Annotated in this window: 102 protein-coding genes and 1 pseudogene (2 of these 103 running past the window's edge); 73 read left to right on the top strand and 30 right to left on the bottom strand. The window is 68.9% G+C overall.

The window, feature by feature from the left end:
- Window positions 1-5,171 carry the 3' portion of an SdrD B-like domain-containing protein gene (locus BDK89_RS17235; protein ID WP_133870128.1) on the top strand. The gene continues 3,466 nt to the left of window position 1, outside the view, so only the last 5,171 of its 8,637 coding nucleotides appear in the window; the start codon falls outside the window, past its left edge; the stop codon is at window positions 5,169-5,171.
- Window positions 5,172-5,241: 70 nt separating this feature from the next.
- Here the strand turns inward: BDK89_RS17235 and BDK89_RS17230 are convergent, their stop codons facing one another.
- The 3 genes from BDK89_RS17230 to cofH all read right to left on the bottom strand — a co-directional run bounded on the left by BDK89_RS17230 (window position 5,242) and on the right by cofH (window position 11,019).
- Entirely contained in the window at window positions 5,242-6,231 is a 990-nt protein-coding gene (locus BDK89_RS17230; protein ID WP_133870127.1) for a DNA integrity scanning protein DisA nucleotide-binding domain protein, read from the bottom strand.
- A 140-nt stretch (window positions 6,232-6,371) separates the two neighbouring features.
- Entirely contained in the window at window positions 6,372-8,462 is a 2,091-nt protein-coding gene (locus tag BDK89_RS17225; RefSeq protein WP_133870126.1) for a sodium-translocating pyrophosphatase, read from the bottom strand.
- A 145-nt stretch (window positions 8,463-8,607) separates the two neighbouring features.
- On the bottom strand, window positions 8,608-11,019 hold the full coding sequence (cofH, locus tag BDK89_RS17220; protein WP_208294111.1) for a 5-amino-6-(D-ribitylamino)uracil--L-tyrosine 4-hydroxyphenyl transferase CofH: 2,412 nt from the start codon (window positions 11,017-11,019) through the stop codon (window positions 8,608-8,610).
- Window positions 11,020-11,086: 67 nt separating this feature from the next.
- Here cofH and BDK89_RS17215 point away from each other — a divergent pair, with 67 nt between their 5' ends.
- From BDK89_RS17215 to BDK89_RS17195, 5 genes are all read left to right on the top strand, one after another.
- Complete coding sequence (locus BDK89_RS17215) at window positions 11,087-11,581, top strand: winged helix-turn-helix transcriptional regulator (RefSeq protein WP_133870125.1); 495 nt, start codon at window positions 11,087-11,089, stop codon at window positions 11,579-11,581.
- 130 nt (window positions 11,582-11,711) lie between these two features.
- Window positions 11,712-12,539 (top strand): succinate dehydrogenase cytochrome b subunit, encoded by an 828-nt coding sequence (locus BDK89_RS17210; RefSeq protein WP_133870124.1) that lies wholly within the window; start codon window positions 11,712-11,714, stop codon window positions 12,537-12,539.
- Between the two features lie 2 nt (window positions 12,540-12,541).
- Window positions 12,542-14,458 carry a fumarate reductase/succinate dehydrogenase flavoprotein subunit gene (locus BDK89_RS17205; RefSeq protein ID WP_166657785.1) on the top strand — a complete coding sequence of 639 codons (1,917 nt, stop codon included), beginning with the start codon at window positions 12,542-12,544 and terminating at the stop codon, window positions 14,456-14,458.
- Window positions 14,455-15,231 carry a succinate dehydrogenase/fumarate reductase iron-sulfur subunit gene (locus tag BDK89_RS17200; RefSeq protein WP_133870122.1) on the top strand — a complete coding sequence of 259 codons (777 nt, stop codon included), beginning with the start codon at window positions 14,455-14,457 and terminating at the stop codon, window positions 15,229-15,231. Before BDK89_RS17205 ends, BDK89_RS17200 begins: the two co-directional genes overlap by 4 nt.
- Window positions 15,232-15,351: 120 nt before the next feature.
- Window positions 15,352-16,029 (top strand): TIGR00266 family protein, encoded by a 678-nt coding sequence (locus BDK89_RS17195; protein ID WP_133870121.1) that lies wholly within the window; start codon window positions 15,352-15,354, stop codon window positions 16,027-16,029.
- 36 nt (window positions 16,030-16,065) lie between these two features.
- Here BDK89_RS17195 and BDK89_RS17190 read toward each other — a convergent pair whose 3' ends face one another.
- On the bottom strand, window positions 16,066-17,649 hold the full coding sequence (locus BDK89_RS17190) for an ABC-F family ATP-binding cassette domain-containing protein (protein WP_133870120.1): 1,584 nt from the start codon (window positions 17,647-17,649) through the stop codon (window positions 16,066-16,068).
- Between the two features lie 198 nt (window positions 17,650-17,847).
- Window positions 17,848-19,968: a glycoside hydrolase family 2 protein gene (locus BDK89_RS17185; RefSeq protein WP_133870119.1), complete on the bottom strand. Its 2,121-nt coding sequence runs from the start codon at window positions 19,966-19,968 to the stop codon at window positions 17,848-17,850.
- 102 nt (window positions 19,969-20,070) lie between these two features.
- Between BDK89_RS17185 and BDK89_RS21870 the strand changes: the two genes are divergently transcribed.
- The 3 genes from BDK89_RS21870 to BDK89_RS17170 are packed head-to-tail and all read left to right on the top strand — an operon-like array spanning window position 20,071 to window position 22,590.
- Window positions 20,071-20,811 (top strand): AzlC family ABC transporter permease, encoded by a 741-nt coding sequence (locus tag BDK89_RS21870; RefSeq protein ID WP_166657654.1) that lies wholly within the window; start codon window positions 20,071-20,073, stop codon window positions 20,809-20,811.
- The gene (locus BDK89_RS17175) at window positions 20,808-21,128 is read left to right on the top strand and encodes an AzlD domain-containing protein (RefSeq protein WP_133870118.1); all 321 of its coding nucleotides are present in this window, start codon (window positions 20,808-20,810) and stop codon (window positions 21,126-21,128) included. Before BDK89_RS21870 ends, BDK89_RS17175 begins: the two co-directional genes overlap by 4 nt.
- Window positions 21,129-21,183: 55 nt before the next feature.
- Entirely contained in the window at window positions 21,184-22,590 is a 1,407-nt protein-coding gene (locus BDK89_RS17170; protein ID WP_133870117.1) for a sigma 54-interacting transcriptional regulator, read from the top strand.
- On the opposite strand, the gene BDK89_RS17165 is transcribed toward BDK89_RS17170, so the two are convergent.
- Window positions 22,575-23,066: an ATP-binding protein gene (locus BDK89_RS17165; protein WP_133870116.1), complete on the bottom strand. Its 492-nt coding sequence runs from the start codon at window positions 23,064-23,066 to the stop codon at window positions 22,575-22,577. The genes BDK89_RS17170 and BDK89_RS17165 overlap by 16 nt on opposite strands.
- A 233-nt stretch (window positions 23,067-23,299) precedes the next feature.
- Between BDK89_RS17165 and BDK89_RS17160 the strand changes: the two genes are divergently transcribed.
- Window positions 23,300-24,655, top strand: a complete 1,356-nt coding sequence (locus BDK89_RS17160) for a M23 family metallopeptidase (RefSeq protein WP_133870115.1) — start codon at window positions 23,300-23,302, stop codon at window positions 24,653-24,655.
- 51 nt (window positions 24,656-24,706) lie between these two features.
- Here BDK89_RS17160 and BDK89_RS17155 read toward each other — a convergent pair whose 3' ends face one another.
- A complete protein-coding gene (locus tag BDK89_RS17155; protein WP_133870114.1) occupies window positions 24,707-26,614 on the bottom strand; it encodes an SGNH/GDSL hydrolase family protein in 1,908 nt (635 codons plus the stop codon).
- A 99-nt stretch (window positions 26,615-26,713) separates the two neighbouring features.
- Here BDK89_RS17155 and BDK89_RS17150 point away from each other — a divergent pair, with 99 nt between their 5' ends.
- Complete coding sequence (locus tag BDK89_RS17150) at window positions 26,714-28,720, top strand: VWA domain-containing protein (RefSeq protein ID WP_133870113.1); 2,007 nt, start codon at window positions 26,714-26,716, stop codon at window positions 28,718-28,720.
- 28 nt (window positions 28,721-28,748) lie between these two features.
- Window positions 28,749-29,309, top strand: coding sequence for a dTDP-4-dehydrorhamnose 3,5-epimerase family protein (locus tag BDK89_RS17145; protein WP_133870112.1), 561 nt, complete (start codon window positions 28,749-28,751; stop codon window positions 29,307-29,309).
- Here BDK89_RS17145 and BDK89_RS17140 read toward each other — a convergent pair.
- Both BDK89_RS17140 and BDK89_RS17135 read right to left on the bottom strand, forming a co-directional pair.
- On the bottom strand, window positions 29,290-30,150 hold the full coding sequence (locus tag BDK89_RS17140; protein WP_133870111.1) for a glycosyltransferase family 2 protein: 861 nt from the start codon (window positions 30,148-30,150) through the stop codon (window positions 29,290-29,292). The two genes, BDK89_RS17145 and BDK89_RS17140, sit on opposite strands and share 20 nt — an antisense overlap.
- Window positions 30,147-31,076, bottom strand: coding sequence for a Gfo/Idh/MocA family protein (locus tag BDK89_RS17135; RefSeq protein ID WP_166657653.1), 930 nt, complete (start codon window positions 31,074-31,076; stop codon window positions 30,147-30,149). Before BDK89_RS17135 ends, BDK89_RS17140 begins: the two co-directional genes overlap by 4 nt.
- Window positions 31,077-31,215: 139 nt before the next feature.
- On the opposite strand from BDK89_RS17135, the gene BDK89_RS17130 reads away from it, so the two are divergent.
- The 4 genes from BDK89_RS17130 (at window position 31,216) to tatA (ending at window position 33,387) form a co-directional block, all read left to right on the top strand.
- Window positions 31,216-31,620, top strand: coding sequence for a hypothetical protein (locus tag BDK89_RS17130; RefSeq protein WP_166657652.1), 405 nt, complete (start codon window positions 31,216-31,218; stop codon window positions 31,618-31,620).
- Window positions 31,617-32,663, top strand: coding sequence for a D-2-hydroxyacid dehydrogenase (locus BDK89_RS17125; RefSeq protein ID WP_133870108.1), 1,047 nt, complete (start codon window positions 31,617-31,619; stop codon window positions 32,661-32,663). The genes BDK89_RS17130 and BDK89_RS17125 overlap by 4 nt, the downstream gene beginning before the upstream one ends.
- A 236-nt stretch (window positions 32,664-32,899) precedes the next feature.
- Entirely contained in the window at window positions 32,900-33,187 is a 288-nt protein-coding gene (locus tag BDK89_RS17120) for a WhiB family transcriptional regulator (protein WP_166657651.1), read from the top strand.
- 17 nt (window positions 33,188-33,204) lie between these two features.
- Window positions 33,205-33,387, top strand: coding sequence for a twin-arginine translocase TatA/TatE family subunit (gene tatA, locus BDK89_RS17115; RefSeq protein ID WP_133870107.1), 183 nt, complete (start codon window positions 33,205-33,207; stop codon window positions 33,385-33,387).
- Window positions 33,388-33,508: 121 nt separating this feature from the next.
- Here tatA and BDK89_RS17110 read toward each other — a convergent pair whose 3' ends face one another.
- A complete protein-coding gene (locus BDK89_RS17110) occupies window positions 33,509-33,781 on the bottom strand; it encodes a WhiB family transcriptional regulator (protein WP_243839207.1) in 273 nt (90 codons plus the stop codon).
- A gap of 334 nt (window positions 33,782-34,115) precedes the next feature.
- Here BDK89_RS17110 and BDK89_RS17105 point away from each other — a divergent pair, with 334 nt between their 5' ends.
- The 9 genes from BDK89_RS17105 (at window position 34,116) to BDK89_RS17065 (ending at window position 43,777) form a co-directional block, all read left to right on the top strand.
- Window positions 34,116-34,397 carry a hypothetical protein gene (locus BDK89_RS17105; protein WP_133870106.1) on the top strand — a complete coding sequence of 94 codons (282 nt, stop codon included), beginning with the start codon at window positions 34,116-34,118 and terminating at the stop codon, window positions 34,395-34,397.
- A gap of 6 nt (window positions 34,398-34,403) precedes the next feature.
- Window positions 34,404-36,518 (top strand): polyphosphate kinase 1, encoded by a 2,115-nt coding sequence (gene ppk1, locus BDK89_RS17100; protein ID WP_133870105.1) that lies wholly within the window; start codon window positions 34,404-34,406, stop codon window positions 36,516-36,518.
- A 281-nt stretch (window positions 36,519-36,799) separates the two neighbouring features.
- Window positions 36,800-38,050 carry a phosphate ABC transporter substrate-binding protein PstS gene (gene pstS / locus BDK89_RS17095; protein ID WP_133870104.1) on the top strand — a complete coding sequence of 417 codons (1,251 nt, stop codon included), beginning with the start codon at window positions 36,800-36,802 and terminating at the stop codon, window positions 38,048-38,050.
- Window positions 38,051-38,181: 131 nt separating this feature from the next.
- Window positions 38,182-39,150, top strand: coding sequence for a phosphate ABC transporter permease subunit PstC (gene pstC / locus BDK89_RS17090; RefSeq protein WP_166657650.1), 969 nt, complete (start codon window positions 38,182-38,184; stop codon window positions 39,148-39,150).
- Complete coding sequence (gene pstA, locus BDK89_RS17085) at window positions 39,147-40,256, top strand: phosphate ABC transporter permease PstA (RefSeq protein WP_133870103.1); 1,110 nt, start codon at window positions 39,147-39,149, stop codon at window positions 40,254-40,256. The genes pstC and pstA overlap by 4 nt, the downstream gene beginning before the upstream one ends.
- Window positions 40,257-40,366: 110 nt before the next feature.
- Window positions 40,367-41,134: a phosphate ABC transporter ATP-binding protein PstB gene (pstB, locus tag BDK89_RS17080; protein ID WP_279586819.1), complete on the top strand. Its 768-nt coding sequence runs from the start codon at window positions 40,367-40,369 to the stop codon at window positions 41,132-41,134.
- Window positions 41,134-41,856, top strand: coding sequence for a phosphate signaling complex protein PhoU (gene phoU, locus BDK89_RS17075; RefSeq protein ID WP_133870101.1), 723 nt, complete (start codon window positions 41,134-41,136; stop codon window positions 41,854-41,856). The genes pstB and phoU overlap by 1 nt, the downstream gene beginning before the upstream one ends.
- A gap of 2 nt (window positions 41,857-41,858) precedes the next feature.
- Window positions 41,859-43,067: a sensor histidine kinase gene (locus BDK89_RS17070; RefSeq protein ID WP_133870100.1), complete on the top strand. Its 1,209-nt coding sequence runs from the start codon at window positions 41,859-41,861 to the stop codon at window positions 43,065-43,067.
- Window positions 43,064-43,777, top strand: a complete 714-nt coding sequence (locus BDK89_RS17065) for a response regulator transcription factor (RefSeq protein ID WP_133870099.1) — start codon at window positions 43,064-43,066, stop codon at window positions 43,775-43,777. Before BDK89_RS17070 ends, BDK89_RS17065 begins: the two co-directional genes overlap by 4 nt.
- Window positions 43,778-43,791: 14 nt before the next feature.
- Here the strand turns inward: BDK89_RS17065 and BDK89_RS17060 are convergent, their stop codons facing one another.
- From BDK89_RS17060 to BDK89_RS17030, 7 genes are read right to left on the bottom strand one after another with little or no spacing between them, the layout of a single operon-like run.
- Window positions 43,792-44,511, bottom strand: coding sequence for a hypothetical protein (locus BDK89_RS17060; RefSeq protein ID WP_133870098.1), 720 nt, complete (start codon window positions 44,509-44,511; stop codon window positions 43,792-43,794).
- Window positions 44,508-45,605, bottom strand: coding sequence for a glycosyltransferase (locus BDK89_RS17055; RefSeq protein ID WP_243839259.1), 1,098 nt, complete (start codon window positions 45,603-45,605; stop codon window positions 44,508-44,510). The genes BDK89_RS17060 and BDK89_RS17055 overlap by 4 nt, the downstream gene beginning before the upstream one ends.
- A gap of 2 nt (window positions 45,606-45,607) precedes the next feature.
- The gene (locus tag BDK89_RS17050; protein ID WP_133870096.1) at window positions 45,608-46,345 is read right to left on the bottom strand and encodes a polysaccharide deacetylase family protein; all 738 of its coding nucleotides are present in this window, start codon (window positions 46,343-46,345) and stop codon (window positions 45,608-45,610) included.
- Window positions 46,342-47,463, bottom strand: a complete 1,122-nt coding sequence (locus BDK89_RS17045; RefSeq protein ID WP_208294110.1) for a glycosyltransferase family 4 protein — start codon at window positions 47,461-47,463, stop codon at window positions 46,342-46,344. The genes BDK89_RS17050 and BDK89_RS17045 overlap by 4 nt, the downstream gene beginning before the upstream one ends.
- Before the next feature lie 50 nt (window positions 47,464-47,513).
- Window positions 47,514-48,773 carry an MFS transporter gene (locus BDK89_RS17040; protein WP_166657649.1) on the bottom strand — a complete coding sequence of 420 codons (1,260 nt, stop codon included), beginning with the start codon at window positions 48,771-48,773 and terminating at the stop codon, window positions 47,514-47,516.
- Window positions 48,770-50,299: an oligosaccharide flippase family protein gene (locus tag BDK89_RS17035; RefSeq protein ID WP_166657648.1), complete on the bottom strand. Its 1,530-nt coding sequence runs from the start codon at window positions 50,297-50,299 to the stop codon at window positions 48,770-48,772. Before BDK89_RS17035 ends, BDK89_RS17040 begins: the two co-directional genes overlap by 4 nt.
- Window positions 50,296-51,291 carry a glycosyltransferase gene (locus BDK89_RS17030; protein WP_133870093.1) on the bottom strand — a complete coding sequence of 332 codons (996 nt, stop codon included), beginning with the start codon at window positions 51,289-51,291 and terminating at the stop codon, window positions 50,296-50,298. Before BDK89_RS17030 ends, BDK89_RS17035 begins: the two co-directional genes overlap by 4 nt.
- A 199-nt stretch (window positions 51,292-51,490) precedes the next feature.
- Between BDK89_RS17030 and BDK89_RS17025 the strand changes: the two genes are divergently transcribed.
- The 24 genes and pseudogenes from BDK89_RS17025 (at window position 51,491) to tsaD (ending at window position 73,724) form a co-directional block, all read left to right on the top strand.
- Window positions 51,491-52,687 carry an MFS transporter gene (locus tag BDK89_RS17025; protein ID WP_133870092.1) on the top strand — a complete coding sequence of 399 codons (1,197 nt, stop codon included), beginning with the start codon at window positions 51,491-51,493 and terminating at the stop codon, window positions 52,685-52,687.
- A gap of 151 nt (window positions 52,688-52,838) precedes the next feature.
- Complete coding sequence (infA, locus tag BDK89_RS17020) at window positions 52,839-53,093, top strand: translation initiation factor IF-1 (protein WP_133870091.1); 255 nt, start codon at window positions 52,839-52,841, stop codon at window positions 53,091-53,093.
- 10 nt (window positions 53,094-53,103) lie between these two features.
- Entirely contained in the window at window positions 53,104-53,217 is a 114-nt protein-coding gene (rpmJ, locus tag BDK89_RS17015; RefSeq protein ID WP_133870090.1) for a 50S ribosomal protein L36, read from the top strand.
- Between the two features lie 22 nt (window positions 53,218-53,239).
- Window positions 53,240-53,620 (top strand): 30S ribosomal protein S13, encoded by a 381-nt coding sequence (rpsM, locus tag BDK89_RS17010; protein ID WP_133870089.1) that lies wholly within the window; start codon window positions 53,240-53,242, stop codon window positions 53,618-53,620.
- Window positions 53,620-54,018 carry a 30S ribosomal protein S11 gene (rpsK, locus tag BDK89_RS17005; protein ID WP_133870088.1) on the top strand — a complete coding sequence of 133 codons (399 nt, stop codon included), beginning with the start codon at window positions 53,620-53,622 and terminating at the stop codon, window positions 54,016-54,018. Before rpsM ends, rpsK begins: the two co-directional genes overlap by 1 nt.
- 20 nt (window positions 54,019-54,038) lie before the next feature.
- The gene (rpsD, locus tag BDK89_RS17000; RefSeq protein ID WP_133870087.1) at window positions 54,039-54,656 is read left to right on the top strand and encodes a 30S ribosomal protein S4; all 618 of its coding nucleotides are present in this window, start codon (window positions 54,039-54,041) and stop codon (window positions 54,654-54,656) included.
- A 93-nt stretch (window positions 54,657-54,749) separates the two neighbouring features.
- The gene (locus BDK89_RS16995) at window positions 54,750-55,673 is read left to right on the top strand and encodes a DNA-directed RNA polymerase subunit alpha (RefSeq protein WP_243839205.1); all 924 of its coding nucleotides are present in this window, start codon (window positions 54,750-54,752) and stop codon (window positions 55,671-55,673) included.
- Window positions 55,674-55,707: 34 nt separating this feature from the next.
- Window positions 55,708-56,073: pseudogene (rplQ, locus tag BDK89_RS16990) on the top strand (50S ribosomal protein L17); the annotation flags it as partial.
- A gap of 190 nt (window positions 56,074-56,263) precedes the next feature.
- Window positions 56,264-57,097 carry a tRNA pseudouridine(38-40) synthase TruA gene (gene truA / locus BDK89_RS16985; protein WP_133870084.1) on the top strand — a complete coding sequence of 278 codons (834 nt, stop codon included), beginning with the start codon at window positions 56,264-56,266 and terminating at the stop codon, window positions 57,095-57,097.
- Between the two features lie 65 nt (window positions 57,098-57,162).
- Window positions 57,163-58,647, top strand: a complete 1,485-nt coding sequence (locus BDK89_RS16980; protein WP_133870083.1) for a hypothetical protein — start codon at window positions 57,163-57,165, stop codon at window positions 58,645-58,647.
- 94 nt (window positions 58,648-58,741) lie between these two features.
- Window positions 58,742-59,179 carry a 50S ribosomal protein L13 gene (rplM, locus tag BDK89_RS16975; RefSeq protein ID WP_133870082.1) on the top strand — a complete coding sequence of 146 codons (438 nt, stop codon included), beginning with the start codon at window positions 58,742-58,744 and terminating at the stop codon, window positions 59,177-59,179.
- Window positions 59,176-59,589, top strand: coding sequence for a 30S ribosomal protein S9 (rpsI, locus tag BDK89_RS16970; RefSeq protein WP_424955305.1), 414 nt, complete (start codon window positions 59,176-59,178; stop codon window positions 59,587-59,589). Before rplM ends, rpsI begins: the two co-directional genes overlap by 4 nt.
- A gap of 31 nt (window positions 59,590-59,620) precedes the next feature.
- Window positions 59,621-60,916, top strand: coding sequence for a phosphoglucosamine mutase (gene glmM, locus BDK89_RS16965; protein ID WP_133870080.1), 1,296 nt, complete (start codon window positions 59,621-59,623; stop codon window positions 60,914-60,916).
- A gap of 9 nt (window positions 60,917-60,925) precedes the next feature.
- Window positions 60,926-61,822 (top strand): glycosyltransferase family 2 protein, encoded by an 897-nt coding sequence (locus BDK89_RS16960; RefSeq protein ID WP_133870079.1) that lies wholly within the window; start codon window positions 60,926-60,928, stop codon window positions 61,820-61,822.
- Between the two features lie 59 nt (window positions 61,823-61,881).
- Window positions 61,882-63,327, top strand: a complete 1,446-nt coding sequence (locus tag BDK89_RS16955) for an AMP-binding protein (protein WP_133870078.1) — start codon at window positions 61,882-61,884, stop codon at window positions 63,325-63,327.
- A 93-nt stretch (window positions 63,328-63,420) separates the two neighbouring features.
- Window positions 63,421-66,780 (top strand): SIS domain-containing protein, encoded by a 3,360-nt coding sequence (locus tag BDK89_RS16950; RefSeq protein WP_133870077.1) that lies wholly within the window; start codon window positions 63,421-63,423, stop codon window positions 66,778-66,780.
- 7 nt (window positions 66,781-66,787) lie between these two features.
- On the top strand, window positions 66,788-67,153 hold the full coding sequence (locus BDK89_RS16945) for a holo-ACP synthase (RefSeq protein WP_133870076.1): 366 nt from the start codon (window positions 66,788-66,790) through the stop codon (window positions 67,151-67,153).
- A gap of 4 nt (window positions 67,154-67,157) precedes the next feature.
- Window positions 67,158-68,525, top strand: a complete 1,368-nt coding sequence (locus BDK89_RS16940) for an NAD(P)H-hydrate dehydratase (protein ID WP_133870075.1) — start codon at window positions 67,158-67,160, stop codon at window positions 68,523-68,525.
- Entirely contained in the window at window positions 68,522-69,637 is a 1,116-nt protein-coding gene (locus BDK89_RS16935; RefSeq protein ID WP_133870074.1) for a peptidoglycan-binding protein, read from the top strand. Before BDK89_RS16940 ends, BDK89_RS16935 begins: the two co-directional genes overlap by 4 nt.
- Window positions 69,627-70,808, top strand: a complete 1,182-nt coding sequence (alr, locus tag BDK89_RS16930; protein ID WP_208294109.1) for an alanine racemase — start codon at window positions 69,627-69,629, stop codon at window positions 70,806-70,808. Before BDK89_RS16935 ends, alr begins: the two co-directional genes overlap by 11 nt.
- Window positions 70,809-70,853: 45 nt before the next feature.
- Window positions 70,854-71,390, top strand: a complete 537-nt coding sequence (tsaE, locus tag BDK89_RS16925; protein WP_133870073.1) for a tRNA (adenosine(37)-N6)-threonylcarbamoyltransferase complex ATPase subunit type 1 TsaE — start codon at window positions 70,854-70,856, stop codon at window positions 71,388-71,390.
- Window positions 71,384-72,079: a tRNA (adenosine(37)-N6)-threonylcarbamoyltransferase complex dimerization subunit type 1 TsaB gene (gene tsaB, locus BDK89_RS16920; protein ID WP_133870072.1), complete on the top strand. Its 696-nt coding sequence runs from the start codon at window positions 71,384-71,386 to the stop codon at window positions 72,077-72,079. Before tsaE ends, tsaB begins: the two co-directional genes overlap by 7 nt.
- Complete coding sequence (rimI, locus tag BDK89_RS16915; RefSeq protein WP_208294108.1) at window positions 72,076-72,645, top strand: ribosomal protein S18-alanine N-acetyltransferase; 570 nt, start codon at window positions 72,076-72,078, stop codon at window positions 72,643-72,645. The genes tsaB and rimI overlap by 4 nt, the downstream gene beginning before the upstream one ends.
- Entirely contained in the window at window positions 72,642-73,724 is a 1,083-nt protein-coding gene (gene tsaD, locus BDK89_RS16910; RefSeq protein WP_133870071.1) for a tRNA (adenosine(37)-N6)-threonylcarbamoyltransferase complex transferase subunit TsaD, read from the top strand. The genes rimI and tsaD overlap by 4 nt, the downstream gene beginning before the upstream one ends.
- Before the next feature lie 131 nt (window positions 73,725-73,855).
- On the opposite strand, the gene BDK89_RS16905 is transcribed toward tsaD, so the two are convergent.
- The 3 genes from BDK89_RS16905 to BDK89_RS16895 form a co-directional block, all read right to left on the bottom strand.
- A complete protein-coding gene (locus BDK89_RS16905; protein ID WP_133870070.1) occupies window positions 73,856-74,581 on the bottom strand; it encodes a sterol desaturase family protein in 726 nt (241 codons plus the stop codon).
- The gene (locus tag BDK89_RS16900) at window positions 74,578-75,204 is read right to left on the bottom strand and encodes a TetR/AcrR family transcriptional regulator (RefSeq protein WP_133870069.1); all 627 of its coding nucleotides are present in this window, start codon (window positions 75,202-75,204) and stop codon (window positions 74,578-74,580) included. Before BDK89_RS16900 ends, BDK89_RS16905 begins: the two co-directional genes overlap by 4 nt.
- Window positions 75,205-75,325: 121 nt before the next feature.
- Entirely contained in the window at window positions 75,326-75,793 is a 468-nt protein-coding gene (locus BDK89_RS16895) for a GNAT family N-acetyltransferase (RefSeq protein WP_133870068.1), read from the bottom strand.
- Window positions 75,794-75,819: 26 nt separating this feature from the next.
- Between BDK89_RS16895 and dusB the strand changes: the two genes are divergently transcribed.
- From dusB to BDK89_RS16875, 4 genes are all read left to right on the top strand, one after another.
- Entirely contained in the window at window positions 75,820-76,962 is a 1,143-nt protein-coding gene (gene dusB / locus BDK89_RS16890; protein WP_133870067.1) for a tRNA dihydrouridine synthase DusB, read from the top strand.
- Window positions 76,963-77,161: 199 nt separating this feature from the next.
- The gene (locus tag BDK89_RS16885; RefSeq protein WP_133870066.1) at window positions 77,162-79,465 is read left to right on the top strand and encodes a xanthine dehydrogenase family protein molybdopterin-binding subunit; all 2,304 of its coding nucleotides are present in this window, start codon (window positions 77,162-77,164) and stop codon (window positions 79,463-79,465) included.
- On the top strand, window positions 79,462-80,061 hold the full coding sequence (locus tag BDK89_RS16880) for a Maf family protein (RefSeq protein WP_133870065.1): 600 nt from the start codon (window positions 79,462-79,464) through the stop codon (window positions 80,059-80,061). The genes BDK89_RS16885 and BDK89_RS16880 overlap by 4 nt, the downstream gene beginning before the upstream one ends.
- Window positions 80,062-80,073: 12 nt before the next feature.
- The gene (locus BDK89_RS16875; RefSeq protein WP_133870064.1) at window positions 80,074-81,105 is read left to right on the top strand and encodes an alpha/beta hydrolase; all 1,032 of its coding nucleotides are present in this window, start codon (window positions 80,074-80,076) and stop codon (window positions 81,103-81,105) included.
- A 117-nt stretch (window positions 81,106-81,222) separates the two neighbouring features.
- Here BDK89_RS16875 and BDK89_RS16870 read toward each other — a convergent pair whose 3' ends face one another.
- Together BDK89_RS16870 and BDK89_RS16865 are read right to left on the bottom strand one after the other, a co-directional pair.
- Window positions 81,223-82,263 carry a VOC family protein gene (locus BDK89_RS16870; RefSeq protein WP_208294107.1) on the bottom strand — a complete coding sequence of 347 codons (1,041 nt, stop codon included), beginning with the start codon at window positions 82,261-82,263 and terminating at the stop codon, window positions 81,223-81,225.
- The gene (locus BDK89_RS16865; RefSeq protein WP_133870063.1) at window positions 82,260-82,808 is read right to left on the bottom strand and encodes an RNA polymerase sigma factor; all 549 of its coding nucleotides are present in this window, start codon (window positions 82,806-82,808) and stop codon (window positions 82,260-82,262) included. The genes BDK89_RS16870 and BDK89_RS16865 overlap by 4 nt, the downstream gene beginning before the upstream one ends.
- Before the next feature lie 215 nt (window positions 82,809-83,023).
- Between BDK89_RS16865 and groES the strand changes: the two genes are divergently transcribed.
- The 3 genes from groES to BDK89_RS16850 all read left to right on the top strand — a co-directional run bounded on the left by groES (window position 83,024) and on the right by BDK89_RS16850 (window position 85,585).
- Window positions 83,024-83,314, top strand: coding sequence for a co-chaperone GroES (groES, locus tag BDK89_RS16860; protein ID WP_133870062.1), 291 nt, complete (start codon window positions 83,024-83,026; stop codon window positions 83,312-83,314).
- Window positions 83,315-83,371: 57 nt separating this feature from the next.
- Complete coding sequence (gene groL, locus BDK89_RS16855; protein ID WP_133870061.1) at window positions 83,372-85,009, top strand: chaperonin GroEL; 1,638 nt, start codon at window positions 83,372-83,374, stop codon at window positions 85,007-85,009.
- A gap of 108 nt (window positions 85,010-85,117) precedes the next feature.
- Window positions 85,118-85,585, top strand: coding sequence for a hypothetical protein (locus BDK89_RS16850; protein WP_133870060.1), 468 nt, complete (start codon window positions 85,118-85,120; stop codon window positions 85,583-85,585).
- A gap of 240 nt (window positions 85,586-85,825) precedes the next feature.
- On the opposite strand, the gene BDK89_RS16845 is transcribed toward BDK89_RS16850, so the two are convergent.
- The 4 genes from BDK89_RS16845 to BDK89_RS16830 form a co-directional block, all read right to left on the bottom strand.
- Window positions 85,826-87,121, bottom strand: coding sequence for an HNH endonuclease signature motif containing protein (locus tag BDK89_RS16845; RefSeq protein WP_166657647.1), 1,296 nt, complete (start codon window positions 87,119-87,121; stop codon window positions 85,826-85,828).
- A 114-nt stretch (window positions 87,122-87,235) separates the two neighbouring features.
- Window positions 87,236-87,976, bottom strand: a complete 741-nt coding sequence (locus tag BDK89_RS16840; protein ID WP_341785684.1) for an NAD-dependent epimerase/dehydratase family protein — start codon at window positions 87,974-87,976, stop codon at window positions 87,236-87,238.
- A gap of 60 nt (window positions 87,977-88,036) precedes the next feature.
- Complete coding sequence (locus tag BDK89_RS16835) at window positions 88,037-89,410, bottom strand: MFS transporter (protein WP_208294105.1); 1,374 nt, start codon at window positions 89,408-89,410, stop codon at window positions 88,037-88,039.
- Window positions 89,410-90,006 carry an ArsR/SmtB family transcription factor gene (locus BDK89_RS16830; RefSeq protein WP_133870057.1) on the bottom strand — a complete coding sequence of 199 codons (597 nt, stop codon included), beginning with the start codon at window positions 90,004-90,006 and terminating at the stop codon, window positions 89,410-89,412. Before BDK89_RS16830 ends, BDK89_RS16835 begins: the two co-directional genes overlap by 1 nt.
- An 81-nt stretch (window positions 90,007-90,087) precedes the next feature.
- Between BDK89_RS16830 and BDK89_RS21865 the strand changes: the two genes are divergently transcribed.
- The 7 genes from BDK89_RS21865 to BDK89_RS16800 all read left to right on the top strand — a co-directional run bounded on the left by BDK89_RS21865 (window position 90,088) and on the right by BDK89_RS16800 (window position 97,599).
- Window positions 90,088-90,255: a hypothetical protein gene (locus BDK89_RS21865; protein ID WP_166657646.1), complete on the top strand. Its 168-nt coding sequence runs from the start codon at window positions 90,088-90,090 to the stop codon at window positions 90,253-90,255.
- 1 nt (window position 90,256) lies between these two features.
- The gene (locus BDK89_RS16825) at window positions 90,257-90,922 is read left to right on the top strand and encodes an NUDIX hydrolase (RefSeq protein ID WP_133870056.1); all 666 of its coding nucleotides are present in this window, start codon (window positions 90,257-90,259) and stop codon (window positions 90,920-90,922) included.
- Window positions 90,923-90,984: 62 nt separating this feature from the next.
- Window positions 90,985-92,133 (top strand): IS30 family transposase, encoded by a 1,149-nt coding sequence (locus tag BDK89_RS16820; protein ID WP_279586797.1) that lies wholly within the window; start codon window positions 90,985-90,987, stop codon window positions 92,131-92,133.
- Between the two features lie 166 nt (window positions 92,134-92,299).
- On the top strand, window positions 92,300-92,512 hold the full coding sequence (gene rpmE / locus BDK89_RS16815) for a 50S ribosomal protein L31 (RefSeq protein WP_133870054.1): 213 nt from the start codon (window positions 92,300-92,302) through the stop codon (window positions 92,510-92,512).
- Window positions 92,513-92,699: 187 nt separating this feature from the next.
- Window positions 92,700-94,064 carry a DUF1800 domain-containing protein gene (locus BDK89_RS16810; protein ID WP_133870053.1) on the top strand — a complete coding sequence of 455 codons (1,365 nt, stop codon included), beginning with the start codon at window positions 92,700-92,702 and terminating at the stop codon, window positions 94,062-94,064.
- A 3-nt stretch (window positions 94,065-94,067) separates the two neighbouring features.
- A complete protein-coding gene (locus BDK89_RS16805; protein ID WP_133870052.1) occupies window positions 94,068-96,578 on the top strand; it encodes a DUF1501 domain-containing protein in 2,511 nt (836 codons plus the stop codon).
- Between the two features lie 46 nt (window positions 96,579-96,624).
- Entirely contained in the window at window positions 96,625-97,599 is a 975-nt protein-coding gene (locus tag BDK89_RS16800) for a hypothetical protein (protein WP_133870051.1), read from the top strand.
- 108 nt (window positions 97,600-97,707) lie between these two features.
- Here BDK89_RS16800 and BDK89_RS16795 read toward each other — a convergent pair whose 3' ends face one another.
- Window positions 97,708-98,178, bottom strand: a complete 471-nt coding sequence (locus tag BDK89_RS16795; protein ID WP_133870050.1) for an Hsp20/alpha crystallin family protein — start codon at window positions 98,176-98,178, stop codon at window positions 97,708-97,710.
- A gap of 175 nt (window positions 98,179-98,353) precedes the next feature.
- Between BDK89_RS16795 and prfA the strand changes: the two genes are divergently transcribed.
- On the top strand, window positions 98,354-99,439 hold the full coding sequence (prfA, locus tag BDK89_RS16790) for a peptide chain release factor 1 (RefSeq protein WP_133870049.1): 1,086 nt from the start codon (window positions 98,354-98,356) through the stop codon (window positions 99,437-99,439).
- Window positions 99,436-100,284, top strand: a complete 849-nt coding sequence (gene prmC, locus BDK89_RS16785) for a peptide chain release factor N(5)-glutamine methyltransferase (protein ID WP_133870048.1) — start codon at window positions 99,436-99,438, stop codon at window positions 100,282-100,284. Before prfA ends, prmC begins: the two co-directional genes overlap by 4 nt.
- A gap of 95 nt (window positions 100,285-100,379) precedes the next feature.
- On the opposite strand, the gene BDK89_RS16780 is transcribed toward prmC, so the two are convergent.
- Complete coding sequence (locus tag BDK89_RS16780) at window positions 100,380-101,153, bottom strand: HpcH/HpaI aldolase family protein (RefSeq protein WP_166657645.1); 774 nt, start codon at window positions 101,151-101,153, stop codon at window positions 100,380-100,382.
- Between the two features lie 97 nt (window positions 101,154-101,250).
- On the opposite strand from BDK89_RS16780, the gene BDK89_RS16775 reads away from it, so the two are divergent.
- The 3 genes from BDK89_RS16775 to ppgK all read left to right on the top strand — a co-directional run bounded on the left by BDK89_RS16775 (window position 101,251) and on the right by ppgK (window position 103,610).
- Complete coding sequence (locus BDK89_RS16775; protein ID WP_243839203.1) at window positions 101,251-101,535, top strand: chorismate mutase; 285 nt, start codon at window positions 101,251-101,253, stop codon at window positions 101,533-101,535.
- A 54-nt stretch (window positions 101,536-101,589) separates the two neighbouring features.
- On the top strand, window positions 101,590-102,813 hold the full coding sequence (locus BDK89_RS16770) for an NAD(P)/FAD-dependent oxidoreductase (RefSeq protein ID WP_133870045.1): 1,224 nt from the start codon (window positions 101,590-101,592) through the stop codon (window positions 102,811-102,813).
- A gap of 62 nt (window positions 102,814-102,875) precedes the next feature.
- The gene (gene ppgK / locus BDK89_RS16765) at window positions 102,876-103,610 is read left to right on the top strand and encodes a polyphosphate--glucose phosphotransferase (protein ID WP_133870044.1); all 735 of its coding nucleotides are present in this window, start codon (window positions 102,876-102,878) and stop codon (window positions 103,608-103,610) included.
- A gap of 21 nt (window positions 103,611-103,631) precedes the next feature.
- Here the strand turns inward: ppgK and BDK89_RS16760 are convergent, their stop codons facing one another.
- Window positions 103,632-104,723 (bottom strand): calcium/sodium antiporter, encoded by a 1,092-nt coding sequence (locus BDK89_RS16760; protein ID WP_133870043.1) that lies wholly within the window; start codon window positions 104,721-104,723, stop codon window positions 103,632-103,634.
- Window positions 104,724-104,813: 90 nt separating this feature from the next.
- Between BDK89_RS16760 and BDK89_RS16755 the strand changes: the two genes are divergently transcribed.
- Genes BDK89_RS16755 through BDK89_RS16745 form a run of 3 tightly spaced genes read left to right on the top strand, consistent with a single transcriptional unit; the run spans window position 104,814 to window position 107,484 of the window.
- Window positions 104,814-105,743: a diacylglycerol/lipid kinase family protein gene (locus tag BDK89_RS16755; protein WP_133870042.1), complete on the top strand. Its 930-nt coding sequence runs from the start codon at window positions 104,814-104,816 to the stop codon at window positions 105,741-105,743.
- Window positions 105,740-106,678 (top strand): DUF1206 domain-containing protein, encoded by a 939-nt coding sequence (locus BDK89_RS16750; RefSeq protein ID WP_133870041.1) that lies wholly within the window; start codon window positions 105,740-105,742, stop codon window positions 106,676-106,678. Before BDK89_RS16755 ends, BDK89_RS16750 begins: the two co-directional genes overlap by 4 nt.
- Window positions 106,675-107,484, top strand: a complete 810-nt coding sequence (locus tag BDK89_RS16745; RefSeq protein ID WP_133870040.1) for a phosphatase PAP2 family protein — start codon at window positions 106,675-106,677, stop codon at window positions 107,482-107,484. The genes BDK89_RS16750 and BDK89_RS16745 overlap by 4 nt, the downstream gene beginning before the upstream one ends.
- On the opposite strand, the gene BDK89_RS16740 is transcribed toward BDK89_RS16745, so the two are convergent.
- Window positions 107,399-109,081, bottom strand: coding sequence for a DEAD/DEAH box helicase (locus tag BDK89_RS16740; RefSeq protein WP_166657644.1), 1,683 nt, complete (start codon window positions 109,079-109,081; stop codon window positions 107,399-107,401). The two genes, BDK89_RS16745 and BDK89_RS16740, sit on opposite strands and share 86 nt — an antisense overlap.
- A 236-nt stretch (window positions 109,082-109,317) precedes the next feature.
- Between BDK89_RS16740 and BDK89_RS16735 the strand changes: the two genes are divergently transcribed.
- Together BDK89_RS16735 and BDK89_RS16730 are read left to right on the top strand one after the other, a co-directional pair.
- Window positions 109,318-110,925 (top strand): ABC-F family ATP-binding cassette domain-containing protein, encoded by a 1,608-nt coding sequence (locus tag BDK89_RS16735; RefSeq protein ID WP_133870038.1) that lies wholly within the window; start codon window positions 109,318-109,320, stop codon window positions 110,923-110,925.
- Window positions 110,926-111,100: 175 nt separating this feature from the next.
- Window positions 111,101-115,343, top strand: the 5' portion of a protein-coding gene (locus BDK89_RS16730) for a DEAD/DEAH box helicase (protein WP_133870037.1). Its footprint extends 215 nt past the window's final position; only the first 4,243 of its 4,458 coding nucleotides appear in the window; it begins with the start codon at window positions 111,101-111,103; its stop codon lies beyond the right edge, outside the window.

Below are 115,343 nucleotides of genomic sequence, written 5' to 3'. Positions count from 1 at the left end.
GCGGCCAGGGCACCGGCTACCAGGACCCGGCCGAGAACACGGTTCGCGTCCCGGTCCTCGAACTGACCAAGACGGGCACACCCGACACGGCGACCGTCGGTGAAACCGTCACCTACACCCTCGAGGCGACCGTGCCCGGCGGTGTCATCGCCTACGACGCGACGATCGTCGACGATCTGCCCGCCGGCATCACCTTCGAGTCGCTCGTCTCCGTGACGTGCGTCGAGGACGGCGGTGCCTGCGTACCCGACATCGCCTCGGTCGACGTCGTCCCCGCCGCGGGCCCGTACGCCAGCGGCGACGACATCGCCTTCTTCCTCGGCGATCTCCTCACCCCGTCCGCCGACGACCGGGTCGTCACGATCGTCTACGAGACCTTCGTGTCCGACGTCGCCGCCGCCGACGACGGTGCGACCCTCACGAACGGCGCCGTGCTCGGCTGGAACACGGCCGACGACATCGCGGGTACCCCGACCGACGTCCCCGCCCCGGGTGACTTCGCGAGCGTCACGCCCGAGGTCGACGACGACGTCGACACGGTCGAGCCGACCCTGACGATCGACAAGGACGTCGCCGGCCAGAACGCCGACGACGACAACCGGCGTGCCGTCCCCGGTGACGTGCTCACCTACACGATCACCGTCACGAACACCGGCACGTCGGCCGCCTACGACGCGACCGTCACCGATGTCGTCACCGACGACACGTGGGCCTTCGTCGACACCACCGTCGCCGCCGGCGTCACCAACACCGACAGCGACCCGGTCGGCGGACTCGAATGGACCATCGACGGTCCGATCGCGCCGAACGCCTCGGTCGTGATCACCTACACGCTCACCGTGCCCGACACCTACGACTCGTCGAACGAGATCGTCGCCGGGCCCGAGCAGGTCAACACCGCCGACGTCCCGAGCTACTGGGCCGTCGACGAGACGACCCGCACGGCCAACCCCGATCGTGACTTCCGCGAATACGACGACGTCGTCGAGGACGTCGTCGAGATCGAACTCGACCTCGCCTCGATCGGTGACTTCGTCTGGTTCGACGTCAACGACGACGGCATCCAGGACCCGGGCGAGCCGGTGCTCGCCGACGTGACCGTCACCGTCACGTACCACGGCCCCGACGGCGTGCTCGGCGGCACCGACGACGAGGTCTTCGTCGTCGAAACCGACGAAAACGGTCTGTACCTGGTCGAGAACCTCCCCGGCGGTCAGTACACCGTCGACGTCGACGAAGCCGACCCCGACTTCCTCGCCGGTCTCGCGCCGAGCTACGACCTCGACGGCGGCACCGCCGGCCCGAACGGCGTCTGGACCGGCAGCCTGGGCGAAGACCAGGACCGTCGCGACGTCGACTTCGGCTACACCGGGACGGGCACGATCGGCGACACGATCTGGCTCGACCAAGATCTCGACGGCGTCCAGGACGCCGGTGAGGCCGGTCTGTCCGGTGTCGACGTCACCGTCACCTGGCACGGCCCCGACGGCGTGCTCGGCGGCGCCGACGACATCGTCTACGACACGACGACCGACGCGAACGGCAACTACCTCGTCGAGGATCTGCCGGCCGGTGCGTACACGGTCACCGTCGACACCGACGACATCCCGGCGGACTACGTCAACGTCAGTGACCCCGACACCGCGAATCCCGGCGACAGCACGAGCACGTTGCTGCTCGGCCCGGGCGCGTCCGACCTCGACCAGGACTTCGGCTACGCCGGCAACGGCTCGATCGGCGACACGATCTGGCTCGACACGAACGGTGACGGCGTCCAGAACGTCGGTGAGACCGGCCTGTCCGGCGTCGTCGTCGAGATCGTCCACGGTGGCCCCGACGGCATCATCGGCAACGCCGACGACTCGCTGTTCACCGCGACCACCGACGAGAACGGCAACTACCTCGTCGAGAACCTCCCGTACGGACCGTACGAGGTCACCGTCACCGGTGCCATCACGGCGCTCGACAACACCGGCGACCCCGACGGCGGCGGCGACGACACGTCGCTGACCGAGCTCACCCCGGCCGAACCGAACGATCTCGATCAGGACTTCGGCTACCAGGGCACCTCGGTGCTCGGCGACCGTGTCTGGCTCGACCTGAACCGCGACGGCGTCCAAGACGCCGGTGAGCCCGGACTGGCCGGCATCACGGTCACCGCCACCGGCCCGAACGACGCCGTCATCGTCACGACGACCGACGACGCCGGCAATTACCTGTTCCCCAACATCTTCGACGGCGAGTGGACCGTCACGATCGACGCCGGCACCCTGCCCGATGGGCTGGAGCCGACGGGCGACGACGACGGCCTCGGCACGCCGAACGAGTCGACGACCGATCTGGCCACGAGTGATCTCGACCAGGACTTCGGTTACGCCGGTCCGGGCCGGATCGGCGACACCGTCTGGCTCGATCTCGACGGTGACGGGACCATCAACGGTGACGAGGCCGGCCTCGGCGGCGTCACCGTGACCCTCGAATGGGCCCAGCCCTCCGGTCCGCCGATCGTCCTCACGACGACGACGGCTGCCGACGGCACCTACTCGTTCGACAACCTGCCGCTCGGCGACTACACCGTCACCGTCGACACCGACACCCTGCCCGCCGGTGTCGCGGCGACCTTCGACTTCGACGGTGGCGACGACTCGACGAGCGACGTCACCCTGACCGTCGACGAGCCGGTCCGCCTCGACCAGGACTTCGGCTACCAGGGCGCCGGCACGATCGGCGACACGGTTTGGTTCGATCGCAACGGCGACGGCGTGTTCGACGCCGATGAGAGCCCGCTCCCGGGCGTGACCGTCGAGCTGGTCTGGGACGGTCCGGACGGACCGGAGACCTTCACGACGGTCACCGACGACAACGGTGAGTACCTCTTCGAGAAGCTCGCCCCGGGCGACTACACCGTCACCGTCGACACCGACACCCTGCCCGACGGCATGGTGCCCACCTTCGACGCCGACGGTGGTCTCGATTCGACGAGTGCGTTGACGCTCGCCGACGGTGAGGTGAACCTCGATCAGGACTTCGGCTACCAGGGCACCGGCTCGATCGGCGACACCGTCTGGATCGACCTGGACGGTGACGGCGTCCAAGGACCGAACGAACCGGGAATCCCCGGCCAGACCGTCGAGCTGACGTGGGAGAGCCGTGACGGCTCCGTCACGTACACCACGACGACCGACGAGAACGGCAACTACCTGTTCGACAACCTGCCTCCTGCCGACTACACGATCACCGTCGTCGGCGGGATCGTCGACGACGCCGTCAACACCGGCGACCCCGGTGACGACGGCGACTCGACCAACTCGATCACCCTCGCCGACGGCGAGGACAACCTCGACCAGGACTTCGGCTACCAGGGCATCAACGCCATCGGCGACACCGTCTGGTACGACGTCGACGCCGACGGCATCGACGACGGCGCCACGGCCGAACCACGCCTCGAGGGTGTCGACGTCAGCGTCGTGTGGTTCGGTGTCGACGGCATCGAGGGCACTGACGACGACGTCACCCTCCCGACGACCACCACGAACGTCGACGGCCTCTATCTCGTGACCGGGCTGCCCGACGGCAGTTACTCGGTCACGGTCACCGACGGCGTCCCTGCCGGTCTCGACACCATCACCTACGACGGTGACGGTGCGACGGCCGACCTCGACGGCACCTCGATCGTCACCGACCTCGGCGTCGGTGTCGACACGCCCGTCGTCGACGTCGCCCAGGACTTCGGGTACACCGGCTCGGGCTCGATCGGCGACACGATCTGGCTCGACCAGAACGCCGACGGCGTGATCGACCCCGGCGAGTCCGGCATTCCGGGCGCCGAGGTCACCCTGACCTGGGCCGGTCCCGACGGCGTCCTCGAGACCGCCGACGACCTCGTGTACCCGACCGTCACCACCGACGAGGACGGCAACTACCTCGTCGAAATGTTGCCGGCCGGCCCGTTCCGGGTCGATGTCGCCAACATCCCCGCGGGTCTGTCGTCGACCTTCGACCCCGACGGCGGCGCCGACGACTCGTCCGAGCTCACGCTCGATCCGGGTGAGTCGAACCTCGACCAGGACTTCGGCTACGTGGGTGACGCCAGCATCGGCGACACCGTGTTCGTCGACCTCGACGCCGACGGCGTCCAGGACCTCGACGAGCCCGGCGTCCCGGGTGTGACCGTCACGGTCACCTCGCCCGGGGCCGATGGCGTGCTCGGCACCGCCGACGACATCGTCGTCGTCACGGTGACCGACGAGGCCGGCCAGTACCTCGTCGACGGGCTCCCGGCCGGCACCACCACCGTGTCGTACGACCCGGCCGACCTCGATGACGGGTACGAACCCGACAGCGACCTCGACGGCGGCGACCCGACCGTCACCACCGTCGAGCTCGAGCTCGGCGACGAGATCCGCGACGTCGACTTCGGCATCGTCGGCGACGCCTCACTCGACGGGACGATCTGGGTCGACACCGACGGTGACGGCGTCCAGGACCCGAACGAGCCGGGCATCCCCGACGTCGACGTGATCATCACCTGGGACGGCCCGAACGGCCCCGTCACCGTCGTGGTCACCACCGACGAGGACGGCAACTGGACCCTTCCCACCGTGCCGCCGGGTGACTACACCGTCGAGGTCGACATCTCGACGGTGCCGCCGGGATTCGTGGCCACGACCCCCACCGACGACGCGCTGTCACTCCCGGTCGGCGGCGACGGCAGCTCGGTAGCGGGATTCGTCCCGGCCGCCTCGATCGGCGACACGATCTGGAACGATCTCGACGCCGACGGCGTGCAGGATCCGGGTGAGCCGGGTCTGCCCGGCATCACCGTCACCCTGTACGACGACAGCGGCGAGATCGTGGCGACGACGACCACCGACGCCGACGGCAACTACCTGTTCGACGATCTGGTGCCCGGCACCTACACCGTCGTCGTCGACCCGAACGCGCTGACGACCTGGACGATCACGTTCGACCCCGACGGTGGCAACGACGGCCGCATCACGATCGACCTCGACGCCGGTGACGAGCGACTCGACATCGACGTCGGACTCGTGCAGCGAACGTTGCCGCAGTCGGGCGGCGGTTCGGGCCTCATCCTCCCGGCGACGCTGATCATGCTCGCCGGCGCAGCACTGCTCGGCCTGCGATCGTTCGGCCGACGCCGGACCGCCTGATCGTCTCGGAGCCGACTGAACGGCCCGGGTGGAACCACACGGTTCCGCCCGGGTCGTTCCGCGTCCGGGCTCAGCCGATGCTCTCGTCGCCGCGTTCGATCGTCGCGTAGGCCTGACCGCAGTGCATGATCGTCACGGTGCCCGACTCGGACACGACCACGACGATCGCGTCGGGGTCGTCGTGGCTGTAGCGCAACGCGGACGTGTGGCGCATGCCGCGCATCGGGCCGATCGTGCGGTCCGCGTCGGTCGATGGGGCCAGCCGGATCCCCAACCCGACGAGCTGCGTGTCACGGTCGAACAGGGCCGCCCCATCGGTCTGTGACAACGCCTGCGCGAGTGCCGCCGCTTCGCCGACCCGATCGAGGTGGAGCGCCGGCGCGTTGTGGACCAGCGGCTCGTGGCGGTGCTTCGGCACGGAGAGATCGGTTGGCCGCCAGATGAGCGTGGCACCGATGCGGCGCGATGCCAGCTCGTGGATCGCGAACCGCAGCAGCGGCCGGAGACCCTCCACCGGCAGATCGGGGGCCAGCTCGCCGAGTCGCCGGACCCAGGCAGCGAGCGGCGGATCGCGGTGCCAGGCAACGCCGTCCCAGCGCACGACGCCGGTCGGGCTGAACACCCGCACCTGACCGTTCGGGTGGCGCTGCACGACGATGCCGCCGATCGAGGTTTGGAGACCGACGAGGTCGTACTCGTCGGCCAGGTTGCGGTCGAAGCAGGCGATGTGGGTGATCTGGTCGTCTTCGCGCACCGCGAAGGTGGTGACGCCGTCGGCGAAGCGTCGGGCGAACTGCACGTCGAGTTCGTGCAGCGCGATCATCTCGACCCCCGACTCGGCGAGACCGCCCGGACCGAGGACCGAACCCGGGGGCGGCAGCAGGACGCCGTAGGTGGGGGTGCGGCCCTCGAACCGCTGCGGACGCAGGGCGTAGGCCAACTCGACCAGCGTCGCGATCGGGTCGTGCGCCCCCTCGAGCACGTCGACGCCCTCGTCGACCAGTTCGTCGGCGAGGCGCCGGAGCCGTCCCGGCAGCACCGGGAGGTCGTCGTCGCTCATCACGCCGTCGACTGTACGGGACGTCACGCAGTCGACGGCGTCGGCGCAGCCGACCGATGCCGAAAACGACGACGGGGCCGGGCCCCGTCCCGAAGGACCGGACCCGACCCCGTCAGGATCGAGCGGTGATCAGGTGTCGATCACACGAAGGCGGACGCGAAGACGAGCGAGACGATGGTCATCACCTTGAGGAGGATGTTCATCGCCGGACCCGAGGTGTCCTTGAACGGGTCGCCCACGGTGTCGCCGACGACGGCGGCCTTGTGCGGGTCGGAGCCCTTGCCGCCGTGGTGGCCGGCCTCGATGTACTTCTTGGCGTTGTCCCAGGCGCCGCCCGAGTTCGCCATGAAGATGGCGAGCGCGAAGCCCGTGACGAGCGCACCGGCGAGCAGGCCGCCGAGGGCGTCGGTGTTGATGAATCCGACGACCAGCGGCACGACGACCGCCAGCGAACCCGGGATCACCATTTCCTTGAGCGACGCCTCGGTCGAGATCGCCACGCAACGAGCGGAGTCGGGGATGGCGCCTTCCTTGCCTTCGCGCAGGCCCGGGATCTCGCGGAACTGACGACGCACTTCCTCGATCATCTGGTTCGCCGCACGACCGACGGCGTCGATCGTGAGGGCGGCGAAGAGGAAGGGCAGACCGGCACCGATGAAGAGACCGATGAAGGTCTCCACCTGTCCGATGTTGAGGTTCAGGTCGGCGCCCTCGGCAGCGAGCGCGAACTCGAAGCTCTTGAACAGGGCGAGCGCCGTGAGCGCAGCCGAACCGACGGCGAAGCCCTTGGCGACGGCGGCGGTGGTGTTGCCGAGGCTGTCGAGCGCGTCGGTGACGTCGCGGACGCTCGGATCGAGCTCGGCCATCTCGGCGATGCCGCCGGCGTTGTCGGCGATCGGGCCGTAGGCGTCGACCGACACGACCACACCGGTCGTGGCGAGCATGCCGATGGCGGCAACAGCGATGCCGTAGATGCCGCCGAAGTCGTCGAGCTCGTCGACGAAAGCGAGCTGGCCGCCCCAGTAGGCGATGCCGACACCGGCGAGGATCAGGCCGACCGAGGCGGCGACCGACACCATGCCGGTGCTTACACCCGACAGCACGGTCGTGGCCGGGCCGGTCTCGGACTGGGCGGCGATCTTCTTGACCGGGCCGTAGTGGTCGCTCGTGTAGTACTCGGCCGTCTTGCCGAGTGCCCAACCGACGATGAGGCCGCCGATGACCGAGATCGCGAGACCGATCGGCTGGTCGAACTCGTCACCGCTGAACAGCCAGTAGGCGACACCGATCGTGGCGACGACGGTGATGCCCATGGCGACGTTGGTGCCCATGTGGAGCGCACGGCTGAGTGCGTGGCTGTCGGTCGAGTCGCCACCCTTCACGAGGAACGAGCCGATGATCGAGGCGATCATGCCGACGAAGGCGATCGCCATCGGGAAGACCAGCAGCGGCAGGACGCCGTCGGCGCTCGCATCGTCGGCGGTGAGGCCGAGGAAGAACGCGACGAGCGAGATCGGGGCGATGATCGAGCCGACGTACGACTCGAACAGGTCGGCACCCATGCCGGCGACGTCGCCGACGTTGTCGCCGACGTTGTCGGCGATCGTGGCCGGGTTGCGCGGGTCGTCCTCGGGGATGCCCGCCTCGACCTTGCCGACGAGGTCGGCGCCGACGTCGGCGGCCTTGGTGTAGATGCCGCCACCGACACGCGAGAACAGGGCGATCGTGGAGCCGCCGAGGCCGTAGGCGGTGAGGATCTCGAATGCATCGTCGACGGCGAGCCACTCGACGAACAGCAGGTACGTGAACATCAGGCCGAGGAGACCGAGGCCGGCGACCGAGAAGCCCATGACGGCGCCGCCGCGGAACGCGACGGGCAGGGCTTCGGAGGGGCCGGACTTGGCCGCTTCGGTCGTGCGGGCGTTCGCCATGGTGGCGACCGTCATGCCGGCGTACCCGGCGGCGGCCGAGAGCACGGCGCCGAGCAGGTAGCTGACCGCGGCGAGCGGTGCGATGACGATGGCGAGGAGTACGGCGAGCACGACGGCGAAGCCGGCGACCCACTGGTATTCCTTCTGCAAGAAGGCCCGAGCGCCCTTCTGGATCTCGGTCATCAAGAAGACCATGCGGTCGTTACCCGCTGGCGCCTTCTCGACGAGCTTGTAGTAGTACACCGCGAGCCCGAGGCCCAGAAGGGCCGAGAGCGCGGCAAGATACGGGACGGAAGTCACTGAGTTCGAGCCTCCTGAGGCGATCGGACTGGTTCACCCTGGAACAGGGTCGACCAATGATGGTCGATATGGAACGTTCACGCCAACCCCAACGGCGCGCGCCCCGATCTGTGTCGCCGATGGGCCCTCTGTTCCAGCGATGGATTCAGCCGGCTGCTGGCGCGCGAACCGCGGCGTGATCCACCCCGTCGACGCGTCCGTAGCCGGTCGTGCGCTGGGCGATCGTGCGGCCGAGCGGCTCGACGAGGCCGCGGAACCGCTGCTCGGTCATCGCCTGGCCGTGCGCGGCGCCGGCGGCGCGCGAGATGTTCTCGTCCATGAGGGTGCCGCCGAGGTCGTTGCACCCGGCCCGGAGCATCTGGCGTGCACCGGCCTCGCCGATCTTCACCCACGACAGCTGGATGTTGTCGATCAGGCCACGGTAGGCGATGCGGGCGACGGCGTGCAGGAGCAATGTCTCGCGGAAGGTCGGTCCGCGGCGCGCTCGTCGCTGGAGGTAGATCGGTGACGCCATGTGGACGAACGGAAGGCCGACGAACTCGGTGAACCCGCCGGTGACCGACTGGAGTTCGCGGGTGCGAACGATGTGACGCGCCCACGAGATCGGCTGCTCGACCGCACCGAACATCATCGTCACGTTCGAGTGCAGCCCGATGTCGTGCGCGGCGGCATGGCAGTCGAGCCATTCGTCGGTGGTGATCTTGTCGGGGCACAGGATCTCCCGGACGGGGTCGTCGAGGATCTCCGCGGCGGTGCCGGGCAACGACGACAGTCCCGCCTCCTTCAGTCGGCCGAGGTACGTGTGCAGGTCCTGTCCCAGCCGCCGTGCGCCTTCGGTGACCTCGAGGGCCGTGAACCCGTGGACGTGGATCGTCGGCGCCGCCTCGCGGACTGCCCGGGTGACATCGATGTAATAGTCGCCGTCGAAGTCGGGGTGGATGCCTCCCTGCAGCGTCACTTCGGTCGCGCCGAGGCGTTCGGCCTCGGCGGCGCGCTCGGCGATGTCGTCGAGCGTCAGGAGGTACGGCGTCCCGCGCAGGTTGAGCGAGAGCGGACCCTTGGAGAAACCGCAGAAGCGGCACTTGAACGTGCAGACGTTCGTGTAGTTGATGTTGCGGTTGTGGACCCACGTGACCGTGTCGCCGACGGCCTCCTGGCGGAGGTGATCGGCGTACTCGGCGATCGCTCCCACCTCTGGGCCGCGGGCGCCGAACAGGTCGACGAGGTCGTCGACGCCGAGTTGCTCGCCCGACTCGGCGCGTGCGAGTGCAGCGCCGACCCGTGACGACGGTGAGGCGGCCGACGGCCCCGGAACGAGCGTGGTCGGGTCGTTGGTGGCGCCGGCGTACCAGGCGGTCGACCGCTTGCCGACGAGGACGACCTCGGCCCCGTCGTTCACGACGTCGGCTGCCGAGACACGCTCGGGCCAGAACGAGCCGGCGTCGTCGCGGGCGAGTCCTTCGGCGTCGCTGCGGTCGAGCACGGCGAACCGCAGATCGTCGTGCACCCAGCGATCCGGGTCGAGTGCGAACTCGGGGTGGATCGTCAGGCGGGGTGCGACGGTGTGTCCGTGTGCCTCGGTGACCTCGCGCAATCGATCGAGTGCGGGCCACGGGCGTTCGGGGTTGACATGGTCGGCGGTCACGGGTGACACCCCGCCCCAGTCGTCGATGCCGGCGTCGACGAGCACGCCGAAGTCGTCCGACAGGTTGGGTGGCGCCTGGAGGTGGATGTCGGGCGGCAGGATCTCGCGGGCGGTGGCGATCGACCAGAGGAACTCCTCGGGCGGGCACGGAGGTTCGTGACGCATGGCGGTGCCCGGCTTCGGCAGGAAATTCTGCACGATGACCTCCTGCACGTGCCCGTGGCGGCGGTGCGACGCGGCGATCGCCTCGAGTGCGGTGACCCGGTCGTCGCGCGTCTCGCCGATGCCGACGAGGATCCCGGTCGTGAACGCGATGTCGAGTTCGCCGGCCGCCTCGAGTGTGGCGAGTCGCCGCTCGGGCGTCTTGTCGGGCGCACCGCGATGACACGGCAGGTCGCTCCGCAGGGTCTCGATCATCATCCCCTGGCTCGGTGAGACCTCGCGCAGGAGGCGGAGTTCGTCGGCCGGGAGGGCGCCGGCGTTGGCGTGGGGGAGCAAGCCGGTCTCGTCCAGCACTGCCGCAGCCATGTCGTGGAGGTAGTGCACCGTCGAGTCGTAGCCGTGCTCTCGCAGCCAGTCGGCGGCGACGTCGTAGCGCTGTTCGGGCGCCTCGCCCAGCGTGAACAGGGCCTCGTGGCAACCCTGGCGCGCGCCGTCGCGAGCGATGCGGAGGACCTCGTCGCGCGACAGGAACGGCGCGTCGAGGTGGGCCGGGGGCTGGGCGAACGTGCAGTACCCGCACCGGTCGCGACACAACATCGTCAGGGGGATGAACACCTTCGGCGAGTAGGTGATGCGCGTGCCGTGACGTCGGTCGCGGATCGACGCGGCGCGCTCCATCGCAGCGACGACGTCGTCGGGGAGTGCCCGGCTCTCGGTGCGGGGAGCGAGCGTCACCGTCGTGGGGGTCATGGCGGCGCAGTGTAGGTCGAGTGAGTTCGGAAAGCGAACTGAGGGTCACCGGTAGGCTCGACCCGACATGGCCCGATCCACCGACACCCAGAACGGACCGCTCGACTCGCAGGCCGCGATCGAGCGCACCCTGTCCGTCATCGGCGACAAGTGGTCGATCCTCGTGGTGCGCGCCGTGCTGCGCGGCGTCCGCCGGTTCGACGAGCTGATCGACGACCTCGGCATTGCCCGTCCGGTGCTCGCCGAACGGCTGAAGCGACTCGTCGCCCACGACGTGCTCGCCAAGGTGCCGTACCAGGAGCACCCGGCGCGGTACGAGTACCGGCTCACCGAGGCCGGACTGGCGTTGTCGCCGGTGCTCGTCGCACTGGTGCGTTGGAGTGAGACCCATCTCCCGAACGTCGAGCCGACCACGGCACTCGTCCACGCCCCGTGCGGCACCGAACTCGAGCAGGCGTTCTGGTGCCGCACGTGCGCGACCACGTTCGGCCCGTCGGCGATCCGCGGTGTGCAGGCCGACGCAGCGGTCGGCGCCGATCATCCCGGCGATCATTCCGGCTGATCATTCCGGTGATCATTCGTCGGACTGATCCACCGACCCGGACCCATCGCTCGGAGCGATGGCGGCGCGAAACCGCCGATTCGACCGGACGATTTCGGTCGCGTGGGTCGCCGCCCTGTAGTTTCGAACTATGTCACAAACGCTGCGTCGCGGTCCCGTGTCGGGCACCGCAGTCGGGCGAGGCGCCAAGCGCAAGCCGTTCCTCCTCGACTTCTACTCCACGGCCGTCGGCAAGAAGTACGTGATGGCGATCACCGGCATCATCGGCATCGGCTTCGTCGTCTCGCACATGATCGGCAACCTGAAGGTCTACATCGGCACCGTGACCGAGAACGGCCAAGAGGTGTACGACATCGACATCTACGGCGAGTTCCTGCGCGACATCCTCGTGCCGATCCTGCCTCGCACGGTCTTCCTGTGGATCCTGCGTGGCGTCCTCATCGGTGCCGTGCTGCTCCACATCCACGCCGCCTACGGCCTGACGGTCATGAACCGCAAGGCCCGCCCGGTCAAGTACCAGTCGGCGCGTGACTACGAGGTCGCCAACTTCGCCAGCCGCACGATGCGGTGGACCGGCATCATCGTCGCCCTGTTCATCCTCTGGCACCTCGCCGATCTCACGTGGGGCTGGGCCAACCCCGACTTCGTCCGGGGCGAGGTGTACCGCAACCTCGACGCCAGCCTGAGCCGCATCCCGGTCGCGATCCTGTACATCGTCGCCAACATCGCGCTCGGCACCCACCTGTTCCACGGCACGTGGAGCCTGTTCCAGTCGATGGGCTGGAACAATCCCCGATTCAACCAGTGGCGTAAGGCGCTCGCCGCCGGCATCGCCACGATCGTCGTCGTCGGCAACGTCTCGTTCCCGATCATGACACTCGCCGGCGTCATCGAGTTCGACGACAGCGTCACCAGCGTGCACGAACTGCACGAGGACCACGAGGAGGCGTCCGAATGAGCATCACCCTCGACTCCAAGATCCCCGCCGGTCCGCTCGAGGACAAGTGGGACGAGTTCAAGGCGCACGAGAAGCTGGTCAACCCGGCCAACAAGCGCAAGTTCAAGATCATCGTCGTCGGCACCGGTCTCGCCGGTGCATCGGCGGCGGCGACCCTGGCCGAACTCGGCTACCAGGTCGACGCCTTCACGTTCCACGACTCGCCCCGTCGAGCGCACTCGATCGCCGCGCAGGGCGGCATCAACGCCGCCAAGAACTACAAGGGCGACGGCGACTCCGTCTTCCGCCTCTTCTACGACACCGTCAAGGGCGGCGACTTCCGCGCTCGTGAGGCCAACGTCCACCGCCTCGCGCAGGTGTCGGTGAACATCATCGACCAGATGGTCGCCCAGGGCGTGCCGTTCGCGCGCGAGTACGGCGGACTCCTCGACAACCGTTCGTTCGGTGGTGCCCAGGTCTCGCGTACCTTCTACGCCCGCGGCCAGACCGGCCAGCAGCTCCTGCTCGGTGCGTATCAACAGCTCGCTCGCCAGATCGGCCAGGGTGGCGTCAAGCTCTACAACCGCATGGAACTCGTCGACATCGTCACCGTCGACGGTCGGGCGGCCGGCATCGTCGTGCGCGACCTGATGACCGGCGAGATCAGCTCGCACTCGGCCCACGCCGTCGTGCTCGCCACCGGCGGCTACGGCAACGCGTTCTTCTTGTCCACGAACGCGATGGCCTGCAACGTCACCGCGGCGTGGCGAGCCCACCGCAAGGGCGCAGCGTTCGCCAACCCCTGCTACACCCAGATCCACCCGACCTGCATCCCGCAGGCCGACGACTTCCAGTCGAAGCTCACGCTGATGTCCGAGTCGCTCCGCAACGACGGACGCGTCTGGGTTCCCAAGAACCCCGACGACACCCGTGCGGCCGCCGACATCCCCGAAGGTGAACGCGACTATTACCTCGAGCGGATCTATCCGAGCTTCGGCAACCTGGCCCCGCGCGACATCGCCTCGCGGGCCGCCAAGCGGGCGGTCGACAACGGACAGGGCGTCGGCCCCCTCAAGAACGGTGTGTACCTCGACTTCGCCGACGCCATCAGCCGCCTCGGCCAGCAGACCGTCAAGGAGCGCTACGGCAACCTGTTCGACATGTACGAGCGGATCACGGGCGAGAACCCGTACGAGGTGCCGATGCGCATCTACCCCGCCTCGCACTACACGATGGGCGGCCTCTGGGTCGACTACGAGCTGATGACCACCGTGCCCGGCCTGTACTGCGCCGGCGAGGCCAACTTCTCCGACCACGGCGCGAACCGCCTCGGGGCGTCGGCGCTCATGCAGGGTCTGTCCGACGGCTACTTCGTGCTGCCGTACACGATCTCGAACTACCTCGCCGACTGGCTCAACAAGCCGATCCCCGGCACCGACCACGAGGCGTTCAAGGTCGCCGAGCAGCAGGCCTCCGACCGGTTCCGGCAGTACCTGTCGATCGGCGGCACCCGCTCGCCCGACTACTTCCACCGCGAGCTCGGCAAGATCATCTGGGACTACTGCGGGATGGAGCGCACCGAGCAGGGCCTCGAGAAGGCGCTGTCGGAGATCCCGGCGCTGTACGACGAGTTCCAGAAGGACCTGCGGGTCACCGGAACCGGCGACAGCCTCAACCAGACGCTCGAGAAGGCGGGCCGCGTCGAGGACTTCTTCGAACTCGGCATGCTGATGTGCCGCGACGCCCTCGTCCGCGAGGAGTCGTGCGGCGGCCACTTCCGAGCCGAGCACCAGACCGAAGAGGGCGAAGCCCTCCGCAACGACGACGACTTCGCGCACGTCACGGCGTGGGAGTGGTCGGGCGATCCGATGGCACCCGTCGAGCACCGCGAGGAGCTCGAGTACGAGGTCGTCCAGTTCCAGACGAGGAGCTACAAGTGAGCGAGAAGCTGACCTACATCACCCTGCGGATCTGGCGTCAGGGTGGCCCCGACAGCCCGGGCCAGTTCGAGAACCACGTGATCGAGGAGATCAGCGAAGAGGCCTCGTTCCTCGAGATGCTCGACATCCTCAACGAGCAGCTGATCGAGGCGGGGAAAGAAGCGATCGTCTTCGACCACGACTGCCGTGAAGGCATCTGTGGCACCTGCTCGCTCATGATCGACGGCAAGGCACACGGTCCCGAGAAGGGCACCGCCACCTGCCAGCTCCACATGCGCAAGTTCCAGTCGGGCGACACGATCACCATCGAGCCGTGGCGCGCCAGCGCCTTCCCGATCATCAAGGACCTGATGGTCGACCGGGCCCCGCTCGACCGCATCGTCGAGGCGGGCGGCTACATCTCGGCCGAGACCGGTGGCGCGCCCGACGCCAACCTGATCCCGATCCCGAAGCCGGTTGCCGACGCGTCGATGGACGCGGCCGAGTGCATCGGCTGCGGTGCCTGCGTCGCCGCGTGCCCGAACGGTGCCGCCAACCTGTTCACCGGTGCCAAGGTCACCCATCTCAACCTGCTGCCCCAGGGCCAGGCCGAGCGTTACAAGCGTGCCGAGGCGATGGTCGAGACGATGGACGAGTACTTCGGTTCGTGCACCAACCACGGTGAGTGCGAGGCGGCGTGCCCCAAGTCGATCTCCATCGACGTCATCGCGGTCATGAACGCCGACTACATGAAGGCCAAGTTCAAGAACCGCAAGAAGCTCAGCCGCACCTGACGCTGCCGATCCTCCGAACGTGCCGGCCGGTCACCCGGCCGGCACGTTCGCGTCCGGTGACTACCATCGGTCGGCAACGGCGGCCGGCAGCGTGCCGGCCCCAGGGGAGAGTGGGTTCGGATGCGCACCGAGATCAGTTACAGCCCGGCGTTCGCGATGGCGACGATCCACCTCGACCCGGGCGAGGGCGTGCAGGCCGAGGCCGGCGCGATGATGGCGATGACGCCGGGCATCGGCATCGAGACCAGCACCCGCGGCGGCATCATGAAGGGGCTGAAGCGATCGGTGCTCGGTGGTGAATCGTTCTTCCTCAACACATTCACCGCCAGTCAGGCCCAGGACCACGTGATCGTGGCACCGGCACTGCCGGGCGACGTGATCACGTGGCCGCTCACCGGCAACACGGTGTACCTCCAGTCGGGCTCGTACCTGGCGGCACCGAGTTCGATCGAGGTCGACAGCAAGTGGGGCGGTTCGAAGACGTTCTTCTCGCGTGAGGGCCTGTTCATGCTGAAGTGTTCGGGTGTCGGCGATCTGATCGTGTCGAGCTACGGCGCCGTGCAGGCCATCGATCTGGGTGCCGGTCAGACGTACGTCGTCGACACGGGCCACATGGTCGGCTGGGACGAGCATGTCCAGTACGAGGTGCAAAAGGTCGGCAACTGGAAGTCGACGATGCTCGGCGGTGAGGGCCTCGTCGTCAAGCTCACCGGGCCCGGTCGCTGCTACGTCCAGACCCGCAGCCCCGACAACTTCATCGAGTGGCTCACCCCCAAACTCCCCACCCAACGCTCCTGATCCGATCCTGCACCATCTGTGCGGGACCCCTTCTGGTCAGTGCCAGGGGTCGGGGAGGGTGTCGTGGTCGGTGACGGTGCAGTCGGGCTCGAAGACGAGGTAGCGGTCGAAGCCGCGGAGGAACCAGCGGTCGTGGGTGACGGCGATCACGGTGCCGTCGAATCGGTCGAGCCCGTGCTCGAGCGCTTCGGCCGACACCAGATCGAGGTTGTCGGTCGGTTCGTCGAGCAGCAGCAGGGTCGCGCCCGAGATCTCGAGCAGCAGGATCTGGAAGCGGGCCTGCTGGCCTCCGGACATCGTCTCGAACGGCTGTTGGGCACAGCCGTGGATCTCGTAGCGGCGCAACATTCCCATGGCGGGGCCGAGAACGACGTCGTGGTCGTGGAGGATCTCGACCGGCGTCCGGCCGACCCACTCGGGGTGCTCGTGGGTCTGGTGGAACAGCCCGGGTGCCACGTTGGCGCCGAGCCGCCACGAGCCGTCGTGGTCGACCTCGTCGCCCGCGAGCAGGCGCAGGAAGTGGCTCTTGCCGGCCCCGTTGCCGCCGAGGACGGCGACTCGCTCGCCGTACCAGAGCTCGGCGTCGAACGCATCGGTCAGCCCCGACAGTTCGAGCTGCTCGATGATCACCGCGCGCTTGCCGGTGCGGGCGCCGCGCAACCGGACGTCGATCTGCTGGTCGCGAACGTCCGGTGGGCGCTCGTTGCTCTCGAGGAACTGACGCAGTCGCGACTCCGCCGCCTTCAGGCGAGGCGCGAAGACCTCGCTGATCTTGGCGCGTCGGCGCATCTCGGCGACGAGTTCCTCGAGCCGCTCCCGCTCACGGTCGAACAGCGCCGCATCCCGTGCGCGCTGCTCGTCGTGGGCTTGCTTGGCGGCGGCGTACCCGTCGAACCCGCCGCCGTGTGTCCACGATCCGAATGCCTCGATCGTCACGATCTTCGAGGCGCTCGCCGACAGGAGCTCGCGATCGTGGCTGACGAACAACACGGCCTTCTTGGTGGCGTTCAACTCGCGTTCGAGCCAACGCTTCGCGGGCACGTCGAGGAAATTGTCGGGTTCGTCGAGCACGAGCACGTCGTTCTCGCTCCGGAAGAGGTACTCGAGTGCCAACCGCTTCTGCTCACCGCCGCTCAACGTGCGGAGTGGGCGATCGGCGACGTCACGGAAGTCGACGCCGAGTGTCCGACCACACGCTTCGTCCCAGGCGACCTCGACGTCGTAGCCGCCGGCGTCACCCCAGGCGGCGAGCGCATCGGCGTACTGCATCGGGTGGTCGGCGAGTCGGGACTCCGCCAATGCGAGGCGAGCCGCAGCGCTCTGGATCCGATCGGGAGCGATCGACAGCAGCAATCCTCGGACGTCGGTCGCCGCTCCCTCGCTCGTGTCGCCCATTCCGACCAGCTGACGCATCACGCCGAGGCGACCGTCGATCGAGACACGACCGTCCGACGGCTTCTCGTCACCGATGATGGTGCGGAGCAGCGACGTCTTGCCGACCCCGTTGGCGCCGATGAGGGCAACCCGTTCGCCCGCCCCGACGGAGAACGAGACGTCCCGGAACAGCTCGTCACCGCTCGGGAGTCGCCACCCCACTGCGTCGACCCGGATCGAACCCACGGCGTGACGCTAGACCGCGGTTGCCCGCCCGCAGCCACAGGTTCTCGCCAGAAGGGGTCAGGCACCTTCTGGCCAGCATCATGCAGGTGGCCGAGTCGGGTCGGCCAGAAGGTGCCTGACCCCTTCTGGTCGGATGCTGGTGGCCGAGTCGGGTCGGCCAGAAGGTGCCTGACCCCTTCTGGCCGGTGACCTATCGGGCTACGAGGTGGTGATGGCGCTGCGGTAGGCGTTGGTGGCGACCTGGCCGTCGTCGGGGTGGGTGAGGGCGAGATCGAGGCGGAGGGCGCCGAGCGTGGCGGGCACGTCGAGATCGATCGTGCCGACCTTCTCGACGGCATCCGCGTCGGCGTCGCCGGCGAACCGCCAGCGACGCGACCCGCCGGGCCACGACGCGGTCACGTCGACCGTCGCCCCGAGGATCGCCTCACGGCGGTCGTTGACGACGTGGAGGTCGAGTGACAGTCGGTCACCGGCCGCCACGATCGCCGGGGGCGGGTCGGCGACGACGATGACGGGCGCGCACGCTCGCTTCACGGCGTCGAAGCCGGCCTTCGGGCGCCGCTCGTGATCGAGCACGCTCCACGACACGACCGGAGCCGGGTCGTTGAACGAGAACATGCAGAAGCCGCCCGCCGGTGCGTACTTGAGCCGACGGAGCAGTTCGATGTGATGCCGGAGCAGGGCTGCCTGGTACCGCTGCGTGGCCCGACGCCACTGATCGAAGGTGGCGAAGTCGGCCGGCGGCACCCGCTCGTCGAAGACCCACTTCTGCAGACCATGGTGTCGGGCGAGGTGATCCCAGTCGAGATCGGGCCACGCGTCGGTGTCGATGAAGTCGGCGCTGTCGGGCACCGCTTGGGCACCGAACTCCGAAAGGAAACGGATGACCCGCGGGACCGCCTTCGCGAGCCGGTCGATGTCGCGGACGTGGCCGTGATACCAGCCGAAGTAGAAGTGACTGTCGGTGCCGTCGAGCATCGGCAGGTGCGGGAGCACGCCCGAGTGCGGCACCACCAGTCGGGTCGGGTCGGCCTGTTCGATCGTCCGCTTGACCCAGCGATCGAGCACCGACTTGTTCCACGACGGCAACTGCTGCGACGCGACGTACCGGATGCGCGCTCGCGTCGAGTCGCCGTCCATTCCGACGCCCGCGGCAACCGGGTCGTTGTGGGCGTTCCACTGCACGATCGACGGGTGGTGTCCGAGCGTGTCGACCGCGGCCTCGGCCTGGTGCACGGCCTGTGCGCGGACCGATCGTGCGTAACCCCACTGCAGCGGGAAGTCCTGGAGCAACAGCACGCCGAGTTCGTCTGCGGCGTCGTAGACCGGTCGCGGCGCGATGTGGCCGTGCACTCGCAGTGCGTCGAGCCCGGCGTCGACAGCGAGCTCGATGTCTCGGCGCATCTCGTCGACCGTCGCGTCGGCGAGGGCAGCACGGGTCGGGGCGAGGTTGGCGCCCTTCAGGAACAGACGCTCACCGTTGACGGAACAGCGCCAGTCGTTCCAGGCCACCTGGCGCAGACCCGTGCGGCGGTGGCGGCGATCGCTGCAGACCCCCTCGACCTCGACCTCGACGGCGATCGTGGTCAGCGGCTGATCGCCGAGCGAGCGGGGCCACCACAGTCGGGGGTCGGCGATGTCGATCGCCCACTTGACGTCGTTGCTGCCCTTCGCCACGCGTCGCTCCGACTCGGCGACGACGTCGCCGTCGACCAGGGTCCGGAGGGTGACCGCGCGCGCCGTGTCGCTGTCGAGCCGGGCCTGGAGCAACACGTGGGCTCGGATCTGGTCGGCGTCGCGGCACACGACGCGGAAGCGATCGACGCGTACCGGGCCGGTGTCGTACACGTGCACGGGGCGCCAGAGGCCGCCGGGGTTCCAGTCGCGGTCGAGACCGTCCCACTGCTGGAAGACCCCGGTGATGGTCCGCTTGCCGCGGTAGCCGTGCTGGGGCGGACAGGCCACCTCGACGGCGACGACGTGCTCGTCGTCGATCCGAGACAGTGCGGTGACGTCGAACGAGTGCGGGAAGAAGTAGCCCTCCGGGTCGCCGAGGTAGGCGCCGTCGAGGAACACGTCGGCCTGGTAGAAGACGCCGTCGAGTGTGATCCACCGACGTCGACCGTCGTCGGGTTTCGGCATCGAGAATCGACGTCGGTACAGGACGGGGTCGTCGTTGTCGGCGAAGTCCGGGTGGTGCCGCCAGTGGCCGGGCACCTCCAGCTCGGCCCAGCCGCTGTCGTCGACGTCGAGACCGATCGCATTGCGTCGGGCGTCGTCGTCGGCGCGCATCGCTCGCCAGGTCCCGTTCAACTCCACGATGCGGAGCGTACCGAAGCGGGCCCGGCTGGTACTCGTGCCACCACCGAGCGGCCGGATCCCACCCGTCTGGCCGCCACGGGCATCGGTACCCTCGCCCACGTGTCAACGCGCCGGACCGACAACATCGTGGGGCAGATCGTGGGGCAGGTCGACCGGCGCGCCATCGCCGACGCGGTCCCGCTCTTCATTCCCGCGATCCCGTTCGGGTTCGTCGTCGGGTTGGCGATCACCGAGGGGGAGATGCCGATGTTCATCGGCTGGCTGACGTCTCCGGTCATCTTTGCCGGTGCGGCGCAATTGGCGGTGATCACCCTGGCGGGCACGGCGTCGATCTGGTCGGTGATCGTCGCCGGGCTCGTGATCAACACCCGGCACGTCATGTACAGCGCTGCGATGGCGCCGACGTTCCAACGACAACCCCGCTGGATGCAATGGCTCGGTCCCTACGTGTTGATCGACCAGGTCTTTGCCTTGTCGTTCCTCCAGACCGATCGGCCACCGGCCGAGTTCCGCCGCTACTACCTCTCGTGCGGTTTCTTCATCTGGTTCAACTGGCAGGTCACCGTTGCGCTCGGGATGCTCGTCGGCCCGATCGTCCCCGACTCGTGGCGACTCGATTTCGCCCCGGCGATCATGTTCCTCGGCCCGGTCCTCATCGGGCTCGAGAAGGTGCCGCAGGCGGCGGCGGCGCTCGTGGGCGGCACCGTGTCGCTGGCGGCGGCCGGTATGCCGGACCGACTCGGCATCCTCGTCGGCGCGATCGCCGGTGTGGCGGCCGGCACGTTCGCCGAGTACAAGTACGGCGACAGACCGGTGCGTCGCGTCGAGGTGACGGCATGAGTGTCTGGAGCGCCCTGGCCATCACCCTCGTCGTCGGTGCGATGACCTACGGGATGCGTGCCATCGCGATCGTCGGGCTCGCCGACCGGGAGATCCCACTCCCGATCCAACGCATGCTCAAGAGCGTCGGTCCGGCGGTGCTCGCGGCGCTGGCACTGAATCTGGCCGCGGGAGGAGAAGGTTCGGGCCCGAGCATCTCCTGGCCGGAGGCGCTGTCGCTCGTCGCGGCAGCCGCCGCTGCCTGGTGGTCACGCAACGTGATCGTGTCGCTCGTGGCCGGCATGTCGGTGCTCTGGATCGCCTCGGCCCTGCTCTGACGCAGCCGTTCGGCCCGCGTGGGAACCACCACCGGACAAGGGCTAGGTTCGGGTCATGACCGATCGCGCCGCGAACCTGGGCCAGCTCCGAGCGTCGGGATGGCAGTCCCGACCCGTCAAGGAGGAGATCCGGGCGAACGCGGTCGCCAAGATCAGTGCCGGCAAACCGCTGTTCGCCGGCGTCCTCGGCTACGAGGACACGGTGATGCCGCAGCTCGAGAACGCGCTGCTCGCCGGGCACGACGTGATCTTCCTCGGCGAACGCGGCCAGGCCAAGACCCGCATGATCCGCTCGCTCACGGGTCTGCTCGACGAGTGGATGCCGATCGTCGCGGGCAGCGAGATCAACGACGACCCGTACCATCCGGTGTCGAAGCACGCTCGAGATCTCGTCGACGAGATGGGCGACGAGACACCGATCACGTGGGTGCACCGCCACGACCGGTTCGGTGAGAAGCTCGCCACCCCCGACACCTCGATTGCCGACCTGATCGGCGAGGTCGACCCGATCAAGGTCGCCGAGGGTCGCTACCTGAGCGACGAACTCACGCTGCACTACGGCCTGGTACCGCGCACGAACCGCGGCATCTTCGCGATCAACGAACTCCCCGACCTCGCCGAGCGGATCCAGGTCGGCATGCTCAACGTGCTCGAGGAGCGCGACGTCCAGATCCGCGGGTACAAGATCCGGCTCCCGCTCGACGTGATGCTGGTGGCATCGGCCAACCCGGAGGACTACACCAACCGCGGCCGCATCATCACGCCGCTGAAGGACCGCTTCGGCAGCCAGATCCGCACCCACTACCCGCTCGACGCCGAACTCGAGTACGAGATCATGCAGCAGGAGGCCCGCCCGCTCTCGGTCGGCGAGACGGTCGGCGTCACCGTGCCGCACTACCTCGGTGAGGTCGTCGCCACGTTCAGCCAGCTCGCGCGGGCGTCGAGCCACGTCAATCAGCGCAGTGGCGTGTCGGTCCGCCTGTCGGTGTCCAACTACGAGGCGCTCGCCGCGAACGCACTCCGACGTGGCTTGCGGGCAGGGGAGCACCACATCGTGGCGCGCGTCGACGATCTCGACGCGTTGGCGGCGAGTTCGATCGGCAAGATCGAGATCGAGGCGCTCGAGGACGGCCGGGAAGGCGTGATCTTCGACAACCTGGTGAAGGGTGCCGTGCTCACCGTCTACAACGATCGGATCGACCCGAGCCACACGACGCCGATCGTCGACGCCTTCGACGAAGGGCTCATCGTCCAGACCGGCGAAGACCTGTCGAGCGATGAGCTGGCGGCCCTCGTCGAGCGCGTTCCGGCGCTCCGCGAACCCGTCGACGCCCTGCTCGACGGTGACACGTCGACCGGAGCGATCGCCGCCGCGACCGAGTTCGTGCTCGAGGGCCTGCACCTGAGCAAGCGCCTCAACAAGGACGAGTCGGGTCAGAACGCCACTTATCGCGGGCGCTGACCGACCGACTCGGGCGTCAGCCGAACACTGACGACCTGCCAGTGGCGGCCGTCGGGACCCGATCCGGCGTCGACGATCACCTCGTCGGCGATGCGTCGGATCATGCCCAGCCCGCGGCCGGACGGGTACGTCGGCGGTGACACGCGCCAGGCGTTGACCGGCGGGATCCCACGAGTGTCGTTCGAGCCGGGTGACGTCACCGTCAGCACGACCGCCTCGCCGGCGATGCTGACGTCGAGCGTGACGATGCCGGAGGTGCAGTGCTCGAAGGCGTTGGTGACCAGTTCGGACGCCACGAGGCGAGCCTGGTCGTTCACGTCGTCGTCGACCCGGCCCTCGCAATGCTCCTGGACGGCACGACGCGCACGCTTGGCCACTTCGTCGCGGCGGTCGAGGCGGAGGGCGCGCCGTGTCGGGAACTCCGTCCGGGCCGCCTCGGGTTCTCGGTTCGCCTGCACGGTTGCCACCCCACTCATGCGCTGTTCGTTCCCGCGCCTCGTCGGATCAAACCCCACCGTTGTGATCTTGAGAGGACCTTACCGCGCTCCGATCTGCAGGGCGCCACGGAGTGGCGGGTCGGCGGGGTCGAGTCCACGGAGAGCGGTTGCCGATCGGGACACGTCGAGGCTCCTGCTCGGGCTCGGAGCGCTGCGCCGTTCTCTTTCCGTCATCGTTCTGTAATACTTGTGCGGTGTTTGTTGGGAACACCATGACGAGACGTCGCGCCCGGGCTGCGACCGCGGCACTGATCGCAGTGCTCTCGTCGTCGTTCCCGGCGTCGCACGTGTCGGCCGACCACGACGGTCCGGCGGCCGATCAGGCGGCGCGTGAGATCCTCGAGGCCCGCAACCGAGCCAACGCCGCGGCGCAGGCCGTGTTCGACGCCGAGTCGACCCTCGACACGTTGTCGATCGAACTCGACCAGGCCGAGCGAGATCTCGCGGAGACCGAGTCCGCCGTCGCTGCGCTCCGCGACGGTCTTGCCGAGTCGGCGGTCCGCCAGTTCGTCGGCGGCACCGGCGAGTCGAACCCGTTGTTCACCGACATCGCGAGCATGAACGCACAGGCGACCGCGCAGGTGTACACCGCCGCTGCGACCGAGTCGGAGCTCGTCCGGGTCGACGACTACGAGGCGGCGCTCGACGAACTCGAAGCCGCCCGGGACGACATCGAACGACGCACGGCGGCCACGGAGCAGGCACGAGAACGCCACGCCGAGCTCATGGCGGCCGCCGAAGCCGAGGTGGTCCGGTTGGAACAGATCGAGGCGGAGCGGCTGCAGGACGCCGAAGTCCAGCACGCGCTCGAACGTCGGCGCGCCGAACAGCTCGACGAGGAACGTCGGATCGCCGCAGCCGCGGCGGAGCCGGACTCGAACCAGGTCGCCGCCGTCGCCGCCGCCGTCCCCGATCCACCGGCGCAGGATCCGGGGTCGTCCGACTCGACGACCGCCTCGGAGGCGACCGCCCCGTCGAGCGGCGACGGTTCGTCTGACGCCGGAGGTTCCGGCTCGTCGGGGGGCACGTCGGGTTCGTCGGGGAGCGGTTCGGGCTCGTCCGGCACGTCGGGTTCGTCGGGGAGCGGTTCGGGCTCATCCGGCGGTTCGGGTTCGTCCGGCTCGTCGAGCGGGTCGGGTTCGTCGGGGAGCAGCTCCGGGTCGTCGGGATCGGGCGTTGCCGCGTCCGGCCAGATCGTGTGCCCGGTTGCCGGACCGCACGGGTTCGCCGACACCTGGGGTGCCCCTCGTTCGGGCGGTCGAGTGCACCAGGGTGTCGACATGATCGCGGCGGTCGGCGTGCCGATCGTCGCCGTCGAGGCGGGCCGTGTCGAGTACGGGCAGATCAGCAACGGCGCTCTCGTCGCTCGGCACTGGGGCGCGTCGGGCACGTACTACTTCTATGGTCACTTCTCGGCGTTCGAGGGAACCGACCGGTATGTGAGCAAGGGTGAGGTCATCGCCTACAACGGTGCGACCGGTACCCACACGCCGCACCTGCACTTCGAGATCCACCCGACTCGCGGCGTGCCGATCAACCCGTACCCATACGTGCGCGCCGTCTGCTGAGCCGCCCGAGCCGGTCGGGCCAGTACCACCCGTCGAGTCGTGCCTGCCGAGTCAGTACAGCGAGATCGGGTTCGGCACGGCGCCGCGCCACTCCGGCCTGGGGCACGGATCGGGCGCCGGCTGACCGACCGCCCAGGGCCGTGGGCACGGCCGCCGTTCGAGGTGGGCGATCCAGCGACTGATGTAATCGGGGATCGCCCAGGCGCCCGCCGTGGTCACGTGGATGCCGTCCCAGAACCAGTCGGGTCTCGGGTCGCTGTACGCGGCCCAGTCGGCGAGGTGGACGTCGTCGTACTGCGGCAATCCGACGATCGCCCGAAGGCTGGCGTTCTTCTCCACGTAGGCGCGCTGCTCGGTCGGTCGGAAGACGGCCGTGTTGTACGACTGCCACAGCACCGTGTGGGCGCCCTTCGCCCGGGCCGCCTGGACGACGGCGTCGAACTCGGTCGGGAAGTAGGTGAACCAGTCGTTGTAGCCGGCCTTGATGTAGACGATGTCGAACGTGCCCGGGGCCGCGTGAATGGCCTCGACCGCTGTCGTCGGTCGAACCCCGGTGGTCGGACTGACGCACGACTGGCGCACCAACCTGCGGCAGTTGCCCCGGTCGAACACCGATTCGAATCCGATCAGGGCGCCGGCGGTCTGGGGGAGATACACCAACGACGACAGGGTCGAGTCGCCGACGAGCAACACCCTCGACGGCGGTGGAGGCTGGTTGCGCCCGGCTGCGGTCGTGGTCGCCACCGGTGTGCCCGTGAACCACCCGTTCATGTCGACGACCAGGTCGGTGCTGGCGTGCGACCGGTAGGCGAGGCCGGCGGTGCTGACCCGGGTGATCGCCATGTTCGCGACCGTGTGATCGCGGAACGCAGCGTTGACCGACGAGGTGTCGGGAAGCCGGGTGCGGGCGGGGAACGCCGTCACGTGCCCGGTTCGATCGGGAGCGACGACGGTCAGGTTGGTGACGACGGCGGACGCTCCGGCGACCGGGAGGCCGAGTTCGATCGTCCCGTCCTCCCAGAGACGCCCGTCGTCCCGGCGGGTGTCGACGAGTCGTCGCGGGTCGGTGGGGACGAACAGTCCGACATCGCTGTTCGCAGCGGACGGTCCGGTGAACCAACCGACGAGATCGACCATCATGTGGCCACCGCCGTACGACTCGATCGTGAAGCCACCCTCGTCGACCGGGAGGACGACGGAGGCGGCAGCGACGCGGCCCGAACCGTCGAGGTTGAGGAACGACGTGTTGCCCGCCTTCGCCTCGGACGGATGCGCGGAAAGGTGCCCGGCACGCGGCTCGAGCACACTCGTGATGTTGACGACGACGGCCGTGGCGTCGGCTCGGACTCCATCGGGAAGCGCGACGTCGAGCGAGCCTCCGGCTCGGAGTGGGCCCGATGGCGTCGCGGGCGTTCGCGTGTCGACGAGTCGGCGTGGCGCGACGGGCACGAAGCGTCCGTCGCGACTCGTCGTCGCCGGCACGAACGCCGCCGTGACGTCGACGACGAGGCCGCCGGGACGATGCTGATGGAACGCGAGGTCGCCGTTCGTGCCGAGCCGCACGATCGCCGAGTTGGCGACCACTGCGCCGGGGCGCGTGTTGAGGTTCGACGCGGTCGGGAGCCGTGTGCCGCCGGGATATGCGGTGACGTGACCGAATCCGCCGTTCGGCGGCGCCGTGATGGTGACGGCGACCGCCACGGCATCGTCGGGAACCGCACGGTGACCCGCGACGTCGACCGTCACGGTGTGGGCGTCGACCCGGGTGCACCCACAGTCGGCCTTGCGGGTGTCGACGAGGCGGACCGGGCCCACCGGGACGAGCCGACTGGTGCCGGGCGCCGCCGAGGTCGGCGGCGACATCGCGGCGGCCGGCACGAACTGCATCAGCAGTGCGGCGACGGCGAGCGCCGCCCACCGGCGTCGCGCCGCGTCGCGCATGCCCGTCGATCGTGTCATCAGGTTGTCGTCCGCCACGCGAAACCCCCAGCCCTCGCTCGGCACAGCGTAGTTCGCCCGCGCTCGGGGGGTGGCCGATTCCTCGGGTACCGTGGGCACATGGCGACCCGGTTCACCTACTCGCGGTGGGACGGCACCCAGCGCGGCTTCGATCTCGATGCCGACCTCCTCTTCGATCAGCTGACCGACGAGTTGCTGTACCACGGCGATGTCAATGCGGCGCTCCGGAGGATGATGCAGGACGGCATGCGCGACGCCGACGGCAACCGGTTCGACGGGCTCCGCGATCTGATGGAACGTCTGCGCGAGCAACGCCAGGAGCGGCTCGATCGGACGAACCTCGGTGGGGTCTACGACGAGATCGCGGACGAACTCGCCGACATCGTCGACGAGGAACGTCATGCGATCGACAACGCGCTCCGCGATGCCGAGTCGAGTGGCGACGAGCGGCGCGCCGACGCCGCCCGACAGACCGCGTCCGACCGCAATCTCCGTCTCGATCTGATGCCGGACGATCTCGCCGGCAAGGTGCGGGAGCTGAGTGCGTACAACTGGGAGTCCGCCGAGGCACAGCGTCGTTTCGAGCAGATGCTCGACCGGCTGCGCGAGCAGCTGATGCAGCAGATGGTCGATCAGATGTCGGACGGCATGCAGAACATGACGCCCGGTGACATGCAGCGCATGAAAGACATGCTCGCGTCGCTCAACGAGATGCTCCAGGATCGGCAAGCCGGACGCGAGCCGAAGTTCGACGACTTCATGGAGGAGTTCGGCGACTTCTTCCCCGAAAACCCGGAGAACCTCGACGAACTCCTCGAGCAGATGGCCCAGCGCATGGCTGCGATGCAGGCGATGCTCAACTCGATGTCACCCGAGCAGCGCGCTCAGCTGCAGGAGCTCTCCGACCAGCTGATGGACGACATGGATCTGCAGTGGCAGATGCAGCAGCTCGGCGAGAACCTGCAGCAGATGTTCCCCGACATGAACTGGGGCCGTTCGTACGACGCCCAGGGCCAGGACCCGACGGGCTTCTCGCAGGCCATGCAGACGATGCAGGAACTCGGCGAACTCGATCAGCTTGAGAACCTGCTCCGCAACGCCACCACGCCCGGTCAGCTCGCCGAGGCCGACATGGACCGGGTGCGCGACCTCCTCGGCGACGACGCCGCACGATCACTCGAACGGCTCGCCGAGTTGACCAAGATGCTCGAGGATGCCGGCCTCATCGAGAACAAGGAGGGTCGGCTCGAGCTGACGCCCCGCGGACTCCGCTCGGTCGGTTCGAACGCGTTGCGCGACCTGTTCACCAAGCTCACGAAGGAACACGTCGGCCAGCACCAACTGCATCAGTTCGGTCAAGGTCACGAGCGCACCTATCAGACCAAGCCGTACGAGTTCGGCGACCCGTTCCAGCTCGATCTGCACCGCACGATCCGCAACGCGCTGCGCCGCACGGGGTCGGGCACGCCGGTGTCGCTCGACCCGGACGACTTCGAGATCGAACGCACCGAGCACCTGACGAGGTCGAGCACCGTCCTGATGCTCGACCTGTCGATGTCGATGCCGATGCGCGACAACTTCCTGCCGGCGAAGAAGGTGGCGATGGCGCTCCACCACCTGATCTCCACCCAGTTCCCGCGTGACTACCTCGGTCTCGTCGGCTTCAGCGAGACGGCCCGTGTCGTCGCGCCGGAGGAGTTGCCCGAGGTGTCGTGGGACTTCGTGTACGGCACGAACATGCACCACGGTTTCACCCTCGCTCGCCAGCTCCTGTCCCGCCAGACCGGCAACAAGCAGATCATCATGATCACCGACGGTGAACCGACGGCGCACATCACGCCGCGCGGCGACGTGTACTTCAACTATCCGCCGGTTCGTGAGACCGTCGAGGCGACGCTGCGAGAGGTGGTGCGTTGCACTCGCGACCAGATCCGCATCAACACCTTCGTCCTCGACGCCACGATGGCGCTCGAGGCCTTCATCGAGAAGATGACCCAGATCAACGGCGGTCGCGCGTTCTACACCACCAACGAGGCGCTCGGCGACTATGTCCTGGTCGACTTCCTCGAACGTCGCCGTCGGATGACCCACCGTCGGGCAGGCTGAGCCGTCGGCACGACTACGATCGTCCTCGATGGAACAACAGGCGGGACTGATCGCAGGCCGACCGCTCGCGGGCACCGCGACGCGGGCGATCGAGGTGCACGCGGACGACCGGGGGTCGTTCGCCGAGTACTTCGTCGACGGGGTCGACACCGGGCTCGACCCGCGTCAGTGGAGCGTGGTCCGGTCGCAGCCCGGCACCTTGCGGGGTATGCACGTTCACCTCGGACACGACGAGTACATCAGCCCGATCATCGGACACTGCTATGTCGGCCTCTACGACCTGCGGCCCGAGTCGCCGACCGTCGGCGAATGGGCGCTCTACGAGTTGAGCGCCCACGATCCGATCGTGCTGACCTTCGCCCGCGGCACGGTGCACGGGTGGCTCGTCGACGAACCGACCGTGCATCTGCAGGCGACCTCGTCGACGTACACCGACTACGGCAGCGACGACAACAACGGTTGTCACTGGTCCGATCCCGAACTCGGGATTCCGTGGCCGTTCGAGCCGACGTTGGTCGCTCCTCGAGCCGCCGGATTCGGCAGCCTCGCCGAGTTGCGAGCACGCGTCCTCAGCGACGTGCGGCGCTGAACTGACGGAACCGCGTCCGGATCCGGGCGCGGTGCTTCCAGGTGGTCGCCCGTCCTCGGATCGATCGCCGCCACTCCTGCCGCATCGCGTCGCGCAGCTGGGTCGCGACGTCGGCTCGGACGTTCGCTTCACCGTCCCGAGCGGTCAGCAAGGTCGCCCAGCGCCGAGCCGCTCGTGCGCGCTCGTCGGGTGAGGTGCCCGGCGGACGTTGCAGGTAGGCGACGGTCGGCAGACCGGAGTCGGCCACCCGGATCCAGGCCTGATCGAGGAACTGGCGCCACATGTAGCTGTCGGTGGCGGTCCCGGGCGGTGTCTCGCGCCAGCCGTGGGGGAGCCGGTGGTACGCGTCGAGGCGATGGCCCACCGTCGACATCGGAGCGACGTGGTCGGCGCCACCCCACCGCCATGCGGCCGCCAGTTCGGCGAGCATCGGACGGTCGAGCGACGGAACGAGGCGGTCGCCGACATCGTGGGTCGGCAGCGTGGCGGCGAAGTCGGCGTCGGCGAGGAGGCGGTGGAGTTCGGCCAGGTGATCGGTGAACCAGACGTCACGATCGAGCAGATAGGCGACGATGCCCGCGTGTGAGCGCTCGGCCAGGATCTCGTGACGGTACGGTTCGCCCCGGCGTCGGTGTTTCGGGCGGTCGACGAATCGGACGCGTTCGTCGGCGCCGCACCACCGTTCGATCGTCGATCGGGTGTCGTCGTCGACGCCGTCACCGACGACGATCAACTCGAAGTCGGTGACGGTCTGGCGGAGCGCGCTCGGGATCGCCACGTCGAGGCAGCCACCTCGACCGGCCGAGGTCGGCAGGATGATCGTCGTGGCGGACGCCGTCATGTCGTGGCTCCGAGGCGGATGATCTGCTCGACCCGGGTCGCGATGGTGACGGCGTCGGCGGGCGTCGACGGCATGGTGGTCCCGTTCCTCACGCGCTCGACGAAGGCGTCTGCCTGCCGTCGGAGGGCGGAGGTGGGGTCGAGCGGTATGTCCTCACTCAGCGGATCGGTGTCGGTTCCTCGGGCGATCCGAACGATGCCGGGCCGTCGTTCGGTCCACACCGCGACACCGTCGGTGCCGCTCACCACGAGCCGGCGCGTTCGTTCGGGTTCGCGCGTCGAGACGTCGAGCACGAACGTCGGTGTGTCGTCGCTCTCGAGGTGTGCGAGGGCCGCGACCACGCGCCCCCCGATCGTCTCGGTCGATGCAGCGACGACGTCGGGCACGGTGCCGAACAGCGCCAGGGCGATCGACAGGTCGTGGGGAGCGAGCGTCCAGATCGGGTCGACGTCGAACCGAGGGCTGGTCCAGTTCGTGCGGGTCGAGCGGATGGCGGTGACGGGGCCCAGGTCTCCGGACGCGATCACGCCGGCCATCGTCGTCACCGCGGGGTGGTGGCGCCAGACGTGGAAGACGACCAGCCGATCGCCCCACTCAGCAGCGATCCGCTCGGCGGCGGCGCTGCTCGGCGCCAGCGGCTTCTCACAGGCGACCGGCACGTCGAGCGTCGTGAGTTCCCCGAGGGTCTGTTCGTGTATCGAGGCAGGCGTCGACACGACGACGGCGTCGACGGAACGATCGAGGCGGGCGGTTGCGACGCCGGCTCCGGCGCCGAGCGCTCGGCGGCGCGCATCCGAGTCGGGGTCGACCGCGACGACCGACGCCCCGGCGGCCGTGAACTCTCGAACCAGGTTCACGCCCCACCGACCGGTTCCGAGCACGGCGATGACGGGGCGTTCGTCCGATGGTCGTGGCTCGCCGTTCACGCCGCAAGGGTAAGCTCCGCGGATCGTCGACAACGACACGCCACGCTCCCGCCGACTCGTCGCGTCGATCGCCGCTCGCGTCGCCCGACGATCGATGGCGATCCGTCTGCGGGCGCTCGGACCCGTACGCCGAGTCTCGATGAGCGACCTCCGACGGGTGGCGATCGCCGACGACGTGTGGGCCGTCGTGGGCTGGATCGACCGTCCCGGTGAGGTCGGGCCGACGTGTTCGGTGTTCGCCGACGACATCGAGGTGCTGCGCTGCGACCTGTTCGAGCACGGGCCGCACATCCACCCGCTGTTCGCTGCGACCCACGGCGCCGACCTCGGCACGATGCGGTGGCAGCCACCCACGCCTGCGATCGGCGACCTGATCGACTGGGTCCGTCGCGAGGTCGCGGTCAATCTCGATGTGCACCTTCGTGCCGTTCCGGACGCCTGTCGACGACCCGAGCCGAGCGAGGATCAGCGACGACGGGCGGCTGACCGGATCGCCGACGAGCTCCGCGAGGTCGTGCGCAGCCGAGCAGCCCGGCCGACGTGACGACCTTCGAACGTGTCCTCCTCGCGGTCGACTGGGGCGACGACGTCATCGGTCGGCTGGTCGATCGGCTCGGTGCCGATCGCGTGACCCGATGCGACCCGGCCGACGACGCGTCGATCGGGCGGGCGCTGCGAGTCGCCGATGCAGCGATCACGTCGGCCGGTCCCGACGCCCGTTTCGTGGCTGCCCCGTCGTTGCGCTGGCTCCACGTCGACCACGCCGGCATCGACCGGTTCGCCCCCGTCGAACTGGTCGGTGGCGACCTCGTCGTCACGACGTCGGCGGGGCGCAGCGGGCCGGCGCTCGGTGAGCACGCGCTCGCACTGCTGCTGGCGGTGACACATCGGCACGGCGCGCTCGAACGGTCGCGGCAGCGCCGGGCATGGACGACCTGGCCCCTGCACGGTCGAGCACCGCTCGTCGGGCGGCGAGCCGTGGTGTTCGGGTGCGGGAACACCGGCTCGGCGTTCGCCACGCGAGCTGCAGCGATGGGCATGTCGGTCGTCGGCGTCCGACGGACTCCCGGAGAACCGCCGCCGGGGTTCGACGACGTCGTGGTCGCCCCCGGGCCCGCCGAGCGCCGCGCCGTGCTCGCCGATGCGGACGTCGTCGTCCTCGCGGTTCCGCTCACCGACGACACCCACCACCTGGTGGGCTCCGCCGAGTTCGCTGCGCTACCCGACGGAGCCGTCGTCGTCAACGTGGCACGGGGCGCGGTGATCGACGAATCGGCGTTGGTCGCCGCGCTCCGCTCGGGCCGGCTCGGCGGTGCGGGCCTCGACGTCGTCACCCACGAGCCGTTGGGGGTGACCAGCGCGCTCTGGCGGTTCCGCAACGTCGTGATCTCGCCGCACGCCACCCCACGGCTGGCCGACCGCGATGCCCGGTCACTCGAGATCGTCGAGTCGGTCCTCGACGACCTGGACGCCGGGCGGCCCGTCCGGCGGCGGCTCACGGCAGCCGACGCCTACACGAAGTCGGAGCCCCGACCGACGCTCGACCGGCTCGCGACGAGTGCCTGGCTCCGGCTCCAGCGGCGGTGACCGGCCCGCCCGCTCGGCGACGCACGGTCGCGCCGTGCGACGAACGGCCACCGTGCGCGTTCGCGCGAAAAGCCTGGATTCGTACGACGCGAAATCCGCCCTTGCGATTCTGCGGTATGGTATGCGAGAATCACATCCACGTAACTACACCGTCGTCGCCAGGATCACCCGAACCCATGAGCCGGCGGCGACACGACCGTTCGCTACGAGGGGCGGCCTTGGCAGGGGGCCCACACATGAGCAAGATCCACGACGACATGGTGCAGCCGATCGAGCTGGAAGAGAACTGGCAAGACGGCGCCAACTGTCTCGGCGTCGACCCCGACCTGTTCTTCCCCGAGCGCGGTGCGTCCACGCGAGAGGCCAAAGAGGTCTGTCGCGGGTGCATCGTCCGAGAGCAGTGCCTCGAGTTCGCCCTGCAGAACGGCGAGAAGTTCGGCATCTGGGGCGGCCTCTCCGAGCGGGAGCGCCGACGCATTCGTCGCCAGCGAGCTCAGGCGGCGCGTAGCATCGTCGGCGCCTGAGGGGTTAGGCTGACCACATGGGTAGCTTCGGATCCGGCGAACTGATCGTCGTCCTCGTCATCGTGCTCCTGGTCTTCGGGGGCTCGCAGCTCCCCAAGCTGGCACGCAACCTCGGTAAGGCGCAGAAGGAGTTCAAGGACGGCCTCGCCGACGGCATGGCCGAGGGCGAGACGGCCGACTCCGCCAAGACCGACGACTGACGACGAACTCGTCAGCGGCGCCGCCGAGCGCAATCGAAACGACCGCGGCCGAGGGCCGCGGTCGTGTTGTGTCCGGGGCCGGTCGTCCCGGAAGGCGCTGGCAACGTCGTGGCGTCGCGGCTCAGTTGGCCGCTTGTGCGTCGACCCGTCGCTTCTTGAGGATGCGGCGACGCTGGCGTTCGCTGGCCCCGCCCCAGACGCCGTGCTCGATGCGGTGATCGAGGGCGTGCTCGAGGCACTGGTCGGCCACCGGGCAGGTGCCGCAGATCTTCTTCGCCTTCTCGACGCCGACGCCGTCGCTCGGGAAGAAGGTGGCGGGCGGATACATGCGGCAGTTGCCGTCTGCCATCCACGCAGTCGGGGAGTCGGGGTCGGGGAGTGGGCTGGTGTTCATGTCCTCGTGGCTCCTGGCTGTGGTCGGGGCGGCGGTGATCACCGGCGCACGACGAAGCTGTGATGTCCCGAACCGGGTCTCCGTCGCATCGTGGTCTCCGTTCCTTGTTGTTCGGATCTGACGCTGCTCGTGGATGCTCGGTTCCCGCTTGCGGGGTGACCGTAACAGAACCGTAATGATTTCGCCAGCATTTCCGAGCGTTCTCAGCGTGCGTTCATGTTGTCGTCATCGAACCGTCATGGGGTACGGGCACCGTGGCCCGGTGCATACCCCCGATTCCGCGTCGGCAACCCTCCCGACGGTCAGTTCTGTTCCGTCCGGTACACTGCCCGCCATGTCGAACGTCGCCGCCGAACCCGAAGCTCCGCGCGCCCACGCCCGCATCGTGTACCTCGGCCCGGTGGCGCCCCACTGGGAGGTCTACGGCGACTGGGGTGAGCGTCAGGTGCTTGACGAGTTCCGCACTCGTGCCCTCGCCCGCCTCGTCCTGCTGCCGCGCGACGATCCGCAGTTCCGCCGCAACAAGGAGCGGATCAACCGCGACGCCGAGCGCGAGCTGATCTCGATCGAGTGGGAACTGGGACTTCCCACCGACGACGACGCCGACGAGAGCTGATCCCTCGTGACCTCGACCGTGGGGGCGTCCGAGGCGACCGACGACCCGTCGGGCGTGAGCCCTGACGAGGTCCATCGGTACCTGAACCGCGAACTCAGCTGGCTCGACTTCAACTCGCGCGTCCTCGACCTCGCGACCGAGCCGGGCATCCCGTTGCTCGAACGAGCGAAGTTCTGTGCGATCTTCTCGAGCAACCTCGACGAGTTCTTCCAGGTTCGGGTCGCGGCCCTGCGCGATCAGGTCGCGGCCGGTATCGACCGCCCGACCGCCGACGGCCGCACACCGCTCCAGCAGCTGACCGAGATCAGCGAACGGGTGCCCGAGATGGTGGCGAGGCAGGAATCGATCTTCCTCGACCAGCTCGTGCCCGAGCTCGCCGAGGCCGGCATCTCCATCCTGTCGATGCACGAGTGGACCGCCGACGACCACGCGTACCTGGAGCAGTACTTCGACGAGCGCATCTATCCGGTGCTCACACCGCTCGCCGTCGACCCCGGGCACCCGTTCCCGTACATCTCGAACCTCGCGATCTCGATCGCCGCTCACGTCGCCGACCCCGAGACCGCCGAACGGCGGTTCGTCCGCCTCAAGGTCCCGACGGTGTTCCCCCGGCTGATCCAGCTCGACGAGGGCCGGTTCGTGCCGTCGAGTCATGTGGTCGCTGCACACCTCCACAAGCTGTTCGTCGGCATGGTGGTCGAGGAGTGGGCGATCTTCCGGGTCACCCGCAACGCCGACCTCACCCTCGAAGAAGAAGAGGCCGACGACCTGCTCGAGGCGGTCGAGCTCGAACTCCGCAAGCGACGCTTCAACAAGGCGATCCGGCTCGAGGTCGCCGACTCGATCGGTGACGAGATGCTCGACGTCCTCACGCGCGAGCTCGAGATCGACCATCGCAACGTCACCCGACATCGCACCCTCATCGACCTGACCACCCTGTTCGGGTTGCAGGGCCTCGACCGGCCCGAACTCAAGGATCGTGCGTGGCCGCCGCTGACCGCCGGCCGTCTGTTCCTCGCCGAGGAGTCGGAACGTTCGATCTTCTCGGTCATGCGCGACCGGGCGATCCTGGTCCACCACCCGTACGAGAGCTTCCAGTCGAGCGTCGAGGTGTTCCTCGAGCAGGCGGCCAGCGACCCGCGGGTCCAGTCGATCAAGATGACGCTGTACCGCGCCGGAGGCGACAGCCCGATCATCCGGAGCCTCATGAAGGCCGCCGAACTCGGCAAGCAGGTCGCCGTGCTGGTCGAGCTCAAGGCCCGGTTCGACGAGGCGAACAACGTGCAGTGGGCCAAGCAGCTCGAACGCGCCGGCGTCCACGTGGTGTACGGCATGGTCGGACTGAAGACGCACTCCAAGGTCGTCCTCGTCGTCCGCGACGACGGCGACCAGCTCCGGCGCTACTGCCACATCGGCACCGGCAACTACAACTCGAAGACGGCTCGGCTTTACGAAGACCTCGGCCTGTTCACCTGCGACACCAAGGTCGGTGCCGACGCCACCCAGCTGTTCAACCATCTCACCGGGTTCAGCAAGAGCGAGGAGTACCGCACCCTGCTCGTGGCGCCGCGCGACCTGAAGCGCCAGTTGCTCGACCTCATCGAGCACGAGGCGTCGTTCGGGAGCGAGGGACGAATCGTCCTGAAGTGCAACTCGATCGCCGATCCGGTCGTCGTCGACGCCCTCTACCGGGCGAGCGCGGCAGGTGTACAGATCGACGGCATCGTGCGCGGGATCTGCACCGTGCGGGCGGGTGTGCCCGGCCTGAGCGAGAACATCGCCGTGCGCAGCATCCTCGGCCGGTACCTGGAACACAGCCGCATCTACGTGTTCGGCCACGGCGACGAGCGTGATCAGCCGCTCCACCTGATGGGATCGGCCGACCTGATGCCGCGCAACCTCGACCGTCGCGTCGAGGTGTTGGTGCCGATCGAGCATCCGAAGCACCGCGAGTGGCTCGACAAGGTGCTCGAGCTCGACCTCCGCGACGACATCATCCGGTGGGAGTTGCAACCCGACGACACCTGGATTCGTCGTGGTCGCACCGACGTGTTCGAGCCCGACGCGCAAGAGCTGATGTACCGCTGGACCTCCGAGCGCCAGCTCCAGGTTCGTCGCTGACACGTCGGCCCCCAGAACTGCGAAATCGCTCGCTGCGAGGCGTCGTTCGGGTGCCCACGCTCCGTTCATGTTCATGTGCCCAGCGGCACGAACACGCGCGTCCGGTAACCCTCAGGTGAACGCCGTCTGAACAACCCCAGGTCGGCCGTCGATGACGTCGTTCAACTGTTCAGTGTTCGTTCACCGAAGCCCCCGGGCGCCGTTCACCTGCGGTCCTTAGCGTGCCCTCCCGGAGCGGTTCGAGCTCCGCCCCCGAACAACCCCGAGATGGAGACATCAGCGTGAAACTTTCCACCAAGCGGTTCGCCGCCACCGCCCTCGTCGCCTCGCTCGCGCTCGCCGCGTGCGGCGACGACGACGATGACGACACGACCACGACCGAGGCCGAGGCCGAGGAACCCGCCGAGGCCGACGAGCCCGCCGAGGAGCCCGCCGACGACATGGACGAGGACATGGACGAGGACGACATGGCGTCCGAGACCACGATGGCCGACGACATGGGCGGCGACATGGCCGAGGTCGACTACGAGGCCGTCTCCGGCACCCTCATCGGCGCCGGTGCGTCGTCGCAGGCCGCTGCGATGCAGGGATGGCAGGCCGGCTTCCAGGCCGTCGCCACCAGCGCCACGGTCGAGTACGACCCGATCGGCTCGGGCGGCGGTCGCGAGACCTTCCTGTCCGGTGGCTCCGACTTCGCCGGCTCCGACGCCGCGCTGAAAGACGAGGAGTACGAGGCGTCGATCGACCGCTGCGCCGGTGACCAGGGTGCGATCAACCTGCCGCACTACATCTCGCCGATCGCCCTGCCGTACAACCTGCCGTCGATCGAGGGTTCGACCCTCAACCTGACCCCCGAGTTGATCGCCGGCATCTTCGCCAACGAGATCACCAACTGGAACGACCCGGCGATCGCCGAGGTGAACCCCGACATCGAGTTCCCCGACCTGACGATCAACCCGGTCCACCGCTCCGACGACTCGGGCACGACCGAGAACTTCACCGACTACATGGCCCAGACCGCTCCGGACATCTGGACGTACGGCCCCATCGAGCCGTGGGACACCGACGGCCCGGGTGGCGGCGAAGGCGCCCCGCAGACCAGCGGCGTCGTCGCTGCGGTCAACGCCGGTGAAGGTTCGATCGGCTACGCCGACGCCAGCCAGATCGGTGACCTCCCCGCCGCCGCCGTCGGCGTCGCCGGTGAGTTCGTCGAGTTCTCGCCCGAGGCCGCAGGTCGCATCGTCGACGCCTCGGAGCGCACCGGTGGCCAGAGCGAGTTCGACTTCGCCATCGAGGTCAACCGCAACCCCGAGTCGGCCGATACCTACCCGATCGCGCTCGTCTCGTACCACATCGTCTGCCTCCAGTACGACGACCAGGAGACGGTCGATCTCGTCAAGGCGTTCATGACGTACGTCGGTTCCGATGAGGGTCAGGCCGCCTCGGCCGCCTCGGCCGGTTCGGCTCCGATCTCGCCCGAGGTCCAGGCCGAGATCGCCAACTCGATCGCCCAGATTTCGGTCGCCGGCTGATCGACTAGCGTCGACATGAGTCAGACCGAGGTGACCCCGAATTCAGTCGGGGTCACCTCGGTCCTCATTCGTTCCCTCTTCCGCTCTCGGGTCAGCGCGGCCCGAACCTCGACGTTCCGGAGAACCGCAACGTGACGATCACGGATCCAACCGACACGGCAGGCGCCACACCCCCCGGGGCGCCGGCCGAGAAAGTCAGCAAGGTCGGCGACAAGGTCTTCGGCGGCCTGGCCAAGGGGGCGGGGATCCTGATCCTCGTCACCCTCGCCGCCGTTGCGATCTTCCTGATCGCCGAGGCCTGGCCGACCTTCACCAACGACCTGAGTGAGATCTCGGGCCCCGACACGTTCCTCGGCTACGTCGGCCCGCTGATCTTCGGCACGATCCTCGCTGCGGTGATCGCACTGGTCGTGGCGACGCCGATGGCGGTCGCCGTTGCACTGTTCATCAGCCACTACGCACCCAAGCGCCTCGCACAGACCCTCGGCTACTTCGTCGATCTGCTCGCCGCGATCCCGAGCGTGGTGTTCGGCATCTGGGGCATCTCGGTCCTGGCGCCGATCCTCGCCCGCTCGGTGTACCCCTGGCTCGAGGACAACCTCGGATTCATCCCGTTGTTCGCCGGGCCGGCGTCGACCTCCGGCCGCACGATGCTGACGGCCGGCATCGTCCTGGCGGTCATGATCCTGCCGATCATCACCGCGATCTCGCGTGAGGTGTTCCTGCAGACACCACGCCTCCACGAGGAGGCGTCGCTCGCCCTCGGCGCGACGAAGTGGGAGATGATCCGGCAGTCCGTCCTCCCGTACGGTCGTTCCGGCGTGATCTCCGGCGCGATGCTCGGGCTCGGCCGAGCGCTCGGCGAGACGATGGCGGTCGCGATCATCCTGTCCGGATCGATCGACTACTTCTGGGATCTCATCAGCAACCAGAACTCCAACACGATTGCCGCGAACATCGCACTGTCGTTCCCCGAGTCGTCCGGGCTCGAGGTCAACCGCCTGATCGCCACCGGCCTGGTGCTGTTCGGCATCACCTTCCTCGTCAATGCGCTCGCCCGCAAGATCGCGAGCGCCGGATTCTCCGGAGCCGACGGATGAGCGCCACCTCCACATCGACGAGCACCCCGACCCCGTCGCCGATCAAGGGTGACCTGACGAGCGGTCAGCTGTCGCCGATCCACATCGGCCTGATCGCCCTCGGTTCGGTCGTCGTGGGTGCGGCCACCTGGATCCCCTCGGGTGCGGTCAACTGGGCCCGATGGATCATCGTCTCGGTCCTCGCCTACATCGTCGCCACCTACGTGATCTCCCGCTTCGTCGAAGGCGGACGCAAAGCGGTCGACCGAGTCGTCGCTGCGTCGGTCACGTGCGCCTTCCTCATCGTCCTGCTCCCGCTGGTGTCGGTCATCTGGACCGTCGTCGAGCGAGGGTCGGCGCGGTTCGATTCGACGTTCTTCACCGAGACGATGCGCCTCACGCCGGAGGACATGGCATCACAGAGCCAGGGCGGAGCCGTCGGCGGCGCCTACCACGCCATCGTCGGCACCCTGATCGTCACCGGACTCGCCACGGCCTTCTCGGTGCCGTTCGGCCTGTTCACGGCGATCTACCTGGTCGAGTACGGCCGCGGCAAGCTCGCTCGCGCCATCACGTCGATGGTCGACGTGATGACCGGCATCCCATCGATCGTCGCCGGCCTGTTCGCCTACGCACTCTTCGTGTTGTTCTTCGGGCCCGGCACTCGTACCGGCCTCGCCGGCGCCGTGGCACTGACGGTCCTCATGACCCCCGTCGTCGTCCGATCGTCGGAGGAGATGTTGCGGCTCGTCCCGAACGAGTTGCGCGAGGCCTCGTACGCGCTCGGCGTCCCGAAGTGGAAGACCATCGTGAAAGTGGTCATCCCGACCGCCATCGCCGGCATCCTGACCGGCATCACACTCGCCGTCGCCCGCGTCATCGGCGAGACCGCACCACTGCTCGTCACCGTCGGCCTGGCGCAGGACACGAATTACAATCCGTTCGACGGGCGCATGACGACCCTGCCCGTCTACACCTATTACCAATACGTCCAGCCCGGCGTTCCCCCCGAAGCGGGGCAAGACCGAGCGTGGGCGGCAGCCCTCACCCTCGTCATCATCGTGGCGATCCTGTTCACGATCGCCCGAGTCCTCGCCAAGATCCTGAAGCCGAAGGGGCTGCGATGAGTATCGACCGACCGACCACCGAAAGGCACCAAGTGAGCGTGGAGCCCAACACCACCGCCGCCGCGCCGGCAGCAGCGCCGAACGCCGCCGCCGGTGCCGTCGACCACCGCATCGAGGTCAGCGACCTCAACATCTTCTACGGCGACTTCCGGGCCGTCGCGGACGTCTCGATGGAGATCGAAGCCCGCTCGATCACGGCGCTGATCGGGCCGTCGGGTTGTGGCAAGTCGACGTTCCTCCGGTCGCTCAACCGCATGCACGAGGTCATCGACGGCGCCTACGTCCAGGGGCACGTCATGTTGAACGGCGAAGATCTCTACGGGCCCGGGGTCGACCCCGTCGCGGTGCGCCGCAAGGTCGGCATGGTGTTCCAGCGGCCGAACCCGTTCCCGACCATGTCGATCTACGACAACGTCATCGCCGGCATGAAGCTCAACTCGAAGCGGCTGCGCAAGGGCGAGACCGACGAGGTCGTCGAGCGATCGCTGCGCGGCGCCAACCTGTGGGAAGAGGTCAAGGACCGACTCGACAAGCCCGGTTCAGGTCTGTCCGGTGGCCAGCAGCAGCGCCTCTGCATCGCCCGGGCAACGGCCGTCGAGCCCGACGTGTTGCTGATGGACGAGCCGTGTTCGGCGCTCGACCCGATCTCGACGCTCGCGATCGAGCAGCTGATGCTCGAACTGCGGGAGCGTTTCACGATCGTGATCGTGACCCACAACATGCAGCAGGCCGCCCGCGTCAGCGAGCGCACCGGCTTCTTCAACATCGAGGGCACCGGCAAGCCCGGACGCCTCGTCGAGATCGACGACACGTCGAAGATCTTCTCGAACCCGAGCCAGCAGGCCACGCAGGACTACGTCACCGGACGGTTCGGCTGATGACCGAGCAGCAAGACCTCCGCACCGGGTTCCACGAGGAACTCGACGACCTCCGCAACCAGATCGCACGCCTCGGCGCGACCGTGGTCGAACTGATCCCGCGCGTCACCGACATCCTCCTCGAACAAGATCTGGAGGGCGCCGAGTACGTGCTCCGCGGCGATGCCGCGATCGATGCCCGCTGCATCGACGTCGAAGAGCGTGCGCTCACGACGCTGGCGCTCCAGGCGCCGGTGGCGGCCGACCTCCGCCAGGTCGCGTCGATCCTCAAGCTCGCGCCCGAGATCGAGCGTTCGGCCGACCTGTGCTGCAACATCTGCAAGGCCGCTCGCCGGATCTACGGCCACGAGCTCGATCCGAAGCTGCGCGGCGCGATCCGCCGCATGGCCGATCAGGCGACCTCGGAGTACAAGGAAGTCATCGAGGCCTACGTCGCGAACGACCCGGTGCGGGCCGCAGCGCTGCGCGACATGGACGACTATCTCGACGACCTCCACCGCCAGTTCATCGCCCAGATCTTCGAGAGTCACGCGAGCGGCACCGTCGACCTCCAGGTCGCCGTCCAGCTCGCCGTCGTCGCCCGCTTCTACGAGCGCCTCGGTGATCACGCCGTCAACATCAGCCACCGCGTGCTCTACATCACCACCGGTTGGCTGCCGGAACACGACGCGATCCGCAACGACAACAGCAACGTTGCGGATGCGGAGCCCGCCGAGGACTGACCGTGGACCTGCTCCTGCTGCTCGCCGGGGCAGGTCTGGCCTTCGCTGCCGGCTGGTGGATCGCCCGATCGTCGGGCCACGAACCGGTGACGATCGCCGCTGCCGAGCCACCGACGGATGCGTCGCCCCGCACGACCGACCGGTACGAACTGGTCGCACAACACCACGTCGGCGTGGTCGTCAGCGACCAGCGCGGCCAGCTCGTCTGGCGCAACGAGGCGGCGCGTGCGTTGGCCGGCACCCATGTCGGCGTTCTCGTCGACGAGTCGATCGAACGTCACGTCGCCGAATCGCTCGAGAAGGGTGATTCGAGCGATGTCCTCGAGATGTACGGTCCGCCGAAGGTCGTCCTCGACGTCGACGCGCACCGCCTCCCGAGCGGGGGCGTGGTCGTCTTCATCGACGACATCTCCGAGCGGCGCCGGATCGACCAGGTGCGAACCGACTTCGTCGCCAACATCTCGCACGAGCTGAAGACTCCCGTCGGCGCGTTGTCGGTCCTGGCCGAGACGCTCGAGGACGAGACCGACCCCGAGACGATGCGACGCGTCGTCGGACGGATGCAAGGCGAGGCGGCGCGGGCGTCGCGAACGATCGACGACCTGCTCGAACTGTCGCGGATCGAGCTGGGCGGCGAACGCAGTATCGAACCGATCCGCCTGCCGGACGTGATCAACGAGGCGATGGCCCGAGTCGCCGAACTCGCCCAGCAGCGTCAGGTCGGCGTCTCCAACCTCATGGCGGCGGATCAGTTCGACGACATCGTCGTCCACGGCGACCGCCGACAACTGATCAGCGCGCTCGGCAACCTCGTCGAGAACGGCGTCAAGTACAGCGAACCCGGTGGGCTCGTGCAGGTCCGTGCCCGGTACCACGAAGGCATCGTCGAGCTCGGCGTGACCGACGAGGGCATCGGCATCCCCAAGCGCGACCTCGACCGCATCTTCGAACGCTTCTATCGGGTCGACAAGGCGCGCAGCCGGGAGACCGGCGGAACCGGTCTCGGCCTGTCGATCGTGCGTCACGTGGCGCAGAACCACGTGGGCGACGTCGCCGTTCGCTCGGTCGAGGGGGAGGGCAGCACCTTCATGTTGCGCCTGCCCGCCCGACGCGCCGGCGAACGAGCCACTCCCGACTCGTCGTACGACGCATCACTCGACTCATCCGCCGCACCCGAACAGGGCGGCGACCCACAGCAAGGAATCGCATGAGCAGTCCCACCATTCTCGTCGTCGAGGACGAGGCGAGCTTCGTCGACGCGTTGCAGATCGGCCTGACCCGCGAGGGCTTCCACGTCGAGGTGGCCACCGACGGCATCGAGGCGATCACCCGCTTCGAACAGGTCGAACCCGACCTGGTGCTGCTCGACGTGATGCTGCCGCGTGCGTCGGGGATCGACGTGTGCCGCCAGCTGCGCCAGACGAGTTCGGTGCCGATCATCATGGTCACGGCGAAGTCGAGCGAGATCGACACCGTGGTCGGCCTCGAGGTGGGCGCCGACGACTACGTGACCAAGCCGTACCGGATCCGGGAGTTGGTGGCACGCATCCGCGCCCAGCTCCGCCGCAACACGATGGAGAACGGCACGGGCGAGATCGAACGGCCCGCCGTGGCCGATGCGGCGATCCGTGTCGGTGAGGTCTCGCTCGACCCCGAGGAGCACCGCGTGACCGTCGACGGGAGCGACATCAACCTCCCGCTCAAGGAGTTCGAGGTGTTGCACCTGCTCCTGGCCAACGCCGGTCGGGTCCTCACCCGCGAAACGCTGATCGATCGAGTGTGGGGCACCGACTACGTCGGTGACACCAAGACACTCGATGTGCACATCAAGCGGCTCCGCTCGAAAGTCGAACCCGATCCGGGAAGCCCGTCGCGGATCGTGACCATCCGCGGTCTCGGCTACAAGTACGAGCGCACCTGACCGGCACCGCCCGGTCAACGCAGCCGACGGACGACGGTGAGCCGATCCACCGGCTCACCCGCCAGCCAGCCCAGCGTGTGATTGGGCTCGCGGCCGACGACTTCGAACCCGGAACGCTCGAGCGCAGAGGCACGCCGGCCGTGCCGGGTGTTGATCTCGCCGGACCATCCGTCGTGGCCGGCATCGAGCACGACCTCGTCGATCCGTGCACGCACGGCCAGCACGGCGCTCGTGTTGCGTGCCGCCCCGGTCAGGTTGAGGTGGGCATGGGCGGACGGCACGTCGTGTCGGCCGCTCCGGGCGAGCGCAGCGGCGTCGCGCAACCGGAGTCGCACGAAGGTCCGCATGGCCGGGTCGAGGCGGCCATGAACGACCGCTCCACACGCGGCAGCGACGAACCGCGCCGACCCGGCGACCACGGCGCGTCGTGCCGACCGCTCGTCGCAACACACCAGCGCGTACCCGACGGCGTGATCGTCGTCGTCGACGACCACCGACGCCCAGCGTGCGCCGGTCGTCAGGTACCAGTCGAGGCAGAGGTGTTCGTACGCTCGCATCACCTCGTGCGACGGGTCGAGCGGTGCTGCCGACCCGCCCGCGACGGTCGCCCAGAACAACGTTCGGACTGCCGCGTCGTCGGCGGCTCGGAAGGGGCGGATCGACACCCTCACTGCCGCTGCCGCTGCCGCTGCCGCTGCCGCTGCCGCTGCCGCTGCCTCCCCGACCGCACTCATGCTGCCGCCGGTTCGTAGAGCGCGAGCAGCCGTTCGGCGGTGGCCTCCCACCCGTGCGCCTCGGCGTGCCGGCGAGCCGCGCGCCGGACTTCGACCCGGTCGATGGCGAGCAGTTCGAGCACGCCACGCCCGAACCCGGCGGCATCGGGTGGGCAACGGCGTCCGGCGTCCGGCGGCACGATCTCGGCCAGCGCGCCGTGTTCGGGAACGACCACCGGGGTGCCCGCAGCGAGGAACTCGAGCGCGGCGAGCCCAAAGGTCTCGTAGCGCCCCGGGGCGATGCCCACGTCGGCCGTCGCCATCGCCGCGGCCAGCGCAGCCCGGTCGGCGAGGTGGCCGAGGAATCGGATCGGGAGGCCCTCGGCGTGAGCGGTCAACTCGGCGCGGAGCGGCCCGTCGCCGTACACGTCCCACTCGAAGTCGAGCCCGGCGGCGACGAGATACCGGGCGGTCTCGACGAGGAGGGACGGTGACTTCTCCGGCGACAGCCGGACGGCGGAGACCAGACGAGCACGGGGGCGCAGTGCGTCGTCGCTCTCGACCGGCCGGAACCGTTCGAGATCGACGCCGAGGGCGATCCGCCCGATCGGCGGCCCGGCCAGACCGTCGAACTCCGATGCCGCGAAGTCGGATGCGCACACGACCGCGTCGACACGCCGGAGGAGGCGCGCGTCGTAGCGACGAACGGCGGGAGCGACGGCATTCGGCATCCGGGTGGCACGGCCGATGATCGCGTCCAGGCGCTCGTGCGAGATGAGGACGACACGCGCCCCGTCGGCCCGTCGGTCGGCGGCAGGGCCGACGAGGGTGGCTTTGTCGGAGAGTTCGATCACGTCGGGTGCGAGTCGGTCGAGGGCGTCACGGACCGCTTTCCGACGCACGATCATCCGGTAACCGCCCATGCCCGGGACCTTCGGTGCCCGGATCCGCACGATCGTCCGGCCGGCCACCTCGTCGACGCTGTCCTCGGCGTCCGGCACGATCAGCGAACACCGGTGCCCGCGAGCTGCGTACTGCCCGGCGAGCTGATCGACGGCGGTGCGGAGCCCGCCCGACGTCGGCGTGTAGAAGTTGGCGATCTGACAGATGTGCATCGTCACGCGGCCGTCACGCTGCCGAGTTGGACGTCGAGCAGGTCGGCGTACGACGCAGTCGGCCGGCAGGCCGCGATGTCGAGTGTCGCGATCGTCGCGTCTCGCGTCGTGGGGTCGTCGAGGTCGGCCGGGTGGAGGGCGAGTCGGATGGGGCGGCCCTGCACGACGTGCCGCACGAGTACCTGACGCGTGAACCAGCTGCCGACACCGGCGAGGCTGCTGTCGGGGCGCTGGCAGACCGCCGGGATCCGGATCTGCCGGTCGTGCCAGAGGTCGGTCACCGTGAGGTGGCTGGTCGTGTAGGCGAAACCGGCTTCGTACAGGGCATCGACCGCTGCGTCGGACGCCAACCAGCCGGGCGGGGTGAACCCGAGCGGTGACCAGCCGTGACGCTCCATCTCGTCGACGCCGCGTGCGATCAGGTCGCGGGCGGTGTCCAGATCGAGATCGCAGAACTCGGCGCACCCCCGTGCCATCAGTCGGTTGCGGGTGTTGCGCGTGGTCGACAGCTTGTTCGGCTGGTGGCGCCACCCGTGGAGTGCGAGTTCGTATCCCTCGGCCGCGGCTGCCGACAGTCGGTCGACCAGCACAGGGTCGTCGTCGAGGGAGCGGCCGCGCCACGGACCCGGCACCACCAAGAGCGTGGCTCGGATGCCTCGGCGACGGACCATGTCGAGCAGTTCGAGCGAACGCGCACTCGTCGTGGCGTGTACGTCGTGGATCGAGACGACGACGCTCATGCCGCCACCTCTGCAGCCGGCGCCTCGATGACGGCTCGGTAGTGACCGATCAGCTCGTCCATGATCACCGGCCACGGACGTTGCTCGACCTCGGCACGAGCGGCGGTGCCGAGCCGGGCCCGCAACGCCGGATCGCGAGCAAGCTCGTCGACGGCGCCGACCAGGGTCTCGGGCACCTCCGGCGACCAGAACAGTCCGCTGTGCCGATGCTGGACGAAGTCGAGTGGACCACCGGCACTCGGCGCGACGACCGACACACCCGACGCCATTGCCTCCTGGAGCGCCTGGCAGTACGTCTCGTCGACGCCCGTGTGCACGAAGACGTCGAACGTGGCCGCCAACGCGCTCAGCATCTGACCGCTCTGGAAGCCGACGAAGCGGGCCCCGGGGAGCTTGCGTTGCAGGTCGTCGCGTTCGGGTCCGTCGCCGACGACGACGACCCTGACGTTCGGCATGGCGAGCAGGGGAGCGAGTCGTTCGACCTGCTTCTCCTTCGCGAGTCGGCCGATGAAGCCGACGACGACCTCGTCGTTCGGTGCCAGGAACCGATGGAGTTCGTCGGATCGATGTCGGGGGTCGAATCGGTCGAGATCGACGCCGCGTGCCCAGACGTCGGTGTTCTCGATGCCGCGTGCCCGCAGCGCCCACGCCGTGACCGACGACGGGGCGAGGGTCAGTGCCGACTGGCCATGGACCCAGCGCAGATAGTTCCAGATGCCGTCGGTGACGCGATTCAGACCGTGGCGCTTCGCGAAGCCGGCGAGATCGGTCTGGAACACGGCGATGCTGGGGATGCCTGCCCGTCCCGCGACCCGCGCAGCGGTGGCACCCAGGACGGCGGGCGCGGCGAGGTGGACGACGTCGGGGCGGAACTCACGCAGGGTCGAGCGGATGCGGAGACTGGGCAGCCCGACGCGCAACTCCGGGTAGCGGGGGAGGTCGAAGCCGCGCACCCGCACGACTTCCACGTCGTCGATGCCCTCGACGAAGTCGTCCCCCGGACCGGGCGCGATGACGATCGCCCGGTGTCCCTCGTCGTGAAGGTGCTCGAGCAGCCGGAGGACCGAGTTGGTCACGCCGTTGACGTTCGGGAGGAACGACTCGGCGACGATCGCCACCCGGAGTGAACGTGGCGAGGGAGTGGGCGGTCGGAGGGTGCGAAGCATCGTCACGAGGACCTTTCTTCGGGGGCGGGGGGAATCGCGACGTCGACGGCGGCAATGCACGCGGCGGCGACGGCGAAGCACACGGCGATCGCGGCGAACGTCGGACGGGAGCGGTCGGCCAGGCCGAACAGGAGGGCCGTCGCAGCGCCGCCGAAGTACGACAGGTTGTAGGCGGCGTCGTAGACGGAGAAGACGCGGGCCCGGGCGGCGTCGGTGATCGCTGCCTGCACGACGGCATCGGTCGTGACGCGCAGGTTCTGGAACGCCCAGAACGACAAGGCGACCGCGACCGCCCAGACCAGCGGCGCGTGCAGCGCGACGGCGACGAACAAGGCGGCGGCCGGCATGGCGAACGCGCCGAACGCGAGCAACCGCATCCCCGATCGTTCGGCCACGGCGGGGGCGGTGAGGGTGCCGAGGAACGATCCGACACCGGTGACGGCGACGACGACGAGATAGCCCCGTTCGGCGAAGTCGAACTCGTTCGCAGCGGCGAGCACCGCGGACGCGAAGGTGGCTCCGAGCAGCGCCCGGCTCGAACTCGTGAGCAGGATCGCTCGGCGTGTCGGTGGGCTGGCGACGAGGGCGGCGACACGGGCGACCGTCTCCCGCCACGAGTGGTGACGGCGATCGGAGCGTCCACCCAGATCGACTCGGAGGGTCCCGAAGCCGACTGCCGACACCAGCTGTGCGACGGCGGCGACGGAGAGCAGCGCGGTCGTCGCGGTCGTGCCGCCGAGGGCACCGAGTGCGGCGCCGCACGTCCCGGCGACCATCCCGACGAACAACGCTCGAGCATCCATCTCGACCAGGTCGTCGGATGCCACGAGCCGCGGGATCGACGAGGCACGCAGTGTGTACACGAGCCGCGCACACGAGATCAGTGCTGCGGCCGTCACCAGGCCGAGTTGTTGGTCGGCGGTCGCCACGGCCACCGCCGCGACGACCGTCAGGAGGCAGCGGGCGACGTTGACCGTGCCGAGCAGTCGGCGTCGGCTGTAACGGTCGGCCACCACGCCCGAGAGGGGCCCGACCGTCGCATACGGCACGGCGGCGGCCAGCACGGTGGCGAGCAGGGCGTCCGGGTCGACGCCGTGCTCGCCCGGCGACAGCAACGCGGTGGCCAGCACCAACGCCGTGATGGCGTCGGCTGCCTGACCGAGTCCCTGAGCGGCGAGGAACTGTCGCACCTCGGCCGCCCGACGGGTCACCGGCGTCACCGACGTCGCCGACTCGGCCGGACGGATCGCGTCGACGCTCACGTGCCCACCAGCCTCGACGCTTCCGGGATCACCACGGCCGCCGGTGGGCGCGAACTCGGTGACCGGCGCCAGCGACGCAGCCCGACCCCCACGCCGAGGCCGAACACCGCCAGCTTCGCGATCAGCGCACCACCGAGCCCGAGCGGCAGTGGCGCCACCACCAGCGACGCGACGACCGCGGCGACACCCGAGATGAGCACGCACGACAGCCAGGTCCGCCAGGCGAAGGCATCACGCACCGGGATCGCAAACGTGTTGGCGATGCGGTTCATGGCGATCATCCAGCCGATCCCCGTGGCGATCACGGTGCCGACCGACGCCCCGGTCATGCCCCACAACCAGGCGCCGGCGCCGGCGAGGACGACGTTGGTGACGAGGGTGCAGAGCGCGACCAGCATCAGGTCGCGGCTGCGGCCGGCCGCCCGCAGCACCATCCCGTACTCGGCGACCCGGTGCACCGTGACGAGCGTGAACAGCTGGAACGCCACGATGCCCCGTGCCATCGAGTCGGTGAACAGCAGCCGGATGACCTCCGGCGCCACCAGCACGAGGCCGACGGCCATCGGGACGACGACGGCAGACATCGTCATCGTGAGGTGGAGCCAGTGGGTGCGGGCGAGTGCGAGGTCGTCGTCCTGGAACGCGGCGACCAACGAGGTGACGATCGCTGCACCACCGGCGTACGGCAGCACGGCGAGGAGCGGGACTTCCTGAGCCGCCACCGCGTACACGCCGAAGTCGCCGCTGCGGAACGCTGCGATGAACCACTTGTCGACCAGGCGGTTGAGCATCGCAACGGCGACGGCGACGCCGAGTGGGATGCTGTAGACGAGTTGATGGACGAGGAGCTGCCGTCCGACGGGCAGCCTTCGCGCCGTGCCGAGCGTTCGGTCGACGAACCAGATGCCGCCGACCAGCCGGACCGCCCCGACCGCGACCAGCCCGTAGACGACGCCGAGCGTGCCGGCGCCCGACGCAGCGGGCACGATCGTGGCGGTCAGGATCAGGACGGTGCCGATCAGGTCCCAGGCGGCCGCCTTCCCGAACCGGTCGGTGGCGATCATCGCCATCGGCACACACGCGGACGGCAGTTCGAGGGCGATCGCCACCCCGACCCAGACGACGGCCGACGCGTCGGAGAGGCGTCCGCCCGACAGCGCCGGAGCGGCCACCGTCAAGCCGAGCGCGATCAGTGCCCCCATGCCGAACAACATCGCCATCGTCCGCAGCACGAGCGACGCTCGGCGCTCGGCTTCGAGCGGCGGGAGGAAGAACACGATGCCGTGCTGCACGTTGAGCGTGCCGATGGTCGTACCCGCCAGATAGATCGACAGGAGGAACGCCGTCGCGTTCCAGTCGTCGGGACCGAGCAGCCGGACGAGTGCGATCGACAGCACGACCTGGGTGGCCTTCACCGCCGCCTGCCCGATCGCCACCAGCCCGGTCCGGCGGGCGAACCCGTCGCCGGTCCGTCGCCGGGCCGCGACATCACCGGCGACCAGGCGGAGCTTCGTGCCGCTGATCACGTGATGCTCCAGATGCGGCGGGGCGTTTCGAGCGCACCGATCGCGGTTCGGACCTGCTCGCCCCGTCGCCAGAACGGTGCCGTCTCGCGTGCGAACCGCGGGTCGTCGATGTCGAGATCGGCGAGGAGGCGACGGTGATTGCTCGCGACGTAGTGCATCACCTGGGCGTCGACGGGCAGCTCGAGTGTGCGATCGGAGAAGAAGCGATGGCTGAGGCCCGGAGGCACGGCGTAGAACCGAGACGTCGGCGCGACCCAGGCCAGCCGCGGTTCGGTTCGCACGACGTCGTCGAGGAGGTTCGGGCCGAGTGCGAACCGGATGCTCGGATCGACCTCGAGGGCCTGGGCCAGCGCGAAGGCGATGAACGGCGACTCCGCCGGTGCGCCGATGACCGCATTGTTGACCTGCTCGCGCGTGTGACCGTCGTCGCTGATCCGGTCGGCCAGGCGGAGTCGGCCGTGCCACACCGCGCTGTCGACCCGGCACGCCGCCCACCGGACGGCCCACGGGGTCGCCTTCAACGCTGCGATCGGACCGAAGCCCCGTTCGATCCGCGACCGGTTGCCGTCCCACACGCGCTCGACGCCGACGTAGCTGCCGTGCACCGACGGCCGGTGGAGCCCGCGGAGCACGAGCACGTCCGTGTCGAGGTAGACACCGCCGCGGGCGTACAGCACCGCCAGCCGGGCGAGGTTCGAGATCGCCGCCGGCGACCGCAACCGCTGCAGCAGATCGACATACGGGGAGGCGCCGAGCGGACACGGCTCGAAGAGTTCACCCGGCGTCCATCGAGTGACGTCGACCCGGTCGTAGGCGGCGACCGTTCGGAAGTGATCGGTGGCCGGCACGTCACCGTTCTCGCCGACGACGAGATCCAGGTCGATCCTCGCCTCCGGCATCGCCACGATCGCCGACTCGATCGCCAATCGGGCGTGGTAGGGGAAGCGCGAACCGGTCCAGACGAAGTGCACACGCAGGGGGTGGTCGCTCACGTCAGGTCATTGTCGACGGCCGACGTGAACGACACGGGTGTGATTCGTGGCGTCGAACCGACGATCGGGCAACGATCCAGCGGCCCCACGGTGGCCGTCAGGCGGGATCGGTGCGACGTCGAGGCGTCGACCAGGTGAACGGACGGTCTCGACCGGTCGAGGCGCCGACGGCGGCGAGCCGCCGCGTACGATCGGCGCCGTGTCCGGATGGAAGGCGAACTCGAGGTTCCAGCAGCTCGCGTTCACCCATGCGGCGATGATGGGCGGCGAGGCGGCGATGGTCGTCGCGCTCGCCGACTCGTTCTTCTTCGACGTCGACCCGAACGGGGCCCGGAGCCGGGTGCTGGCCTTCCTGCTCGTCAGCTTCGCCCCGTTCCTGCTCGTCGCCCCGGCGATCGGCCCGGCCATCGACCGGGTGCGAGGCGGTCGCAAGCTGATCGTGCAGGTCGTCGCCGCGTCGCGCATCGTCGTGCAACTGCTCATGATGCGCTTCGCCGACGACATCGTGCTGTTCCCGCTCGTGTTCGCGGCGCTGGTGCTGCAGAAGACGTACACGGTCTCGAAATCGGCGCTCGTCCCCGCCGTGGTGCGCGGCGACGCCGAACTGGTCGAGGCGAACTCGAAGCTCGGTGTCATCGCCGGTGTCGCCGGCACGATCGCGGTCATCCCTGCGGGCGCGCTCCAGCTCACGATCGGGTCGCCCGCCACCCTGCTCTACGGCGCGCTGCTCTTCGGTGTCGCCCTGATGTTCTCGATCGGCCTGCCCGACGAGTTGCGCGTGGACACCCACGAGCCCTCCGCGGCGACCGAGCTCGAACCCACCGTCGGCCTCCAACTCGGCTGGGTCGCGATGTTCATCCTGCGAGCAGCGGCCGGCTTCATGCTCTTCCACCTCGCGTTCTGGTTCCGGGGCGAACCCAACGAGAAGCAGCTGCTGGCCCTGGCCGTCGGCCTGTCGTCGATCGGGACGCTGATCGGCAACTCGGTGGCACCCCGGCTCAGACGGACGCTCCACGAGGAGCGGATGCTGGTCGTCGCGCTCGTCGCACCCGCGATCGTCGGGCTCGCCGCCACCATCGTCGGCGGACCACTGCTCGGCATCGCCGTCGCCACCGTCGTGAATTTCGCCGCCGCGCTCGGCCGATTGTCGTTCGAATCGATCGTGCAACGCGACGGCCCCGACACCAACCGCGGCCAAGCGTTCGCGCAATTCGAGACGCGATTCCAGCTCGGCTGGGTGATCGCCGCCGTGATCCCGATCCTGCTCGACCTGCCCGGACGGGTCGGTTTCGCCCTCGTGACCTGCGTGTTCGCGCTCGCGGCGTTCAACTACCTGCTCGGGATCCGTGCCCCGACCGGACACGGTCGGATGCCGCCCGAACCGGCTCCCTCCTAGGCTGTCGGGAGCCGTCGACCACTAGCACAGCGGCCCGAAAAAGTGGCGGATCTGGGCAGTGGGGATCGCGGAAGGCTCCGATAGCATGATCTGCCGGTCTGTGCGCATCCGCGCGTGTCGGCCGAAACGAAGAGTCCGCTGACCTGGGTGAATGCCCCGGTCCACAACGAGGAGCGTAGCCCTGCCGAAGCCCAAGGAAGATGCCATCGTGCTCGAAGGCACGATCATCGAGTCACTCCCCAATGCGATGTTCCGGGTCGAACTGGAAAATGGCCACAAGGTGTTGGCTCACATCTCCGGGAAGATGCGCATGCACTACATCCGCATCCTGCCAGGCGACAAGGTGCAGGTCGAGCTCACTCCGTACGACCTCACCCGAGGCCGTATTACGTACCGCTACAAGTGAGAGAACCGCTGTGAAGGTCCGACCGAGCGTCAAGAAGATGTGCGAGAAGTGCCGCGTGATCCGCCGGCACGGGCGCGTCCAAGTCATCTGTGAGAACCCGCGCCACAAGCAGCGCCAGGGCTGAGTAAGAGGAAGCAACGAACACCATGGCACGTATCGCCGGCGTCGATATCCCCCGCGAAAAGCGGCTCGAGATCTCGCTCACCTACATCTTCGGGATCGGTAAGACGACCGCCCAGAAGATGTGTGACGACCTCGGCCTCGACCGCAACACCAAGGTCTCCTCGCTCACCGAGGACGAGGTCAACCAGATCCGTCAGTACGTCGATCAGAACCTGACGATCGAGGGTGACCTGCGTCGCGATGTCCAGAACGACATCAAGCGCAAGATCGAGATCGGAAGCCTCCAGGGCGTCCGTCACCGCAAGGGGCTGCCGGTCCGTGGCCAGCGCACCCACACCAACGCTCGTACCCGCAAGGGCCCGAAGCGCACCGTTGCCAACAAGAAGAAGGCTGTGAGGAAGTAATGGCCAAGGCAGGATCGGGCGGTCGCCGCCCCCGCCGTCGCGACCGGAAGAACATCTCGACCGGCGTCGTGCACATCAAGAGCTCGTTCAACAACACGATCGTCACGATCACCGACACCGCCGGCAACGTCATCTCGTGGGCGTCGTCGGGTGGCGTCGGGTTCAAGGGCAGCCGTAAGAGCACCCCGTACGCCGCGCAGCAGGCCGCCGAGCGCGCCGCCAACGCGGCGATCGAGCACGGCCTCCGCCGCGCCGAGGTGCAGGTGAAGGGCCCGGGTTCGGGTCGCGACACCGCGGTCCGCTCCATCCAGAACACCGGCATCGAGGTCATCTCGATCAAGGACGTCACGCCGGTCCCGCACAACGGCTGCCGCCAGCCCAAGCGTCGTCGCGGCTGAGAACAGAGGAACGAAGACACATGGCTCGTTACACCGGACCCAAGGTGCGCCTCTCGCGTCGCCTGTCCACCAACATCTTCGAGAACGAGAAGGGCCGCAAGGCGCTCGACCGCCGCCCCTTCCCGCCCGGTGCGCACGGTCGCACCCGCCGCCGCAACGCCGGCAGCGAGTACCTGGCCCAGCTGCAGGAGAAGCAGAAGGCCAAGTACATCTACGGCCTGCTCGAGAAGCAGTTCAAGAAGACCTACAACGAGGCGCTCCGCACCGACGGCAACACTGGTGAGAACCTCCTCATCATGCTCGAGTGCCGCCTCGACAACGTCGTGTACCGCGCCGGTTGGGGCTCCACCCGCCCGCAGGCCCGACAGTTCGTCAACCACGGTCTCATCCAGGTCAACGGCAAGCGCGTCGACATCCCGTCGTACCGCGTCCGCCAGGGCGACGTCATCTCGCTGTCGCCGAAGGCCGCCGACATGATCGTCATCCAGCACAACCTCGACGTGCTCGACCGCTCGGTCGTCGGGTGGCTCGAGGTCGGCGACGGTGGCAAGCAGGTCACCGTCCGCGACCTTCCCCAGCGCGAGCACATCGACGTGCCCGTCCGCGAATCGCTCATCGTCGAGCTCTACTCGAAGTAATCCCTCGCGTAGGCCGCGGCGTGAGCCGCTGCAGATCAAGACCCGAACGACCGTTCAACCCTCAGAAAGGATCACCGCAGCATCATGCTCGTCATGCAGCGCCCCTCCGTCGAAGCCCTCGGCGAGGAGTCCAACAATCAGCAGCGCTTCGCGATCGGTCCGCTCGAGCCCGGCTTCGGCCACACGCTCGGCAACTCGCTCCGTCGTACCCTCCTGTCGTCGATCCCCGGCGCAGCCATCACGACGGTTCGTTTCGACGACGCCCTCCACGAGTTCGACACCATCTCCGGTGTCGCCGAGGACGTCACCGACATCATCCTCAACCTCAAAGACGTCGTCCTCACCTGTGAGGCCGAGGAGTCGGTGAACCTGCGCCTCGACGTGCGCGGCCCGGCCGTCGTCACCGCCGGCGACATCGAATGCCCGGCCGACGTCGAGATCCTCAACAAGGATCTCCCGATCGCGACCCTCAACGGCAAGGCCCGCCTCGCCATCGACCTCACGGTCGAGCAGGGCCGTGGCTACGCCTCGAGCCAGCGCGAGACCGAGTCCCGCACGATCGGCGTCATCCCGATCGATGCGATCTTCAGCCCGGTCCGTCGCGTCAGCTTCGAGGTCGAGCCGACCCGCGTCGAGCAGTCGACCGAGTACGACAACCTGATCCTCGAGGTCGAGACCGACGGCTCGATGCCGGCCGCCGACGCCCTCGCCTCGGCCGGTGCGACCCTGCGTTCGCTGGTCGACCTCGTCGCCAACATGGCCGAGGAGCCCAAGGGTCTCGAGCTCGGCGAGATGGTCGACACGGCCACGAGCTCGCCCGACCTCGAACTCCCGATCGAAGACCTCGACCTGTCGGAGCGCCCCCGCAACTGCCTCAAGCGCGCCCAGGTCAACACGGTCGGCGAACTCCTCACCAAGACCGAGGACGACCTGCTCAACATCACGAACTTCGGCCAGAAGAGCCTGGACGAGGTCAAGGAGAAGCTGGACGAGCGCGGCCTGACGCTGCGCGGCTGAACCGCTTCGAACGGATACAAGGAAAAGAACCGACATGCCTGCAACCCCACGACGCGCCCGCAACTTCGGCGGCAGCTCGCAGCACCAGCGCCTCATGATGGCGAACCTCGCTGCCTCGCTCTTCGCCGCCGAGGGCATCACCACGACCGAGGCCAAGGCCAAGGCGCTGCGCCCGGTCGCCGAGAAGCTCATCACCAAGGCCAAGAAGGCCCAGGACGGTCCGATGCGCGTGCACCGCATCCGTCAGATCCAGGGCTACCTGGGTGACCGCGAGATGACCCACAAGCTCGTCAACGACGTGGCCCCGCGGTACATCGAGCGCAACGGTGGCTACACCCGCATCCTGAAGCTCGGGCCGCGTGAGGGCGACAAAGCCCCCATGGCCCGCATCGAACTCGTCTGATCTGCTTCGGGCCAGATTCGCCGATCGCTGCGTTGACATCGTCCGCTCGTTGCCGAAAGGCAACTCGGGACTCGTCTGCCTTGCGCTCGACGAATCTGATCCCGAATCAGTGAACTGAGAAGAACTTGCGAAGTCCGGTCCTGCGGGGCCGGACTTCTGCGTTTTCCCTTCACGGCATACTGGGGCGGTGAGCGAGGGGGAGCCAGGCCGGACCGTCGATGGCGTCGATACCGCCGATGTGGTGCTGCGGCGGTGTCGGTTCACGGTGGCGTATCACGGGGCGAAGTTTCGGGGGTTTGCGCCGAATCACGGGGTGCGGACCGTCATGGGGGACCTCATGGCCGCGATGACCAGGGTGCTCCGTCGGCCCGTCGAGCTGACCGGGGCCGGTCGCACCGACGCCGGCGTCCACGCCTGGGGGCAGGTCGTGACCGGCGATCTCCCCGCCGACACCGACCTCCACCGATTCGCCCGGCGCATCAACAAGCTGTGCGCACCCGACGTCTCGATCCGAGATGGCGACTGGACCGAACCCGACTTCGACGCCCGCTTCTCGGCCACCTGGCGCCAGTACCGCTACCACGTCTGGAACGACCCGGCGCCCAACCCGATCCTGGCCGACGTCGCCTGGCACGTCGGCCGCCCCCTCGATCTCGACGCCATGCAGCGTGCCGCCGCCGACTTCCTCGGCGAACACGACTTCAGCTCGTTCTGCCGCAAACCCAAGGTCGACGCCGACCATCCGCTCCCCAGCATGGTGCGGATCATGCACGAGGTCGGCTGGACACGTGTCGACGACACGCCCATGCTCCGCTTCGAGATCAAGGGCAGCGCCTTCTGCCACCAGCAGGTTCGGTCGACCGTCGGCACCCTCGTCGACATCGGGCTCGGCCGGCTCGGCGCCGCGTCGATCCCCGACATCATCGCCGCCTGCGACCGCGACGCCGCCGGCGGCGTCGCACCACCCCACGGGCTGGTGCTCTGGGCCGTCGGGTACGACGGCCGCCGCTGGGACGCCTGACCGCCTGCGCCGCGTCGCCGCCCGCCGGTCTGCTACAACACGTGGTCGTGTGGGAATCGCGTCGGGTGACACCTCCCGTCGTCGCCGGCGGGATCTGGGCGTCATGGTGGCTGCTGCTACGCGTCACCGGCCAGGGGTACTCGCTGCGACCGGTCTACGCCGGCTACCAGTTCGTGCCCGCCGACGACCTGTTCGACGCCCCCGTGTCGGCCGTGTGGAGCCTCCACATCCAGCCGCCGGTGTGGAACCTGGTCGTCGGCGCCGCCGGCGGCTGGAGCCCGTTCGGCGACGCATTGACGCTCCAACTGGTCACCCTGGCGCTCGGCATCGGCCTCGCCGCCTCACTCTGTGCCCTCCTCGGCGCGCTCGGCGCACCACCCGGATGGGCAGTCGGACTGACGGCGCTCGCGACCCTGAACGCGCAGGTGATGCTGCACGCCTTCGAACCGCGGTACGACTTCGCCGTCGCCACGCTCACCTGCCTCCTGGTCTGGACGACGACCCGGCCGGCGGGCAGCCGATGGGCCGTCGCCGCGCCGATCGTCGTCTCGACCACGCTCGCAGCGACCCGCACGCTCTATCACCCCGTCTGGCTCGTCGGCGTCGTGGTCCTGGTACTGATCGCCCACCGACGTGTCCTCCGACCCGCCAACGTCGCCGTCGCGATCGCCGTTCCGCTCGTGGTGATCGGCGGATGGGCGGTCAAGAACCAGGTCGTCGTCGAACGCCCGACGGTGTCGACCCTGACCGGCATGAACCTGCTGCGTTCGGTGTCCCCGGCAACCGACGAGACGGCGCTCGAGCAGATGACGACCGACGGCCGGATCAGCGAGATCTGGCGTGTCGGACTCGCTCGATGGGCACTCGACGGACCGTGCCTCGACGCCGACCAGAGCGGCACCGGCGCGCTCGACTCGCCGACCCGGACCCTGCCCCGGCAGTACCGGACCGGCGCGTTCGACGACGGGGTCGTGCCGAACTACAACGCGCGCTGCTTCCTCGTGGCGTACGACCAGGCGTCGAGCGACGCGTCGACGATCATTCGCGAACACCCTGGCGCGTGGGTGCGCGGGCGACTCTGGGCGGCGAACAACTGGTTCGGACTCCCCGAGGTCGACCCCGCCGACCGGTCCGCACTCTGGACACCACTCGAACTCGGCACCCGGGCCGCCCTCGTCGGTGCGCCTCACCCGCCCCTGCCCGACAGCTGGGGGGCTCCGTCGCTCTGGGTCCATCGCACCCCGGTCTCGATCCTGCTCATCACCCTGTCCGGAGCAGTACTCGTCACCGGCGTCCGGCGAGGCGTCGCGGTCGGTCGGGACGGCGCCGCACATCTGCCCGAGATCGTCGCGGCATGGACGGTCGCGTGGACCCTCGTCGCCGGGATCGCTTTCGAGTTGGGGGAGCAGGTCCGCTTCCGGAACGCGATCGACCCGCTCGTCATCGGGCTCGGCGGGTGGCTGCTGATCGACGCCGTCCGTCGGCGCCGCTCAGGTCGTGACGCGAACTCGCGCGACGCGGCGTTGTCGCAGCGCAACGCGCGCCCGTAGGATTACCCGGTTCATTTTGCAGCCTTCTGCCACTGATTCGATGATTGATTCGCGGTGGGCTGTGCCGACGAAAAGCAGTCGAAAGCTCAGAACGATGAAGACGTACACCCCGAAAGCCAGCGAGATCCAGCGTGACTGGTACGTGGTCGACGCCGAGGGCATGATCCTCGGTCGCCTCGCCACCGAGGTCGCCCGTGTCCTGCGCGGCAAGCACAAGCCGACGTTCAGCCCCCACATCGACACCGGCGATCACGTCATCGTGATCAACGCCGACAAGGTCGTGATGAGCGGCTCGAACAAGGCCGAGGACAAGCGGGTCTGGCGCCACTCCGGGTACCCGGGCGGCATCAAGTCGCAGTCGTACGCCGAGTTGCTCGACCGCAAGCCGGCCGAAGCCGTCCGTGGCACGATCCGCGGCATGCTCCCCAAGGGCCCGCTGGGCCGCAAGCAGGTCTCGAAGCTGAAGGTCTACGCCGGCCCCGAGCACCCGCACACCGCCCAGTCGCCCACGCCGCTCGAGATCAAGCGCTGAGAGAAGACGAGAGACTCATGACGCACCCGCTCACCCAGACCACCGGTCGCCGCAAGGAAGCCGTGGCTCGTGCCCGCCTCCGCCCCGGCACCGGCACCGTGACGATCAACGGTCGTCCGTTCGACGTGTACTTCCCGACCTCCGCGCAGCGGATGGTCGTGTCCGAGCCGCTCCGCGTCGCCGAGGCCGAGGAGTCGTACGACATCGACGCCTCGATCCACGGCGGTGGCATCACCGGCCAGGCCGGAGCGCTCCGGATGGCGATCGCCCGTTCGCTGATCGAGATCGACCCCGAGCTCCGTCCGGCGCTCAAGGAAGCCGGTCTCCTCACTCGCGACTCCCGCAAGAAGGAGTCGAAGAAGTACGGCCTCAAGAAGGCTCGTAAGGCTCCGCAGTTCACCAAGCGCTGATTCGTCGGCGTATCCACGAGGCGTTTCGGGCGTGCGGTTCGGCACCGACGGAGTTCGGGGTCGGGCCAACACCGATCTGACCGCCTCGTTCGCACTGGACCTTGGTCGCGCAGCGGCCAAGGTCCTTCGTGCGTCTGTGGCCGTGGTCGGCGGTGACAGCCGACTGTCGACGCCGATGCTCGAGGCGGCGTTCGTCGCCGGGCTGGCGGCCGAAGGCGTCGAGGTGCACCGACTCGGTGTCACGCCGACCCCGGCGGTCGCCTTCGAGGCGCAACGCCTCGGTGCGATGGGTGCCGTCATCTCGGCCTCGCACAACCCGTACCACGACAACGGCATCAAGCTGTTCGCCGTCGGCGGCACCAAGCTGCCCGACGACGTCGAGCGTGCCATCGAGGCGCAACTCGTCGAACTCGACCCGCCGTCGGGTGACCCTGGCCTCGTCCACGGTCGTGGCGGCTCGGCCGACGCGTACGTCGAGCACCTGCTCCGCACGCTCGACGGCCGCGACCTCACCGGCATGCGGGTCGTGGTCGACGCCGCCAACGGCGCGGCGTCGCACCTCGCTGCCGACGTGTTCACACGCACCGGCGCCCAGGTCGTCGTGATCAACGACCGGCCCGACGGCCGCAACATCAACGATCGCTGCGGTGCGACCGACGTCGACAGGTTGCGCGCCGTCGTCACCGCCGAACGGGCCCAGGTGGGCATCGCGCTCGACGGTGACGCCGATCGGTTGATCGCCGTCGACGAGCAGGGCGACGTGGTCGACGGCGACCACGTGATCGCGATCTGCGCCGCCGATCTGCGCGCTCGCGGACTCCTGCGCGACGACACCGTCGTCGTGACCGTCATGACCAACCTCGGGTTCCGCTTGGCGATGGAAGCCGCCGGGATCGCCGTGGTCGAGACCCCGGTGGGCGACCGTTACGTGCTCGAAGCGCTGAACGAACACGGCTACTCGCTCGGCGGCGAACAGTCGGGCCACGTGATCTTCTCCGACTGGGCGACCACCGGCGACGGCCTCCTGACCGCGCTCGTGCTGCTCGACGTGGTCCAGCGCTCCGGGCGCCGACTGTCGCGACTCGCCCGTGAGGCCATGACGCAGCTGCCGCAGGTGCTCGTCAACATCCCCGTCGCCGAACGCCGCCCCGACATCGCCGCCGAACTCGCCGACGAGATCGCCGCCGCCCAGGCAGAACTCGGCGAGACCGGTCGGATCCTGGTCCGAGCGAGCGGAACCGAACCGTTCGTCCGCGTCATGGTCGAGGCGCCGACCGCCGAACAGGCACGGGCGACGGCCGATCGCCTCGCTGCACAGGTCCGGTAGCGACCGCCCGTGGGGATCCCCCGGACCGTCAAACGTCTGTTGATGCCCGCCGGCCTCGTGCTGGGATCGTTCGAGCAGCACGAGCCCGAACCCGCCCGGATGCCCGAGCCACTGTGGGCCGAGCCGGACGAGACGTTGCCCACGATCGGCGTCGTGATGCCGACGATGAACCAGGCGACGTTCATCGCCCGATCGATCGACAGTGTCCTCGACCAGGACTATCCCCGTTTGACCATGACCGTGCAGGACGGAGGGTCGACCGACGGCACCGTCGACATCGTGCGGGCCTACGCCGAATCCGGCCGGCTGACCGTCGAGTCAGGACCCGATGACGGTCAGTCGGACGCGATCAACCGAGGCATGGCGCGGATCGACACCGACATCGTCGCCTGGCTCAACTCCGACGACCTGTCGCTCCCCGGCGCACTCGTCACCGTCGGCCGGTACTTTCGTGATCACCCCGATGTCGACGTCGTCTACGGGCACCGGATCGTGCTCGACGATCGGGCCCGCGAGGTCGGTCGATGGGTGCTGCCGCGACACTCGAGGGGCGCCTATCAGTGGCGCTGCTACATCACCCAGGAGACGATGTTCTGGCGGCGGTCACTCCACGAACGCATCGGCGGTATCGACGACTCGTTCCAGTTCGCGATGGACTGGGACCTCGTGTGCCGGATGGCCGACGCCGGCGCTCGATTCGAACGTCTGCCGAGGTTCCTCGGCGGGTTCACGACCCACGCGGCACAGAAGAGCCTGGCGTGGCGCGAGTCGATCGGCGAGCCGGAGTTCGACCGGATCCGTCGCCGCACGCTCCCGACGCGCCGGGCGCGGGTGACGGCGATGGTCGGCGGGGCGCGCTACCTCGTCGCCAGCGTCCCGATGTACTGGCGTCACCGGCACGACTGATCGTCCGTCCGGCTGCTCGGTAGCGACGCCGGGCCAGCGGCTCCCTACAGTGCGCGGACATGGCGCTTCAGTCGATCTCGTCGATCATCTCGCGACACGCCGCCGAGCGGCCGCACGACCCGGCACTCACCTGCGGTGACACGACGCTCTCGTGGCGCGAACTCGACCGCGGGACCAACCGGTTGGCACGTGCGTACGCCGAGCTCGGCGTCGAACAGGACGATCTCGTCACAATCGCGCTCCCGAACTCGACCGACTTCGTGTCCGCGGCGATCGCCGTCTGGAAGCTCGGGGCGACGCCGCAGCCCGTGTCGGCGAAGCTGCCGGGTCGTGAACTGACCGAGATCGTCGAGCTCGCCGACTCGTCACTGGTCGTCGGCGCCGACCCGGGGCGCGTTCCCGACCATCGGTCGATCCCGGTCGGTTGGCAGCCCGATCCCTCGATCAGCGACGAGCCGCTGCCGGATCGCACGGCGACCCACTTCAAGGCGCCCACCTCGGGCGGCAGCACCGGGCGACCGAAGATCATCCTGGCGCAGAACCCCGGAGCGTTCGAGGTCGGTGCCGTCGGGTTGTCGATCCCGCTCCGGGACACCTGCATCGTGCCCGGCGTGCTCTACCACAACGCGCCGTTCACCTCGACCACGCTCGGCCTCGTCAACGGTAACCACGTGGTGAACTTCCCCCGGTTCGACGGTGAGCAGGTCCTTCGTGCCGTGACCGAGCTGCGGCCCAAGTACCTGTACCTCGTCCCGACGATGATGCAGCGCATCTCGAAGCTGCCCGACGAGGTGAAGGCGGCGGCCGACCTGACATCGCTCGAGACGTGCATCCACATGGCCGCTCCCTGCCCGGCGTGGCTGAAGCAGGAGTGGATCGAGTGGGTCGGGCCCGACGTGTTGTGCGAGTTGTACGCCGGGACCGAGGTGCAGTCGATCACCTGGATCACGGGCCGCGAGTGGCTCGAGCACCGTGGTTCGGTCGGCCGACCCATCGTCGGGGAGATGCGGGTGTTCGACGACGACGGGGTCGAGGTCCCGCCGGGCGAGGTCGGGGAGATCTACATGCGGGCCGATGCCGGGGCGGGCAGCACGTACCGCTATCTCGGCGCCGACCCGAAGCGGCTCAGCGACAGCGAGTGGGAGAGCCTCGGCGACATGGGGTGGATCGACGCCGACGGATACGTCTACTTGGCCGATCGCCGCAAGGACATGATCCTGCGCGGCGGGGCGAACATCTATCCGGCCGAGGTTGAGGCGGCGCTCGACGCCCACCCCGCCGTCCACAGCTGCGCCGTCATCGGCCTCCCCGACGACGACCTCGGACAACGGGTCCATGCGGTCGTCGAGGCACCGGGCGGTGCCGACGAGGCCGAGCTCCGGGCCCACATGGCCGAACACCTCGTGTCGTACAAGTGTCCCAGCTCGTACGAGTTCGTCGACGAACCGGTTCGTGACGAAGCCGGCAAGGTGCGCCGCAGCCTCCTCGCCCAACAACGCTCCTGACGCCGGGTCGGATGATGACGGTCGGATGATGTCAGACATCATCCGACCGGACGTGACCGAATGTGACAGTTCGGTGTCGGTAGCCTGCATGGCATGTGCGGCATCGTCGGCATCATCAGCCGTCCCCCGACCCGGCCGATCCCGACCGAGCAGGAGATCCTCGCGGCCTTCGACGCTGCCGAGGCCGCCGTTGCCGACCCGGCGACGGCGGCGACCGAGCTGTCGGCCGCCGACCGACTCCTCGCCGGCGTGCCGGGTGCACTCGCGCTGATCGACCGCCACGAGTTCGTCGTCGAGATCGAGGCGCGCCTGACTCGCCTCGACGCTGCGATCGCCGAATTCGACGGTGAGCTCGACGAGGGCGTTGTCGCCGCCGACGAGGTCGAGCGCCGGGCGGCGGCATCGATCGCGCTCCGCGACGTGCTGTGGTCGATCCGACACGATCGTCTGCGGACCGCTCGCGAGGTCGCAGCGCTCGCCGGACGTCAAGCGAGCCGAGGAGCCGTTGCCGGCTACCTCGCCGTGCAACAGTCGCTGTCGGCGATCGACCGCCTCGAGGTCCGCGGCCGCGACTCGGCCGGCATCAACGTCTTCGTGCACGACCACGGTCTCGATCTCGACGATCCGGCGGTTCGGGCGGCCGTCACCGAACGGTCGGCCGACCCGATGTACCAGTCGGGATCGCTGCGCGTCGCCGACGGCGTGCTCTCGTTCGCGTACAAGGCCGCCGCCGAGATCGGCGAACTCGGTGACAACACCCGTGTGCTCCGAGCCGCCGTCGCAGGCGACGACCTGCTCCGACGCGCCCTCGCGGTCGACACCGCTCGCGTTGCCGTCCTCGGGCACACCCGCTGGGCGAGCGTCGGCATCATCTCCGAACCGAACACCCATCCGCTCAACAGCGACGAGCTCGAATCGTCGCCGTCCATCGATGCAACGCCGTACGTCGTCGCCGCACTCAACGGCGATGTCGACAACCACGCCGACCTCCGAGTCGAGCACCACCTGCGCGTGCACCCGCAGGTCACGACCGACGCCAAGATCATCCCGACGCTCGTCGCACGACACGCCGGCAGCGGCACCGATCTCGTCGAGTCGTTCCGGCGCACCGTCTCCACCTTCGACGGGTCGGTCGCCATCGGTGCGATGGCGGCGAGCGACCCGACCACGATGATGCTCGCCCTGAACGGCAGCGGCCAAGGGCTGTACGTCGGCCTGGCCGACGACGCATACATCGTCGCCAGCGAGCCGTACGGTGTCGTCGAAGAGACCGACTCGTACCTGCGACTCGACGGCGAACACGGCGGCGAGATCGTCGTGCTCGACGCGGCCCATGCCGGCGAACTCGCCGGTCTCCGCCGCGTCCGCTACGACGGGAGCGACGTCCCGGTGACCGCCGACGAGATCGTCACCGCCCAGGTCACCACGCGCGACATCGATCGCGGTACCGCCCCGCACTTCCTCGTCAAGGAGATCGGCGAGTCGCCCGACAGCTTCCGCAAGACGCTGCGGACCAAGATCGTCGAACACGACGGCATGCTGCGCGCATCGGTGGGCGAGCGAGCCCTGCCGCCCGAGATCGCCGCCCGTCTCGCCGACGGTTCGATCACCCGGATCCGGGTCATCGGCCAGGGCACCGCCGCCGTCGCCGGCCAGAGCGCCGCAGCGATCCTCGACGAACTCTGCCAAGGCGCGCTCGACGTCGACGCCATCACGGCGACCGAGCTGAGCGGCTTCCACCTGCGGCTCGACATGAGCGACACGCTCGCGATCGCCGTCAGCCAGAGCGGCACGACGACCGACACCAACCGCACCGTCGATCTGCTCCGGGCGCGCGGGGCCGCCGTGATCGGCATCGTCAACCGTCGTGCCAGCGACCTCGTCGACAAAGCCGACGGCATCCTGTACACCTCCGACGGGCGCGACGTCGAGATGAGCGTCGCGTCGACCAAGGCGTTCTACGCGCAGGTCGCGGCCGGCGCGCTGCTCGCCTGTGCCGTCGCCGAGGCGGCGGGCGTCGGCGAACCTCGGCGACGCCACGACCTTCTCCAGGGTCTGCGCGAACTGCCGGCGGCGATGCAGCAGGTGCTCGCCAAACGCGACGAGATCGGTGAGGCGGCACGCCGCTTCGCCCCACCGAAGCGGTACTGGGCGGTCGTCGGCAACGGGCCGAACAAGGTCGCCGCCGAAGAGGTGCGGATCAAGCTGAGCGAGCTCTGCTACAAGTCGATCGCCTCCGACTCGACCGAGGACAAGAAGCACATCGACCTGTCGAGCGAACCGCTCATCCTCGTGTGCGCCGCCGGACTCCGTGGCAGCACGGCCGACGACGTCGCCAAGGAGACCGCCATCTTCCGGGCCCACAAGGCGACGCCGATCGTCGTGGCCGACGAGGGCGAGACCCGCTTCAGCGCTGCGGCCACCATCACCGTGCCACCGGTCGACCCGGCACTCGGGTTCGTCCTGTCTGCGATGGTCGGCCACCTGTTCGGCTACGAGGCGGCCCTCGCGATCGACGCGTCGGCTCGGCCCTTGCGGGAAGCTCGCGAACTGGTCGAGCGGTCGGTCGCCGATCACGTCGGCGGCGACGCCGTTCTCGACGCGATTCGACACGAACTGCCGCCGCTGGCGCAGCGGTTCACCGACGGGCTCCGCGACCGTGTCTACGACGGCCACCTCGAAGCCGGCACCGCCGTCCGACTCGTCGGCCTGCTCCGCGACCTCGAGTCCGATGCTCCGGTCGAGGCCTACGCCCGCTCGTCGGGCAAGGTCGGCACGCCCGCTGCGCTCATCGACGAGTTGGTGGCCGCGCTCACCGGGGCGATCGAGGAGCTGACCCGGCCGGTCGACGCCATCAAGCACCAGGCCAAGACCGTCACCGTCGGCATCAGCCGCAGCGACGAGGGCATCATCGACCGCTTGCTGGTGCAGGCGACGCTCGAGGCGGGCGCCGGCCGTGACGTGCTCAGCTACCGCACCCTGAAGATCCTCGCCGACCTCAGCCCGGCGATCGACAGTGTCGTCGGCTTCACCCGGTATCGCATCGACGGCGCCACCGTGTCGATCCTCGACCGGGGTGGCATCTCCCGCGACCTCACGAGCCGGGTCGACACCGACAGCCGACTCGTCGGGACGAAGCACCGGGTCGCCGATGGACGCGAACTGCTCGTCGCTCGCGGTCGGCGCGACGGTCGCACCGTCATCTTCGTCCCCGAGGTCAAAGCTGGGGTCTGCACCGGGATCACCTTGCTCCACGTCACGATGCACGACCGTCTCGACGCGGCCACCATGCGGGGTGTCCTGCAGGGCTACGACAACCGCTACGCCCGCCTGGTCGACTGGGTCACCGAGACCGAGGGCGATTTCGACGAGTCGCGGCTCGGCGAGTTGCCGGTCGACGACCTCCTCATCGCTCCGATCTCCGACACCGCCGATCTGTGGCGCGACGGGTGATCCGACCATGATCGGGATCGGGGTCGACGTCGTCGACATCGAACGATTCCGGGTGTCGCTCCAGCGGACGCCGACGATGCGAGAGCGGCTCTTCACCTCGGTCGAACTCGAGTACGTCGCTCCGCAATCCGACCCGGTGCCGTCGCTGGCGGCGCGGTTCGCCGCGAGGGAAGCGGTCATGAAATCGCTCGGGCTCGGGCTCGGGGCATTCGGGTTCCACGACGTCTGGGTCGAACGAGACCCGTCGGGCAAGCCCTCGCTCGCCGTGACCGCGCGCGCCGCCGAACTCGCCGACGCCGCGGGCGTGTCCCGCTGGCACCTCAGCCTCACCCACTCCGACCTGGTCGCTGTGGCCTACGTGATCGCCGAGTGATGTCGTGATCCAGGTCGTCACCCCGCAGCACATGCAGGCGATCGATGACGCCAGCGAGGTGCCCCTCGACGAACTGATCGCACGCGCCGGCGCCGCCGTGGCCCGAGCGGCGATCCGCCAGCTGGGCGGCACGTACGGCCGACGGGTCCTCGTCGTCGCCGGACCGGGCAACAACGGCGCGGACGGCCGGGTCGCAGCGACACGGTTGCGCGAACGGGGCGTCCGTGTGGCGGTGGTCGACGCGCTCGACCTGCCCGAGCGCCTGCCACGAGCCGACCTGGTGATCGACGCTGCGTTCGGCACCGGCTTCCGCGGTGGTTGGCAGTTCCCCGATGTCGGGGCCACACCGGTGCTGGCGGTCGACGTGCCGACCGGACTCGACGCCGCCACCGGCGTCGCCGGTCCGTCGACGCCGCACGCCGTGCGGACGGTGACGTTCCAGGCCGCCAAGCCGGGGCACGTCTTCGCCGACGGTCCGGCCCGATGCGGTGATCTCGAAGTCGTCGACATCGGCCTCGGGGTCGATCGAGCCGATGCCCTCCTCGTCGACGCCGCAGCCGTCCGGCACTGGCTGCCGCACCGCCCGACCGATGCGCACAAGTGGCGTGAGGCGGTCCGCATCGTCGCCGGGACACCCGGCATGACCGGCGCCGGCCACCTGGCCACCACGGCGGCACAGCGGGCCGGAGCGAGCCTGGTCGCCGTCTCGAGCCCGGGCGTCGACGCCGACGCACCCGTGGAGGCCCTCGATCGACGAGTCCCCGGGTTCGACTGGTACACCGCGGTGCTCGACGACCTCCATCGGTTCCGCTCCCTCGTCATCGGACCGGGTCTCGGCCGCGAGGAGCACACGGTCGCCTCCGTGCTGCGCTGTGTGGAGGACGCCGTCGTCCCGATGGTCATCGACGGCGACGGTCTGTTCGCACTCGCCTGGAACGAAGCCGGGTCGCCGGCGGTCCTGGTCGACCGTGAGGTTCCGACGGTCCTGACACCCCACGACGGCGAGTACGGCCTGCTCACGGGTCGCCGACCCGACGACGACCGCCTCGCCGCCGCCACCTCACTCGCCGACACGACCGGTGCGACGGTCTTGTTGAAGGGACCGGCCACGGTGGTCGCCACGCCCGGCGAGGTGCCCCTGATCGTCGACGCCGGCGACGAGCGACTGGCGACGGCAGGGACGGGCGACGTCCTGGCCGGTATCATCGGCGCACTGTTGGCACGACAGATCCCCGCCCATCGTGCCGCCGCCGCAGGAGCGTTCGTCCACGGCCTCGCCGTGCAACGATGCGCCTCCGTCGGCGTCATCGCCGGTGACCTCGTCGAACAGCTGCCGGCGGTGTTCACCGATCTCCTCGCCACCGACGCATGACCACGCCATCTCGCCCCTCCCGCACCGCCGCGCTGCTGGCGTCGATCGTCGTCGCGCTCGCCGGTGTGACGGCGTACGCGGCGTCGGTCGGCATCGGCGACGCCGCCGATCCGGTCGCCGAACAGGCCGTCCGTGTCGCCCCGCCCGAACCGGCCGTGGTGATCGGCGACAGCGCCATCGCGGCCCTGCGCTGGGTGCCCAACGCCGAGTTCGCGATCGTCGGCTTCGAACACACCCTCGACCTCGAGTCGTGTCGGCGCCTCTACTACGCCTCGTGTCGAGGCCGTGAGGGCCGCACACCGCCGTCGGTGCATGCCGCCCTGCTCGACCACTCCGACAACTACCACACCCTCGTCGTCGCCACCGGCTACAACGACGGCACGTTCGGATTCGAGGCATCGTTCCGGAACATCGTCAGTCGGGCACGGAGCCTCGGGTACGAACGGATCGTCTGGTACACCCTGCGATCCGACGTCGACTACGTCTCGCCCGGCTCGGTCGGCAATCACGAGACCTTCGCCGACAACAACGCCGAACTCAGCCGCCTGATCGCCACCGGCGACTTCCCCGACGTCGTCATCGCCGACTGGGGTGGCTTCACCGCCGACCAGCGCGAATGGTTCGCGACCGACGGTGTGCATTACCGGGCCGTCGGAGCCTGGGCGGCGGCCGACTACCTCACGCGGAAGATGGCGTTCCTCGACGAACGACCGTGCCCGTTCCCCACCGCCCCGAACCGCCTCGTCGAGAACCCGTGTCCCGACCCCGACGAGACGGGCCCCGTCGCCGACGTCGAGGCGCTGTACCCGGTCGGTGTCGACGGTCTGCTCTGCTACGAGATCGGCGAACAGCGGCGGTTCGAGTGCCGCACCGACTACCACGTCCTGCAGCTCACACGCGAACTCGAACCCGGCATGTCGGGATCCGACGTCGGTGCGCTCCAGACCCGGCTCCAGCGACTCGATCTGTTCGCCGACGCCGTCGACAACGTCTACGGCGACACCACGACCGACGCCGTCAGCGCATTCCAGGACGACAACGATCTGCCGGTCACCGGCAACGCCGACATCGACACCCTCGACGCGTTGGGATTCGACGTCAGTGCCCTCTGACAACGACGAGGGCCGGCGCGACGACGTCGACGTGGCGGCGAGCCGGTGGGCGTGGGCCGAGGTCGACGTCGACGCCCTGCGTCACAACGTCGGCTCGCTCACCCGAGCGGTGAGCCCGTCGCACGTCCGAGCGGTCGTCAAGGCCGACGGCTACGGCCACGGCGCCGTGACGGCGGCACGGGCCGCCCTCGACGCCGGCGCCGCAGGATTGTGCGTCGCGCTCGTGCAGGAAGGCGTCGAGCTGCGAGCCGCCGGCATCGACGCGCCGATCCTGGTCCTGACCGAGCAACCGCCCGAGCAACTCGACTCGCTCGCTGCCGCCGGACTGGAGGCGACCGCCTACCGGCTCGACCATGTCGACGCGCTCGCAGCAGCGGCGACCCGTGTCGGCGCCGTCGTCTCGGTGCATCTCAAGATCGACAGCGGGATGCAGCGGGTCGGCGCGGCCCCCGACCTGATCGCATCGCTCGTCGACGCCGTGCGCTCGTCGGACTCGCTCCGGCTCGGCGGCGTGTTCACCCACCTCGCTGTCGCCGACGAGCCCGAACACCGGGCGACCGCCGAACAGCTGGCGACATTCGACGCCGCGCTCGGCTCGCTGGGTGACGCCGACCTGCCGGCCGTCCACGCCGCGAATTCGGCCGGTGCGCTCGCGGCGCCGTCCGCCCGTCGGTCGTTCGTCCGCCTCGGGATCGCGATGTACGGCATCTCGCCGGGACCGGACGTCGACCATCTGGTCGCCGATCTCCGTCCGGCGCTCGCACTCAAGGCGAGGGTGTCGTACGTCAAGCAGGTCGACGCGGGCACCCATGTGTCGTACGGGTGGCGCCACCGTTTCGACCGGGACACGACCGTGGCGACGGTGCCGATCGGCTACGCCGACGGGGTGCCACGCCGGCTCGGCACCCTGCCCGACGCGCCGGGGTTCGACGTGCTGATCGGAGGCCGACGCTGCCCGATCGTCGGCGTCGTCACCATGGACCAGTTGGTGGTCGACGTCCGCGACGCACCCGTGACGATCGGGGACGAGGTCGTCCTCATCGGTCGCCAAGGGGAGCACGAGATCCGTGCCGAGCACTGGGCGGAACGGCTCGGCACGATCGGCTACGAGATCGTCTGTGGCATCTCGGCCCGGGTGCCGCGCCGAGTCGTCGGTGGCGGGCATCGGTGAGGTCGGCGTCGCAGGCTCCGCGACGCCGTAACATCGGGGACTGCCATGTTGCTGCGCGCCGACTCGCTCGCGTCCACCCAGTCCATCGCCGCCGCGTTGGCGAGCGTCTCGCGTCCGGGCGACCTGATCGTGCTGGCCGGTGAGATTGGCGCCGGCAAGACCGCCTTCGCCCAGGGGTTCGGACGTGCGCTCGGCATCGTCGAGGCGATCACCTCGCCGACGTTCACCCTGGTGCACAGCTACCCCGTGCCGAACAGCAAGGTGACGATGCACCACGCCGACCTCTACCGCCTCGACACGACCGGCGACGTCGACGAACTGGCGCTGCACGAACTCGCCGAGTTCGGTGGGATCGTGCTCGTCGAGTGGGGCGACGTGGCCGCCGCGACGTTGGGCGACCACCTCGAGGTGCGGATCGACCACGACGACGCTGACGACGATGACGCTGCGGATGCGGATGGCGACGCGGACGACGACTTCGGCCTCGACGGGTCGCGGCTGATCACGCTCGACGCCACCGGCCCGGGCTGGGCCGGTCGATGGGACCGATTGGCGGCGGCGATGGAGGCGTACCGATGCTGATCCTCGGGATCGAATCGGCGACCGAACAGGTCGGTGTCGCGATCGGCGGCCACGAAGGCGTCATCGCGACGTTCGAGGTGACGCGCGGTCGCCGACACGCCGAGATCCTCACCCCCGCGATCGAGTTCGTACTCCGCAATGCCGACATCGACGTCGACGAACTCGGCTGCATCGCCGTCGACATCGGTCCCGGCATGTTCACCGGCATGCGTGTCGGTATCTCGGCGGCGAAGGCGATGGCGCAGGCGCTGCGCATCCCGATGATCGGCATCTCGTCGCTCGACCTCCTGGCGTTCCCGTGCCGACACACCGACCGAGTCGTGGTCCCCGTGATCGACGCGCGCAAGAGCGAGGTGTCATGGGCGATGTACCGGCAGGTGCCCGGTGGTGTGCAACAGGTCGCCACGCCCACCGTCGGGCCGGTCGACGAGCTCGTCGCCGATCTGCTCGCCCGGAGCCAGGAGGCGCTCCTCGTCGGCGACGGCGCCCACCGGTACCGCGACGAGATCCTCGAGGGATACCGCTGCGAGATCGCCGCACCCGTCCACCCGTCGCCGGGTGCACTCGTCGAGTTGGCACACGCCAAGGCCTTGCGCGAGGAGTGGGTGCGGCCGAACGAGATCGAACCCATCTACCTTCGGCCGCCCGACGCCCAGATCAACTGGGCGACCCGGGAGCAGCGGGCGTGAGCATCCTGTCGAACCGGCTCCGCCGCTCGCACCCCGACGCCGGTCCGATCGTGATCGAGCCGATGCGTCGCCGCGACCTCAAGGCGGTCATGCCGATCGAGGACGCCGCGTATCCCACCTCGTGGTCGAGGCGGATCTTCGAGACCGAGCTCGACCAGGTCGGCAACGGCAGCCGCTACTACCTCGTCGCCCGAGACGGCCGCGACATCGTCGGGTACGCCGGCCTGTGGCACGTCATCGACCCCGATGGCGATCAGGCGCACATCACGAACATCGTCGTCGACGAGGCGCACCGTCGCCGTGGCGTCGCGAGCCGGCTGATGCTCGACCTCGCCCGCACGGCGCGCTCGCGCGGGTGCGTCGCGTGGACGCTCGAGGTGCGTGCCGGCAGCACGGGCGCTCAGGAGCTCTATCGCGTGTTCGGCTTCGCCCCGGCCGGCATCCGCCGCCGCTACTACGACAACGTCGAGGACGCGATCGTCATGTGGTGCCACGACCTGGCCACCGACGAGTACGCCGCCCGACTCGACACCATCGAACGAGAGTTGCAGGAGGACGGCCGATGAGCGCCGATCGACCGACGTCGACCCCCGACGAATCCACCGTCGTACTCGGCATCGAGACCAGCTGCGACGAGACCGCCGCCGCCATCGTGATGGGCGGCAACGACGTGGTGTCGAGTGTGGTGTCGAGCCAGATCGAGATCCACGCCGACTTCGGCGGTGTCGTGCCGGAGATCGCCAGCCGCGCCCACCTCGAGGCGCTCAACCCGGTGATCGCACGTGCGATCGTCGAAGCCGGCATCGACGAACAGCGCATCGACGCCGTCGCGTGCACGCATGGCCCTGGTCTGATCGGCGCGCTGTTGGTCGGTGTGTCGGCGGCGAAGTCGTTGGCGCTCGCGTGGGACGTGCCGTACGTCGGCGTCAACCACCTCGAGGCTCACCTCTACTCGGCGTTCCTCGAAGACCCGACGCTCGAGTTCCCGATGGTCGTGCTGCTCGTGTCGGGCGGTCACACGATGCTGATCGAGATGCAGGACCACGGCCGGTACCGGCTGCTCGGCCAGACGATCGACGACGCTGCCGGCGAGGCGTTCGACAAGGTGGCGCGCTTCTTGGACCTCGGCTATCCGGGCGGACCGGCCATCGACGCCGAGGCGCTCAACGGCGACCCGGACGCCATCCGGTTCCCGCGGGCGCTCAGCGACGACCCGGACAACCTCGACTTCAGCTTCAGCGGCCTCAAGACCGCGGTCATGAACTACGTGCGCAAGCACCCGGACGTCTCCTCGGCCGACGTCGCCGCGAGCTTCCAGATGGCCGTGGTCGACGTGTTGGTCACCAAGGCCCGCCGGGCGGCCCAGGTCACCGGCGCGAAGGGGATCGTGCTGGGCGGGGGAGTGGCCGCCAACTCACTGTTGCGCGAGGAACTGCTCGGCGCGTGCGCCAAGGACGGGGTGCGTGGCTTCCTGCCGAGCCGGTCGATGTGCACCGACAACGCGGCGATGATCGCGGCGGCGGGCTGGTACCGCCTGGCGAGCGACGGCCCGACCGACCTCGCCGACGGGGCCCACCCCAACCTCAAACTCCCCCTGATTCGGTTCGACGACGCCGATGGCGGCGTTGCGGATCGGGCTCGCTGACGGAAGTCAGCGTCGCCCTACCGCGCCTTGCCCTCGACGCCGTCGCTCCCGAATCAGTATCGAGATGTGTCGGTCCGATGGGTGACCGAGGGTGCTGCGACCTGCGACGAACCGGGATGACCTGATCGTCGCTATTGGCCGAGGGTTCGGGCGGTGTCGCTGAGGGGGACGTCGGTCTTGTGCTTCGGGAGGGTGCGCAGGAGTCGGTCGCCGGTGTTCGAGGTGACACCGAGCCAGTAGTGCTCGTTGCGGTAGTGATGGAGTCGGTGGTGTCGGGCCAACCCCTTGTAGAAGCGGGTTCGGGGTCGGTACCGGGTGTGCACCATGAGGTGGACGAACTCGTAGTGGAACAGCCCGATCGCGGCGCACAGCCACGCCGTGAGGAAGCCGCCGAGGATCGACGAACCGGTGATCCACATCAGGGGAACCGACCATGCGGCTGTGACCGCCCCGAACATCGTGACGAACACGGCCGCGTCGAGGCCGCCGAGCAGGAGCCAGTCGGGATCGGTCGGATCGAGATGGTGTTGGTGGTGTCCGGTGCCGGTGCCGAGCGTCCGGGTGGCCCACGAGTCGAGCGGGGCGTGCAGCAGGTACTTGTGGATGATCCACTCGACGGTGCCCGTCATGGCGAGCGTCGCGACGATCGCGATCAGGTCGCCGCGGCCGTAGTCGCCGACGACGAGTCGTGCAGTGCCGAGCACGACGATCGCGACGGCGAGGGCCTGTGCCGATGGCCGGGTGACGAGGAAGCGCCAGATCTCACGCTTGGTCGTCAGGTCGGTCGAGCGGATACCGGTGGTGGCGTCGGCCGATGTGGGGTCGATGCCGGTGTTCGTGCTCGTGTTCGTGTTCATGACGGTGCTCCGGTTCGGGTCGGGGATCGCCCCGTGTCGATCAGTGTGTCGATGAGGGTTCGGAAGTCGGCGAGGACATCGCGTTCGTAGCCGGGCGAGGCGCCGGCCATCTGGCCGACCACGAGCCCCTGCATGGCGAGGATGGCGAGGCTGCCGAGGCCGGCCAGGGGAGCGGTGTCGGTGCCGTCGCCGAGCGTTGCGGCGACTCGTGCGGTCAGCGCGTTCACGTAGTCGCCGTGTTCGGCGACGATCGGGTGGATTGCTGCGAGCAGGTCGGTGTCGGTGCGGGCCTGGGTGTACACCTCGAGCACGGCGCCGAACTGGGTGTCGGACATCGCCGACCACAACAGGTCGAGCAGGGTCTCGACGTCGGGACGATCGGGCAGATCGCCGAACGTCGTCTCGTAGGTCGTGCGGAGGCGAACCAGGACGTGTTCGACCGTTGCGGCGATCAGGTCGAGGCGCGTCGGGAAGTGACGGAACAGGGCGCCGTTGCTTACCCCGGCGCGGTCGGTGACCGCCGTCGTGGTGAATCCGGCCAGCCCGCGTTCGACGAGGACCTCGGCGGCGGCGTCGAGGAGGGTGGCACGGGTGGCGGCGCGGCGCTCGGCCTGGGTCGGCATGCCGCCATGTTAGAGAGTGAGTACTCTCTCTGCAACAGCGTTCCGTGGCGACGGCCGGCACTGGCGGGCGGGCGGCTGGATGATCGACGGGGGCGATTGACGGATCGGCGGCGCGGCCGACTCAGCCGACTCGGCGCATCGGGACGTGGGGGATACCGTCCTCCACGAACTCCTCGCCGTCGGGCTCGAATCCGAAGCGGCGGTACCAGTCGACGAGGTGCGACTGGGCATCGAGCACGATCGCCTGCCCCTCGAACCGATCGACGAGGTGGGCCATGAGCGCCGCGGCAAGACCTGCGCCGCGTGCGTCCGGCGCCGCCACGACCCGACCGATACGGATCGCGTCGCCGTCGTCGAGCGTGCGGGCGTAGGCCGCGACGGCATCACCGTCATCGGCAGAACCCCGTGCGGCGCTACCGGTGATCCAGTGGTGCCCCGTTCCGGGCTCGACGTCACGGCCGTCGAGTTCGGGGTACGGGCACGCTTGCTCCACGACGAACACGTCGATGCGGAGCCGGAGCAGGTCGTGGAACTCTCGTACCGTCAACGCCGCGAACGGCTTCGAGATCACGGTCGTCGCGGTCGGCACGGGGCGACGGTACCGTTTTCGACCTGATGTTGCCGCTGCAGATCGGATCGTTCACGCCGAAGGCGCCCGTGGTGCTCGCCCCCATGGCGGGCGTGACCAACCGCGCCTTCCGCGCGATGTGCCGGTCGTACGGCGACGAACTCGTCTACGTCAACGAGATGGTCATGTCGCATGCCGTCGTGTACCGCAACGACAAGACGCTGACGATGATGCAGTTCGGTGACGACGAGTCGCCGCGCAGCCTCCAGATCTACGGCAGCGATCCCGACATGCTCGGCCGCGCCGTGCATCAGGTGTGCGACGAGGGGCGGGTCGATCACGTCGACCTGAACTTCGGCTGTCCGGCTGCCAAGGTCACCCGCAAGGGCGGCGGTGCCGCCGTACCCGCGAAGCCGAAGCTGCTCCAGCAGATCGTCCGGCGTGCCGTGCAGGCCGCCGAACCGTACGGCGTGCCGGTCACCGCCAAGTTCCGGATGGGACTCTGGGACGACCTGCGCACCGACATCACGACCGGCCGCATCTGCGCCGACGAGGGCATCGGATGGATCGCGCTCCACGCCCGCACGGTCGAGCAGCACTACTCCGGCGAGGCCCGCTGGGAGGCGATCGGCGCCCTGAAGGAAGCGGTGACCGACATTCCGGTCCTCGGCAACGGCGACATCTGGGAGGCGTCAGACGCCGTGGCGATGATGGCCCAAACCGACTGTGACGGCGTCGTGATCGGCCGCGGATGCCTCGGACGCCCCTGGCTGTTCGGTGACCTGATCACCGTGCTGAACGGTGGCGAGGCGCCGGCCCCGCGCCGCCTCGGCGAGGTCGCCGAGGCGATGCGCCGCCACGCCCGACTGCTCACCGACCACTACGCCGGGTTCGGTGGCGAGGAGCACGCGATGCGCGACTTCCGCAAACACTGCGCCTGGTACCTGTCGGGCTACCCGGTCGGCCCCGACGTCCGCCGCACCCTCGCCCAGGTCTCGTCGCTGGCACAGCTCGACGACGTCCTCGGCGCGTTCGACCCCGACGCCGAGATCGTCGAGGGCGGCGAGCGCATCAAGCGCGGTCACACCAACGGGCCGATCAAGGTCGCGCTCCCCGAGGGTTACCTCGACGACCCCGACGAGCTGGCGATCCCCGACGACGCCGACGTCATGGCCCTCTCCGGCGGCTGACCCGAGCCGGTCGATCCTGGTCGGTTGATGTCGGATGGGGTCAGACCTCAACCGACATCGAGGGGATCGGTGGTCCTCGAGGCGTGTCGGTTGAGGTCTGACCCCAGCCGACGGGCCGTACGGTTTGACTGTCCTGGTCGATCGCGGCAAGGATCAGGGCCACCTGGGGGACAACTCGAACGATTGGGGATCATTCGACATGGCTGCATCTGGCTCGATTCTCGGCAACGCCGTCAAGCGGGTGGAAGACCCGACGCTGCTCACCGGAGACGGCAAGTACGTCGACGACATCCGCGAGACGGGCATGCTGCACGTCGCCTTCGTCCGATCACCGGTGGCGCACGGCGACATCCAGTCGATCGATCTCGGCGACGCGGCGTCGATGCCCGGCGTGGTCGCCGTCTACGCCGGTGACGATCTCGGGCTGCCGTCGATGCAGTTCTTCCCGATGATGCCGCCCGAGCTGAACCGGCCGATCTTCGCCACCGAGAAGGTGCGGTTCGTCGGCGACATCATCGCTGCGGTGGTCGCCGAATCGCTCGAGCAGGCCACCGACGCCGCCGAGCAGATCTTCGCCGACATCGAACCGCTGCCGGTCATCATCGACCCCGAAGACGGTCTGGCGCCCGACGCGCCGCTGCTCTTCCCCGACACCGGCACCAACATCTGCTTCGCGAGCCAGTACCCCGAGGGTGGCACCGACGACGACCCGTGCGCCGGCGCCGACGCCGTCGGCGAGGTCACCATGGTCAGCCAGCGCTTGGCCGGCGTGCCGATGGAGAACAACGGCGTCGTCGCCGTGCCCGGCGACGACGGCACCCTCACCATGTGGGTGAGCCACCAGGCGCCGCACTCGGCCCACGCCGCCTACGCGCCGATGCTCGGCCTCGAGGGCGAGCAACTCCGCATGGTGTGCCCGTGGGTCGGCGGCGGGTTCGGCCCGAAGGCCGCCACCTACGTCGAGCACGTCGTCGCCGGTAAGGCGGCGCTCACGCTCGGCAAGCCCGTCAAGTGGGTCGAGGCCCGGTCCGAGGACATGGTCTCGCTCGTGCACGGCCGCGACTTCAAGATGAAGGCCCGGCTGGGCGTCAACAACGACGGCACCATCGTCGGTCTCGACGCCTCGGTCATCGCTGCCGCCGGCGCCTATCCGGCGATCGGCGCCATCCTGCCGATGCTCACCCAGATGATGTCGGTCGGCGTGTACGACGTCCCGAAGGTGCGCTTCGATGCCAAGACCGTGCTCACGAACAACACAACGATCGGTGCCTACCGCGGCGCCGGCCGGCCCGAGGCGACCCAGCTCATCGAACGGGTCATCGACCGTGCCGCCGCCGAGATCGGCATGGACCCGGCCGAGATCCGTCGCAAGAACTTCCTGCAGCCGAGCGCCTTCCCGCTCACCACCATCACCGGCGGCAACTACGACTCCGGCGAGTACGAGAAGTCGCTCGACGCCGTGCTCGAGGCCTCGGGCTACGCCGACCTGCGCGCCGAGCAGCAGCGGCGACGCGACTCGGGCGACGCCAAGCAGATCGGCATCGGGGTCTCGGCGTACGTCGAGGTCACTGCACCGGTCGGGCTCCACGTCGAGTGGGGCTCGTGCGAGGTCCACGAGGACGGCACCGCCACGATCGCCGCCGGCACGAGCGTTCACGGTCAGGGACACCAGACCTCGTTCTCGATGCTCGCCAGCGAGGTGCTCGGCATCCCGATGGACAAGATCACCTTCGTCAACTCCGACACCGCCAAGGTGCCGCGTGGTTCGGGCACGCTCGGGTCGCGGTCGCTGCAGACCGGTGGCTCCGCCATCTACTCCGCCTCGCAAGAGGTCGTGAGCCGGGCGAAGCAGATCGCAGCGCACATGCTCGAGGCGTCGGCCGACGACATCGAGGTCGGCGACGGTGGCCTGCAGGTCGCCGGCGTCCCGGCCAAGGCCGTGTCGTGGGGCGATCTCGCGGCGGCCTCGAACGACGCCTCGAAGCTGCCCGACGGGATCGAGCCCGGCGCGCTCCGCCACGAGCTCGACTTCGACGGCTCCGATTCCACGTTCCCGTTCGGTGCACACGTGTCGGTCGTCGAGGTCGACACCGAAACCGGCCACGTCAAGATGCTCCGCCACGTGGCGGTCGACGACTGCGGTCGCATCCTCAACCCGATGCTGGTTCGCGGTCAGCAGCACGGCGGCATCGCCCAGGGTGCCGCCCAGGCGCTGTACGAGCAGGTCATGTACGACAGCGACGGCAACCCGATCACGTCGAACCTGATGGACTACGCGATGCCGTCCGCGGCCGAGCTGTGCAGCTTCGAGACCTCGAACACCGAGACCGACAGCCCGCGCAACCCGCTCGGCGCCAAGGGCATCGGCGAATCGGGCACGATCGGAGCCACGCCGGCCATCCACAACGCCGTGTGCGACGCACTGGCGCCGATGGGCGTGCAGCACGTCGACATGCCGTGCACCGCTCAGCGCGTCTGGGCCGCCATCCAGGCCGCCCGTTGACGGGCGGGTCGTCGACCGAGCTCGTCCTCGCGTCGCAATCGCCGCGACGTCACGAGCTGCTGCGCGGGCTCGGTCTGACGTTCCGGGTCGAGCCGGCCGACGTCGACGAGTCGTGGGAACGCGGCGAAGACCCTCGGGCGTACGTCGAGCGGGTGGCGATCGACAAGGCCGAGAAGGTCGCGCATCTGCTCGACCGTGACGGCGGAATCTGTGTCCTCGCCGCCGACACGACCGTCGATCTCGACGACGACATCCTCGCCAAGCCCGACGACGACGCCCACGCTCGCCAGATGCTCGAGGCGTTGTCGGGCCGAGCGCACCAGGTGCACACCGCCGTCGTCGGTTGGACCGCCCGTGAGGCGATCGCCACCGTGGTGACCACCGACGTCACGTTCCGTACCCTCACCGACGCCGACATCGACTGGTACCTCGGCATCGGCGAACATCTCGACAAGGCCGGCGCGTACGGCATGCAGACCGCCGGCGGCGCGCTCGTCGAGCGCATCGACGGCAGTCCGAGCAACGTGATCGGCCTGCCGCTGGCCGAGACCATCGACGTCCTCCGAGCCTGCGGCGTCACCGTCGCCAGAGTCTGAAAGGAACGATTCATGCCCACCATCAAGAGCGATCCGCGCATCGATCCGCGCATCAAGGCGATCCTCGGCGACCTGCCGAGCGTCCCCCAAGGCGACATCGAGAGCCGTGAGGCGCTGATCGCCGAGGCGACGACGCCCGAAGCGCTCGCCGCCGAGCAGATGATGGCGGGGATGTTCGAGTTGTTCGACAACGAGGACGTCGCCCCGTCGTCTGGGCTCGACATCTCGTCGCGCGACATCGAGTCGCAGCCCGACGGCAACACGATCAAGTTGCAGGTCATCCGTCCGCACTCCGACGATCCGCTGCCGTGCGTCTACTACATCCACGGTGGCGGCATGCAGACGCTGTCGGCGTTCAACGGGATGTATCGCACGTGGGGTCGATTGATCGCGAACCAGGGCGTCTGCGTCGTCATGGTCGAGTTCCGCAATGCACTCCGTCCGTCGGCGGTCGAGGAGATCGCGCCGTTCCCGGCCGGTTTGAACGACTGCGTGTCGGGGCTGAAGTGGGTGCACGCGAACGCCGCAGAGATCGGCGTCGATCCCGATCACATCGTCGTCGCCGGTGAGAGCGGCGGTGGCAACCTGACGATCGCGACCGGCCTGAAGCTGCTGCGCGACGGTGACATCGGGCTCGTGCGTGGCCTCTATCCGCTGTGCCCCTACATCGCCGGCGCCTGGCCGCAGGGTCGCTTCCCGTCGTCGACCGAGAACGAGGGGATCCTGCTCAACCTGCACCACAACCGTGGGGCGATGGCGTACGGCATCGAGGAGTTCGAGGACGGCAACCCGCTCGCCTGGCCGTCGTTCGCGACCGAGGACGACGTGCGCGGGCTGCCGTCGACCGTCATCCACGTGAACGAGTGCGACCCGCTGCGTGACGAGGGCATCGAGTTCTACCGGCTGCTGCTGCGCGCCGGCGTGCAGACCCGCTGCGACAACCAGCTCGGCACCACGCACGCCGCCGAGATCATGGCGATCGCCTGCCCCGACCTGAGCACCGACCTCGCCCTCAGCATCGCCAACTTCGCCCGCACGACCTGACGCGCCGACACGACGAACGGGGTCGGATACGTTTCGTCGGACAGTCGGAAGGCTCGCAGCCCTTCGAGCGACGAAACGTATCCGACCCCATTCGTTGCTGCATCCTGTCGTCGAGCGTCACTCGCCGGCGTAGGAGCCGATGCTGAAGATGTTGCCTTCGGGGTCGCGGATCGAGAAGACCATGGTGTCGGGGGCGTACTCGGGCACCCGGGGTGGGTCGACGACCTCGACGTCGGCGTCCTGGCAGCGTCGCCACACCGCCTCGGGGTCGGCGGTCACGATGTACAGCGACTCGCTCCCGGTCGGGCGCCGGGAGTACGGGTTGCCCGGCCGGTTCGCGGTCGACGCCTGCAGGATCCCGCCCTCGGGCCAACGGAGCTGGCTGTGCTCGATCACCGTCGGATCGTCCTCGTTCGGCACGACGATCTGCTCCTCGAATCCGAGCACGTCGGTGAGGAACCGGATGCCGGCCGGTGCGTCGGCGTAGGGCATCGCCGCCCAGATCTGGCCGGTCGGGCGTGACGCCGGCGCCGTCACCGTGAAGCCGTCGTCGGCAGCCCGTTCGCGATAGGTCGCGACGTCGACATCCTCGATCGTCTGCGACAGCATCCAGCGGTGGCCGAACGGATCGACGAGGGTGCCGTGACGTGATCCGTGCGGTTGATCGGCGGGTTCCATCACTGCGGTGGCGCCGGCGGCGACGGCGCGGGTGAACACGTCGTCGACGTCGGTCACGGTGAGGTGGAGTGCGACGGGCGTGCCGTCCAGGGTGCGCGGTGACACGACGCCCATCTCCGGATACTCGTCCGACAGGTAGAACGAGGTGCCGCCGATCACGAACTCGGCGTGGCCGAGCCGGCCGTCGTCGCCCTCCACGCGCATCACCTCGGATGCGCCGAAGGCGTCGGCGTAGAAGCGCAGGGCTGCGGCGCCGTCGTGGGCGCAGAGGTACGGCACGACGGTCGCCGTCGTGATGGATGTCTCGGTGGTGCTCATGGTGGGCTTCCTCTCCGGCAGATCGATGAGTGGCGAGTCGTCGTCGTGATCGAGATCGAGGGCGGTGACGAGACGGGCACGGAGTCGGGTGACGAACCCGACGTCCGGGGTGGGCGCGCCGCCGTCGGGTACGGCGAGGGTGTCGAACGGGTCGTTGCTCATGGCGTCATCCCTCCGGCCGGTCGGGATTCGTAGGCGGTCCGGAACGCGGCCCGGGCTCGGACCAGCAGCACCTCGGTCGCCTTCTCGGTGCGACCGAGGAGGGCGGCGACCTCCCGCACCGGTAGGCCGTCGACGTAGCGAAGGGTGAGCGCACCGCGATGGTGCGGACCCAACTCGGCCAACACGTCGTGGGCGGTGATGCGGTCGAGTTCGACGTCCCACACGTCGGACGTGTCGTCGGGTTGGGCGTCGACGGCGACGAGGAGACGCTGCTCGCGTTCGCGTCGACGCCAGTGATCGGCGAGCTTGTGGCGGGCGATCCCGATCAGCCAGGCGACGCTGAGATCGGGCGGTGGCCGTCGGACGACGGCGTCGGCGGCAGCGAGGAACGTCTCGGAGGTGAGTTCCTCGGCGACGGCCGGCGACTCGCACCGTCGTGCGAGATAGCCGTACACCTCGCCGACGGCGTCGTCGTACAGCTCGACCAGTCGCCGCCGGGCCTCGTGCCCCCGATCGTTCGCCGTCTCGCTCACCACCCCCTCCATCGTCCCAGACCGCCAAACTCCTACACCTTCCGTGACTGCCGCATCGCTCCGGCGACGTAACGGATCCGACACCGTTCCTCCGTTAGCACTCTCGGGTGGCGGTTGCTAACGGCGGCAACATGCGCGTAACATTGGCACTCGGTCGGGGTGAGTGCTAACCGCCCCGGACACCGATCCAAACAACCCCTGTGACACGCCAACGGAGGCCTGCACCCATGAAGCTCAAGCCGCTGGATGACCGCATCGTCGTCAAGCCGAACGAGGCCGAGACCCAGACCGCATCGGGTCTCGTCATCCCCGACACCGCCAAGGAAAAGCCCCAGCAAGGCACCGTGCTCGCCGTCGGCCCCGGCAAGCGCGCCGAGTCGAGCGGTGAGCTGATCCCCGTCGGCATCGAAGAGGGTCAGACCGTTCTGTACTCGAAGTACGGCGGCACCGAGATCACCGTCGACGGCGACGAGCTCCTCGTGCTCAACGCTCGCGACGTGCTCGCGATCGTCGAGTGATCTCCGCACGAACCGAACGAACGAACACGAACGAACTGAACAAGGACTGATTTCACCATGAGCAAGATGCTCCACTTCGACGACGAGGCCCGCCGCTCGCTGGAAGCCGGCGTCAACAAGCTGGCCGACGCCGTGCGCGTCACCCTCGGCCCCAAGGGCCGCAACGTCGTCCTCGACAAGAAGTTCGGCGCCCCGACGATCACCAACGACGGTGTGTCGATCGCCAAGGAGATCGAGCTGGAAGACCCGTTCGAGAACATGGGCGCCCAGCTGGTCAAGGAAGTAGCCACCAAGACCGACGACATCGCCGGTGACGGCACCACCACGGCGACCGTGCTCGCCCAGGCCATGGTGCGCGTCGGCATGAAGAACGTCGCCGCCGGCGCCAACCCGATGGCCGTCAAGAAGGGCATCGAGAAGGCCGTCGCCGCTGCGGTCGACTCGATCACGAGCCAGGCCAAGCCGGTCGACGACAAGAGCGACATCGCCAACGTCGCGACCATCTCGGCCGCCGACAGCTCGATCGGCGAGGTCATCGCCGACGCCATCGACAAGGTCGGCAAGGACGGCGTCGTGACGGTCGAGGAGTCGAACACGTTCGGCACCGAGCTCGAGTTCACCGAGGGCATGCAGTTCGACAAGGGCTACCTCTCGCCGTACTTCGTGACCGACCCCGACCGTCAGGAAGCCGTCCTCGAGGACGCCTACATCCTCCTGAACCAGGGCAAGATCTCGACCGTCCAGGCGATGCTCCCGGTCCTCGAAGCCGTCATGAAGACCGGCAAGCCGCTCGTCATCGTCGCCGAGGACATCGAGGGTGAGGCGCTCGCCACCCTCGTCGTCAACAAGATCCGTGGCACGTTCAACGCCGTGGCCGTCAAGGCCCCCGGCTTCGGCGACCGCCGCAAGGCGATGCTGCAGGACATGGCCGTTCTCACCGGTGGCCAGGTCATCAGCGAAGACGTCGGCCTCAAGCTCGAGAACACCACGCTCGACCTGCTCGGCACCGCCAAGCGCGTCATCGTGAACAAGGACAACACGACGATCGTCGACGGTGGCGGCTCGGCCGACGACGTCGACGGCCGCGTGGCCCAGATCAAGGCCGAGATCGACAACACCGACTCGGACTGGGATCGCGAGAAGCTCCAGGAGCGCCTCGCCAAGCTGGCCGGCGGCGTTGCCGTCATCAAGGTCGGCGCGGCCACCGAGGTCGAGCTCAAGGAGAAGAAGCACCGCATCGAAGACGCGGTCAGCTCGGTCCGTGCGGCCATCGAAGAGGGCGTCGTCGCCGGTGGCGGCACCGCCCTCATCCGTGCACGCAGCTCGGTCCAGTCGGTCGTCGACTCGCTCGAGGGTGACGAGCAGACCGGTGCCAAGCTCGTGTTCGAGTCGCTCGTGGCTCCGGCCCGCAACATCGCGGAGAACGCCGGCCTCGAGGGTTCGGTCATGGTGCGTGCGGTCGAGTCCGAGACCGGCACGACCGGCCTCAACGCGGCCACCGGCGAGATCGAGGATCTCCTCAAGGCCGGCATCATCGACCCGGCGAAGGTGACCCGTGCGGGTCTCCAGAACGCCTCGTCGATCGCTGCCCTGGTGCTCACCACCGAGTGCCTCGTCGCCGACAAGCCCGAGCCTGCCCCGGCGATGCCCGCCGGCGGCATGGATCCCATGGGTGGCATGGGCGGCATGATGTGATGACGCTCTGCTGAGCGTCGTTGCACCGCAACGTCTGACACGGCCCGGGAGCTTCGGCTCCCGGGCCGTTTCGCGTCTCCGACCCCGTGCTGCGGGTAGGTTCGCAGGGTGACCGATCGTGCTCAGCGACCGTTCTGGATCCACCAATTCATCGAATACGTCGTCGGGTTCGCGCTGATCGCATTCGGGTTCCAGGACACCCATCCGGTGGTGCCGGCCGTGGTCGGCGTCGTGGTCGTGATCAACGCCGCCGTCGTGCACGGCCCGTTCGGGGCGTTCCGATTGATCTCTCGCCGGATCCACCGCTGGGTCGACGTGATCGTGATGGCGTTCTTGGTGTTCGCCGCCGTGCAGCCGTGGGTCGAGATGTCGAGCCTCGGGCGGCTCGCACTCATCGGCATCGTCGTCCCGCTGGCCTTCTCGTGGTGGTACACCGACTGGGGCACCCGGGCCGAGCGCAAGCAGCGTCGTGCCGCACAGGGCAGTCAGCGGAGCGAGGACATCGGGACGACGGCCGGCCGCAAGGCCGCCGAGTACTACAAGGCGGGCAAGAAGATGATCGACCGAGACGACTGACCCGGCTCGAGCAGCGTGCCGAGCTCGCCACTCCACGTCGCTGATTCGGTCGCGTGCTCGCTGCAGGCCATCAGGCCGCCGGACACGCTCGGACGTGTGTCGAACCTGCCGCTCCACGTCCTGACGCGGGTGGGCTTCCAGCCGAGTTCGGAGTTCTTCAGCACGCGCCGCCGCCCGGCCACGGGCCGGGGCTGGTCGATCGGTTCTCGAGTCGATGAACTCGGGGTCGGGCGGCGTGCGTCACGCTGCGGGTTGTCGCTCCCTGACCCGTTCCGGGTCGTCGACCGTTCGAGACCGTCGCCGGCGCTGTGGCGGCACATCCGGTTCACTCACGGTGAAGATCTGGCCGTCGGGTTGACGGATCGTGAGTGTCCGATCCGGAGCGAGTTCGAGGGCCCAGCCGCCTTCGTGGACCACATGATGGTGCCGTGAGCAGAGCGGGATCATGTTGTCGAGATCGGTTGGTCCGCCTTGTTCCCACGGGACGATGTGGTGCATCTCGCACCGATCGAACGGAACGTCACAGCCGGCGAACCCGCAGGTGCGGTACATGGCCCGTAGCGCCCTGCGTTGGGCACGGTTCGCGTGGCGTGCGGTGCGCCCCGCCGAGATTGGCACACCGTGTTCGTCGACGAACACGACCGTGACTCGTGCGTTGCACATCGTGCGCTGCACCGTCGCCGGCGCCACACCACAACCGTCGGCGGTCTCACACACCGACTCATCACCAAGATCACCGGAGGCGACCGTGTCAGCATCCGCGATCAACGTCACATCACCGGTTCCAGGGTGCAGATGCTGGTTCCCGGCTGCGACGAGATCACCGAGTGCTTCGGCAGCCAACCGGTTCCGATCCACACTGCGGCCCCGACATTCCGCATCGCCCGCCGCTGCGCCCTCCGCGATCAGGGTGCCGACATGACGATCGACCGGACCGAACACCTTCGAGGCGAGTTCGGGGTGGAACGCGAATCGTCCCTCCACCATCCCCGTCGCCGCGTTCGTCTTGCGCGACAGAAACGTCTCCTTGCGCTGCCTCGTCGCACGCTCGATGCCGTTGTCGCGCTCGATCACCCGAGCCAGATCACGTACCGATCGACCGAACTCCTCCGGCGACAAACGCCTCGCATCATCCAACAGATCGTCTTCACGGTCGAACAGCTGATCCTTCACGTCATCGTCGAGCTTCGCCGTGGCGTTCGCCAACGCATCGACATGCTCGGCACCGATCTCACCCGCACCCAACGCATCTTCGAACGACGGCGCCTCGTCCAACGTCTTCGACCGACGCTCCTTGCGCTTCCCCTCCGCGGACGACACCCCACCTGTCCGAGCATGGACATCGGCAGCCGGTGCTGCGCCTTGCTGTTCGTGCAACTCGATCATCCGACGCGTCACACCCGCCTCCACCTGATCGATGAACCCCCGCAGGCGACGCGTCGCGCCCAGCACCGTGGCGCACTCGGTCGGGTCGGCCGCAGCGACATCGACGGCGAAGATCGCGGTCAACTCGGCTGCGGGGTCGGGAGAACTCATACACCCCATCATGACGAAGGGGTGTGACAGGGTTTCCTGATCCCAGGCCTTCCCGACGAAGAAATCCCAGAAATTCCTCGACCGCCGCGCCGCCGTGTGTCTGCGACGGAACGGTCACCGCACGTCCGGCCAACCGTGTTGAGGGCGCCAGCCGAGCGTCTGACGAGCGACCGTCGAGTCGAAGTCGCCCGGTCCGCAGAGCAACATGCGTACGTGTCCATCGAGGTGCGTCGCAAGGGCGAGCTGCGTCGCGGACACGACGTCGTCGAGGTGGACGAACGCGCCGTATTCCAGGTCGGCCGGCGAAGAGCGGGCCGATGCGGCGTCGTCGAGGATCATGACCGGCCGCAAGACCACCGTGGGCACGGCAGTTCGCCTCGTCCAGATCTCGCACATCTCCTCAGCGAGACGTTTCGACATGCCGTAGGGACGTGCGACCCGAAGCGGATGGTGGTCGTCGATGGGGAGTGAGTCGGGGACGCCTTCGCCTTCGGCGCATCCGAACACCTGGCCCGATGAGAAGTACACGACCTTTCGAACGCCATGTTCCTCGGCCGCGGACAACACGTGCCAGGTTCCGAGCACGTTCGTTGCCATGATCTCGTCGGGTGTCCCCGCCGAGTCGTGGGCGATCGCAGCTGCGTGCACGATCGCGTCGCACCCGTCGGCGGCATCGCTGACCTGGGTCGCGTCTCGAACGTCGTGTCCGTCTGCCACGTCGAAGCGGACCACGGACCAGCCAGCGGCCTCGAGCCGTCGTGCGACAGCGCCGCCGACTTGGCCCGACGAACCTGTCACGAGCACCCTCGGCATCGCTCCATCTTGCTGCAGGACGGCAGCGAGCGTTCGTTGCACTCGTCGCGCGCCGCATGCAGATGCTCGAGAGTGGCATCGCCGACCGGCAGCGACCGACGGTCAGGTGAGCGCGGCCTGCCGGGCGGCTTCGAGTTTCTCGGTCGTCAGCTTGCGGCGGCCGAAGAGGTAGAGCACGAGGTAGACGGCGGCCTCGGCGAGCCACGTCGACCGCAACGCCCACTCGCGGCCGACGCTCGGCTCGAGCGCCCACACGAGCACACCGCCCACGGCGGCCCCGATCGGGATCATCCCCCAGGCGAAGAACCGGTAGACGCTGTTGACGCGGCCCAGCAGTCGTGGCGGGATGATCGTCTGGCGCAGGCTGACCGTGATCACGTTCCAGAGGATCCCGAGCAACGCCACCAAGCCCATCCCGACCATGACGACGGGCCAGTACGGCAGGAAGAAGACGATGGTCGACACCACCGCCGTGCCGACCAGGGTCAACGCCAGACAGGTGCCGCTGCCGAGGCGCTTCGAGATGATCGAGGCGATGTTGCCGCCGACGAACCCGCCGACGGCCATCCCGAAGAACATGACCGTGAACAGGAACGGGCCGATCCCCAGCACGTCCTGTGCGTAGAGGACCATCACCGACCCGGCGATCATCGAGGCGCCGTTCATGAGGCCGAGGATGATCGCCATCGGCCTGAGCAACGAGTGTCCCATCAGCCAGCGCACGCCCTCGCTCAGCTCCTGGCGGAACGACTGCGGCTGTTCGTCGGGCTCGCGCTCGGCCCGGAACGAGCCCGGGATGAGGAACACGAGCGCGGCGGCGACGAAGAACGTGGCGGCGTCGACGAAGAACGGCAGCGAGAACGCGACGAGCAGCATCAGCGAGCCGAGCGGGGGACCGACGAACAGGTTCATGATCCCCTCGACGCTCCAGACCCGTCCGTTGGCCTTCTCGAGCTGATCGGCTCGGACGATGTTCGGCATGATCGTCTGGTTCGCGTTGTCGCGGAGGACTTCGGCCATGCCGAGCAGCAGGGTCGCGGCGACCACCGTCAGGTACAGGCCGGTGTTGGTGCCCGTCACCATCTCGAGCTCGTCGGGTGCGGGCAGCGCGTCCTGTTCGCCGAGCACGGCGAACGCGACCAGGAGGGTCAGGGCGCCGCGCATCACGTCCATCGAGATCATCGCCTTGCGACGATCGACCCGGTCGGTGATCACGCCGGCCGGCAGGGTGAACAGCAGCCACGGCAACCGCTGGGCGACGGCGACGAACGCCACGAGGATCGGGTTCCGGGTGACCGCCGATGCGAGCCACGGGTAGGCGATCGTGCCGATGCCGTCGCCCATGTTCGAGACGACGGTGCCGGTGAACAGCTTGTAGTAGCTGGCCCCCAGCTTCTTCGACGGGGTCTCGACAGGCTGCGCCTCGTCCGGCATCTCGTCGTCGGGCGAGGCCGGCGCGTTCGGGGTGGTCGTCATCAGGAGCGTCCGATCGGTCGGTTGGTGGGGAACAGGGCGATGTACAGGCCGAACTCGACGTCGCCGTCGCGTGGCTCCTCGACGAACTCGAGCGACAGCTCGTGCAGGCGTCGCGTGTACTCGGCGACCCGGTCGTGGGGGATCCGGGCGTGCCGGTACGTCGCCGTACCCCACCCCTCGTCGTCGGCCTTGCCGGCGGCGGCGATCTCTCGGAGTCGGTCGCCGTCGACCTCGGCGACGACGTCGCGGATGAATCCCAGTTCGCCCGGGGTGCCTTCGATCATGAACGTGAGGGCGGTGCGCCCGTAGAAGCGCTCTTCGACCGCTCGCACCTGTCGGGTGCGGACGATCTGGAGCAGCCCGGCATCGACGAGGACGTCGACGTGGTAGGCGACCGAACCCTTGGGGCGGCCGACCCGTTCTGCGATCTCGGTCACCGACATGGCCCGCTCGAGTACCAGGTCGCAGATCAGGAGCCGGAGCGGGTCGCCGAGCGCCTTGAGCTGTTGCGGCTCGTCGAGGTCGAGCATCTCGTCGAGCTCGTAGTCGCGGCGGACGCCGGTGCGAGCATCGACCGATTGGGGAACGTCCGACATTTCTCGAACGATAGGGAAATGCCGGACGAAACGCAAACGGAGGCACACGATCGGCGGACCCTCGCTCGTAGGCTGGTCCCCATGTCGTTCGAGCGCCCTGCCCCCGACCTCCAGAAGCTCCGTGATGCCTGGGAAGAGTTCGAGCAAGGCGAACAGCTGCCCGGCAAGGTGCTCGCGAACCTCAAGACCGCTGGTCTGCCCGAGGTCCTCGACGAGCTGATCGCCTCGGGCTGGACGCCCGCCGGCTGACGTGACGCTGCCCGGGTACCGGGCCGGGGGCGAGCAGATCGTTCCCCGCCCCGCCGACTGGGAGTACGGGCCCGCCCCGCGGTGGGAACCCGGCGCGACGACCACGCTCGACCGCGTGCTGTCGGTCGTGCCCGAGGTCGACGAGCCGCTCCTGCCGGCGTTCGCCGGGGCGAAGCATTCCGCCGTTCTGGTCACCCTGGCCGACGGTGCCGAGGGGCCCGAAGTGCTGCTCACCCGCCGATCGTGGGAGATGCGGAACCACCGTGGCGAGATCTCCTTCCCCGGCGGTCGGATCGATCCTGGCGAGACGCCCACCCAAGCCGCCCTCCGTGAAGCCCACGAAGAAGTCGGGCTCGAACCGGCGGGGGTGGCGGTCCGGGGCGAGCTGTCGCACCTCAACACCGTCGCCAGCCGCAGCTACATCGTCCCGAAGGTCGCCACCATCGATCTCCCCGCCCGACCGGAACTCACCGGTCAGACGATGGAGGTCGACCGAGTGCTGTGGGTCCCGCTCGCCGAGCTGACCCGACCCGACACGTACCACAGCGAACGCTGGAAGCTGGGCCCGACCGACCACGTCCTGCACTTCTTCCAGCTCGACGACGAGACCATCTGGGGTGCCACCGCCCGCATGCTCGTCGACCTCCTCGACCGAACCCTCACCTGAACAGAAGGGGTCAGGCTGGGTTCCGAGGGTCGTTGCAACACCTTGATCTTTTGGAGGTGTTCATGCCGAGGCAGCGTGTTGCTGATGAGGTTCGTTGTTGGGTGTGGTTGTTGGTGGCCGATGGTCACACACAAGCTGGGGTGGCTCGACGGTTCGGGTTGTCTTCGACAACGGTGCGTCGGATTGCTCATGATCCCGAGGTGGAGAAACAGGTTCGTGACACATCAGTGAGCCGGTTGACGTTGACCGGCCGGGAAGAGATCTCTCGTGGGATCGTGGAAGGGGTTTCCAACGCTGAGATCGCGCGTCGGATTGATCGGCATCGTTCAACGGTGGGCCGTGAGATCAACAACAACGGTGGCCGCGACGAGTATCGGGCGGTTGCTGCGCATCTGGCCGCTCAGCAGCGTGCGAAGCGACCGAAGTTGTTCAAGTTCGAGCAGTTCCCGTTGCTGGCGATGGTGGTTGCGTGCTGGCTTGATCTCGAGCAGTGGTCGCCGGAACAGATCAGTGCCAGGCTGGTGCTCGAGTTTCCCGACGACGAGACGATGCGAGTGTCCCCCGAAACGATCTATCGAGCGTTGTATGTGCATGGTCGGGGCGGGCTCCGTAAAGAACTCGCTGCGTGTCTACGTACTCAACGTCAGCATCGCCGGGCCCGCCCGGTCACGGCTCGGAACCGGGACCAGTCCTCGATCCCGGACCTGGTGTCGATCGCGGAACGTCCCGACGACATCGAGGACCGTCTGGTGCCTGGCCATTGGGAAGGCGATCTGATCATGGGTCGCAACAACGGCTCCCAGGTCGGCACGCTCGTGGAGCGCACCACCGGACTCGTGATGCTGTCCAAACTTGGCACCAAACAAGCCGATCACGTCGCGGACGCGATCGCAGCACGTGTCCGAACCCTGCCGGCCGTGCTGCAGGGAACACTCACCTGGGATCGCGGCACCGAAATGGCTGCTCACCGCCGGTTCACGATGGCCACCGACATGAAGGTGTACTTCTGCGACCCGCACGCTCCCTGGCAACGAGGCAGCAACGAAAACATCAACGGGCTGCTACGCCAATACCTACCCAGAGACAGTGACCTGTCCCAGTTCAGCCAAGAACAACTCGACGCGATCGCTCACAAACTCAACAACCGGCCACGCAAACGCCACAGCTTCCTGACACCATTAGAAGTCTTCGACCAACTCGTGTTGCACTGACCACTGGAATCCAGCCAGGCACCTTCTGTTCCGATGTCGGTGGCTTCACGTCCCGGCGCAGCGAACAGAAGGTGCCTGACCCCTTCTGTTCGGTGGGAATGCGCCGGGAGCGCGTCGGGTTTCTCTCCGGTAAGCTCAACCGTCCGATTTCTCAGGAGTTCGCATCATGCAGACCGATATCCACCCCACGTACGCCGACGTCACGGTGAAGTGCTCGTGCGGCAACACCTTCACGACCAAGTCGACCAGCCCCGGCGAGCAGCTGCTCGAGCTGTGCAACGAGTGCCACCCCTTCTACACCGGCAAGCAGAAGCTGGTCGACAGTGGTGGCCGCGTCGAGCGCTTCAACAAGCGCTACGGCCGTCGCGACAAGAAGTGATGCCAGCGGCCCGAGCGCCGCATCCACGTCGAACGAACTGAGCCGACACCGCCCCGGTCCCACCGGGGCGGTGTCGTCGTTTTCGGGGCGATCGCGACAGTCCTCAGGATTGGGTCAAACTGGCCCGAGTGACTCAAGCACGGTCGGGCGGCCGTCGATACACGAAGAGACACGTCGAGAGAACCGTATGGCCGACACCGCCCAGATCGAGCACCTCCTGCGCCGGACCGAGTTCGTGGCGCGCCCCGACCGCGTGGCCCAACTGACGCCGCTGACCCTCGCCCAGGCCGTCGACAACGTCCTCGACGTGCCGGTGAACCCGGGGACGGCGTCTCTGACTGCGTCCGAGAACTGGGAGCGCGGTGTCGAGCTGACCCACTTCTGGCTCGACCGCATGGCGCACGACTCGCCGAAACCGCTCCAGGAGAAGATGGCGTTCTTCTGGCACGGCCACTTCTGCTCCGACCTGACCAAGGCCGGATCGGCCGCCCTGATGCGCGAGCAGATCGACCTGTTCCGCACGGACGGACTCGGCAATCTACGCGACCTCGCCATCGCCATGTCGACCCAGGTCGCAATGCTGCGCTACCTCGACAACAACCAGAACAAGGCGACCTCGCCGAACCAGAACTTCGCCCGCGAGCTGATGGAACTCTTCCTGCTCGGCGTCGGCAACTACACCGAGGCCGACGTCGAGGCGAGTACCGCCGCCTGGACCGGCCACACCGACCAGTGGGACACCGACCAGTACGTCTGGCGGGCCGACTGGCACGACGGCTCGGCGAAGCAGTACCTCGGCCGGACGATCAACCAAGGCGGCGACCCGAAGCTGCACGGGGCGGAGACGATCGAGGTCGTCCTCGGCGCCGGGCAGGTGCCCGTCGGGCCGAACACCGGACGTCAGACCCGTGCGGTCGCAGCAGAGTTCGTCTCGAAGAAGCTGTGGGCCGAGTTCGCCGGAACGCCCATCCCGCCGGCCACGCTGTCGCACCTCCGGGACGTGGCGCTCGCCAACGATTTCGAGATCCGACCCTGGCTCCGAGCGCTGCTGCTGTCCGACGCGTTCTATGCGAGCGACGTGTCGAGCGGGCGAGTGCGAACGCCCGTCGAGTTCGTCGTGGCGTCACTCGTCGCCACGGGCCAGCGGTCGGAGGTCGGTACGCCGCTCTGGCTGATGGAGGGAATGGGGCAGCGCCCGCTGTTCCCACCCAACGTGTCGGGGTGGAAGCACAATGGCTACTGGGTCAACGCGTCTGCCATGGCGAAGCGAACCGAGTCGGCGCGTCGTTCTGCATGGCAGTCGATGCGCGGGTACTGGGACGGTGACGAGCTCATCCACCTCGCCGGCGGGACCATCTCGAAGACCGAGGTCTACGAGACGTATCGGGACCGCCCCGCCGATCTCGTCGATCGATTCCTCGAGCTGATGCACCTGTCCTACTCGTCGGCGAGTCGCGATGCGCTCGTCGCCTATTCAACTGCGTCGGAACGGTGGGAACGAGCCGACCTCCTCGCCCTGATCCTCGTCGCCCCCGATTTCCATCTGGCCTGAACCATGCTCGACCCCGACATCTCCACCGCCGACGCCCTGCGTCACCTGTCGTTCGACGAAGAACCGACCGCCGCGGCGCTCGACCGTCGTCGTTTCCTGCGCCTCGTCGGCATGGGGGTCGGCGCCGGCGTCGTCGCCGGTGGCAGCGGATCGCTGCTCGACCACGCCTTCGGCCACGACCCGAGCGCCTGGGCCGCCGGGCCGATCGGCGCCGACGACGGTGTGCTCGTCATCATCGGCATGTACGGCGGCAACGACGGGCTCAACACCGTCGTTCCGTTCACCGACCCGAACTACGCCGAGATGCACGGTGGCCTGGCGATCCCGGCGAACCAGACACTCCGCCTGAACTCGTCGCAGGGCCTCAACGGGAACCTGCCGACGCTGAAGCGGGCGTGGGACGACGGCCACCTGGCCGTCGTGCAGGGCATCGGCTACGCGAACCCCGACCTGTCGCACTTCAACTCGATGGCGTACTGGATGGCGGGCCGCCCGAATGCGCTCCCGTCGAGCGGGTGGATGGGCCGATGGCTCGACGGCTACCTCGGCGGCACGAACGACCTCTACGCCGCGGCCGAGGTCGGCACGTCGGTGCCGCTCCACCTCGTCGGCAACCACAAGAAGGGCACCGTGGTCGGCGCGTCCCGGCCCGGCTACGGCAGCGCCACCGACGCCCGCTCCGAGCGTCAGTACGCCGCGATCCGTGCGATGGCCGGCGGTGCAGGCGCCGGCTGGCGTGCACCCGTCGGACAGGCCTTCGTCGACCAGCTCGACCTGGCTCGCACCCTGGCCCCCGTCATCCCCGACGAGGACCAGCTCCCCGACGCCGAGATCGTCGCCAAGCTCGAGGTCGCCGCCCGCCTCGTCAACGCCAACCTCGGGTTCCGCGTCGTCACGGCCGGGTGGGGCGACTTCGACAGCCATGCCGGCCAGCCAGGGCAGCACGCCGACCGCATGGCCGAACTCGACGCCGCCATCAGCCGCTTCTTCGCCGTGCTCGATCCGGCATGGGCGAGCCGGGTGACCGTCATGACCTTCTCCGAGTTCGGCCGCACCCCGTGGGACAACGACGGCGCCGGGACCGACCACGGGACCTCGGCGCCGCACTTCGTGATCGGCGCGAACGTGAAGGGCGGCCTGTACGGGCAGCAGCCGTCGCTGGCCAACCTCCGTCGGTGGGACCGGATGGCCCACCACGTCGACTTCCGCTCGTACTACGCCTCGATCCTCGACGGTTGGATGGGCGGCGGCTCGTCGGACGTGCTCGGGGGCAACTTCGAACAGCTGGGGCTGTTCCACGGTCCTCCCGGGTCGACGCCGCCCAACGGCATCGTGCTCGGAGACGGCGGCACCGTCACCCCCAGCCCGTCGCCGACTCCGGTCCCCACCGGGAAGTCGTTCTTCCACCCGGTCTCGCCGGTGCGCATCGTCGATACCCGCGAGGGCATCGGTGCTCCCCGTCAGCCGATCGGACCCGGTCAGCGCATCCGGGTGAAGGTCGCCGGCGCCGCCGGACTCCCGGCCACCGGGTTGACCGCCGTGATCGCCAACGTGACCGCGGTGCGGCCGACGCAGCCGATGCACTTCACGGTGTACCCCGGCCGCGTCGACCGACCGGAGACATCGAACCTCAACGCCGTTCCCGGGCGGCCCGTCCCGAACCTCGTCGCCATGGCGGTCGGCGACGACGGCTACATCGAGATCTACAACTCGAACGGCCAGACCCACTGCCTCGTCGACGTCTTCGGCTACACCGACGGTCGCTCGAACGGCGGGGCGAAGTTCAACCCGACCGCACCGAAGCGCCTGTTCGACTCCCGCAACGGCACCGGCATGCGACGCGGGGCACTCGCCCCGGGCGTGGCCGTCGACGTGCAGGTCGCCGGCAAGGCCGGGGTCCCGAAGACGGGCGCCACGGCCGTCGTCGTGAACGTCACCGCCGTCAACCCCGATCAGCCAGGACACCTCCGGGTCACACCGACCGGGCGCACGCCCGCGACCACGTCGAACGTCAACTTCGCCGCCGGCGACGTCGTCCCGAACCTCGTGATCTGCGAGCTCGGCGACGGCGGCAAGCTCCGCATGGACGCCACCGGTGCCTCGACGCACGTCGTCGGTGACGTCTTCGGCTATTTCGCCGACGGTGGCGAGCGATTGATCACGATGGCGCCCCGACGCCTGCTCGACACCCGCGACGGCACGGGTGCACCGAAGCGACCACTCGGCCCGGGGCGACGCGTCGATCTCCAGGTCGCCGGTCTCAAGGGCGTGCCGGCTGCGGCGACCGCCGTCGTGTTGAACGTCACCGCGACCAAGGTCGCCGGTGCCTCCCACGTGTCGGTGTGGCCTCGCGGCGGTTCCGAGCCCTCGACCTCGAATCTCAACGTGGTCGCCGGGCAGACGATCGCGAACCTGGTCATCTGCCGGGTCGGAGAGCAGCAATCGGTCTCCCTCGCCAATCCGCTCGCCGGCTGCGACCTCGTCGCCGACGTGCTCGGCTACTTCGTGCCCTGACACATCGCGCGCCGCCTGCCGGGCAGCCGCCGATACCGTCGTTGCGGTGAGCGAGGACGATGCCGCCCGGAGGAGCCGACTCAACGGACTGAAGCTGCGCGCCCTGGTGCGTGACCACCTCGGCGTCGACGAGGTGCCGGAGGCGAGCGAGTTCGCCCCGGGTGCCGCGCTCCTCGCCGACGGCGACGCCTGGGTCCTGCTCGACGACCAACCCGGCGGGCGCCTCGGTGCCGCCCTGCTGTGGGCGATGCGCAATGGCGCCAACGGCGTGCACGTGGTGGCAGAGTCGGCCACCGGTCAACTGGCCCGACGCGCGGGAGCGTTCGAGATGCCCGTCGAGGTGTGGCACGCCGACGGCCGCGCCCTGTTGCCGGCGCTCGCCGAGCCGCTGCCCGACGCGCCCGATGTGCCCGCCCATCACGAATCGTTCCGTCAGCTGATCGTCGACGGCGGCGCCGAGCCGTCGGTCGAACACGGTGTTCTCGTCGGCGAGGTGCGCGGTCTCGAGGTCTGTCGCGTGGCCGACGATCCGCACACCGACACCACCCGACTCGAGGTCGGCGTCGGTGCCCACGACCGCGAGGCGTTCCAGATGCTGCACGGCGACGTGCCCGCGGTCGAGTCGCTCGCCCGCATCGTCGACACCGTCGCCCGACACCGCGCCGTCGACGCTCCGCAGCATCCGCTGAACCGCCTCGGTGCCGAGCGTTTCGTGCGATGGCGGATCGTCGACGACCCGTCACTCGTCGGGCTCGAGTCGGTCCACGCCGTGGCGCCGCCGGTGCCGCGGACGAACCTCAAGGACCCGGTGCCGTGCGTGGCGCTCGGCGACGGCCCCGACGGCCCGCAGGTCGTCGTCTGCAGCTCGGGGGTCGATCTCGACCTCGTACCGTTCGCGGCCGACGCGGCGGCGGCCCACGACGGGTCGCTCCTCTTCGTGCTCCCCGAACGTGACCGCGTACGCGCCGTCGACGAACTGGCCGGCGCCCTTCGCCGCCCGACCTCGTTCGCCACCCTCTGAACCCACTGCGCCGACCCGCCCCCGGACGCGCCGATGCCCGGCCGGTGGGCCGGCCGGGCATCGTGATCGCGGCGTCCGGGTGAGGGGAGGGCCGGACGCCCTGGGGGATCAGGACTCGTCGGTCGAGTCGGTCTCGTCGGACGACGACGCCTCGATCGCCTCGGTGTCGCTCGTCTCGATCGCCGGCATCTCGGTCGAGATCTCGATCGACCGGGGAGCGGGGGTGTCGTAGGCGCCGACGGTGACGGTCAGGCGACCGTCGACGTGGCGGGCGCCGACCTTGTCGGGGTCGAGGCGGCCGCCGAGGCGCAGGCTGCGCTTCCACGACAGCTCGTCGGTGGCGACGGCGATCGTGAGGGTCGTGCCCGTGACGTCGACCGAGACGGCCGACGCCGGGACGCCGGGGAGGTCGACGGTGAGGACGTACTCGTCGTCGGTCCAGGATCCGTCGACCACCGGGCCGGATGGCCGACGGTTGTCGAAGAACGAGCTGGTGAGCTGGTCGAACGCTCGGTTGACGCTGGTGTCGAAGGCGGGCGCGGCAAAGGCGGCGGGGCTGGTGCGGTGACGGACGATCATCGTGGTTTCTCCTGTCTGTCGTGATGCGTTGTGTGCGGTGGGTTGGTCGGTTGCGGTTCCTGATGTGGTGAACACTCAGGAACTGATGTCTGCAATCATACAGAAAAGCTGAGTGATGGCAACTCAGGATCTGGGAACGGTCGGTCGAGAGTGGGGGCGGTAGCCTTCGACTGCCATGCTCGACACCGGTGTCGCCGACCGCCTGACGTCGGCCGGGGAGGAATTCCGCGAACTCGAAGCGCGCCTCGCCGACCCGGCGACGCATGCCGACCCGGCGACGCTGCGCACCGTGTCGCAGCGATATCGCGAACTCGAACCCCTCGTCGCCGCATGGACGACGTATCGGGGGCGCGCCGACGACCTGGACGCAGCCCGTGAACTCCTCGCCGGCGCCACCTCGCCCGACGATCGCGAGCTGGCCGAGACCGAGATCGCCGAGGCCGACGCCGACCTCGTTCGGCTCGAGGCCGAACTGCGCGAACTCCTCCTTCCGCGCGACCCGAACGCCGGGCGGGCCGTGATCATGGAGATCCGCGGCGCCGAGGGCGGCGAGGAGGCCAACCTGTTCGCGCGTGATCTCTACGACATGTACGTCGCCTACGCCGGCGTGCACCGATGGAAGGTCGAGACGCTGTCGCTCGATCCGAGCGACCTCGGCGGCGTCAACCAGGTCACCTTCGTCGTCCGCGGCGACGACGCCTGGCAGCACCTCAAGTTCGAAGGCGGGCCGCACCGCGTGCAACGGGTCCCCGTCACCGAGAGCCAGGGCCGGGTCCACACGTCGTCGGCCACCGTCGCCGTCCTTCCCGAGGTCGACGAGGTCGAGGTCTCCATCGACGACCGAGATCTCGAGATCGACGTGTACCGCTCGTCGGGCGCGGGCGGGCAGCACGTCAACACCACCGACTCGGCAGTCCGGATCACCCACATCCCGTCCGGCATCGTCGTGACGATGCAGGACGAGCGGAGCCAGCTCCAGAACCGCGCCCGGGCGATGCAGGTGCTGCGAGCCCGTTTGTACGAACGCGCCCAACGCGAGCGCGACGCCGAGCTCTCCGAGGAGCGGCGGTCGCAGCTGGGCGGCGGCGGTCGGAGCGAGAAGATCCGCACGTACAACTACAAGGAGAGCCGCGTCACCGACCACCGGATCGGGGTCACCGTGTACCGTCTCGACGACGTGCTGGGTGGCCAACTCGACCTGGTCGTCGAGCCCCTGTTGCACGACGAACGTGCCCGCCAGCTCGCCGACTCGTCGTCATGACCGACGACACGCTCACCCTGCGGCAGCTCTGGGACCAGACGTCGTCGGTCCTGCGGAGCCGGCCCGAAGCCCGCTGGATCTGTGAGGTCGCGACGGCGCTCGACGGTGCCGAGTTCGACGCCTCGCTCGATCAACACGTGACCGACCGGATGGTGCAGCACCACGATGCGATGGTCGGTCGCTATCGGGCGGGCGAACCGCTCCAGTACGTCCTCGGGCGCTGGGGGTTCCGTCGGCTCGACCTGGCCGTCGACCGACGGGTGCTCATCCCACGCCCCGAGACCGAGCTCGTGGTCGAGGCGGTACTCGATCTGGTCGGCGACCGGTCGACCCGCCGTATCGCCGATCTCGGCACCGGTTCGGGAGCGATCGGCCTGGCCCTTGCCGACGAACTGCCGATCGACGGCACCGAGATCTGGCTCACCGACGCCGACGCCGACGCGCTCGACGTGGCCCGGTCCAATCTCGCCGGAATCGGGCGCGCCGCCCGCAACGTACGGGTCGAGTGCGGCGACTGGTTCGACGCGCTCCCCACCGACACGTCGTTCGACGTGATCGTGAGCAATCCGCCGTACGTCGCCGACGACTCCGAGCTGCTCGACGAGTCTGTCCGCCACTGGGAACCGCCGCAGGCGCTGTTCGCGGGCGCCGATGGGCTCGACGACTATCGCCGCCTCGTGCCCGGTGCCCTCCGGCACCTCGACCCGACCGGTTCGCTCGTGCTCGAGATCGGCGCCGATCAAGGTGCTGCAGTGCGCGCCTTGTGCGACGCCGCCGGCTACCGGTCCGTCGACGTCCGCGCCGACCTCGCCGGCCACGACCGCATCGTCGTCGCCACCCGCTGACCCCGTTCCAGTCGGTCAACCCGTGACGGTGGTCCGGCTCTCGACGCGTGTGCCGACGAGCCGCGCGACGCTCTCGGGACCGTCAGTGCATGGCGTCAGTACATCGCGTCGGTGCCGCCCGCGTGCCCGCCGGCGGCGGCCGCGAGCTCGGCCTCGAAGCCCGACCGGACGGCGAGGGCGTCGCTGCCGATCGTGATCATGCGGAACCCCTGCTCGCGTCGCCGGGCGGCGAGCGACCCGGTGGCGTGGATGCCGGCGACCACCTCGTGGCGGGCGCAAGCGTCGGTGATCCGGCCGAGTGCGTCGTCGAACGCCGGGGTGCCGTCGTTGTTGCCGGGCGGCAGCCCGAGGCTCACCGACAGGTCGGCTGGGCCGACGTACACGGCGTCGACGCCCGGGCACTCGAGGATCTCGTCGAGGTTGTCGAGCGCTTCGACGGTCTCGATCATCGGGATGACGGTGACGTTGTCGTGGGCCCACTGTTGGTAGTCGGGGCGCCGGAGACCGGCCATCATCGGGCCCCAACTGCGGCTGCCGGCAGGCGCGTACCGTGCGGCGTCGACCACCGCCTCGGCCTGCGATCGGGTGTTCACCATCGGCACGATCACCCCGTGCGCCCCGGCGTCGAGCGTCTTGCCGATCACGCCCGGTTCGTTCCACGGCACCCGAGCGATCGGCACGTTGCCCGCGAGCTCGATCGCCGAGAAGGTGGCCACGCACGTCATCGCGTCGTTCACACCGTGCTGGGTGTCGACGCACACATAGGACACGGGTTGCCGGGCGGCGATCTCGGCCGTGATCGGTGACGGCAGCTGGATCCACAGGCCGAGCGTCTCGTCGCCGGCGGCCCACTGTTGTCGCAAGCTCATGGGCGGATTCTGGCAGACACGATGCGACGGACTGCAGCCGCCCGACCATGCGGTGCCCATCGGGTCGGCGAGGGCCCGATCCGGTAGGTTGCGGCTCGTGAGCGACGAGCAACTGGACGGCTACCGGTCGAGCATCGACAACATCGACGCGGCCCTCATCCACCTGCTCGCGGAGCGGTTCAAGATCACCCAGGCGGTCGGTCACTACAAGGCCGAGGCCGGGCTGCCGGCCGCCGACCCCGAGCGCGAAGCCCGTCAGATCGCGCGGCTGCGATCCCTCGCCGAGGACGCAGGACTCGATCCGGTGTTCTCCGAGAAGTACTTCCGGTTCATCGTCGCCGAGGTGATCCACCACCATCAGCGCATCGCCGAACAGCGCTGAACCGGCGCCGTTCGCGTCCGGCCCAGCCGGAACGGCGATTGAATCGATGGTGACATGAACGAACGCGTCGACATCGCCGTCATCGGTGGTGGGCCAGCGGGAGCCGCCACCGCCATCCGAGCCGCCCGAGCCGGCGCCAAGGTGGTCGTCTTCGAGAAGGCGCCCCATGGTCGCGACAAGATCTGCGGCGACGGATTGACACCCCGGGCAGTCCAGGCGTTGGACGAGCTCGACATCCCGCTCACCGACGCCCACCTCGTCGACGGGCTCCGGATGATCGCCGGCAAGCGTCAGCGGGAGTTGCCCTGGTCGGACGGCGACCGATTCCCGGCCCATGGTGCGGTGTGGCCACGCCGTCGTCTCGACGCCGCCCTGATCGACACCGCGATCGAGGCCGGCGCCGACGTGCGGTTCGAGACCGAGGCGGAGCCGGTGTTCGGCCCCGACGGCGCGGTCACCGGCGTCCAGGTCGGTGCCGACACGATCGACGCCGATCTCGTCGTCGCCGCCACCGGCGCACCCGGCAAGGTCGCTCGCATGCTCGGCGCCGAGCGCGATCCGAACGAGCCGTACGGTCTGGCGATCCGTTCGTACGTCGAGAGCCCGCGGCACGACGACGCCATGATCGAGGCGTGCCTGACGATCAAGGACGAGCACGGCACCTGGGTGCCCGGCTACGGCTGGATGTTCCCGTGCGGCGACGGCACCGTCAACATCGGCGTCGGCGCCCTGTCGACCATGAAGGGCTTCAAGTCGCTCAACCTGAACCACCTGCTCGACTCGTACCGCTCCCTCGTCGCAGAGCCGTGGCAGATCGGTGAGAACCTCGAGCGGCCCCGGGCGTGGCGCCTCCCGATGAGTGCCATCAAGCGCCACGGCCGTGGCTGGGTGGCGATCGGTGACGCCGCCGGACTCGTCAACCCGATGAACGGGGAGGGCATCGACTACGGCCTCGAGTCGGGGATGCTCGCCGCCGACCTGTTCCTCGCCGACCCGGCCACGGCGCCCGCCGAGTACGACCGCCTGATCGGTGAACGCTTCGACGATTTCCTCCGTACCGGACGCCGCTTCGCCTTCCTGATCGGGCATCCCCGGTTGATGCGCACCGGTCTCCGGTTCGCGGTCGGCACCGACGCCATCGCCAAGATCACGCTGCAGGTGATGGGCAACCTGGTCGATGCCGACACACCCGGCGCTGCCGGTCGGACGATGCAGGCCGCCTCCGCGACGCTCCGCCTCGCCGACCCCGTGCTCCGCAAGACCCGGGCCAAGGCCTGACCCGGAACGCCCGTCGACCGATCGTCGACGGCCGCGAGCCCGATCGTCTACCTTCGCAGGCGATGCAACGCTTCGGGATCGACATCGGTGGCACCGGGATGAAGGCGGCACCGGTCGATCTGGCGACCGGCGACCTCACCGCGGAGCGGATGCGGATCGACACACCGCAACCGGCGACGCCCGAACGGGTCGCCGAGGTCGCGGCAGCACTCGTCGGTCATCACGGCTGGACGGGGCCGGTCGGGGTGTGCATGCCGTCGGTCGTGATGCACGGCGTCGTGCGCAGCGCGGCCAACATCGACGACTCGTGGGTCGGCATCGACGCCGACACTCTCTTCACCGACGTGATCGGCGCCCCGGTGCACGTCCTCAACGACGCCGACGCCGCCGGCCAGGCCGAGATGACGTGGGGTGCCGGTGCCGATCGGCGCGGTGTCGTGCTGTGTCTCACCTTCGGTACCGGGATCGGGTCGGCTCTGTTCGTCGATGGCGTGCTGGTACCGAACACCGAACTCGGACACGTCGAGCTCGACGGTGCCGACGCCGAACTCGCCGCTGCCGCTCGGGCCCGGAAGGCCCACAACCTCTCGTGGAGCGAATGGGGTGAGCGGGTGAACCGCTATCTGCGGCACGTGGCGTTCATCGTGTCCCCCGACCTGATCATCCTCGGCGGCGGCGCGAGCAAGCGGGCGCACAAGTGGTTGCCGCAGATCGACGTCGACTGCGACGTCGAGATCGCGGCGCTCGAGAACAACGCCGGCATCGCCGGCGCTGCGCTGCACGCACCGGCCCACTGAGCGCAGGGCGGAACGCCCGCCTCAGAGCGGGACGCGACCGAGACGGTTGCGCCGGTAGGCGGCGACCGAGAAGGTGAGCACCGTCAGCGGCACCACGAAGTAGAGCATCGCAGCGCCGAACTGTCCGGTGGCGTCGTGGTCACTGCTGTCGAGCACGAGGTAGGTGATGTACCCGGCGTAGTAGGCCAGGAAGATCACGCCTTCCCAGCGCATCAGTGAATATCCGTTCCAGAAGATCGGCAGACACGCCACCGCCACGGCGATCATGACGGGGATGTCGAGCGAGATCGCACCGTCGGGGATCGGGATCGACGTCGGGGACACGGCGGCGGTGATGCCGAGCACGGCGAGGATGTTGAACAGGTTGGAACCGACCGCGTTGCCCACGGCGAGGTCGCGTTGCCCCCGTGCGGCGGCGAGGACCGACGTCGCGATCTCGGGGAGCGACGTGCCGACGGCGACGACGGTCAGACCGATGACGAGTTCGCTGACGCCGAGTTCGGTCGCGATGTCGGTGGCCGCCTCGACGAGTGCCGTCGATCCGATCACGAGCAGCACGAGGCCGAGCAGGACGTAGCCGACGTCGACGAACGGAGAGCTGGCCGAGAGGTCGTCGAGATCGATCGCGTCGTCGTACTCCGTCGCGACCTCGGCGTTCGACCGTCGGGCGCTGATGACCGTCCAGCTGATGTAGCCGATCAGCGTCAGCACGAAGGCGATGCCCTCCCAGCGGTTCAGTTCGCCGTCGAGGCCGAGGAAGAACACGGCGAACGACAACACGACCATGATCGGGACATCGATCCGCACGATCCGTTGTGCCACGACCAGACCGCCACCGATCACGGCCGACAGGCCGAGGACGAGCAGCACGTTGGCGATGTTCGAGCCGACGACGTTGCCGACCGCGAGGTCGGCCTCGTCGCGGATCGCAGCGCCGAGGCTGACGGCGAGCTCGGGCGCGCTCGTGCCGAAGGCGACGACGGTGAGGCCGATGACGACGGGGGAGAGGCCGGTTCGGCCGGCGAGTCGGGCGGCGCCCCGAACGAGTGCTTCGGCGCCGATCACCAACCCGGCGACGCCGACCACGAAGAAGATGACGGTCAAGATGTCCATGCGGGTGGTACGAGTCTGGCGGCGCGATCCCCCGCCTCAAACCTTCGGCGAACGTTTGAGGAGCGCAAACGACGGGGTATCGGCCTGCCCATGGAGGGACGTCCCCGTATCGGGGTGATCATCAACGAGGGCAAGCAGCTCGCCGGATCCGGCTTGGAAGAACTCCGTGCTGCGCTCGCCGACGTCGGCCACGCCGATCCGCCGTGGTACGAGGTGCCGAAGAGCAAGAAGGCGCCGAAGAAGGTCACCAAGCTCATCGAGGACGACGGCGTCGATCGTCTGCTCGTCTGGGGTGGCGACGGCACCGTACGACGGTGTGCCGATCACCTGCTCCACGAGGGGTACGACGACGTCACGATCGGTGTGTTGCCGGCCGGCACCGGCAACCTGCTCGCCGTCAACCTCGGTATCCCGATCGATCTCCGCGGCGCGGTCGACGTCGCGGTCCACGGTGAGCCTCGGCGTCTCGATGCCGGCGTGGTGAACGACGAACAGCACTTCTTGGTGATGGCCGGCACCGGCTTCGACGCACTGCTGATTCGCGACGCCGACGACAGTGGCATGAAGGACAAGTACGGCCGCCTCGGGTACGTGTGGGCCGGTGTCAAGAACCGCAACGTCAGCCCGGCGCAGATGGAGATCTCGGTCGACGGCGACCCCTGGTTCACCGGCGACGCATCGAGCGTGATCGCCGCCAACGTGGGCACGCTCATCGGCGGCATCCCCGCCTTCGGCAGTGCGTCGCCGACCGACGGTCGTCTCGATGTCGGCATCGTCACCGCCCGCTCCGCGAGCGAGTGGGCGCGACTGTTCGGATCCGTCTTCACGAACCGCGTCGAGGCGTCGCCGTTCGCCAAGGTGACCACGGCGGAGAAGATCGTCGTCGATCTGGACCGGACGCTGCCGTGGGAAGCTGACGGTGGCGACCGCGACCGAACCGATCACTTCGAGATACGCGTCCTGCCGGCCGCGGTCTCGATCTGTCAGCCGCGTCGAGCGGCGGAGGAAGACCCAGCATGAGCATCGAAACATCCACCGATTCCGACCGATCGTTCGACGGTCCGGACGACGACGTCGGCTCCGACGCCGCCGAGGACTTCGTCCAACGGCACCCCGGGGTCGTCAAGCTCGCCCGCGTCGGGTGGGCCGCCAAGGGCGTCGTCTACGTCCTGACCGGCCTGCTCGCGTTCACGATCGCCGCCGACGGCGGCAACTCCGATCAGTCGGGAGGCTCGAGCGGCCAGGCCGACCCGTCCGGCGCAGTGGCCACGATCGCGCAGCAGCCGTTCGGCCAGCTGATCCTGTGGGTCGTTGCGGCCGGACTGTTCCTCTATGCCGCCTGGAGAATCGTCACCGTGCTGCTCCCGGCCGACGTCGACGGGCATTCCGTGCTGCGTCGGATCGGCTACTCGGTGAGCGCCGCGACGTACATCCTGTTGGGCATCACGGCGGTGTCGCTCGCCGCCAAGCCCGGGTCGTCCGGCAGCGGTGACGGGGGGCGCAGCCAGGACTCACAGGTCACCAAGGTCACCCAGTCGGTCATGGAGTGGCCGGCCGGCCGCTGGTTGGTCGGCCTCGGCGGGCTCGTGGTGATCGGCATCGCGATCTACTTCGGGTACAAGGCCTACTCGGCGTCGTTCGAGAAGGAGATCGAGCATCGTCGTATCGGCCCGTTCTCATGGCACGCCGTGCGCATCATGGGACGGGTCGGCTGGGTCGGTCGGTCGGCGATGATGGCGCTGATCGGCGTGTTCGTCACCCGGGCCGCCATCAACTTCGACCCCGACGAGGCCCGCGGTCTTGACGACTCGCTGCGACGCGTCGCCGACGACACACTCGGCATGGTGTTGGTCCTCGTCGTGGCGCTCGGCCTCACGCTGTACGGCGCCTTCTGCGTCATCACCTCGCCCGCGCGCAAGGTGGTGGCGACCGACGAGGACACGGTGGCGTCATGAGCGCCCCGTCGCTGGCTTCGGAGTGCGAATCGGTCGACGAGCCGAGCTCCTCACCGTCGTGGGACAACGCCTGGCCGGTGAAGGGCCACGAACTCGTCCGACTACTGGTCGGCTTCGTCGCCGTCGTCGGCACCGGCGCCGCCATCGGGCTCACCTTCACCGACTGGACCGCCCCCAACGCCGTCACGCGTCTCGACGAACGCGTCGCGAACTGGTGGGTCGACGGCCGCACGGACGGCCTGAACTCGTTGGCGCCGTGGGCGGCCGGCCCGGCCGACACGTTCATCAAGATCGGCATCTCGACCGTCATCTGCGCAGTGCTGCTCTGGGTGTTCAGACGCTGGGACGAGGCGGTGTACGTCGCCCTGCCGCTGGTGTTCGAGGCGACCTGCTTCATCACCATCACCCACATCGTCGGGAGGCCCCGACCCGACGTCGATCGACTCCTCGAGTCCACCGTCAACAGCAGTTTCCCGTCCGGCCACGTCGCCGCGGCGACCGTCTACTTCGCCGTCGTGATCGTCGTGTGGCGTCACACTGCCGCCCTGTGGGCACGCGCTCTGTCGCTTGGCGTCTTCCTCGTCGTGGAGATCGGTGTGATCTGGGCCCGGATGTACCAGGGTATGCACTATCTGTCCGACGTGGTCGGTGGCGTCGTCCTCGGTGCCGTCTCACTGATCATCATCGACCGTGTCCTCGACACGAGCCGGATGGGGACGTTCAGCGACCCTGGTGACGCAACCGGCGCAACCAGCTCTCGGCGTAGCGGAGACGCCGTTCCAGCTGGTCGACCGTCGCCGTACTGACCTTCGAGATCCCGGCCAGCCGGTTCATCTCGCCCTGGACCCGGGCGTGGTTCCAGCCGGTCATGTCGACGAGCCGCTTGGCGACGTCGGCGTTGCGGGTTCGCAGCTCGTCCTTCTGCTCGGCGACGCTGAGCGATCCGAACGGGACGAGACCGGCCTCGGTCGGCACGTCGGGCAGTTCGACCGCGAGGGCCGGGTCGGCGTCGAAGTCGGGCGTCGGTGGATCGGGCTCGTCGTCGTAGTGCTCGACGCCGGTCTCGGTCACGGCGTGGAACTTGACGCCGGTCGCCGTGGACGACACGACGGAGAACAAGGCCAACTGTTCGGCGGCATCGTCGACGGCGACCTGGCGGTCGAGTTCACCGTTCGGTGACATCTCGTCGTCGTCCTGCTTCGCCGGCGGTCGCAACACGTGGCGGCGCGCCTCGGCGATCTGGAACGCATGGTTGCGCAGCCGCGGATCGTCGGGCACGTACACGTACGCCTTCTGGCTCGACCGTCCGGCCTGCCATCGCACGAAGCGTCCGACGGCCTGGCGGAAGAACAGCTCGGTCGACGTCGTGGTGGCGTACACACCCACCCGCAGGCGGGGGATGTCGACGCCCTCCGACACCATGCGGACCGACACCAGCCACGGCCGGTCGTTGCCGGCGAACTCGGCGATCTTGCGCGACGCCATCGGGTCGTCGCTCACGACGACCTCGGCCGTCGTGTTGAAGCGGTTGCGCAGCATGCGGGCGATCGCCTGGGCGTGCTCCTGGTCGGTGGCGATGACCAGGCCACCGGCGTCGGGCTGCTCGGCCCGGATCGTGCGGAGCCGTTCGTGTGCCTGCCCGAGCACGTTGACGATCCAGTCGCCTTCGGTGCTCAGGGCCGTCCGGAGCCGTGCCGACACCTGGTCGCGGGCCAACTCGTCGTGGAACGTCGCGCGCAACACGTCACCCGAGGGCGTGCTCCACTCCATCTGGCCGTCGACACGCGGGAAGTACACGGGGCGGACGACGCCGCCGTCGCGCAGGGCGTCGGCGTAGCCGTACGTGTAGTCGGCGTGGGCCTGGTCGCCTTCGGCGGTCACGTCGTAGCGGACGAACGGGATCCGGGCGGCGTCGCTGCGGAACGGTGTACCCGACAGCGACAGCCGACGTGCGGCGTGGACGAACGCAGCGCCGATGCCGTCACCCCACGCCCGCTCGTGACCGGCGTGGTGCACCTCGTCGAGGATCACCATGCCCTCGGCGGAGAGCCCCTGCAGCTTCGAGGCCGCCGCGCCCGTGGCGATCTGTTGGTACGTGGTGACGAGCCCGTGGGTGTCGCGTGCCAGCCCGTAGTCGGGCGACCAGTCGGGGTCGAGCTGGAGCCCCATCCGGTGGGCGGCGAGTGCCCACTGCACCTTGAGATGGCTGGTCGGTGCGACGACGACGAGGCGGCGGGCGGTGCCGTCGGCGGCCCATTTCGATAGCTGGGCACGGGCGCAGGTGAGCGCGAACGTCGTCTTGCCGGCGCCCGGCGTCGCGACCGCGAGGAAGTCCGGCTCGTCGGACGCGTCGAACAGGTCGAATGCCGCGCGCTGCCAGGGTCGGAGGGTGATCGAACTCAACGTGAGGGGAGGGGAGAGGGGACTGTCGATTCTGCCCCGCCGAAGCCCGGGCATCAACCGACGAAAGGCGTCGGATCAACAGAAGGGGTCAGGCACCTTCTGTTCACTCGACCGACCGCAGCGAACCGAGTCCGCGCGAACAGAAGGTGCCTGACCCCTTCTGTTCGTGCAAGACTGGGCACATGCGTCTGTGAGCCGAGTCATCGTCCGCCCCGCTCCTCGAAAGGTCTGCCGTCATGTCGGCCACCCTGACGCTCCACGAACTCACCGTCGCCCGCGGTGCACGCATCCTGCTCGACGACGTGTCGCTCGTCGTCGCTCCCGGCGCCCGGATCGGCGTCGTCGGACCGAACGGTGTCGGGAAGTCGACCCTGCTCCGGGCAGCCGCCGGTCTGCTCCCGCCCGACCGGGGGGAGGTGCGGCTCGCTCCACCCACCGCGACCGTCGGCCTGCTCGACCAGGAACCCTCGCGGACCGGCGAGACCGTCGCCGATCTCCTCCGACGCCGCACGGGCGTCGCCGGCGCCGACCTCGAACTCGCGGCGGCGACGGAGGCAATGGCGGCCGACGAACCCGACTCGGCCGACCGCTACGACCGGGCCTTGCAGCGATGGCTCGCGCTCGGCGCCGCCGACTTCGATGCCCGGGTCGGCGCGGTCTCCGACGACCTCGGCCTGCCCGAGCGCACCCTCGCCCAGCCCACCGTCCAGTTGTCGGGCGGCGAAGCGGCGCGGGCCGGCCTGGCGGCGCTGTTGTTGTCGCGGTTCGACGTGTACCTGCTCGACGAACCGACCAACGATCTCGACCTCGACGGGCTCGACCGGCTGGAGCGGTGGGTGCTCGGGTTGAGCGCGCCGGTGCTCCTCGTGAGCCACGACCGCCGGTTCCTCGACCGTGTCGTGACCGACGTCGCCGAGATCGACGAGTTCTCGCACCGGCTCGAGGTGTACGGCGGCGGCTGGCAGGCGTATCTCGACGAGCGCGAGCGTGCCCGACAGCACGCCTGGGAACGGTTCGAGGAGTACGACACCGAACGCAAGTCGCTCGCCCAGCGGGCGCAACGCCAGCGTGAGTGGGCCCAACAGGGTCAGGCGAAGGTGCGGCGATCGGGCGAGAACGACAAGCACATCCGCAACTTCCGGATCGACCAGACCGAGCAGCTGGCCGGCAAGTCGGCCCAGACCAAGCGGGCGATCGACCGGCTGGAGACGGTCGAGAAGCCGCGAGAGGCGTGGGAGCTGCGACTCGACATCCCCGCCGCCGAGCGCAGCGGCACTGTCGTCGCCCGGCTGACCGGGGCGGAGGTCGACCGTGGCACGTTCCGCCTCGGGCCGATCGACCTGCTGGTCGAGTACGGCGAGCGGATCGCGATCCGCGGCCGCAACGGCGCCGGCAAGTCGACCCTGATCGATCTCATCACGGGACGCCTCGAACCGACCGCCGGTGAGGTGACACGGGGGAGCGGTGTCGTGGTCGGCGAGATCGAACAGGTGCGAGCACAGCTCACCGGCGCCGCCACCTTGATCCGGGCGTTCACCGACGCGACCGGCCTCGACGTGGCCGACGCCCGGACGCTGCTGGCCAAGTTCGGATTGGTGGGTGACCACGTCGAGCGCGAGACGGCGTCACTGTCACCGGGGGAGCGCACCCGGGCCGGACTGGCGTTACTGATGGCGAACGGGGCGAACCTGCTGGTGCTCGACGAGCCCACCAACCATCTCGACCTGCCGGCGATCGAGCAGCTCGAACAGGCCCTCGAGACCTTCCCCGGCACGGTCCTGCTCGTGACCCACGACCGGGCCTTCCTCGACCGGGTCCGCACCACCAGAACCATCGACCTGTGACCACAGAAGGGGTCAGGCACCTTCTGTTCATCAAACCCGGGGCGTGGCAGTCGGTCGGGAACAGAAGGTGCCTGACCCCTTCTGTTCTGACGACGCAACGGATCCGACACCATCCGTCTGGGCGACGGGGGTTGTGACACCCCCTGGGTAGATTCGGATCATCGCTGATCATCCCGTGCTCGAGGCGTTCTCGCCGGCGGTTCGGGCCTGGTTCGCGTCGTCGTTCCCCGAGCCGACGCCGCCGCAGATCCAGGGCTGGCCGCACATCGCGAACGGCGAACACACCCTCATCTGCGCGCCCACCGGCTCCGGCAAGACGCTCACGGCCTTCATGGCCTCGATCGACCGGCTCGTCACGACGCCGCAGCCCGACGAGCGCACCCATCGAACGCGGGTTCTCTACATCTCACCGTTGCGTGCCCTGGCGTTCGACGTCGAGAAGAACCTTCGTGCCCCGCTCACCGGCATCGGGTTGGCCGCGGAGCGCATCGACGAACCGTTCACGGCGCCCGAGGTCGCCATGCGCACCGGCGACACCCCGTCGAACGAGCGCCAGAAGCTGATCCGGCGCCCACCCGACCTCCTCATCACCACCCCCGAGTCGCTGTACCTGATGCTCACCAGCTCGGCGGCCGAGACGCTGCGCGGCGTCGAGACGGTGATCATCGACGAGATCCACGCCATGGCCACCACCAAACGCGGTGCTCATCTGGCGCTCAGCCTCGAACGCCTCGAAGAGGTCACCGACCGACCGCCGCAGCGGATCGGGCTCTCGGCGACGCAGCGCCCGCTCGAGGAGATCGCACGCTTCCTCGGCGGATTCGACGACGACGGCGCGGCCCGTCCGGTCCGCATCATCGACGCCGGCATCCGCAAGCCGCTCGACGTGCAGGTGATCGTGCCGGTCGACGACATGGGCGCTCCGGGCGATGCAGCGGCACCGATGGGGCAACCCGGTTCGGGCGAACGCCGGTCGAGCATCTGGCCGAGCATCTATCCCCGCGTCCTCGACCTGGTGCTCCAACACCGCTCGACGATCATCTTCTGCAACGCCCGCCGTGGCGCCGAGCGGTTGGCAGCACAGCTCAACGAGCTGTACGAGGAGTCGCACGGTGAGCAGGCCGACGAGCTGGTGAAGGCCCACCACGGTTCGTTGGCACGCGAGCAGCGCGTCGTGATCGAAGACCAGCTCAAGCGCGGCGAGCTGCGGGCGATCGTGGCCACCTCGTCGCTCGAACTCGGTATCGACATGGGCGCGGTCGACCTGGTTATCCAGGTCGAGTCGCCGGGTGCGGTCAGCCGGGGGCTCCAGCGCATCGGCCGAGCCGGGCACCAGGTCGGCGAGCCGAGCAAGGGGTCGATCTTCCCCAAGCATCGGGGCGACCTGATCGAAGCAGCCGTCGTCACCCGCCGCATGATCGACGGTGAGATCGAACACTCGAAGTACCTGCGCAACCCGCTCGACGTGCTCGCCCAGCAGATCGTCGCCCACGCGGCGGCCCGCACCGAAGTACCGGTCGACGACGTCGCCCGGCTCGTGCGGCGCTGCGCCAACTTCCACGAGATCACCGACGACCTGCTCCACAACGTGCTCGACCTGCTGGCCGGCCGCTACCCGAGTGAGGAGTTCTCCGAGCTCCGGCCCCGCCTGGTGTGGGATCGCGTCAACGATGTGGTCAGGGCCCGCGACGGCTCGAAGCGCCTGGCGGTCACCAGCGGCGGCACCATCCCCGATCGCGGCCTGTTCGGGGTGTTCCTCCCCGACGGCACCCGGGTCGGCGAACTCGACGAGGAGATGGTCTACGAGAGCCGCCCGGGCGAGACGTTCCTCCTCGGCGCCACCACCTGGCGGATCGAAGACATCTCGTTCGAGCGGGTCACGGTCACCCCGGCACCGGGCGAGCCCGGCAAGATGCCGTTCTGGCACGGCGACCGACCGGGTCGGCCCCTCGAACTCGGCCGTGCCCTCGGGCGCTTCCTGCGCGACGTCCGTGAACTGCCCGACGGCGAGGCGATGGAGCGGCTCCAGACCGACTATGCCCTCGATCCGCTCGCCGCCCAGAACGTGCTGTCGTACCTGGCCGAGCAGGCGGCGGCGACCGGCGTGGTGCCCGACGAGCGCACGATCGTCGTCGAGCGGTTCCGCGACGAGATCGGCGACTGGCGCGTGTGCGTGCTCAGCCCGTTCGGCACCCCGGTCCACGCGCCGTGGGCGATGGCGATCGAACGACGTCTGGTCGACCAGTTCGATCTGCCGGTCGAGACGATGTACGGCGACGACGGCATCGTCATCCGGTTGCCCGAGGCGGCCGACCAGATCGACGCCGAGGTGTTCCGCATCGATCCCGACGAGATCGATGAGCTGGTGATGTCGTCGCTGCCGCAGACCTCGTTGTTCTCGGCCCGTTTCCGCGAGTGCGCCGGTCGAGCGCTGCTCCTGCCACGCCGCCGTCCCGACCAGCGGACGCCACTCTGGCAGCAACGTCAGCGTGCCGCCGACCTGCTCACCGTCGCCTCCAAGTACCCGACGTTCCCGATCCTGCTCGAGACGTCACGCGAGTGCCTCCAAGACGTCTTCGACGTGCCGGCGCTCAAGGAGGTGCTCGGCCAGCTGCAGTCGCGGCAGGTGCGCCTCGTGCAGGTCGACACCGCGTCATCGAGTCCGATGGCGTCGAGCCTGCTGTTCAACTGGATCGCCCAGTACATGTACGAGGGCGATGCGCCGCTGGCCGAACGACGGGCCGCCGCGCTGGCGCTCGACCGAGATCTCCTGCGCGAGCTGCTCGGTGCCGAAGAGTTGCGCGAGCTGCTCGACCCCGGCGTCCTGGCCGACGTCGAACTCGAGCTCCAACACCTCGCCGACGGTCGGCGGGCCCGCACCGCCGACGAACTCCACGACGTCTTCCGTCGCGTCGGCGACCTGACCCTCGCCGAGGTCGACGCCCGGTGCGAGGGCGACACGGGTGGGGCGTGGGTCGACGATCTGGTCCGCGAACGGCGCGTCATCGAGATCGGTATCGGTGACGACGTGCGCTACGCCGCCGCCGAAGACGCGGCGCGCTACCGAGACGCCTTCGGCTGTTCGATCCCGGTCGGTTTGCCGGTCGCGTTCACCGACCCGGTGCCGCACCCGCTCGAGTCGCTCGTCGGTCGGTTCGCCCGCACCCACGGCCCGTTCCTCGCCGCCGACGTAGCCCGCCGGTTCGCCGCCCCGGTCGAGCGTGTCGAGGGCGCGATCGCGGCGTTGGCCGCCGACGAGCGTGTCGTGCGCGGTGAGTTCCGCCCGGGTGGCGTGCAGCGCGAGTGGTGCGACGTCGACGTGCTCCGGCAGCTCCGCCGGCGTTCGCTGGCGATGCTGCGGCGCGAGGTCGAGCCGGTCGAACCCGATGCGTTGGCTCGGTTCCTGCCTGCCTGGCACGGCTGGGGCGGTGTCCGACGGGGCCTCGACGGGCTCGTCGAGTCGATCGGCCAGCTGGCCGGTGCGCCGCTGGTGGCCTCGACGGTCGAACGCGACGTCCTCGCCGGCCGGGTGCGCGACTTCACCCCGGCCATGCTCGACGAACTCTGCACCGCCGGCGAGGTCGTCTGGACCGGTGCCGGTGCGATCGGCAGTCGCGACGGCCGCATCCGGTTGTGCTTCGCCGACCAGCTCGCCCAACTCGCTCCGGGCTGGGATCGGCCCGACGCGCCCGACGGTCCGCTGCACGACGCCATCCGAGCGCATCTCGCCGCCCAGGGCGCGAGTTTCTGGAACGGCCTCCGTGCCGCCGATCCCGATGCCACCGATCAGGAGTTGCTCGTCGCGCTCTGGGATCTGGTGTGGGCCGGTGAGGTCACGAACGACTCGCTGGCGCCCCTCCGCCACCTGCTGAGCGGTGGTGGGGTGAAGGTGCAGAAGCGTCGGTCGATGCGCTCGGGTCGGCCACGGCCCACCCGCCTGACCCGTCTCGGCCCGCCGGCCGCGGCCGGGCGGTGGAGCCTGGTCGCGCCGCTCCTCGAGCCGGCACCCACCTCCACCGAGGCAGCGCATGCGTCGGCGATGCAGCTGCTCGAGCGGTACGGGGTCGTCACCCGCGAGACCGTGCTGGCCGAGGGCGTCGTCGGTGGGTACGCCTCGGTGTACCCGGTGCTCAAGGTGCTCGAAGAACGCGGTCGGTCGCGACGCGGCTACTTCGTCGCCGGCCTCGGCGCCGCACAGTTCGCCGTGCCCGGTGCCATCGACCGTCTCCGCGCCGAGCGCGACGACGGCGCCGACCACGACGGCGAGGCTCCGGTCGTGATCGCGGCCACGGACCCGGCGCAACCGTACGGAGCCGCCTTGGCGTGGCCGGACAGCAACGGACGACCTGCCCGCACGGGTTCGGCGGTCGTGATCCTGCACCGTGGCGAGCTCGTCGGCTGGTTCGACCGGGCCAGCC

This window comes from Ilumatobacter fluminis, from assembly GCF_004364865.1.
Classification (GTDB): Bacteria; Actinomycetota; Acidimicrobiia; order Acidimicrobiales; family Ilumatobacteraceae; genus Ilumatobacter; species Ilumatobacter fluminis.
This window is presented reverse-complemented; position numbering and strand designations above follow the sequence as displayed.

What these genes read in the sequence shown, in the direction of transcription:
- BDK89_RS17230 (WP_133870127.1), bottom strand. Translation starts at nt 6,231, where the DNA reads ATGAGCGACGACGACCTCCCGGTGCTGCCGGGACGGCTCCGGCGCCTC.
- cofH (WP_208294111.1), bottom strand. Translation starts at nt 11,019, where the DNA reads ATGACCCCCACGACGGTGACGCTCGCTCCCCGCACCGAGAGCCGGGCA.
- BDK89_RS17215 (WP_133870125.1), top strand. Translation starts at nt 11,087, where the DNA reads ATGGCCCGATCCACCGACACCCAGAACGGACCGCTCGACTCGCAGGCC.
- BDK89_RS17210 (WP_133870124.1), top strand. Translation starts at nt 11,712, where the DNA reads ATGTCACAAACGCTGCGTCGCGGTCCCGTGTCGGGCACCGCAGTCGGG.
- BDK89_RS17195 (WP_133870121.1), top strand. Translation starts at nt 15,352, where the DNA reads ATGCGCACCGAGATCAGTTACAGCCCGGCGTTCGCGATGGCGACGATC.
- BDK89_RS17175 (WP_133870118.1), top strand. Translation starts at nt 20,808, where the DNA reads ATGAGTGTCTGGAGCGCCCTGGCCATCACCCTCGTCGTCGGTGCGATG.
- BDK89_RS17170 (WP_133870117.1), top strand. Translation starts at nt 21,184, where the DNA reads ATGACCGATCGCGCCGCGAACCTGGGCCAGCTCCGAGCGTCGGGATGG.
- BDK89_RS17165 (WP_133870116.1), bottom strand. Translation starts at nt 23,066, where the DNA reads ATGAGTGGGGTGGCAACCGTGCAGGCGAACCGAGAACCCGAGGCGGCC.
- BDK89_RS17160 (WP_133870115.1), top strand. Translation starts at nt 23,300, where the DNA reads ATGACGAGACGTCGCGCCCGGGCTGCGACCGCGGCACTGATCGCAGTG.
- BDK89_RS17155 (WP_133870114.1), bottom strand. Translation starts at nt 26,614, where the DNA reads ATGACACGATCGACGGGCATGCGCGACGCGGCGCGACGCCGGTGGGCG.
- BDK89_RS17150 (WP_133870113.1), top strand. Translation starts at nt 26,714, where the DNA reads ATGGCGACCCGGTTCACCTACTCGCGGTGGGACGGCACCCAGCGCGGC.
- BDK89_RS17145 (WP_133870112.1), top strand. Translation starts at nt 28,749, where the DNA reads ATGGAACAACAGGCGGGACTGATCGCAGGCCGACCGCTCGCGGGCACC.
- BDK89_RS17140 (WP_133870111.1), bottom strand. Translation starts at nt 30,150, where the DNA reads ATGACGGCGTCCGCCACGACGATCATCCTGCCGACCTCGGCCGGTCGA.
- BDK89_RS17130 (WP_166657652.1), top strand. Translation starts at nt 31,216, where the DNA reads ATGAGCGACCTCCGACGGGTGGCGATCGCCGACGACGTGTGGGCCGTC.
- BDK89_RS17120 (WP_166657651.1), top strand. Translation starts at nt 32,900, where the DNA reads ATGAGCAAGATCCACGACGACATGGTGCAGCCGATCGAGCTGGAAGAG.
- tatA (WP_133870107.1), top strand. Translation starts at nt 33,205, where the DNA reads ATGGGTAGCTTCGGATCCGGCGAACTGATCGTCGTCCTCGTCATCGTG.
- BDK89_RS17110 (WP_243839207.1), bottom strand. Translation starts at nt 33,781, where the DNA reads ATGAACACCAGCCCACTCCCCGACCCCGACTCCCCGACTGCGTGGATG.
- BDK89_RS17105 (WP_133870106.1), top strand. Translation starts at nt 34,116, where the DNA reads ATGTCGAACGTCGCCGCCGAACCCGAAGCTCCGCGCGCCCACGCCCGC.
- pstA (WP_133870103.1), top strand. Translation starts at nt 39,147, where the DNA reads ATGAGCGCCACCTCCACATCGACGAGCACCCCGACCCCGTCGCCGATC.
- phoU (WP_133870101.1), top strand. Translation starts at nt 41,134, where the DNA reads ATGACCGAGCAGCAAGACCTCCGCACCGGGTTCCACGAGGAACTCGAC.
- BDK89_RS17065 (WP_133870099.1), top strand. Translation starts at nt 43,064, where the DNA reads ATGAGCAGTCCCACCATTCTCGTCGTCGAGGACGAGGCGAGCTTCGTC.
- BDK89_RS17060 (WP_133870098.1), bottom strand. Translation starts at nt 44,511, where the DNA reads ATGAGTGCGGTCGGGGAGGCAGCGGCAGCGGCAGCGGCAGCGGCAGCG.
- BDK89_RS17055 (WP_243839259.1), bottom strand. Translation starts at nt 45,605, where the DNA reads ATGCACATCTGTCAGATCGCCAACTTCTACACGCCGACGTCGGGCGGG.
- BDK89_RS17050 (WP_133870096.1), bottom strand. Translation starts at nt 46,345, where the DNA reads ATGAGCGTCGTCGTCTCGATCCACGACGTACACGCCACGACGAGTGCG.
- infA (WP_133870091.1), top strand. Translation starts at nt 52,839, where the DNA reads ATGCCCCGGTCCACAACGAGGAGCGTAGCCCTGCCGAAGCCCAAGGAA.
- rpsM (WP_133870089.1), top strand. Translation starts at nt 53,240, where the DNA reads ATGGCACGTATCGCCGGCGTCGATATCCCCCGCGAAAAGCGGCTCGAG.
- rpsK (WP_133870088.1), top strand. Translation starts at nt 53,620, where the DNA reads ATGGCCAAGGCAGGATCGGGCGGTCGCCGCCCCCGCCGTCGCGACCGG.
- rpsD (WP_133870087.1), top strand. Translation starts at nt 54,039, where the DNA reads ATGGCTCGTTACACCGGACCCAAGGTGCGCCTCTCGCGTCGCCTGTCC.
- BDK89_RS16995 (WP_243839205.1), top strand. Translation starts at nt 54,750, where the DNA reads ATGCAGCGCCCCTCCGTCGAAGCCCTCGGCGAGGAGTCCAACAATCAG.
- rplM (WP_133870082.1), top strand. Translation starts at nt 58,742, where the DNA reads ATGAAGACGTACACCCCGAAAGCCAGCGAGATCCAGCGTGACTGGTAC.
- BDK89_RS16955 (WP_133870078.1), top strand. Translation starts at nt 61,882, where the DNA reads ATGGCGCTTCAGTCGATCTCGTCGATCATCTCGCGACACGCCGCCGAG.
- BDK89_RS16950 (WP_133870077.1), top strand. Translation starts at nt 63,421, where the DNA reads ATGTGCGGCATCGTCGGCATCATCAGCCGTCCCCCGACCCGGCCGATC.
- BDK89_RS16945 (WP_133870076.1), top strand. Translation starts at nt 66,788, where the DNA reads ATGATCGGGATCGGGGTCGACGTCGTCGACATCGAACGATTCCGGGTG.
- BDK89_RS16935 (WP_133870074.1), top strand. Translation starts at nt 68,522, where the DNA reads ATGACCACGCCATCTCGCCCCTCCCGCACCGCCGCGCTGCTGGCGTCG.
- tsaE (WP_133870073.1), top strand. Translation starts at nt 70,854, where the DNA reads ATGTTGCTGCGCGCCGACTCGCTCGCGTCCACCCAGTCCATCGCCGCC.
- tsaB (WP_133870072.1), top strand. Translation starts at nt 71,384, where the DNA reads ATGCTGATCCTCGGGATCGAATCGGCGACCGAACAGGTCGGTGTCGCG.
- tsaD (WP_133870071.1), top strand. Translation starts at nt 72,642, where the DNA reads ATGAGCGCCGATCGACCGACGTCGACCCCCGACGAATCCACCGTCGTA.
- BDK89_RS16905 (WP_133870070.1), bottom strand. Translation starts at nt 74,581, where the DNA reads ATGAACACGAACACGAGCACGAACACCGGCATCGACCCCACATCGGCC.
- BDK89_RS16900 (WP_133870069.1), bottom strand. Translation starts at nt 75,204, where the DNA reads ATGCCGACCCAGGCCGAGCGCCGCGCCGCCACCCGTGCCACCCTCCTC.
- dusB (WP_133870067.1), top strand. Translation starts at nt 75,820, where the DNA reads ATGTTGCCGCTGCAGATCGGATCGTTCACGCCGAAGGCGCCCGTGGTG.
- BDK89_RS16885 (WP_133870066.1), top strand. Translation starts at nt 77,162, where the DNA reads ATGGCTGCATCTGGCTCGATTCTCGGCAACGCCGTCAAGCGGGTGGAA.
- BDK89_RS16875 (WP_133870064.1), top strand. Translation starts at nt 80,074, where the DNA reads ATGCCCACCATCAAGAGCGATCCGCGCATCGATCCGCGCATCAAGGCG.
- BDK89_RS16870 (WP_208294107.1), bottom strand. Translation starts at nt 82,263, where the DNA reads ATGAGCAACGACCCGTTCGACACCCTCGCCGTACCCGACGGCGGCGCG.
- BDK89_RS16865 (WP_133870063.1), bottom strand. Translation starts at nt 82,808, where the DNA reads ATGGAGGGGGTGGTGAGCGAGACGGCGAACGATCGGGGGCACGAGGCC.
- groES (WP_133870062.1), top strand. Translation starts at nt 83,024, where the DNA reads ATGAAGCTCAAGCCGCTGGATGACCGCATCGTCGTCAAGCCGAACGAG.
- groL (WP_133870061.1), top strand. Translation starts at nt 83,372, where the DNA reads ATGAGCAAGATGCTCCACTTCGACGACGAGGCCCGCCGCTCGCTGGAA.
- BDK89_RS16845 (WP_166657647.1), bottom strand. Translation starts at nt 87,121, where the DNA reads ATGAGTTCTCCCGACCCCGCAGCCGAGTTGACCGCGATCTTCGCCGTC.
- BDK89_RS16835 (WP_208294105.1), bottom strand. Translation starts at nt 89,410, where the DNA reads ATGACGACCACCCCGAACGCGCCGGCCTCGCCCGACGACGAGATGCCG.
- BDK89_RS16830 (WP_133870057.1), bottom strand. Translation starts at nt 90,006, where the DNA reads ATGTCGGACGTTCCCCAATCGGTCGATGCTCGCACCGGCGTCCGCCGC.
- BDK89_RS21865 (WP_166657646.1), top strand. Translation starts at nt 90,088, where the DNA reads ATGTCGTTCGAGCGCCCTGCCCCCGACCTCCAGAAGCTCCGTGATGCC.
- BDK89_RS16820 (WP_279586797.1), top strand. Translation starts at nt 90,985, where the DNA reads ATGCCGAGGCAGCGTGTTGCTGATGAGGTTCGTTGTTGGGTGTGGTTG.
- rpmE (WP_133870054.1), top strand. Translation starts at nt 92,300, where the DNA reads ATGCAGACCGATATCCACCCCACGTACGCCGACGTCACGGTGAAGTGC.
- BDK89_RS16810 (WP_133870053.1), top strand. Translation starts at nt 92,700, where the DNA reads ATGGCCGACACCGCCCAGATCGAGCACCTCCTGCGCCGGACCGAGTTC.
- BDK89_RS16805 (WP_133870052.1), top strand. Translation starts at nt 94,068, where the DNA reads ATGCTCGACCCCGACATCTCCACCGCCGACGCCCTGCGTCACCTGTCG.
- BDK89_RS16795 (WP_133870050.1), bottom strand. Translation starts at nt 98,178, where the DNA reads ATGATCGTCCGTCACCGCACCAGCCCCGCCGCCTTTGCCGCGCCCGCC.
- prfA (WP_133870049.1), top strand. Translation starts at nt 98,354, where the DNA reads ATGCTCGACACCGGTGTCGCCGACCGCCTGACGTCGGCCGGGGAGGAA.
- prmC (WP_133870048.1), top strand. Translation starts at nt 99,436, where the DNA reads ATGACCGACGACACGCTCACCCTGCGGCAGCTCTGGGACCAGACGTCG.
- BDK89_RS16780 (WP_166657645.1), bottom strand. Translation starts at nt 101,153, where the DNA reads ATGAGCTTGCGACAACAGTGGGCCGCCGGCGACGAGACGCTCGGCCTG.
- BDK89_RS16770 (WP_133870045.1), top strand. Translation starts at nt 101,590, where the DNA reads ATGAACGAACGCGTCGACATCGCCGTCATCGGTGGTGGGCCAGCGGGA.
- ppgK (WP_133870044.1), top strand. Translation starts at nt 102,876, where the DNA reads ATGCAACGCTTCGGGATCGACATCGGTGGCACCGGGATGAAGGCGGCA.
- BDK89_RS16760 (WP_133870043.1), bottom strand. Translation starts at nt 104,723, where the DNA reads ATGGACATCTTGACCGTCATCTTCTTCGTGGTCGGCGTCGCCGGGTTG.
- BDK89_RS16755 (WP_133870042.1), top strand. Translation starts at nt 104,814, where the DNA reads ATGGAGGGACGTCCCCGTATCGGGGTGATCATCAACGAGGGCAAGCAG.
- BDK89_RS16750 (WP_133870041.1), top strand. Translation starts at nt 105,740, where the DNA reads ATGAGCATCGAAACATCCACCGATTCCGACCGATCGTTCGACGGTCCG.
- BDK89_RS16745 (WP_133870040.1), top strand. Translation starts at nt 106,675, where the DNA reads ATGAGCGCCCCGTCGCTGGCTTCGGAGTGCGAATCGGTCGACGAGCCG.
- BDK89_RS16735 (WP_133870038.1), top strand. Translation starts at nt 109,318, where the DNA reads ATGTCGGCCACCCTGACGCTCCACGAACTCACCGTCGCCCGCGGTGCA.